The sequence below is a fragment of the Proteiniborus sp. genome, from assembly GCF_040308045.1.
Lineage (GTDB): Bacteria > Bacillota > Clostridia > Tissierellales > Proteiniboraceae > Proteiniborus.
On sequence record NZ_JAWRHZ010000060.1, the window covers coordinates 1 to 108820 of the forward strand.

General features: G+C 32.4%; 102 protein-coding genes, 1 tRNA gene, 2 pseudogenes and 3 riboswitches. Of the genes and pseudogenes, 89 read left to right on the forward strand and 16 right to left on the reverse strand.

What is annotated here, in order from left to right; genetic code table 11:
* The first annotated feature begins 189 nt into the window (after positions 1–189).
* The 4 genes from ABV008_RS12510 (at position 190) to clpX (ending at position 3765) form a co-directional block, all read left to right on the forward strand.
* Positions 190–273, forward strand: a tRNA-Leu gene (locus tag ABV008_RS12510).
* Positions 274–573: 300 nt separating this feature from the next.
* Positions 574–1860 carry a trigger factor gene (gene tig, locus ABV008_RS12515; protein WP_352420167.1) on the forward strand — a complete coding sequence of 429 codons (1287 nt, stop codon included), beginning with the start codon at positions 574–576 and terminating at the stop codon, positions 1858–1860.
* A gap of 24 nt (positions 1861–1884) precedes the next feature.
* Positions 1885–2469: an ATP-dependent Clp endopeptidase proteolytic subunit ClpP gene (gene clpP, locus ABV008_RS12520; RefSeq protein WP_352420168.1), complete on the forward strand. Its 585-nt coding sequence runs from the start codon at positions 1885–1887 to the stop codon at positions 2467–2469.
* 21 nt (positions 2470–2490) lie between these two features.
* Complete coding sequence (gene clpX / locus ABV008_RS12525; protein ID WP_352420169.1) at positions 2491–3765, forward strand: ATP-dependent Clp protease ATP-binding subunit ClpX; 1275 nt, start codon at positions 2491–2493, stop codon at positions 3763–3765.
* Positions 3766–3788: 23 nt separating this feature from the next.
* On the opposite strand, the gene speB is transcribed toward clpX, so the two are convergent.
* Genes speB through speD form a run of 4 tightly spaced genes read right to left on the reverse strand, consistent with a single transcriptional unit; the run spans position 3789 to position 7795 of the window.
* Positions 3789–4646 carry an agmatinase gene (gene speB / locus ABV008_RS12530; protein WP_352420170.1) on the reverse strand — a complete coding sequence of 286 codons (858 nt, stop codon included), beginning with the start codon at positions 4644–4646 and terminating at the stop codon, positions 3789–3791.
* Positions 4633–5487 carry a polyamine aminopropyltransferase gene (gene speE, locus ABV008_RS12535; protein WP_352420171.1) on the reverse strand — a complete coding sequence of 285 codons (855 nt, stop codon included), beginning with the start codon at positions 5485–5487 and terminating at the stop codon, positions 4633–4635. Before speE ends, speB begins: the two co-directional genes overlap by 14 nt.
* A 13-nt stretch (positions 5488–5500) precedes the next feature.
* A complete protein-coding gene (locus ABV008_RS12540; protein ID WP_352420172.1) occupies positions 5501–6955 on the reverse strand; it encodes an aminotransferase class I/II-fold pyridoxal phosphate-dependent enzyme in 1455 nt (484 codons plus the stop codon).
* An 18-nt stretch (positions 6956–6973) separates the two neighbouring features.
* Positions 6974–7795 (reverse strand): adenosylmethionine decarboxylase, encoded by an 822-nt coding sequence (gene speD, locus ABV008_RS12545; RefSeq protein WP_352420173.1) that lies wholly within the window; start codon positions 7793–7795, stop codon positions 6974–6976.
* A 375-nt stretch (positions 7796–8170) separates the two neighbouring features.
* Between speD and lon the strand changes: the two genes are divergently transcribed.
* Both lon and yihA read left to right on the forward strand, forming a co-directional pair.
* Positions 8171–10525: an endopeptidase La gene (gene lon / locus ABV008_RS12550; protein ID WP_352420174.1), complete on the forward strand. Its 2355-nt coding sequence runs from the start codon at positions 8171–8173 to the stop codon at positions 10523–10525.
* A complete protein-coding gene (gene yihA, locus ABV008_RS12555) occupies positions 10515–11147 on the forward strand; it encodes a ribosome biogenesis GTP-binding protein YihA/YsxC (RefSeq protein ID WP_352420175.1) in 633 nt (210 codons plus the stop codon). The genes lon and yihA overlap by 11 nt, the downstream gene beginning before the upstream one ends.
* A 31-nt stretch (positions 11148–11178) precedes the next feature.
* On the opposite strand, the gene ABV008_RS12560 is transcribed toward yihA, so the two are convergent.
* Together ABV008_RS12560 and ABV008_RS12565 are read right to left on the reverse strand one after the other, a co-directional pair.
* Positions 11179–12249, reverse strand: coding sequence for a LacI family DNA-binding transcriptional regulator (locus ABV008_RS12560; protein WP_352420176.1), 1071 nt, complete (start codon positions 12247–12249; stop codon positions 11179–11181).
* Positions 12250–12376: 127 nt separating this feature from the next.
* Positions 12377–13768, reverse strand: coding sequence for an SLC13 family permease (locus ABV008_RS12565; protein WP_352420177.1), 1392 nt, complete (start codon positions 13766–13768; stop codon positions 12377–12379).
* A gap of 377 nt (positions 13769–14145) precedes the next feature.
* Between ABV008_RS12565 and ABV008_RS12570 the strand changes: the two genes are divergently transcribed.
* The 5 genes from ABV008_RS12570 to ABV008_RS12590 all read left to right on the forward strand — a co-directional run bounded on the left by ABV008_RS12570 (position 14146) and on the right by ABV008_RS12590 (position 19274).
* Positions 14146–15216, forward strand: coding sequence for a tripartite tricarboxylate transporter substrate binding protein (locus ABV008_RS12570; protein ID WP_352420178.1), 1071 nt, complete (start codon positions 14146–14148; stop codon positions 15214–15216).
* Positions 15217–15406: 190 nt separating this feature from the next.
* Positions 15407–15808, forward strand: coding sequence for a tripartite tricarboxylate transporter TctB family protein (locus tag ABV008_RS12575; RefSeq protein ID WP_352420266.1), 402 nt, complete (start codon positions 15407–15409; stop codon positions 15806–15808).
* Between the two features lie 30 nt (positions 15809–15838).
* The gene (locus ABV008_RS12580) at positions 15839–17338 is read left to right on the forward strand and encodes a tripartite tricarboxylate transporter permease (RefSeq protein ID WP_352420179.1); all 1500 of its coding nucleotides are present in this window, start codon (positions 15839–15841) and stop codon (positions 17336–17338) included.
* Positions 17339–17397: 59 nt separating this feature from the next.
* Positions 17398–18687: a 3-phosphoshikimate 1-carboxyvinyltransferase gene (gene aroA / locus ABV008_RS12585; protein ID WP_352420180.1), complete on the forward strand. Its 1290-nt coding sequence runs from the start codon at positions 17398–17400 to the stop codon at positions 18685–18687.
* Between the two features lie 293 nt (positions 18688–18980).
* Positions 18981–19274: a hypothetical protein gene (locus ABV008_RS12590; protein ID WP_352420181.1), complete on the forward strand. Its 294-nt coding sequence runs from the start codon at positions 18981–18983 to the stop codon at positions 19272–19274.
* A 7-nt stretch (positions 19275–19281) separates the two neighbouring features.
* On the opposite strand, the gene ABV008_RS12595 is transcribed toward ABV008_RS12590, so the two are convergent.
* The 3 genes from ABV008_RS12595 to rd all read right to left on the reverse strand — a co-directional run bounded on the left by ABV008_RS12595 (position 19282) and on the right by rd (position 22321).
* The gene (locus ABV008_RS12595) at positions 19282–20712 is read right to left on the reverse strand and encodes a hypothetical protein (RefSeq protein ID WP_352420182.1); all 1431 of its coding nucleotides are present in this window, start codon (positions 20710–20712) and stop codon (positions 19282–19284) included.
* 29 nt (positions 20713–20741) lie between these two features.
* A complete protein-coding gene (locus ABV008_RS12600) occupies positions 20742–21911 on the reverse strand; it encodes an AAA family ATPase (protein WP_352420183.1) in 1170 nt (389 codons plus the stop codon).
* Positions 21912–22159: 248 nt separating this feature from the next.
* Positions 22160–22321 carry a rubredoxin gene (rd, locus tag ABV008_RS12605; protein ID WP_352420184.1) on the reverse strand — a complete coding sequence of 54 codons (162 nt, stop codon included), beginning with the start codon at positions 22319–22321 and terminating at the stop codon, positions 22160–22162.
* A gap of 273 nt (positions 22322–22594) precedes the next feature.
* Between rd and ABV008_RS12610 the strand changes: the two genes are divergently transcribed.
* The 5 genes from ABV008_RS12610 (at position 22595) to ABV008_RS12630 (ending at position 28723) form a co-directional block, all read left to right on the forward strand.
* On the forward strand, positions 22595–22981 hold the full coding sequence (locus tag ABV008_RS12610; protein ID WP_352420185.1) for an ATP-binding protein: 387 nt from the start codon (positions 22595–22597) through the stop codon (positions 22979–22981).
* A gap of 144 nt (positions 22982–23125) precedes the next feature.
* Complete coding sequence (locus tag ABV008_RS12615) at positions 23126–25585, forward strand: ABC transporter substrate-binding protein (protein ID WP_352420186.1); 2460 nt, start codon at positions 23126–23128, stop codon at positions 25583–25585.
* A gap of 168 nt (positions 25586–25753) precedes the next feature.
* Positions 25754–26914, forward strand: coding sequence for an acyltransferase (locus ABV008_RS12620; RefSeq protein ID WP_352420187.1), 1161 nt, complete (start codon positions 25754–25756; stop codon positions 26912–26914).
* 139 nt (positions 26915–27053) lie between these two features.
* Positions 27054–27728 carry a CPBP family intramembrane glutamic endopeptidase gene (locus ABV008_RS12625; protein WP_352420188.1) on the forward strand — a complete coding sequence of 225 codons (675 nt, stop codon included), beginning with the start codon at positions 27054–27056 and terminating at the stop codon, positions 27726–27728.
* 89 nt (positions 27729–27817) lie between these two features.
* Complete coding sequence (locus ABV008_RS12630) at positions 27818–28723, forward strand: DUF4846 domain-containing protein (RefSeq protein WP_352420189.1); 906 nt, start codon at positions 27818–27820, stop codon at positions 28721–28723.
* A 71-nt stretch (positions 28724–28794) separates the two neighbouring features.
* On the opposite strand, the gene ABV008_RS12635 is transcribed toward ABV008_RS12630, so the two are convergent.
* Entirely contained in the window at positions 28795–29343 is a 549-nt protein-coding gene (locus tag ABV008_RS12635) for a DUF2087 domain-containing protein (protein WP_352420190.1), read from the reverse strand.
* A gap of 11 nt (positions 29344–29354) precedes the next feature.
* The gene (locus ABV008_RS12640) at positions 29355–29729 is read right to left on the reverse strand and encodes a hypothetical protein (RefSeq protein WP_352420191.1); all 375 of its coding nucleotides are present in this window, start codon (positions 29727–29729) and stop codon (positions 29355–29357) included.
* A gap of 191 nt (positions 29730–29920) precedes the next feature.
* On the opposite strand from ABV008_RS12640, the gene ABV008_RS12645 reads away from it, so the two are divergent.
* The 32 genes and pseudogenes from ABV008_RS12645 to ABV008_RS12800 all read left to right on the forward strand — a co-directional run bounded on the left by ABV008_RS12645 (position 29921) and on the right by ABV008_RS12800 (position 59400).
* The gene (locus ABV008_RS12645) at positions 29921–30922 is read left to right on the forward strand and encodes an aminopeptidase (RefSeq protein ID WP_352420192.1); all 1002 of its coding nucleotides are present in this window, start codon (positions 29921–29923) and stop codon (positions 30920–30922) included.
* 84 nt (positions 30923–31006) lie between these two features.
* Positions 31007–33112, forward strand: coding sequence for an S-layer homology domain-containing protein (locus ABV008_RS12650; protein WP_352420193.1), 2106 nt, complete (start codon positions 31007–31009; stop codon positions 33110–33112).
* Positions 33113–33312: 200 nt separating this feature from the next.
* Positions 33313–33494: riboswitch (cobalamin riboswitch) on the forward strand.
* Between the two features lie 244 nt (positions 33495–33738).
* Positions 33739–34461, forward strand: a pseudogene (locus tag ABV008_RS12655) (cobyric acid synthase); the annotation flags it as partial.
* Between the two features lie 160 nt (positions 34462–34621).
* Positions 34622–35581: an adenosylcobinamide-phosphate synthase CbiB gene (gene cbiB / locus ABV008_RS12660; protein WP_352420194.1), complete on the forward strand. Its 960-nt coding sequence runs from the start codon at positions 34622–34624 to the stop codon at positions 35579–35581.
* A gap of 64 nt (positions 35582–35645) precedes the next feature.
* A complete protein-coding gene (cobD, locus tag ABV008_RS12665) occupies positions 35646–36728 on the forward strand; it encodes a threonine-phosphate decarboxylase CobD (protein ID WP_352420195.1) in 1083 nt (360 codons plus the stop codon).
* Positions 36712–37953 carry a helical backbone metal receptor gene (locus tag ABV008_RS12670; protein ID WP_352420196.1) on the forward strand — a complete coding sequence of 414 codons (1242 nt, stop codon included), beginning with the start codon at positions 36712–36714 and terminating at the stop codon, positions 37951–37953. Before cobD ends, ABV008_RS12670 begins: the two co-directional genes overlap by 17 nt.
* A 22-nt stretch (positions 37954–37975) precedes the next feature.
* A complete protein-coding gene (locus ABV008_RS12675; RefSeq protein ID WP_352420197.1) occupies positions 37976–39016 on the forward strand; it encodes a FecCD family ABC transporter permease in 1041 nt (346 codons plus the stop codon).
* Between the two features lie 9 nt (positions 39017–39025).
* Positions 39026–39580 (forward strand): bifunctional adenosylcobinamide kinase/adenosylcobinamide-phosphate guanylyltransferase, encoded by a 555-nt coding sequence (gene cobU, locus ABV008_RS12680; RefSeq protein ID WP_352420198.1) that lies wholly within the window; start codon positions 39026–39028, stop codon positions 39578–39580.
* Positions 39581–39644: 64 nt separating this feature from the next.
* Entirely contained in the window at positions 39645–40379 is a 735-nt protein-coding gene (cobS, locus tag ABV008_RS12685; RefSeq protein WP_352420199.1) for an adenosylcobinamide-GDP ribazoletransferase, read from the forward strand.
* A gap of 28 nt (positions 40380–40407) precedes the next feature.
* Positions 40408–40920, forward strand: a complete 513-nt coding sequence (locus tag ABV008_RS12690) for an ECF transporter S component (RefSeq protein ID WP_352420200.1) — start codon at positions 40408–40410, stop codon at positions 40918–40920.
* 10 nt (positions 40921–40930) lie between these two features.
* Positions 40931–41683, forward strand: coding sequence for an AIR synthase related protein (locus ABV008_RS12695; protein WP_352420201.1), 753 nt, complete (start codon positions 40931–40933; stop codon positions 41681–41683).
* Between the two features lie 17 nt (positions 41684–41700).
* Positions 41701–42477 carry an ABC transporter ATP-binding protein gene (locus ABV008_RS12700; RefSeq protein ID WP_352420202.1) on the forward strand — a complete coding sequence of 259 codons (777 nt, stop codon included), beginning with the start codon at positions 41701–41703 and terminating at the stop codon, positions 42475–42477.
* A 181-nt stretch (positions 42478–42658) separates the two neighbouring features.
* Positions 42659–44017: a cobyrinic acid a,c-diamide synthase CobB gene (locus ABV008_RS12705; RefSeq protein ID WP_352420203.1), complete on the forward strand. Its 1359-nt coding sequence runs from the start codon at positions 42659–42661 to the stop codon at positions 44015–44017.
* Positions 44018–44032: 15 nt separating this feature from the next.
* A complete protein-coding gene (locus ABV008_RS12710) occupies positions 44033–44548 on the forward strand; it encodes a cob(I)yrinic acid a,c-diamide adenosyltransferase (protein ID WP_352420204.1) in 516 nt (171 codons plus the stop codon).
* 90 nt (positions 44549–44638) lie between these two features.
* Positions 44639–45259, forward strand: a complete 621-nt coding sequence (locus ABV008_RS12715; RefSeq protein WP_352420205.1) for a precorrin-8X methylmutase — start codon at positions 44639–44641, stop codon at positions 45257–45259.
* A 9-nt stretch (positions 45260–45268) separates the two neighbouring features.
* Complete coding sequence (gene cbiD / locus ABV008_RS12720) at positions 45269–46384, forward strand: cobalt-precorrin-5B (C(1))-methyltransferase CbiD (RefSeq protein WP_352420206.1); 1116 nt, start codon at positions 45269–45271, stop codon at positions 46382–46384.
* On the forward strand, positions 46381–47001 hold the full coding sequence (gene cbiE, locus ABV008_RS12725; RefSeq protein ID WP_352420207.1) for a precorrin-6y C5,15-methyltransferase (decarboxylating) subunit CbiE: 621 nt from the start codon (positions 46381–46383) through the stop codon (positions 46999–47001). The genes cbiD and cbiE overlap by 4 nt, the downstream gene beginning before the upstream one ends.
* A complete protein-coding gene (cbiT, locus tag ABV008_RS12730) occupies positions 46994–47584 on the forward strand; it encodes a precorrin-6Y C5,15-methyltransferase (decarboxylating) subunit CbiT (protein WP_352420208.1) in 591 nt (196 codons plus the stop codon). The genes cbiE and cbiT overlap by 8 nt, the downstream gene beginning before the upstream one ends.
* Positions 47585–47595: 11 nt before the next feature.
* Positions 47596–48351, forward strand: a complete 756-nt coding sequence (gene cobM, locus ABV008_RS12735) for a precorrin-4 C(11)-methyltransferase (RefSeq protein ID WP_352420209.1) — start codon at positions 47596–47598, stop codon at positions 48349–48351.
* Positions 48348–49361, forward strand: a complete 1014-nt coding sequence (gene cbiG, locus ABV008_RS12740; protein WP_352420210.1) for a cobalt-precorrin 5A hydrolase — start codon at positions 48348–48350, stop codon at positions 49359–49361. The genes cobM and cbiG overlap by 4 nt, the downstream gene beginning before the upstream one ends.
* Positions 49362–50102, forward strand: coding sequence for a precorrin-3B C(17)-methyltransferase (gene cobJ / locus ABV008_RS12745; protein ID WP_352420211.1), 741 nt, complete (start codon positions 49362–49364; stop codon positions 50100–50102).
* A complete protein-coding gene (gene cobK, locus ABV008_RS12750) occupies positions 50099–50857 on the forward strand; it encodes a precorrin-6A reductase (protein ID WP_352420212.1) in 759 nt (252 codons plus the stop codon). Before cobJ ends, cobK begins: the two co-directional genes overlap by 4 nt.
* 37 nt (positions 50858–50894) lie before the next feature.
* Positions 50895–51079: riboswitch (cobalamin riboswitch) on the forward strand.
* 150 nt (positions 51080–51229) lie between these two features.
* Positions 51230–52009, forward strand: a complete 780-nt coding sequence (locus ABV008_RS12755; protein ID WP_352420213.1) for a sirohydrochlorin cobaltochelatase — start codon at positions 51230–51232, stop codon at positions 52007–52009.
* Between the two features lie 29 nt (positions 52010–52038).
* Positions 52039–53091, forward strand: coding sequence for an ABC transporter substrate-binding protein (locus ABV008_RS12760; protein ID WP_352420214.1), 1053 nt, complete (start codon positions 52039–52041; stop codon positions 53089–53091).
* A gap of 76 nt (positions 53092–53167) precedes the next feature.
* Positions 53168–54172 carry a FecCD family ABC transporter permease gene (locus ABV008_RS12765; protein WP_352420215.1) on the forward strand — a complete coding sequence of 335 codons (1005 nt, stop codon included), beginning with the start codon at positions 53168–53170 and terminating at the stop codon, positions 54170–54172.
* Position 54173: 1 nt separating this feature from the next.
* Positions 54174–54956 (forward strand): ABC transporter ATP-binding protein, encoded by a 783-nt coding sequence (locus tag ABV008_RS12770; RefSeq protein WP_352420216.1) that lies wholly within the window; start codon positions 54174–54176, stop codon positions 54954–54956.
* A 26-nt stretch (positions 54957–54982) separates the two neighbouring features.
* Complete coding sequence (locus ABV008_RS12775) at positions 54983–55819, forward strand: ABC transporter ATP-binding protein (protein ID WP_352420217.1); 837 nt, start codon at positions 54983–54985, stop codon at positions 55817–55819.
* A 1-nt stretch (position 55820) separates the two neighbouring features.
* Complete coding sequence (locus ABV008_RS12780; RefSeq protein ID WP_352420218.1) at positions 55821–56555, forward strand: ABC transporter permease; 735 nt, start codon at positions 55821–55823, stop codon at positions 56553–56555.
* Positions 56556–56740: 185 nt separating this feature from the next.
* Positions 56741–57331, forward strand: a complete 591-nt coding sequence (locus ABV008_RS12785; RefSeq protein WP_352420219.1) for a histidine phosphatase family protein — start codon at positions 56741–56743, stop codon at positions 57329–57331.
* Between the two features lie 97 nt (positions 57332–57428).
* A complete protein-coding gene (locus ABV008_RS12790; RefSeq protein WP_352420220.1) occupies positions 57429–58139 on the forward strand; it encodes a nucleoside recognition domain-containing protein in 711 nt (236 codons plus the stop codon).
* 14 nt (positions 58140–58153) lie between these two features.
* Positions 58154–58306, forward strand: a complete 153-nt coding sequence (locus ABV008_RS12795; protein ID WP_352420221.1) for a hypothetical protein — start codon at positions 58154–58156, stop codon at positions 58304–58306.
* A 287-nt stretch (positions 58307–58593) separates the two neighbouring features.
* Positions 58594–59400, forward strand: coding sequence for a glycosyltransferase family 8 protein (locus ABV008_RS12800; RefSeq protein ID WP_352420222.1), 807 nt, complete (start codon positions 58594–58596; stop codon positions 59398–59400).
* An 82-nt stretch (positions 59401–59482) separates the two neighbouring features.
* Here ABV008_RS12800 and prxU read toward each other — a convergent pair whose 3' ends face one another.
* Entirely contained in the window at positions 59483–60202 is a 720-nt protein-coding gene (gene prxU / locus ABV008_RS12805; protein ID WP_352420223.1) for a thioredoxin-dependent peroxiredoxin, read from the reverse strand.
* A gap of 216 nt (positions 60203–60418) precedes the next feature.
* Between prxU and ABV008_RS12810 the strand changes: the two genes are divergently transcribed.
* From ABV008_RS12810 to ABV008_RS12835, 7 genes and pseudogenes are all read left to right on the forward strand, one after another.
* Positions 60419–61147, forward strand: a complete 729-nt coding sequence (locus ABV008_RS12810) for a hypothetical protein (RefSeq protein ID WP_352420224.1) — start codon at positions 60419–60421, stop codon at positions 61145–61147.
* Positions 61148–61163: 16 nt separating this feature from the next.
* Positions 61164–63434: a DUF3160 domain-containing protein gene (locus ABV008_RS12815; protein WP_352420225.1), complete on the forward strand. Its 2271-nt coding sequence runs from the start codon at positions 61164–61166 to the stop codon at positions 63432–63434.
* A 136-nt stretch (positions 63435–63570) separates the two neighbouring features.
* Positions 63571–64032 (forward strand): NUDIX hydrolase, encoded by a 462-nt coding sequence (locus ABV008_RS12820; protein WP_352420226.1) that lies wholly within the window; start codon positions 63571–63573, stop codon positions 64030–64032.
* A pseudogene (locus ABV008_RS16310) lies at positions 64025–64102 on the forward strand (DUF3362 domain-containing protein); the annotation flags it as partial. The gene ABV008_RS12820 and the pseudogene ABV008_RS16310, both read left to right, overlap by 8 nt.
* A 233-nt stretch (positions 64103–64335) precedes the next feature.
* Entirely contained in the window at positions 64336–66159 is a 1824-nt protein-coding gene (gene typA, locus ABV008_RS12825; protein WP_352420227.1) for a translational GTPase TypA, read from the forward strand.
* A 42-nt stretch (positions 66160–66201) separates the two neighbouring features.
* Positions 66202–66320, forward strand: a riboswitch (molybdenum cofactor riboswitch).
* A gap of 260 nt (positions 66321–66580) precedes the next feature.
* Complete coding sequence (locus ABV008_RS12830) at positions 66581–68317, forward strand: NADH-dependent [FeFe] hydrogenase, group A6 (protein WP_352420228.1); 1737 nt, start codon at positions 66581–66583, stop codon at positions 68315–68317.
* A 9-nt stretch (positions 68318–68326) separates the two neighbouring features.
* Positions 68327–68806, forward strand: coding sequence for an ECF transporter S component (locus ABV008_RS12835; RefSeq protein ID WP_352420229.1), 480 nt, complete (start codon positions 68327–68329; stop codon positions 68804–68806).
* Between the two features lie 100 nt (positions 68807–68906).
* Here ABV008_RS12835 and ABV008_RS12840 read toward each other — a convergent pair whose 3' ends face one another.
* Complete coding sequence (locus tag ABV008_RS12840; RefSeq protein ID WP_352420230.1) at positions 68907–69854, reverse strand: calcium/sodium antiporter; 948 nt, start codon at positions 69852–69854, stop codon at positions 68907–68909.
* Between the two features lie 149 nt (positions 69855–70003).
* Between ABV008_RS12840 and ABV008_RS12845 the strand changes: the two genes are divergently transcribed.
* The 4 genes from ABV008_RS12845 to ABV008_RS12860 all read left to right on the forward strand — a co-directional run bounded on the left by ABV008_RS12845 (position 70004) and on the right by ABV008_RS12860 (position 75664).
* The gene (locus ABV008_RS12845) at positions 70004–71494 is read left to right on the forward strand and encodes a leucyl aminopeptidase (RefSeq protein WP_352420231.1); all 1491 of its coding nucleotides are present in this window, start codon (positions 70004–70006) and stop codon (positions 71492–71494) included.
* A gap of 215 nt (positions 71495–71709) precedes the next feature.
* A complete protein-coding gene (locus ABV008_RS12850; RefSeq protein WP_352420232.1) occupies positions 71710–73473 on the forward strand; it encodes an ABC transporter ATP-binding protein in 1764 nt (587 codons plus the stop codon).
* The gene (locus tag ABV008_RS12855; RefSeq protein WP_352420233.1) at positions 73474–75222 is read left to right on the forward strand and encodes an ABC transporter ATP-binding protein; all 1749 of its coding nucleotides are present in this window, start codon (positions 73474–73476) and stop codon (positions 75220–75222) included.
* A gap of 82 nt (positions 75223–75304) precedes the next feature.
* A complete protein-coding gene (locus ABV008_RS12860; protein ID WP_352420234.1) occupies positions 75305–75664 on the forward strand; it encodes a DUF2680 domain-containing protein in 360 nt (119 codons plus the stop codon).
* 36 nt (positions 75665–75700) lie between these two features.
* On the opposite strand, the gene ABV008_RS12865 is transcribed toward ABV008_RS12860, so the two are convergent.
* Complete coding sequence (locus ABV008_RS12865; RefSeq protein WP_352420235.1) at positions 75701–76615, reverse strand: nucleoside hydrolase; 915 nt, start codon at positions 76613–76615, stop codon at positions 75701–75703.
* 370 nt (positions 76616–76985) lie between these two features.
* Here ABV008_RS12865 and ABV008_RS12870 point away from each other — a divergent pair, with 370 nt between their 5' ends.
* From ABV008_RS12870 to ABV008_RS13005, 28 genes are all read left to right on the forward strand, one after another.
* Entirely contained in the window at positions 76986–78221 is a 1236-nt protein-coding gene (locus ABV008_RS12870) for an ABC transporter substrate-binding protein (protein ID WP_352420236.1), read from the forward strand.
* 2 nt (positions 78222–78223) lie between these two features.
* Positions 78224–79087 (forward strand): ABC transporter permease, encoded by an 864-nt coding sequence (locus ABV008_RS12875; RefSeq protein WP_352420237.1) that lies wholly within the window; start codon positions 78224–78226, stop codon positions 79085–79087.
* A 4-nt stretch (positions 79088–79091) separates the two neighbouring features.
* Positions 79092–79904 carry an ABC transporter permease gene (locus ABV008_RS12880; RefSeq protein ID WP_352420238.1) on the forward strand — a complete coding sequence of 271 codons (813 nt, stop codon included), beginning with the start codon at positions 79092–79094 and terminating at the stop codon, positions 79902–79904.
* A 16-nt stretch (positions 79905–79920) separates the two neighbouring features.
* On the forward strand, positions 79921–80964 hold the full coding sequence (locus tag ABV008_RS12885) for an ABC transporter ATP-binding protein (RefSeq protein ID WP_352420239.1): 1044 nt from the start codon (positions 79921–79923) through the stop codon (positions 80962–80964).
* On the forward strand, positions 80961–81635 hold the full coding sequence (locus tag ABV008_RS12890; RefSeq protein ID WP_352420240.1) for a TIGR04283 family arsenosugar biosynthesis glycosyltransferase: 675 nt from the start codon (positions 80961–80963) through the stop codon (positions 81633–81635). Before ABV008_RS12885 ends, ABV008_RS12890 begins: the two co-directional genes overlap by 4 nt.
* A complete protein-coding gene (locus ABV008_RS12895) occupies positions 81635–82330 on the forward strand; it encodes a TIGR04282 family arsenosugar biosynthesis glycosyltransferase (protein WP_352420241.1) in 696 nt (231 codons plus the stop codon). The genes ABV008_RS12890 and ABV008_RS12895 overlap by 1 nt, the downstream gene beginning before the upstream one ends.
* Positions 82317–83411, forward strand: coding sequence for a phosphotransferase (locus tag ABV008_RS12900; protein WP_352420242.1), 1095 nt, complete (start codon positions 82317–82319; stop codon positions 83409–83411). The genes ABV008_RS12895 and ABV008_RS12900 overlap by 14 nt, the downstream gene beginning before the upstream one ends.
* Positions 83412–83617: 206 nt before the next feature.
* Positions 83618–84910 carry a rhodanese-like domain-containing protein gene (locus tag ABV008_RS12905; protein ID WP_352420243.1) on the forward strand — a complete coding sequence of 431 codons (1293 nt, stop codon included), beginning with the start codon at positions 83618–83620 and terminating at the stop codon, positions 84908–84910.
* A gap of 29 nt (positions 84911–84939) precedes the next feature.
* Entirely contained in the window at positions 84940–85653 is a 714-nt protein-coding gene (locus ABV008_RS12910) for a TVP38/TMEM64 family protein (protein WP_502929785.1), read from the forward strand.
* 119 nt (positions 85654–85772) lie between these two features.
* Positions 85773–86888: a (Fe-S)-binding protein gene (locus ABV008_RS12915; RefSeq protein WP_352420244.1), complete on the forward strand. Its 1116-nt coding sequence runs from the start codon at positions 85773–85775 to the stop codon at positions 86886–86888.
* 19 nt (positions 86889–86907) lie between these two features.
* A complete protein-coding gene (locus ABV008_RS12920) occupies positions 86908–87573 on the forward strand; it encodes a TVP38/TMEM64 family protein (RefSeq protein WP_352420245.1) in 666 nt (221 codons plus the stop codon).
* A gap of 182 nt (positions 87574–87755) precedes the next feature.
* Positions 87756–89153 (forward strand): sulfurtransferase, encoded by a 1398-nt coding sequence (locus tag ABV008_RS12925; protein ID WP_502929786.1) that lies wholly within the window; start codon positions 87756–87758, stop codon positions 89151–89153.
* Between the two features lies 1 nt (position 89154).
* Positions 89155–89628 carry a hypothetical protein gene (locus tag ABV008_RS12930; RefSeq protein WP_352420247.1) on the forward strand — a complete coding sequence of 158 codons (474 nt, stop codon included), beginning with the start codon at positions 89155–89157 and terminating at the stop codon, positions 89626–89628.
* A gap of 134 nt (positions 89629–89762) precedes the next feature.
* The gene (locus tag ABV008_RS12935; protein ID WP_352420248.1) at positions 89763–90308 is read left to right on the forward strand and encodes a chromate transporter; all 546 of its coding nucleotides are present in this window, start codon (positions 89763–89765) and stop codon (positions 90306–90308) included.
* Positions 90305–90829 carry a chromate transporter gene (locus ABV008_RS12940; protein ID WP_352420249.1) on the forward strand — a complete coding sequence of 175 codons (525 nt, stop codon included), beginning with the start codon at positions 90305–90307 and terminating at the stop codon, positions 90827–90829. The genes ABV008_RS12935 and ABV008_RS12940 overlap by 4 nt, the downstream gene beginning before the upstream one ends.
* 85 nt (positions 90830–90914) lie before the next feature.
* Complete coding sequence (gene ggt, locus ABV008_RS12945) at positions 90915–92459, forward strand: gamma-glutamyltransferase (protein ID WP_352420268.1); 1545 nt, start codon at positions 90915–90917, stop codon at positions 92457–92459.
* A gap of 161 nt (positions 92460–92620) precedes the next feature.
* On the forward strand, positions 92621–93268 hold the full coding sequence (locus ABV008_RS12950) for a hypothetical protein (protein WP_352420250.1): 648 nt from the start codon (positions 92621–92623) through the stop codon (positions 93266–93268).
* A gap of 23 nt (positions 93269–93291) precedes the next feature.
* Complete coding sequence (locus tag ABV008_RS12955) at positions 93292–94710, forward strand: flotillin family protein (RefSeq protein WP_352420251.1); 1419 nt, start codon at positions 93292–93294, stop codon at positions 94708–94710.
* A 66-nt stretch (positions 94711–94776) separates the two neighbouring features.
* Positions 94777–95712, forward strand: coding sequence for a hypothetical protein (locus ABV008_RS12960; protein ID WP_352420252.1), 936 nt, complete (start codon positions 94777–94779; stop codon positions 95710–95712).
* Between the two features lie 56 nt (positions 95713–95768).
* On the forward strand, positions 95769–96743 hold the full coding sequence (locus tag ABV008_RS12965) for a DUF4349 domain-containing protein (RefSeq protein WP_352420253.1): 975 nt from the start codon (positions 95769–95771) through the stop codon (positions 96741–96743).
* A 74-nt stretch (positions 96744–96817) separates the two neighbouring features.
* Positions 96818–97654 (forward strand): aminotransferase class IV, encoded by an 837-nt coding sequence (locus ABV008_RS12970; RefSeq protein ID WP_352420254.1) that lies wholly within the window; start codon positions 96818–96820, stop codon positions 97652–97654.
* Between the two features lie 568 nt (positions 97655–98222).
* Positions 98223–98345 carry a hypothetical protein gene (locus tag ABV008_RS12975; protein ID WP_352420255.1) on the forward strand — a complete coding sequence of 41 codons (123 nt, stop codon included), beginning with the start codon at positions 98223–98225 and terminating at the stop codon, positions 98343–98345.
* 29 nt (positions 98346–98374) lie between these two features.
* Entirely contained in the window at positions 98375–98500 is a 126-nt protein-coding gene (locus ABV008_RS12980) for a hypothetical protein (protein WP_352420256.1), read from the forward strand.
* 188 nt (positions 98501–98688) lie between these two features.
* Entirely contained in the window at positions 98689–98814 is a 126-nt protein-coding gene (locus ABV008_RS12985; protein ID WP_352420257.1) for a hypothetical protein, read from the forward strand.
* Positions 98815–98999: 185 nt separating this feature from the next.
* On the forward strand, positions 99000–102092 hold the full coding sequence (locus ABV008_RS12990; protein ID WP_352420258.1) for a GNAT family N-acetyltransferase: 3093 nt from the start codon (positions 99000–99002) through the stop codon (positions 102090–102092).
* A 12-nt stretch (positions 102093–102104) separates the two neighbouring features.
* A complete protein-coding gene (locus ABV008_RS12995) occupies positions 102105–102500 on the forward strand; it encodes a hypothetical protein (RefSeq protein ID WP_352420259.1) in 396 nt (131 codons plus the stop codon).
* 108 nt (positions 102501–102608) lie between these two features.
* The gene (locus ABV008_RS13000; RefSeq protein WP_352420260.1) at positions 102609–104039 is read left to right on the forward strand and encodes a TldD/PmbA family protein; all 1431 of its coding nucleotides are present in this window, start codon (positions 102609–102611) and stop codon (positions 104037–104039) included.
* Positions 104039–105346, forward strand: a complete 1308-nt coding sequence (locus ABV008_RS13005) for a metallopeptidase TldD-related protein (protein WP_352420261.1) — start codon at positions 104039–104041, stop codon at positions 105344–105346. Before ABV008_RS13000 ends, ABV008_RS13005 begins: the two co-directional genes overlap by 1 nt.
* A gap of 169 nt (positions 105347–105515) precedes the next feature.
* Here ABV008_RS13005 and ABV008_RS13010 read toward each other — a convergent pair whose 3' ends face one another.
* A complete protein-coding gene (locus ABV008_RS13010) occupies positions 105516–107297 on the reverse strand; it encodes a M3 family oligoendopeptidase (RefSeq protein WP_352420262.1) in 1782 nt (593 codons plus the stop codon).
* A 180-nt stretch (positions 107298–107477) separates the two neighbouring features.
* Here ABV008_RS13010 and ABV008_RS13015 point away from each other — a divergent pair, with 180 nt between their 5' ends.
* Complete coding sequence (locus tag ABV008_RS13015; RefSeq protein WP_352420263.1) at positions 107478–107879, forward strand: C-GCAxxG-C-C family (seleno)protein; 402 nt, start codon at positions 107478–107480, stop codon at positions 107877–107879.
* Positions 107880–107970: 91 nt separating this feature from the next.
* On the opposite strand, the gene ABV008_RS13020 is transcribed toward ABV008_RS13015, so the two are convergent.
* Complete coding sequence (locus ABV008_RS13020) at positions 107971–108231, reverse strand: cysteine-rich small domain-containing protein (protein WP_352420264.1); 261 nt, start codon at positions 108229–108231, stop codon at positions 107971–107973.
* 91 nt (positions 108232–108322) lie between these two features.
* Between ABV008_RS13020 and ABV008_RS13025 the strand changes: the two genes are divergently transcribed.
* The coding region (locus tag ABV008_RS13025; RefSeq protein ID WP_352420265.1) for a D-glycero-alpha-D-manno-heptose-1,7-bisphosphate 7-phosphatase at positions 108323–108820 on the forward strand (498 nt) is incomplete at its 3' end.

Sequence of the window (108820 nt, forward strand, 5' to 3'; positions counted from 1 at the left end):
ACTTTTTCAGTGGTCTCGAACCGTCCCCATTGCATATTCCATTGCATATTCCATTGCATATTCCATTGCATATTCCATTGCATATTGCTGAATTGTTGTAATAAATTCCCATAAAAAATTTTAAAAAAATTATTGACTTTAATACTGTACGTGGTATAATAGATTTTGTCGGTAAGAAAAACAAAACACGCGGGAGTGGCGGAACTGGCAGACGCGCTAGACTTAGGATCTAGTGTCATAGACGTGGGGGTTCAAGTCCTCTCTCCCGCACCACAACAGCCAATGGTATATTCCATTGGTTTTTTTATATATTTTTTAAAAAATGTATGGCATAATTGGACATGGGAAGAATTTATGATATAATATAGTGGTTAATTATATATTTGACGATTTTATGCTAATTGTAACATAAAAAGACATTAACACTATTTGCGGTATATAGGTATTATTTTAAATTTTTACATTCACACTATACATAGACATCAGCCTATAAAATTACTTTCGATTATTTGTCAATGATATAAATACGTGTGAATCAAAGAGACTAATATAAAGGTTTAAGGAGGAAAATTAATGAGTTCAACATTTGTAAAAAAAGAAGGTAATATTGTCACTTTAAAAATTGAAGTAGACGCAGAAACATTTGAAAAAGGAGTTCAACAAGCTTATTTAAAAAATAAGTCAAGATTTAATATTCCAGGGTTTAGAAAGGGAAAAGCTCCTAGAAAGATAATTGAAATGAATTATGGAGAAGGAGTTTTTTATGAAGATGCAATAAACATTGTATTCCCTGAAGCATATGATAAAGCTATAGATGAACTTAAACTTGATCCTGTAGATAGACCATCTATTGATATTGAAGAAATTGAAAAAGGAAAACCAGTAGTATTTACAGCTGATGTTACTGTAAAGCCTGAGGTTAAACTTGGCGAGTACAAGGGTATAGAAGTTGAAAAGTCAGAGTATAATGTTACAGAAGAGGAATTAGAAGCTGAATTAAAGAGAATGCAAGAGAGGAACGCAAGAATTATAGATGCTGGAGATAGACCAGTAAAACAAGGCGATATCTTAACTATTGACTACTCAGGATTTGTTGGAGAAGAGCAATTTGAGGGAGGAACAGCACAGAACCAACCTCTTGAAATTGGATCTGGCAGATTTATTCCTGGATTTGAAGAGCAGCTTATAGGAAAAAATAAAGAAGAAGAAGTAGAAGTAAAGGTTACATTCCCAGAAGAATATCATGCAGAGGAATTATCAGGTAAAGATGCTATTTTCAAAGTTGTAATACATGAAATCAAAGAAAAAGAATTACCAGCTCTAGACCATGAATTCGCAAAGGATGTAAGCGAATTTGATACACTAGATGAGCTAAAAAATGATATAAAGAACAGACTTCAAAAACAAGCAGAAGATAGAGCAAAAGCAGAAAATGAAAACAAGGTAGTAGAAAAAATAGCAGATGCATGCGAAGTGGATATTCCAGAGGTTATGATTGACAGACAAGTAGATGATGATATAAATGATTTTGCATATAGGTTAAGATACCAAGGATTAGAATTTGAAAAATACTTAGAATTAACTGGTACAGGAATTGAAGATTTAAGAAACCAATTTAAACCTAATGCTGAAAAATTAGTAAAAGTTGATTTAATATTAGAAGCTATATCTGAAAAAGAAGGAATAGACTCTACAGAAGAAGAATTAAATGAAGAGCTTGAAAATATTGCTAAACAATATAATCAAGATGTTGAAAAGTTAAAGGGAAACATAAAAGGCGACGATTTAGAGTATATTAAGAAGGGTATAATTAAGAGAAAGACAATTGAGTTTTTAGTAAAAGAAGCTAAATTGTCTTAATAAGTCAATCAGGGAGGAGATAACATGGCTTTAGTTCCAATGGTTGTTGAGCAAACAAACAGAGGGGAAAGATCATATGATATTTATTCAAGACTTTTAAAGGAAAGAATCGTTTTTATTAGCGATGAAATTAATGACGTTACTGCCAGCCTTGTAGTAGCACAACTTTTGTTTCTTGAAGCCGAGGATCCAGACAAAGATATTCAGTTATATATAAACAGTCCTGGAGGATCTATTACCTCAGGCTTTGCTATATATGATACAATGCAATATATTAAACCAGATGTTTCAACTATATGCATTGGTATGGCAGCAAGCATGGGTGCATTTTTACTTACAGCAGGAGCTAAAGGGAAGAGATACGCTCTTCCAAATGCTGAAATAATGATACATCAGCCTTTAGGTGGTACTAGAGGTCAAGCTGAAGACATTAAAATTCATGCTGAGAGAATATTAAAATCAAGAGATCAAATAAACAAGATATTAAGTGATAGGACTGGGCAACCTCTAGATAAAATTGCAAAAGATACAGACAGAGATAATTTTATGTCTGCCGAAGAAGCCAAAGAATATGGTATAATAGATGAAGTGATAGCATTTAGGAAATAAGTTTGTTAGGAGAGGTGAACCATGCCAAAATATGAAGAAAAGCAGCTTAAGTGTTCATTTTGTGGTAAATCTCAAGAACAGGTAAGAAGACTTGTCGCAGGACCTAATGTATATATTTGTGATGAATGTATTGAGTTATGTCAGGAAATAATTGATGAGGAATTTGAAGATACTTTTGAACTTGAGATGAAGGAACTACCAAAACCTGAAGATATAAAGAAGGTTTTGGATGAGTATGTAGTGAAACAAGATAGAGCAAAAAGGGCTTTAGCTGTTGCAGTATATAATCACTATAAGAGAATCAATAGGAAATCAGCATCTGATGATATAGAACTACAAAAAAGTAACATAGTTATGATTGGACCTACTGGTTCAGGGAAGACCTTATTAGCACAAACATTAGCAAGGATACTTAATGTTCCTTTTGCTATTGCAGATGCTACGTCTCTTACTGAAGCAGGATATGTAGGAGAAGATGTTGAAAATATATTGCTAAAGCTTATTCAAGCTGCTGATTATGATATAGAAAGAGCAGAAAAAGGTATAGTATATATTGACGAGATAGATAAAATTGCTAGAAAGTCAGAGAATCCATCTATAACTAGAGATGTAAGTGGTGAAGGAGTTCAGCAGGCCTTACTTAAAATTCTTGAAGGAACAGTAGCTAGTGTTCCTCCACAAGGTGGCAGAAAACACCCACACCAAGAGTTTATCCAGATAGATACTACTAATATTTTATTTATAGTAGGTGGGGCATTTGATGGACTAGAAAATATTATCCAAAGAAGAATAGGTAAAAAATCCATGGGATTTGGTGCCGATATACAAAGTAAAGATATAAAGGATTTAGGAGAGGTATTAAAACACTTACAACCTGAGGATTTGCTTAAGTTTGGCCTAATTCCAGAGTTTGTAGGTAGACTTCCAGTTATGGTTACCCTAAATCTTCTAGATAAAGAGGCTCTAATAGAAATATTAACTAAGCCTAAAAATGCTCTTGTTAAACAATATAAAGAGTTATTTAGTATGGATGGTGTAGAGCTGGAAATAGATGATGAAGCCTTAGAAGTAGTGGCTGAAAAGGCTATAGAGAGAAAATCTGGCGCAAGAGGCCTTAGAGGAATACTGGAAGAAGTAATGTTGGACATAATGTATGATATACCTTCTAGGGAAGATATTGAAAAATGTGTTATTACAAAAGATACAATATTAAACAGGAAAGAACCTACCCTTGTTCTTTCTGATAAGAGAAAAAAGAAGAAAACTAAAAAATCTAATAAAGAAGAAACAGCATAAAAAAACCCGCAATTTGCGGGTTTTTACTTATGCATAACTAACAATAACTCTCTTAAAGTCTTTATAGCTACAGCAGTTGAAGCTCCACTTGGATCATAGTGTGGAGATAGCTCATTAATATCTGCACCTACAATATTTAACTCAGACATTTTTAATATACAATTTAGTAGTGTAGAGTAATCTACTCCACCAGGTTCAGGTGTTCCTGTACCAGGGAAAACAGAAGGATCCAATACATCTAAGTCAATAGTAACGTAGACTGGTTTTCCTTTAGTTTTCTCAACAATATAATCAATATCATCACAATTATATCTATTTTGATGAAGATGTTCCTTAGCCCATTCAAACTCTGTTTTGTCACCAGAACGAATACCCATTTGAAATATCTTTCCGTCTCCTACAAGATCCCATACTCTTCTCATTACAGTTGCATGAGATAGTTCTTTTCCGAAAAATTCATGGCGTAAATCTGTATGAGCATCAAAGTGAATAACATGTAGCTCAGGATATTTTTCTACTATGGCTCTTACAGTTCCTAAAGTTACTAGATGTTCTCCACCAATCATTACAGGTATTTTATTATCTATTAAAACATCTTTAGTAAAATTGGAGATAATATCTAATATTTGCTCAGGTCCTCCATAAGGAAGAACCAAGTCACCATAGTCAAATACAGATATTTCACTTAAATCTTTATCCTGATATGGACTATAGGTTTCAAAACCTAAAATACTGTCTGATCTCATTGCTTTGGCAGCAAATCTAGTTCCAGGTCTATATGATGTAGTTCCATCATAAGGTGCACCGAAAAGCACAATATCTGCCTCTTCATATGTTTTATCACAGCCTATAAAATTTAAAGTGTTCTTATTTATTGTCATTTTCAATCATTTCCTTTACGTAATTTGGTAATGCAAAAGAGCCTTTATGAAGTTCTGTGTTATAATATTTAGTTTTTATTCCTAAAGCATTCCATCTATTAGCATCTAAATCATTAACAGGATCAACTTTTTTTGATGCAAAACCAAAAAGCCAGTGACCTGATGGATATGTAGGAATATGTGCTTGATAGACCTTACAAATAGGGAAAAGTTCTCTTATTCTCTTGTGAGCCCTTTTCATTGAGTTTGCATATTCGTTATAGTATGGACTTTCGTGTTGATTAACTAAAACTCCTTCATCATTTAGTGCCTTATAACAATTTCCATAGAACTCTCTTGTAAATAGACCTTCACCTGGACCAATAGGATCTGTTGAATCTACAATAATAAGGTCATATTCATTTTCTTTTGAACGAACGAACTTAAGTCCATCTTCAAAATACAATGTGACTCTTGGATCATCGAATTTAGCTGCAGTTTGTGGAAGAAACTCTTTGCAGACATCAACGACTAACTTATCAATTTCTACCATATCTATTTTTTCAATTGAACTATATCTAGTTAATTCTCTAACAGTTCCGCCATCACCTGCTCCTATAACAAGGACATTTTTAATGTCCGGCTTTGCTGCCATAGGAACGTGAACTATCATATCATGATAAATGAATTCGTCCTTCTCAGTTACCATCATCAATCCATCAAGAGTGAAAAATCTTCCAAACTCTTCTGAGTCAAAAACATCTATTTGTTGGAAAGGACTTTCCTTACTGTATAGCTGTTCTTTTATTTTTATTGAAAATCTTACTGTGTCAGTATGTTCTTCTGTATACCATAATTCCACTAAATACACCTCCCTATATATCTAAAACATTTATATAACCAAGTTCCATATCTTCCATTCCTGTTACAAGGCATCCTATATCTTTTGAGTATAAAATATAGTCTAATGATTCCTTTGTTATCATTTCTCCAGGAGCTAAGATAGGTATTCCTGGTGGATAGCACATTATAGATTCTCCACTAATTTTACCAACACTTTCCCGTATTTTAATTTTCTTTTTCTTAGCATAAAATGCTGTTTTTGGAGAAACTTTTATTACAGGTGATATATATTCATGATCAATCATATTAGTTTTACTTTTTGAGTGAGTTCTTTTTATTTCTGAAAGAGCGGATACTAATCTTTCAATAGCAAAATAGGTATCACCTACAGAAATAATTGCTAAGAAATTAGCCAAATCCCCAAACTCTAATTGAATTGAATAGTCATCACGTAGTATATCATATACCTCAATACCTGCAAGACCTATATTTAAAGTGTGGACACTAAGCTTAGTTCTATCAAAATCATAAGTACTATCACCATTTATAATTTCCTCTGAAAAAGCATAGTATCCGCCGACTGCGTTTATTTCATTTCTAGCATATTCTGAAAGCTCCAATACTCTTGCAAATATATCTTTGCCATTTAATGCAAGGTTTTTACGAGCAATATCAAGTGAGGACAACAATAGATAAGACCCACTAGTGGTTTGTGTCATATTTATTATGGTCCTTACATAGTCAGGATTTATTCTTTTTGTATTGGCTAGTAGTAAAGAACTTTGCGTCAATGAACCTCCTGTTTTATGCACACTAACAGCAGACATGTCTGCTCCTAAATGCATAGCAGCAGGTGGGAGATTTTCTCCAAAATAAAAATGTGTCCCATGAGCCTCATCTGCAAGAATTAGCATATTATTCTTATGTGCAATATCTATAATGCTTTTTAGATCTGAGCAAACCCCATAATAGGTAGGGTTATTAACAAAGATAGCTTTAGCATCAGGATTTTCAGCTACTGCTTTTTCAACATCTTTTACAGACATTCCTAAAGGAATACCTAGAGTTTTGTTTATTCCTGGGCTAACATATATGGGAATAGCGCCATTTAAAATAACTGCATTAATTGCGCTTCGATGAACATTTCTAGGCATAATTATTTTTTCTCCTTCTTTACATGCACTCATAATCATTGCTTGTACAGCAGAAGATGTACCATTTACCATAAAAAATGCTCTATCACAATTAAATGCATCTGCAGCTAATTCTTCTGCATCCTTTATAACAGATGTAGGATGATTAAGATTATCAAGAGGCTTCATTGAATTCACATCAACAGAAAGACACTTGTCTCCGAGAAAGTCTCTAAGCATAGTATTGCCTTTTCCTTGTTTGTGACCTGGTACGTCAAAGGAGACTATTCTTGTGTTTCTATAATCAATTAAAGCATCATGGATAGGTGCAGATTCATGTTTTAATTTATTCATTTAGTCATCACCCTCCATTTATCTATAGATATTCATTCCATAATAAATTTCAATCATTTCACGAGAAATTTTATCTCTGATTTCGCGGCGCTCATTAGGAGAAAGCTCGCGAACATCTTTGTTAAATAGATAATTGCTTAAATTTATCTCACTTAACATCATTTTTGTGTGAAAAATATTTGACTGATAAACATTAACGTCAATTGCATCATATTGATTTAAAGTATCTTTATCTATAAAATTCTGTATAGAATTTATTTCATGATCCATGTAATATTTATTTCCTTCAACATCTCTTGTAAAGCCCCTAACCCTATAGTCAATAGTCATGACATCAGAGTCGAAGCTCGCTATAAGATGATTTAGAGCATTTAGAGGAGAAATAGTACCACAGGTAGACACATCAATATCAACTCTAAATGTTGTTATATCATTATCAGGGTGAAATTCTGGGTAGGTATGCACAGTCACATGACTTTTGTCTAAGTGTCCCACAACGCTATCTCTCAAAGCGACACAATTTAAATTGCCCTTATTACAGCTTGGATCAATTACATGGACTGGAATAGCCTCCTCAGTAATGAGAATAGTAACACTTGCTCCCTGAGGTTCATAATCCTGCTTAGAAATATTTAGCACATGAGCACCTATTATTTCAGTTACTTCACATAGAATTTTAGTAAGACGTTCAGAGTTATATTGTTCATCGATATAAGCAATATAATCCTGCTTATCTCTTTCTGTTTTTGCATAGCAGACATCATAGATATTAAAACTAAGTGTCTTAGTCAGGTTATTAAAACCATAAAGCGTTAATTTATTCTCTTTCAACCCTATCATCAGCAACCTTTCTTTTATATATTTATAAAAATCTACATAATTATATATAAAATTATCCGAATATGCAAGCAAATATTGCGGTAAAACCAATAAAAGAACTAGGCTTTTTCTGCTAATTTTTTTGTTTTTTTTACCTGTATTATACATACCCTTTTTATATATCTTCTTTCAAAAAGACATTATTATTCCTTTGTCAATATTTTTATCAAATATAGAATATATATGTTAGAATAAAGGTTAGAATAATATAAACAAATATTGACTATATACTATTGTTTAGGGTAACATTTATAATAGACTCAATCAACAAAATATAATTTAAGATTTACATAAAAATACCTATAGATAAACATAGTGTCAAAGGGAGTTGAGAACATGGAAAAGCAGAACTATAAAGTAGAAAAGAGAAATATACCACTGATACCATTAAGAGGGCTTTCTATATTTCCTTATATGGTTGTCCATTTTGATGTGGGAAGAGATAAGTCAATAAATGCTTTAGAAGAAGCAATGGTTAATGATTCCTTAATATTTTTAACAGCTCAAAAAGAAGCTGACATAGATGTACCTAGTACTGATGATTTTTATCATGTTGGAACAGTATGTAAAATAAAACAATTATTGAAGTTACCAGGGGACAATATAAGAGTATTAGTAGAAGGAATTAACAGGGCTAAAGTAACTGAAATTATTATGGAAGAGCCTTATTTTGAAGTAGCAATAGAAGAGTTAATTTATAATGAGGAAATCATAAAAGATAAAAAGATAGAAGCTCTTATGAGAATGGTAATTGACTCATTTGAGGATTACATAGGCATAGGAAATAGAGTATCTGCGGAGGCACTTGTAAATGTATCAAAAATAGAAGAACCTGGTAGATTAGCAGATGTGATTGCATCCTATATGTTTTTAACACTTGAAAACAAGCAAAAAATTCTTGAAGCTTTTCATCCTTACAAGCGTCTGGAAACCTTGCAAGTCATATTAGGTGAAGAAATAGAAATATTAAAGCTAGAAGAAAAAATAAGCCAAAGAGTTAAGAAACAGATAAATAAAGTACAAAAAGAATATTATTTAAGAGAACAATTAAAAGCTATACAATATGAACTTGGAGAAGATGATGAACTTTTAGAAGAAGTAGATAACTACAGGGAAAAGATAGAAAACATAAAAATGCCTGAAGAAGTAAAAGAAAAGGCTCTTAAAGAAGTTGATAGACTCCTTAAGCTATCTCCTTCATCTGCTGAAACAGGTGTTATCAGAACTTATCTTGACTGGATTGTAGAACTACCTTGGGATAAAGAAACTAAGGATAGGGTTGATATTAAAAAATCAAGAGAAATACTTGACGCGGACCATTATGGGCTTGATGATGTAAAAGAAAGAATACTAGAATATTTGGCAGTTAGAAAGCTGGCAAAAGGAATTAAAGGACCTATACTATGCCTAGTAGGACCTCCTGGAGTAGGTAAGACATCTATTGCTAAATCAATAGCAAAATCACTTAATAGAAAATTTGTTAGAATGTCCTTAGGCGGGGTGAGAGACGAAGCGGAAATAAGAGGACATAGAAGAACTTATGTAGGTGCTATTCCTGGAAGAATAGTATCATCTATTAAGAAGGTCAGTTCAAAAAATCCTGTGTTTCTTTTTGATGAGATAGATAAACTGAATAGTGACTTTAGGGGAGATCCTGCTTCAGCTCTATTAGAAGTATTAGATCCTGAGCAAAATAATACTTTTACAGATCATTTCCTTGAAGCTCCTTTTGATCTTTCAAAGGTAATGTTTATAACTACAGCAAACACAACTGCATCTATACCAGGTCCACTTCTTGATAGGATGGAGGTCATTAGGATTTCAGGTTATACAGAGGAAGAAAAGCTTCAGATAGCTATTAGGTATTTATTGCCTAAGCAAATGAAGGAGCATGGTTTAAAAGAGGAAAATGTTCATATATCTGAAAATACTATAAGAGATATAATAAACAATTATACTAGGGAGTCAGGAGTAAGGAATCTTGAAAGAAATATTGCAAATCTATGTAGAAAGGCTGCCAAGAAAATCGTGGAAGATAGTGTAAATACTGTAAGAATTAATAGCGGGAACTTAAACAAATACCTAGGGATTCCAAGATACAGGCATGAGAAAGCTCAAGAAGAAAACCAAGTAGGTATAGCTACTGGGTTAGCTTGGACTACAGTAGGTGGAGAAACTTTATCTATAGAGGTTACACCTATGCCTGGAACTGGAAAGCTTCAGCTTACAGGGCAGCTAGGAGATGTGATGAAGGAATCAGCTATGGCTGGAATCAGCTATATAAGGTCAAAGGCAGCTGAACTTAAAATTGATGAAAACTTCTATAAAGAAAAAGATATTCATATACACGTGCCAGAAGGTGCTATTCCAAAGGATGGACCATCTGCAGGTATTACTATAGCTACAGCGGTTATATCTGCGCTTTCAAATATACCAGTAAACAGAAATGTAGCTATGACAGGAGAAATTACATTAAGGGGAAGAGTTCTTCCTATTGGTGGAGTTAAAGAAAAAGTATTAGCAGCTAATAGAGCAGGTATAACTAAGGTTCTTCTCCCAATGGATAACAAAAAAGATTTAGAAGAAATTCCAGACAAGGTAAGGAGAAAAATGGAGTTTGTATTTGTGAAGACTATGGACGAAGTCTTAAGCCATGCCTTAGTTAAAGAGGATGATAATAATGAGAATTAGAAAAGCTGAATTAGAGGCAGTAACTGGAAAGCCCTCTCAGTATCCAGAAGAAGGCATAACAGAAATTGCACTAGCAGGAAGATCAAATGTAGGAAAATCTTCTCTAATAAATACTCTAATAAATAGAAATAATTTTGCTAGAACAAGTGGACAGCCAGGAAAAACTCAAACTATAAATTTCTATAATATAAATGGAGACTTTAGAATAGTTGACCTGCCTGGATACGGATATGCAAAAGTATCTGTAGCCGAGAGACAAAAATGGGCAAATATGATAGAAAAATATCTTACAAGCAGGCAAAGCCTTAAGGAAGTAGTGCTCCTGCTAGACATAAGACATGAGCCTGGTGAGCATGACAAAATGATGTACGACTGGATAAAATCCTTCGGCTACAAAGGCTACATCATAGCCACAAAGGCAGATAAAATATCAAAAGGTCAATGGCAAAAATATGTAAGCATTATTAAGAAAAAATTAGAGGTTGAAAATACTAGCCTAATCATACCTTTTTCTGCATCTAAGAAATTAAATTTAGAAAAGGTGTGGGAGACTATAGAGAGTATGTTGGAAATGCATGAAGAAAAGATTAGCTTAGATAAAACACAAACCGAGGATGAGTAATTTTCCCTCGGTTTTGTTTTATACAGCCAACCTAGTCATTATGATTCTTTAAAAAAGAAGTTGAATTTCTTATAGATAAACTAACATCCACTACATAATCATTGACTTCCTTACCATCTAGCAAATTAAGCATTAAGTCAACAGATTTTACTCCTATTTCTTCTGAACTTTGCTTTACAGAAGTCAAAGAAGGAGTAATAATAGGTGCGATTAACCCATCGTCATAACCAATAACTGAAATATCATGAGGAACAGATATCCCTTGTTCTGACAGTAGTTTTATAACACCTGAAGCAACTAAATCATTTGGTGCAAGTAATCCATCTATATCAATTGAATCTGCTATAACTTTTTTAGCAGCGTTGTACCCTGATATGTGATCATACTTGCATATAAAAACTAATGAAGGATCAAAGGGTATACCTTCTTCTTCTAAAGCTTGAATATAACCTTTAAATCTATCCAGAGTTGTATAAAATCCTGATTCTGGGGATGAAGACATTTTCAATATATTGCTTGAATCACATGGAGGATTCCAAAATCCTGCTAAAAAGCAAATACGCTTTCGTTTTAGTCTCAGCATATATTTTGTAGCAATATAACCGCCCTTTATATTATCAGCATACACGTGAGGTCTATTTGAAATTATATTTCTACGGAAAGCAATGACAACAGGAATGTTTTTAAAGTATTCAATCTCTGTAAATGCTTCATTTCTTGCTACAGGACAATAGATTAAGCCATCTAATACAGAGCGTGATAAATGCTCTAGCGACTTTTTTTCTTGATCCAAGCTTCCATTTGAAGAAGAAACCATTAATGTATGATAACTATCTTGAGCACGAGTTATTGCTCCTGCCAGTATACCACTATAAAAAGGATTTGCTATGTCAGGAACAAGCAATCCGATTGTTCCTGTTTTTTGACCTTTCATAAAACGAGCAGCAGCATTAGGCTTATAATTTAATTGTTCTACAGCCTTCCAAACTGCTTTCTTAAGTTCGGGCTTAACGCTGGTTTTACCATTCAACACTCTAGAAACAGTTGATATAGAAACATTAGCGCATTCAGCTACATCTTTAATAGTAATAATTTTTTCCATACTCATACTCCTATAAAAAAACAATTATATATCTAAGTAATTATAGCATATATTTGCTTTTATGTAAATTTTTTGGCTTAAAAGCAATCCTGAGTCAGAATTGTTAGTGAAATAAAATAAGCTTCAATTATAATAAACCAGTAATATGCCACCAAGGTATTTGAACTAAAAGAACTGTAATATAAACAACAGCAGTTAGAGGAATACCCATTTTAATAACATGGGTATCATCATACATACCAAAATCTTCACCTAATCCTACAAGCATAGTCATATGCTGATATGGCAAAATGTAATGAAATGCTACTGAAGTATATACTAGTAACACAGGAACTAGAGGATTTAATGATGATGAAGCAAAATAATCTAAAAAAGCTGGAATTGCAATACCCATTACTGCCATAACACTTCCTAAAACCATATGAAGAGCTATAGATACTGTTACAATTAACAAGGCTAAAACAAAGATATTAGATGGCATTTGGGAAGGTAAAATAACCGAAGCAATCCAGCTATTCATACCAGTAACACCACCAACTTTGCCTATAGCCAAGGCAGCTGTTAAGAACAAAAGTGTATCTATTGGAACAGTCTTCCATGACTCTGCTGTAATAACATTACCTATAACTGGCATGCTCATCATTATTGATATAATAATAGTAATCCAACCTAAATCAATTCCGTGCCATGAGTCAGTCATCCAAAAAGCTATTGCAACAACTACCCAAAAAATTGTTCTTTTCTCTAAAGATGTTATATTACCTAATGCAGAAAGCTTATTTTGAATTACTGTTTTATCTATACTAAACTTTTTACTTGGTTTAAATAATATAAGTATAAGTATACAAGTAAAAATGCTAGCTGCTAATGCAGGAACTCCCATTTGATAAAGCCAGCCAAGCCAACCTAAATCTTGTCCAGAAAAAGTAACTGCAATTATATTTATTGTACTGTCAGCTGTTAAAAATATCATAGCTGTAGGCACTGAAGCAGCAAATACTGTAAAACCAATAATTGCAGCATCTTTTTTTTCGAGATTCGCACTTTTGATTATCACATGCATAACTGAAAGTACTAAAAAAGCTCTCGGCCATGGATGAGGTATTAATAAACCTAGAATAATCTGAAGCACAAAGGAGGATATTATTATACTTTTAAAAGAATTAACATATTTCAAAATAAACATATAAGCAATTCTTTCACCGAGGCCCGATTTGTTTACAGCATCTGATATCAAATATGCCCCAATTACTAAATAAATAGTGGATGTAGTCCAAAGAGAGAAAACATCATTAGAGGGTGCAACCTTGAGCACAACTAAACTAACTAAGAACAAAATTGATGAATAACCTGCATTAGTTACCTTCGTTGCCCAAAAAATCACAGTCATTAAACTTAAGGCTAGACACTTTTGCCCTTCAGGGGGAATGCCATTTAAGTTTATATTCCATATAATTATTGCCACCAAAATCCCAGCAATAAAACCAATTTGCTGTTTATGTTTGTTCAAAGCCGACATTTCATACCACCTTTCATATGTATATAATAAATCATTAACCAATATTTTGAATATAGAATATATGAAGACTGTGTTTTTTCAAGACTTTTATCATGACATATTAATTAATGATTTTTAAGTTGATGATGTGAGAAAACTAATTATCGATTCAGCAAACGTTTGCTAAGTTTCAGCAATATTAAGTATATAACAAAATTATTAGTTTGACAACAACTTTCTCCAAAACCATCAAAAGCTTGAAAAATTAGGTGCTAACAATTTAAAAAGAGAATTTTTATAAAAGCTATTGACAAATCTAGTTTGCTACTTTATACTGAAATTGCAGAAAACGTTTGCTAAACACATAGTAAAAAGAATATTGGAGGGAGATTTGTCTTATGAAAAAATTTATTGCTTTACTTATGGTAACACTGATTATTTTAGTAAGTTTAGTTGGATGTAGTACAGGAGGAAATTCTAATACTCCAGAAAACTCAAATCAAAAAGTAGCTGATAGCTCAGAAAGTAAAACTGATTTTCCAAGCAAAAAAATAACATTAATTGTTCCTTGGTCAGCAGGTGGAATTACTGACAGAGTAGCAAGAGTTTTTGCACCTTTATTTGAGAAGAATTTAGGACAACCTATTACTGTAGTTAACAAGGAAGGCGCTTCTGGAGCTATAGGTACAGAATTTGCCCATGGAGAACCTAATGATGGTTATACTGTATTATTCTCAGCAGAAACTCCTGCAGTATTTCAAGTAATGGGAACTAGTAAATTAGGATTTAGTGATTTTGATGCATTAAAGATGTTGATTCAAGATTTAAAGGTAGTTGTAGTTCCTAAAAATTCACCATACAATACTTTTGAAGAGTTAGTAGCTGATATTAAAGCTAATCCTGGAAAAATAAAAATGTCTTATTCAGGTCCTGGTGCAAGTGGTCATATTCAAGGTCTTTTATTTAAACAATTAGGATTAGACGTATCAATGACACCATATGGTGGTGGAAATCCATCAATGATTGCAACAATAAGTGGAGAAGTAGACTTTACTTTTGGAAACTATGGCACAGTAAAGGATTATTTAAAGGTAGGAGATTTAAGGGCATTAGCTTTATTTGACAATAAGAAGTCAGATGCATTACCAGACGTTCCACCTATGACAGATGTACTTCCTGAGGCAGATCCATACTTACCTTTATATTTCCCTAATAGTTTATTAGTTAAAAAAGGAACTTCGGATGAAGTTAAGAATGTTTTAATAGAAGCTGCTGAAAAAGCTCTTCAGGAGCCAGAGTGGAAAGAATTTGTTGAATCTCAATCATATACGACTTTGGATCATTTAACTGTAGAAGAAATAGATGATTATTGGGCTAAATTCACATCGATTACTTCGTGGCTATTATATGATGCAGGTGTAGCACAAAATAACCCTGAAGATTTTGGAATAAAAAGATTTGAAGAATAATTATTTATCTAAAACAATTACAACACTCCCTCTTCTTCGATAAGAGGGAGAAAACTATTTATCTAATGAAATTACATAGTATAGGTGGTATTATTTAAAGTCTATAATTATCTATTAAAATATTGTTTAGGGAGGGATTACTATTAACAGAAATTCAATTCTAAAAAACAATGAAGTTCTAGAAGGGTTACTGCTTTCATTAGTAAGCATTTTCTTTATAAAGGAATCCTTTGTTTTGCACAATAATCAATCATGGGCATTATCGCCTGCTTTGTTTCCTATAATCATTACTGTATTAGTATTACTATTTTCAATATCTTTAATAATTAAGGGTATAAAAGCTTCTAATACTAAAAAAGAAGCTGATAATATGGATAATTGGAAACAGTTTTTACTTATTATATTGCTATCTTTTATATATTTAATTATTCTTCCAAAGATTCATTTCCTTCCATCTACTATTATATATTTGTTCTTCTTTCTATGGATCTTAGGAGAAAGAAAATGGTGGTTGCTAGCATCAATGTCTATTGTTACCCCATTACTTATACAATATTTATTCGGAAATTTATTAGATGTCTTTCTGCCATAAGTTTAGAAGAAAGAAAAGGAGCTGAATAGTTTGATTAAAGATATATTATCAGTTATAGATCTTAATTTTATTATGCTCGTAGTTGCAGGCTCAGTAGCAGGGCTTTTTGTGGGAGCTATGCCAGGACTTTCTGTAACTATGGCTACGGCTTTATTAGTATCTGTTACTTTTACATGGGAAGTAAATAGTGCCATGGCTCTTATAATGGGAGTATTTACAGTTGGGGTTTATTCAGGAGCAGTTACAGCTATTTTGATAAATATTCCTGGAGCACCTTCCTCTGTAGCTACAACCTTAGATGGATATCCTATGGCCAAAAAGGGAAGAGCTTTATTAGCTCTTAAAACTACAGCTTATTATTCATTTTTAGGTACTATGATTGGATTAATTGTATTAGCAATTAGTGCAAAGCAAGTTGCTAAACTGGCTTTAGCATTTTCACCAATAGATTATTTCTTATTAGCGCTCTTTGGGCTAACTACTGTAGGTTCTTTAACTTCAAAGAATTTTACAAAAGGTATGATAAGTGCCTTTATAGGAGTTTTTATTAGTACTATTGGTATGGACCCGATAATGGGAATTGGAAGGTTTACTTTTGGTAATGTAAATTTACAAAGAGGTATTTCTATAATTCCTGCATTAATTGGACTTTTTGGACTTTCAGAGATACTATATCAAATTGGCAAGAAATCTGTACAGTTAGAAGCATTATCTGTATCTAAAGAAAAGATACCTCTAAGAGAAACATTAAGTCATTGGGCATTAGGAATACGTTCATCATTGATTGGAGTATTTATTGGTGCTCTCCCTGGAGCAGGCGGTCCTGTAGCATCACTTCTTGCATACGATCAAGCTAAAAAGACTACTAAAAATCCTAAGGTACCTTTTGGAGAAGGGGCTGTTGAAGGAATTGTAGCTAGTGAGGCAGCCAATAATGGATGTATTGGAGGAGCACTAATACCTATGTTGACACTGGCTGTTCCAGGAGATGCTGTAACAGCAGTTATACTATCAGCTTTTTATGTTCATGGACTTAGACCAGGACCTTTGTTATTTAGTGAAACTCCTGAAATGTTTAGTGTCATACTTGCAGGAGGCTTTATAGGATGCATAATGATTTTAGCGCTAGGATTAACAGTAGCGCCATTATTGGCTAAAGTTGCTACTATTAAGCAAAGACATTTATTTCCTATAGTCTCTGTTTTATGTATTATAGGCTCATACGCAGCTAGTACAAATACTTTTGATATACTATTAATGCTAATCTTTGGAATAGTTGGAGTTATCATGAGAAAAAGAGATTATTCGGTTGCACCTATGGTTTTAGGATTAGTATTAGGAGGAATAATGGACTCTAATTTTAGAAGAGCAATGTCACTTCTTAGCTCGTCTCAAAATATTGTTGGAGATTTGTTCTTCAAGCCAATTACTATTGTATTGACTATAGCAGTTGTATTTTCTATTCTATCTAACTTTATTTCAATTGAGAAAATTAAAAAATCAATTTTTAAGAAAGAAAAGCTTGCATAGGGAAATTCATATATTTAGACTAGTATAAAACTATAAATATTCTAACAGGAGGTTATTTAATGAAAGCATATGTTTCAAAGAAAAATCTTTCTGGTTCTATATCAGTTCCAGGTTCTAAAAGTCATACTATAAGAGCGGTAACTATTGCAACTCTTGCAGAAGGAAAATCAATTATCAAAAACCCACTTCCAAGTGCAGATGGAATTGCAGCATTAAAAGCAGCTGAATTATTTGGTTCTAAATATACTATTGAAGAGAATAGATGGATTGTTGAAGGAGTAGGTTCCAATCTTAAAGTCCCAAATGACATTGTAGATATTGATAATTCTGGTACAGCTTTATATTTTATGACAGCTTTAGCATCTTTAATACCTGAATGGAGTGTGCTTTCAGGCGATGCACAAATAAGAAAAAGACCAATACGGAAGCTACTAGAGGCTTTAGAAATGTTAGGAGCAACGGCTTTTACAACAAGAAGTGAAATCGATGCTTCTCCAGCAGTTATTAAAGGACCTATTAAGGGAGGAACTACAAAACTTGATGGAAGGTTATCTCAATTTGTATCTTCTATATTAATGGTAGCACCAATGGTTAATGGAGGTGTTAGGATAGAAGTTGAAGCTCCTAAAGAAACACCATATATTGATTTGACTATTGACTGGATGGAGAAAACAGGTATTAGCCTAGAATATGATAAAGAAAACTATAAATATTTTGAAGTAAAAGGACCACAAAAGTACAAACCATTTGATCTTACAATACCAAGTGATTGGTCAGGAGTAGCATTTCCTTTATGTGCAGGAGTTTTAACTGATTCAGAATTAACTATTAAAGACCTTAGCTTAGAAGATAAACAAGGAGATGCAAAGATAGTTGATATTTTAATTGAAATGGGTGCAGACATTACAATCAATAAAAATGATAATAGTATTACTGTGAGAGGTGGAAAAGAGCTTAAAGGGAAAAGAGTTAATTTATCTAATATGCCAGACTCTCTTCCTATGCTATCAGTTGTAGCTGCCTATGCAAAGGGAGTTACAAGATTTGAAGGAGTAGGAATTGCACGAGCAAAAGAAACAGACCGTGTAGCAGTAATGAAAGAAGCACTTACTAAAATGGGCGTTGAGATTGAAGACGATATGGATTCTATGACAATTTATGGAGGCAAACCTTTACAAGGAGCAACAGTGGAAAGCTATCATGACCATAGAAATGCAATGGCATTATCTGTTGCAGGATTAATCGCAGAAGGTGAAACTATAGTTAATGATGTAGAATGCGTTAAAGTATCTTTCCCAAATTTCTATGAAGCTATGAATAACGTAGGTGCAGGTTATATACTTAAATAACAAAATAATAGACAATGAGTATCATCGCACTATTAAGGCATCCAAAAAATTAATTTTAGAAAACACATAGAGAACTATAAAGAGTATTTTGTAAATGCATAAAGAAAATATTGAATTAGATAGTATAGAGCCTAAGGAAGAGTAGTTTCCTTAGGCTTTTTATGTATTTATTGGATTACTAAGTTCTTTATGATAAAAGTCATTAAAACGGCATATTAGACTGAAAAAAGTATCTTATATTGATTATGTATTCATGTACTTGGGAAAAAGTGGTAGCATAAAAGCAGAAAACTGTGAGCGAAAATGAACAATTATTTGAATTGATGTCTAAAATGTACGGTGAAATGCAAGAAGGCTTTAGAGAAGTTAAGGGAAGACTTGACAAGGTAGAGGGTAGGTTAGATAGAGTAGAAAAAACAGTTCTCCATATTGAAGATGATCATGGTAAAAAGCTACAAGCCTCATTTGATGGCCATATTCAATTAAACAGTAAGTTGGATCGAATAGAAAATGAAGTAACAAGACATGAAGAAATAATAATTAGGAAAGTAAAATTTAACCGTGGGTCAATATTTTCCCACGGTTAAATTATGTCTAAATAGCAAACAATGTATTATTAGCTTCCTCAATCTCTTCTTCAGTTAAAGCACTTAATAGTATTTGGGTATCGTTTATTTGATTTAATCCTTCTTCAATTTCATCAGAAACATTTACAGTTATCATTCTAAATTCCTTTTTTTCCTTTATAAACAAAAATTCCTCAACAAATTCTGGCTCAATATAGGCTTTCCCATCGGTAATAAAAACAATATCAGCATATTTGTATCTAGCACTACTTATGAGCTCTATAGATTTTTCAAGTGGTTCTATAAAATTAGTTCCACTACCATAAAAAAATGTTGCTAGCTCATAGAGCTTATTTGGTTCTATCCTATGCTTAGTGAACTCAAGAACCTTATAAACCTTATTAGAAAACATAATTGCAACAAATTCTCTTTTTTGCTTAATAGCTATATCTAATAGAGAAATGGCAACTGATTTTGACCAAACCTCAAGCTCTCCTTCCATAGAGCCAGAGGTATCTATACAGCAGATAATAGGACCTTTGGATTTAGCTCTGTTATTTTTATATTTATAAGATAGCAATTCTTTTTGAGTTAGTTTTTTATAGAAGCTTTTTTTAGTACTTTCTCTAGCTAAAAATAGTTTTTCAGAAGGCAGGATTTTGTGTATTTCGTTTCCCAACTCAACTCCACAAACCTCTAGTCCTTCTTCCTTTACTTTTTTTCTTTGAAGCTCACTGGCAGATTCTTTAAACCTACCAGCCATTTCAGATATATCTTTTACTTTTCTTAAGGTTCTTAATTTTGCACTAACTTCAATTTTTTCTTCATAAGAGGTAGGAGTCAGCCTGTTATCATCAAAACCCCAAGTAGCTATAGTTTTAAATGTGGCTAAAAATTGCTTCAGAGCTTCAGAAACACTGGTATAAACCAAATTATGATCTGAAATATATTTATCTATATCATTAATATTATTTAATATTTTATTTTTTATAGCTCCTAAGGATATTGTATCTTTTTCTTTAGAATCTTTATCTCTTCTATATTCCTCAATATATTTGACCTGATTATTTAACTTAGCACTAAAGGCTTTACTATTCATAGCAAGTTCCTTGAAGCTTTTTATAAGCTCTTGCCCCAATAAATCTGTTGCTAATATAGATTTAAAAAAATTTAAGGAACAGCTTTGCTTTAAATCTTCGAATTCATCTATTTCAAATAGTTTTTTTATTATAACAGAGTTAAACCAATATTCAGGACTTATGTTTTCCATAGCTTTAAACACAATATTCTTTTTAAATAAAGACAAGTACATATCTTCACTTAGCTTTTCAAATGTACTTATTGTCTTTTTAAAGCTCTCCATATTTTCAATAATTCTAGGAGAATTTTTAAAAATATTATTATAAATATCTAAGTCTAACTCAAAAAACTCTACAGTATTACAGGATAAAGTATCCATAGCTACACTCCTTCTCGGGAAAAAAACTTCTATGCACCAAACATTAGGATGTCATCATCATCAAATTGCTTAGATAATGTATCTATATGAGCTTTAATATCTTTTTCCAGCATAAACAATTTATTCTTAATATCCTCTTCTATTAGTTCAGGTTGTTTTAGTAGCCTATTAGCTTTTTCATAAAGATATTCTAGGGAATTTTTTATCTCAATGAGTATTCTTGTATCATTTATGCTACTTGCAGATGAGACTAATTCTTTATATTGTTTTTTTATGCTGTTGTATTCTTTTTCATAAGGAGAAACTATTTTTTCTTTTAATATTTCGTCTATTTTTTCAATATCATCTAAATTACTCCAAAGAACATCTCTAAGAGCTTTAAGGTCAGTTAATACAACTTCATATCTTTTACCTAATAATGCAGTTGCTCTTAGTACGCTTAGACATTCATTTTGCCTTCTATCAGATATTACAATTCCATTTTGGAAAAGTAAGTTTATTAATGAAATGTATTCCTTTAGGATAAAATCAGATATTTTAACCTCTTGTAGAGATTCTCTTAATAGGTTTAATTCATTTAAGGATATAGTCGTATAGCTATCCTGCTTACTCTCTTTATTCAAAAAGCCTTTGAACATTTTCATTTTGTTTTGAATGTCACCTATATAATCTACATACATTCTAAACATCATTCTATCATACAGAGCCATTAGTGAATCCTCTTCTGGGAATTCGTTAGAAGCAGCGAATAATGTTATTAAAGGAACATCAAATGGCTGTCCATCATTGTAGAATAGCTTTTCATTTATTATAGGAAGCAATATGTTTAAAGTTGGTTCATTACATTTAAAGACTTCATCTAAAAAGGCTATTTCTGCTTCTGGCAGCTTACCTTTAGTTACTCTCAAAAATTTATCATTTTCCATTTCCTTTATGCTGAATGGACCCAATATCTCTGCTGGGTCAGATGTTCTATTTAATAGCCAAGAAAAATATCTACCGTTTTCAATTCTGCTGCATAAAGCGTTAGTTAAGGCACTTTTAGCAGTTCCAGGAGGACCAATTAACAAAACAGCCTGTCCTGTTATTAGCGCTTTAATGCTGTTTTCTATAATCTTTTCTCTTTCAACAAATATATCATTTAATTCCTTAGAAATATTATTTAGCTTATCAATTGCAGCATTGATTTGTGTATTCATAAAATTCCTCCTAATCACATAGAATATGTTATACTACATGTTTTCATATTTCAACTTTTTTTTAATGCTTAGATTGTCTTTTTATGGATGATTTTCTCAAAAAATAAAAATAAGCCTGACTGATGACCAGACTCACTTTTTCATATTATTGATAATAATTATTATACAAGGTACTAAATTGATTTCTGTTTTCAGAAAGGTTATCAAAAAATGATAAGCCCCCAATTTATAGGGGCTTAAGGTTACAACTATTCTTCTTTTTCAAAATCATCTTTTGAAGCACCACATACTGGACATACCCAATCATCTGGTAATTCTTCAAAAGGTGTTCCTGGAGCTATTCCACTATCTGGATCTCCTTCAGCTGGATCATAAACATACCCACATGGTATACATACGTATTTGTCCATAATAATCCCCTTTCATTTATGTTTTATGTACAATAAGATGATACCCCAAAAAGCAGTATCTAAAACAAGTTTGCTCTATATATTATATATTATTTTAGCAATAATTTATACTTGCTTTTTATAACTTTTAAAAAAATAAAAATGTGGTATAATAAAAATTGTAAAAAACTAACTTAAATTCATAACTTGTATTTTATTCTGATTAAGCTATATTTTTTTGGGTAAATTCATAATAACATAGCAGTTTATCATATATAGAATGAAGGGATTCAGTTGAATTTTAGATTAAAGCAGACAATAAAAAGTGATTTATATAATATAAAAATAACAATGGAAGATATATTAAAAGAGCTTTGCAAAATAATTAAGGACGAGTCCCTATTATTTGATATTAGGCTTATATTAAATGAACTTGTAGTAAACAGCGCATTGCATGGGAATAATTGCGATGCTAATAAATTCATTAAGTTACTTTTAGAGATACATGATAAGCGTATTAAAATTGAGGTAATTGATGAAGGCTGTGGATTCATATTTGATAGAGATGACTATGACCCCTTAGAACTTAAGTGCTGTGGAAGAGGTCTTGTTATAGTAGATGGCCTAAGTGATGAATTCTATGTAGATAAAAATAAGGTAATTTCGATAAAATATATCTAAACCCTCCATTTAAGGAGGGTTTTATTAATTTTTGTCTAACATAGTATGTCGAAATTCTTGCATTTATGTAATATTTGGTATAAACTAAAATAAATAGTTAAATCTTGGATTATTTGCAAGATTACTAGATTTGGGGGGATGGACTTGATTGGTGTATGGAAAGGTGGGTTTAAGAAAAATAAAACAGAAATTATAACCCAGCAAACTGCAAATGAAGATCAGAAAATAAAATCTAGATTTAATTTAATCAAACATAATGAAAAAATTCTTTTAAACAAACTGAATGTAAGAATAGAAGATTCAAATAATCAAGTAGAAAATCTAGTAAGAATTATTGAGGGGATATCAAAGAGAGTGGAGGAGCAAACAAAGTCAATTCTAGAGGTAGTATCTGAAATCAACAATTATTCAGCAATGGCACAGCAACTAAGTGCTAGCTCAAGTATGTCATACCAAACGGCTCAAGATACTTTAGGGGTAGTAGAAGAAGGTAGTAATGCTGTAAATAATACAATTCAAGCTATGAATGGAATAAATGAATCAATTTCATTTGTAATGACAGAAATAAATGGGCTTAAAGTTAGTACTGCGCAAATAGATAATATACTAAATATCATTAAAGATATAGCAAGCCAGACAAATTTATTATCCTTAAATGCTTCAATAGAAGCAGCTAGAGCAGGAGAAGCTGGTAGAGGTTTCGCTGTTGTTGCAAATGAAGTTAAAGAACTAGCCAATAGAAGTGCAAAATCAGCAAATGAAATATCCGAAATAATTAAGAATATTAATACCAATGTAAATAAAACAATTAATGCTATTGAAAAAAGTAATGAGAAGATAAATGAAGGTTCAAATATTGCAGAGAAATCTAATTCTTCATTTAGGAAAATTGAATCTGCTATACAGACATTGATTGAAACTATTAACGAAATAAATAATGCAATATCTGCTCAGACAAATAGCCTTGAAGCTATAGTGTTTTCTACAGATGAAATGTCGAAAATTTCTGAGAAGTCTATGTCTATGGTAGAAAATGCTTTAATGAACACTCAGTTTACCAAGGCTGCAATATCTGCTCTTGGACAAGTTTCTAGTTTGCTTAATGATATGACAAAAGAACTAATTAATGAAACAAGCCATACAGAAAAGGAATTAATCACTATAAGATGCAATCTTGCAGAGCCTTTAGCCACTACGGATCCAGCAGTAGGAAATGCTATGGAAAGTATTAGATTCCTAAGTAATATTCATGCTGGATTACTGGCTACTAGCGAGACAGGAGATGTACTACCGTTTTTAGCAAAGAACTGGTATGTAGAAGATGATAATTTAACTTGGGTATTTAATCTTAGAAACGATGCAACATTTCATAATGGTAAAAAGGTAACTGCAAAGGATGTGAAGTATTCCTTAGAAAGAATGCTTTCACCACAGCTGGAATCTCCTAACACCTGGTTTATAGACTATATAGAAGGTGCTAAAGATTTTATGGAAGGAAAGGTTAATGAAGTAATTGGTATCAAGGTATTAAATGAATTTCGATTATCAATTAAGCTATCCATACCTTTTAATGGTTTTTTACTATCCATATCTCAATATTGTTGTGCAGTAATGGATTCAGAAGAGTTGAAAAAAGGTAATTTAGTAGGCTGTGGAGCTTACAAACTAGTAGATTTAAAAGACAATGTATATAGACTAGAGGCATTTGAAAATTATATAGGTGGAAGACCATATTGTGATGTTATAGAGGTAAAAAGTGGTGATGAAAATGCACTTGATAGTTTCATCAATGGTAAATATGATTTCTATATTATCAAGAATAAACGGGATCTAGAAAGTATTAAAGCTACTAACTATTACAAAAACTTCAAAGCAACTGATCTATTAGCTACATTCTATATAGGATTTAAAACCAAGAATATTGACTCACCTTATACTAGAAAAAATGTTAGACAAGGAATTAATCATGCTATAAATAAGAAAAGAATAATAAACGAAATGCTAGGTGGGCTTGCTTCTGAAGCAAAATGCATGATACCAGATGGATTAGTACCTAATGATCATATTAAGGGTTATGATTACAATCCTGAAAAGGCAAAAGAAATTCTTAGAAGAGAGAAAGTAAATCTAAATCACCCTTTGAATATTCTTTGCGGAGAAAATATTAATCCTGTCTTAAAGTTTATTGAAGAGGATTTAAAAGAGGTTGGAATTACATGTAAATACACTAAGGTATCTAATCAGGAGTATTCACAGTCATCTAAGCTTCAGAAGGGTTATGATATATTTATGTATGGTTGGGTTGCAGATTCCATAGAGCCATCATCCTTTATAGAGCCTTTATTTTCACCAAATAGTGTTTCTAATTTTAGTGGTTATGAAAATCAAGAGCTAATGAAATTACTTGAAATGGCAAAATATGCAGTGAACCCTATTAAAAGAATGGAGTTATATAAGGAAATTCAAAGGATAATATCCGAGGACGCTCCGTGTATTCCTTTATATCATCCCCAAAATGGTATCTGCACTTTAGATGGGGTTATTAATATTAGATTATCACCTTTAGGCATGGTTAAATACGATAATATCATTAGAGAAAAATAAAATTGAGGAGATGTCTCAAAATAGAACTTGCTTCTATAGAGATATCTCCTTTGCTTTTATTAAAAATTACATATGTAGTAAAGCTCACAAATAATTTGACTTAATAAGAAAGGCAATATAATATTAGAATTAGAAAATATTAGCATAAAAGTTAAGGATGTGATGATCTTGAATAAAAGACCGCAGGTATTAGAGCTTTATTATGTTAGAGCTATAGCTGCCTTTGGTATATTCACAATACATGCTACTGGTGGTTTTGCCTTATTTTCAGAATTTAATAGTAATGCTATGCATATAGGGATGTTTTTAAATCAGTTTTTTAGATTTGGAACACCTGTATTTATGATGGTTTCTGGATTTGTGCTTTTTTACAACTATAGGACTCCAGAAGAGTTTAATCCAACCAGATTTTATAAAAAGAAAGCTACATTTTTAATAATACCATATCTATTATGGTCAATAGGATATTTGCTATTTTCTAAATATGTGTACAATGCTTCTATAGCCTATGAAAGACCCTTAGAGCTTGTTAAAAACATACTATTGGGAAATGCATTTTCACATTTATATTTTATCTTTCTTATAGTTCAGTTTTATATTCTTTTTCCTTTGCTAATCAAATATTTATCGAAAAGTATGATTAATAAGCCATTTAAGGTACTTACATATTTAGCTATTTTACAAGCTTTAATACTAATATATGAATTTTACTTTAGAAAACCTACTAATATAGGTATAATTAACTTTATAAATACATACTATTGGAAATCGTTTTTGGGATGGTTCTTCTATTTTATAACAGGTGGAATTATTGCGTATCATTATGAAAAGTTTGTGGAATTTATAGAAAAGAAAATAAAGCCAGTAATATTTGCTTATTTTATATCTCTAGTACTATTCTTAGGAGAAGTTTATCTCGATATTTACATAAATCAAGGAAGGGATTATTTTGAAAGATATGGCTCTATAAGGCCAATGAATATGCTGTATGGAGTTATGACATTTGTAGTTCTAATATGTCTCACAAGAAAAATAAAAGATAAAGATAATTCTTTAGTGAAGTTAATAAAATCCTTTGGAACATATTCACTAGGTGTATACTTTGCTCATCCGATGGTGTTAGAATTTGTTAAAATCAGTCTAATGTCTAATTTCCCTAACCATATAGGATATGGCAGATTAAGCTCTGCAATAATAATCATTGGATTAGGCTGGACATTAACTATGTGCTTATGCTACTTCTTTGCATTATTTAATTGGAGATGGCTGTTTATAGGTAAAGTTCCTAAATTATTAGCTAATAAAGAAAAAGCTGCAAAAGCAGCATAACCCTAAGCTCCCTGCTAAATATTAGCTAGGAGCCTTTTTATATTTAATAATGGTAGGTTATTGAAGAGCAAATGAAAAATTGATAATATTAATAGAGTGTCAATTGTATGGTGTTTGAATTTAAAAAAGAAGGTGAACTATGAAGAATAAAAGTAAAAATTATATAATTATTTCATCTATTGTAGCCTGTATTATGCTTTATTTTATTGAGCAAGTATTTGTAATGAGTTATTTTATTAAGACTTTATGTAAAATACTTTTTTTCACCATCCTACCATATATATACATACGTTTAATAAGAAAATCCTATTTATCAAATAGAATCAAGATTAATAAAAAGGATTTATATATAGGAACAGGCTTGGGTATATTTTGTTTTACAGTCATTATAGCTGTATATTTTATTTTGAAGGAAGTCATAGATTTAAACAATATTGCTAATGAACTGCAGACTAAATCTAAGGTGAGTCCAAGTAATTTTCTTATGGTGGCTTTATATATAACCTTTGTTAATTCATTCTTAGAGGAGTTCTTTTTTAGAGGATTTATATTTTTGAATTTATATGAGCTTGGCTTTAAAAAATTAGCTTATATATTCTCATCAGCTTTATTTGCTCTATATCACATAGGCATTTTTAGGAATTGGTTTAACATATGGCTGGTAATACTATCCATATTTGGGCTTGTTTCAGTAGGATTTACTTTCAATTATATAGATACAAAATCCAAGAATTTTATTAATTCATGGATAGTCCATATATTAGCTGATGCAGCTATTATGTTGATTGGAATGAGAATGTTTGGGATGCTATAGATAGGTAAGTGAACTTCAACAAGCATTAGATACTTAATAGAACAATGGCAATTAAAATATTTGAGGACTAAGGAGGTCGTATTTAGCTTATGCCCAGGAGTGATTTCGTAAAAAGGATAATCTGTATTTCTCTACTAATCATTACCCTATTGTTTCTAACTAGCTGTAAAGAAGTTAAAAACAATATAGACCTATCAGAGTCTATAAATACACCACAAGAGATTATAGTAGCTAAAAGTTCTAATTACATAATTCCTCAAGAAAGCACTATAGAATCAAGGTATTTACCCATAGAAGGTTATAAAAGAGTAGAAGTAGAGAAAGGCAGCTTTGGAGAATTCTTGAGAAATCAAAATTTAAAACCCTATGGAGAAAAAGTCTTGTATTATAACGGCAGAGAAAAGTCTTCAACAGGAGTTTATGATAGTGTAATTGACGTTGAGATTGGAAGTAGAGATCTTCATCAATGTGCTGATGCTATTATGCTTTTACGTGGAGAGTACTTGTATTCAATTGAAGCTTATGAAAAAATAAACTTTAACTTCGTATCAGGCTTTAAAGCTGAGTATAAAAAATGGATGGAGGGCTATAGAATCAAGGTAGAAGGAAATAATGTAAGCTATTACAAAGCAACTGAGCCATCTAATACATATGAAGATTTTAGAAAATTTATGGATATGGTATTTGCCTATTCAGGAACCTTATCCTTAGAAAAAGAGCTTCAAAGCGTTGATATAGATGATATGGAAATAGGAGATATTTTCATAATCGGAGGAAGTCCAGGTCATGCAGTTATTGTTGTTGATATAGTAGTAAACCATGATAATGAAAAAATATTTATGCTGGCTCAATCCTATATGCCAGCTCAGCAAACACAAATACTTATTAATCCTTTGGACGAAAATATAAGTCCTTGGTATTCTCTAAAAGATTGCGAAAAATTAATAACACCTGAATGGGTATTTGAATTGAATCAATTGAGAAGATTTAAATAAAAGGCTATCGTAAAAAGGGGGTAAAGTTCCCCCTTAAGTTAAATTCAGTCTGTTAAATGCCATTGAATGAGCTAAACATCTATTTTTCTTTTATATATTCCATTTTTTCTTTCCATAAGGCCAAACCCTACTAAATCTCTTCTTATTGTGCAAAAATCATCATGAAAATCAGAAATTATTAGATTGATTTCTTTTTCTGTATAATTTCTATCTTTCTCAAAACTTTCTACTATTCTTTCTAGTACGATTTGCTTCTTTTTATTTTGCACAGGTATTTCTATTAATTTATCATATTGGAAGAAAGATTGTATAACCTTATCCCTGTATTTTTGCTCTCTTTTCTTTAATATATCATCTTCTTTTCTATTATCCTTTATTAATTCCTTAAGGTTCATTGAAAATATTTTTTCGTTTAAACTATAAATTGTATAGTATTGTTCTTTTTTTGAAGATACTATATCAGCATCCATTAATTTTTTTAGATGAAAAGATACGGTTGAAGTAGATAGACTAAGTCTTTCAGCTAGTAGTTCAACATACATAGGTTCTATCATTAAACTATTTATAATCTTTAATCTTGAATTGTCAGATAAACATTTAAATATTTTTATTGAATCCAATTATATCACTCCTAATCGAGGCTAATTTGATTATAGTACTCTTTAAATTTACTCTTTAATTCTTCTGCTTCTTGTATTTTTATATTTTCTATGATTGACTCTTGTTCTTTCCCAAATTCTATTGCTTTAAGTTTATTTGTATGCCAAGGAGTAGTTATTTTATCGAAATAACTTAGATACTTTTCTTTTAAAGCTTCGCAATTATTAGCAATACTAATATTAAACATTTTAGAAAATATATCAACTATATTAAGCTTAATTTTTTCTAAGTTAGCCTCATCTATACGTTCTTCCTTCTGCAAATTCTCAATAAGAAATTTTATATTACTTTGCTTTTCCTTTAAGTAAGTTAAATAAGATTCCTTTAGCCAATTTATATCTTTCATGCTATCCCTCCTAAATATGTTTAGTTATTTTATAAAACTATTTTATACCATTCAAAATATTATTTCAATAGATATATAATCAAATTATAAAAAATGTTTCTATATACATAAAAATAGATTGCTTTTATTATACTTTAATGTTAAAATATAATTCGATATACATCAAATTAAAATAATTAGGAGGGAGTAGTATGGATTTTATAGACCTTATTCCAAATATTTGTGAAGGATTTCCATTTAAAAAAGGGGATTTTGTTTTATTAAATTTCTGGGGCGATAATGAAGACCTAGAAATTTTAGATTTAATTGCAGAAAACTTAAGTAAAAAAGGAATTGTTCTTTTTAAGAACCATTCTTCAAAAAAATTTTTTGAAAAAATAATTCTCAATTTAATCAGAAGCGAAGAAAAGGTTCCTAGTGTATATTTTGAGTTTCTATCTTCTTTTGAACATGTAGTAGATATATTTATGTACACACCAAGCTTACCAAAGGGGATATCAAAAGAAGAGATTCCTATGTTTAGGGAATATTTATCTGAATTATTTAATTCATTGACTAATAATAAGAAATATTATATACAGCTAAATGTGCCTACAGAAATAAATGCTTTAAATGCTGGTATAGAATATAACATTTACAAAGACTCATTATGTAATGCTTTATCTGTAGATTTTTACGAATTGAAGAAGGCCTGCAAAGATAGGGTAGAAAATCTCAAGAATAAGAAAAGCATTGAGATATTTACAGGGAAAAAATACTTGTTAAAGTTAGATATTAGTAATAGACAATGGTATGTAGATGATGGTTGTGGTGATTTCCCACCAGGAGAAATCTATATTGCACCTATAGAAAGTAACAGTAATGGAGAATTGCTAATTTCTCAAATTATCTTAAATGGGCAGAAATATGAGAAAGTGCTCATGACTTTTAGAGATGGGCTTCTTGTTAAATGTTCTTCAGTGCAACTTGAGAAATTCTTTAATTCCTTACCAGAGAACCATAGAATTCTCTCTGAGTTTGGTATTGGGCTTAATCCTAGAATTAAAGAATTCATAGGCTTTACATTGATTGATGAAAAGGCTTTAGGAACTTATCACATAGCCTTAGGAATGAACCACCTTTTTGGCGGGGAAAATGAATGCTCATTCCATATGGACTTTGTGTTTAATAGTGATAAAGTAAATTTTATTTAATCTAATATTTTTCATTATTATGGAACTTTCATTTTTAATAATACGTCTTAAATATAACTATTAGATTAAATGGGAGGGTTTTATGTGAAAAGGAGTATAAGTTTATTTATAACTCTATTAATGCTTCTTACTTTTGTTTTACCAGTAAGTGCTCTTGAAGGTTACGACAAAGAACTAGAAAGTGCTATTAAAAAAGCGAAAACACTATTTAATATTACAAATGATTTCGATAAATTTGAATACCACATTAATGGTAATTCGTCTACAATCGAGTATTATTTAAGATGGTATGATAGCACAGAAAAATCAGGGGGATTAGAAGTAACTATTGACTCTGATGGAATGGTGAAGAGCTATTATAAATATAACTATAATATTGAAAGGGATAATAATGCTCTTCCTAAAATCAATAAAGAAGACGGATTAGAGATTGCAAATAATTTCTTAAAAAAGGTAAATCCTGAGCTATTAGATAAAGTGAAATATATAGAAAATAGTGAACCTTTAAATGTCTATGCTAGAGTTTATTACTACAATTATTATAGATTAGAAAATGATGTACCTTTCTATCAAAATAACATATATGTGAATGTAGACAATACAACTGGAGAAGTACAAAGCTATGATTGCTATTGGGATAAAAATCTTAAATTTGATGATAAAGATGTCATAATTGGAATAGAAGATGCGAAAAAAGCCTATGCTGATAAAATAGGATTAAAGCTAGTATATAAGCTTGAATATGGTAATAGAGAATATACTCCTTATATAGTTTACACAAGCTTAAATAATGATAAAGCAATTGATGCAAAAACTGGAGAAACTATAAGCTTTCATTATTATTTAAGATATGGATATGATCGAGAAGTTGCTAATGAAATGGCTAAAGGTAAAGCTGATGATAGCATAAGTCTTTCTCCTGAAGAACTAGAAGCAGTGTCAAAGGCTAAGGATATAATTAGCAAGGAAGAAGCTGAAAAAACTGCAAGACAGATTTTGCAAATTGGTAGTGAATATAAGCTAAATAGCATAAATCTATATACTGAATGGTACAATAAGAATGATTTTGTGTGGAATATGCATTTTGGAAATAAAGAAGATAGTAGTATTAGTATATCTATAGATGCAAAAAATAAAGAACTTAAAAACTTTTATAAATATATTCCTTATTCAGAAAAAGAGGCTGTAAAATACGATAGAGAACAGCTACAAAATAAAGCTGAAGAATTTATTAAGAAAGTACAAGGAGATAAATTTAATTCAATAGAACTTATGGAAATAGACGAGCCAATATTTAGACCATTATCAGAAGAAAAGCCTAGACAACATTATTTTTCATTTATTAGAAAAGTAGGTAATGCATATTTCCAAGGAAATGGATTTAACTTAAATATAGATGCAGTAACAGGCGAAATCACAAGCTATGATTATAATTGGTATAAAGGTCAGCTTCCATCAGCAGATAAAGTCATTAAGCTAGATGAAGCATATGATATTCTATATAACAGAATAGGTATGGAGCTTCAGTATATGAAGGATGAAAATGTACCATATGATGAGCAGGAAAAAGAGCAAAATGCTAAGCTTGTTTATGTTATAAAAAAAGATAAACCACTAAATATAGATGCCTTTACAGGAGAACTCTTATACGGATTTAATAGGCCATATAAGGAAAACACGGTTTCTCAATACAGTGATATAGAAGATAGTTATGCAAAATTGCAAATAGAAACATTGGCGAAGTATGGAATTTCACTTCCTGGTGATAAATTTAATCCTAAAGAAAATATAAAACAAAAGGATTTTCTATATTTGATGTTAAAAGCTAATAACTACTATTATGATATCTCTGACAAAGACAAAGATTTTGTTGAAAAGCTGTATAAGTATCTAATTAATGAAAAGATAGTTAAAGAAAATGAAAAATCACCTGAAGCAACAGTTACTAGAGAAGAGGCTACAAAGTTTATTGTAAGAGTGTTAGGATATGAAAAAGTAGCAGATATAAATGATATTTACAAATTAAGCTTTAAGGATTCTGACAAGATAACTTCAGAGCTTAAAGGATACGTTGCAATAACCACGGGCTTGGGAATAATTGAAGGAGAAAATAATAGTTTTAATCCTAAGGCTAATATGACTAGAGAGCAAGCAGCAGTTGTGATTTATAATTTACTCAATGCAAATTAATTAGAGATAGAATATTGTAAAGCTATATGCAACCAATAGAGTTAGTTAGAATTAAAAATCAATAATTGAGAATTATAACCTCCATATAATGTCATGTAATATGAGATCCTTCGCTAGGATTTTGTCGCCTTGAAATCTAGCGAAGGATTTCTTTTGCTATTGACAAAAAAACATCATTCTAATATACTAAGAGTGATTAGAAAACTTAATAGTTTCAGGGTGCTTCTATAAAGAAGTTAAAAGGGAAAGAGGTGTAAATCCTCTACAGCCCCCGCTACTGTATACAGGGATGAAATCTTCTGTTGTCCACTAGGAAACTGGGAAGGAGAAGAGAGTAAAGTGATCTGTGAGTCAGGAAACCTGCCATGAAACCAGCAACTAACTGTTCCGGAGGGGAGCATGTTAACTTCATTATATGAAATTAACACATAGGGCACCCTATGTGTTTTTTTTATGACCTAACCCGATTGTTTCGGATGCTTTTCCGAAAGAATCGTAGGTAGGTCAAACTGGGCGAGCACCAAATTTATGTGAGCGATAGCGAACAAATAAATTTGTGTAGCGAGACTGTGGAAAATGACCTACTTTAAATCTAATAGAGAGGTGATACATTGACAAAAAATATAATGCTTCAAGGAACTGCTTCATCGGTAGGTAAAAGCATATTGACTGCAACACTATGCAGAATATTAAAGCAAGATGGCTATAAGGTAGTTCCATTTAAATCACAGAATATGTCTTCGAACTCTATTCTCATAAAAGGTAATAAGGAAATATCTATAGCGCAGGCTATGCAAGCAGAGGCTGCAATGATAGAGCCTACTGAAAACATGAATCCTATATTGTTAAAACCTATGAGTGATATTGGCAGTCTAGTAGTATTAAATGGAGTGCCTTATAAAAACATGACTGCATCAGAATATCATAATAAAAAAACAGAACTTAAGGGCATTGTAAAAGAGGCCTATGATAAATTAGCTTCATCCTTTGATGCAATAGTAATTGAAGGAGCAGGCAGCCCAGCTGAAATTAATCTACGAGAAAATGATATTGTTAATATGGGTTTGGCAGAATTAGTAGACGCTCCAGTAATCCTTATAGGAGATATAGATAGGGGTGGAGTGTTTGCATCAATATATGGCACTATTATGCTAATGTCAGAAAGTGAAAGAAAAAGAATAAAGGGTTTTATAATAAACAAGTTCAGAGGTGATGTGGAGCTATTAAAGCCAGGAATTAAGATGATTGAAGAGCTAGTAAATAAGCCTTGTCTTGGGATAGTCCCTTATATGCAGGTGAATTTAGAAGAGGAAGATAGCTTAGTTACTAAGAATGATTATAATGAAGGGCAAAAAACAGTCCAGTCATTAAGCATGAACCAAGAAGGGACTAGTTTAAGTCTTCAACAGGAAATTAGAGAACTAAGAAACAAAGAATTTGAAAGACTTGCAGACACAGCTAGAAAGAGTGTTGACATAGAAAAGATTAAAGAAATAATGGGGATTTAAAATGATTAATAGTATTATCTTAATTGCATCAATAGCATCAGATTATATTTTAGGAGACCCACCTAATTGGCCTCATCCAGTACGTTTCATAGGGGCAGTTATAAAAAAAATCGAAAAGCTTATAAGAAGTATAAAAGGACTGGACTTAAAAGTAGGAGGTTTTATATTAACTGGGGCAACTATAACTATTGTTTTATTATCATTTACCCTAGTACTAGATGTAGCAAAATTAATTCATCCATTATTAAAAACGGTCCTAGGAATATACCTAGTATATTCCTTATTAGCTGCCAAATGTCTAGAAGTAGAGACTATGAAGGTATACAATGCCTTAGAATCAAATGACATAGCAAAAAGCAGACAGATGCTGTCTTACCTAGTAGGAAGAGATACTAGCCAATTAAATACCGAGGAAATTATAAGAGGTGCTATTGAAACTGTAGCTGAAAATACCATTGATGGAGTTCTCGCTCCCCTCTTTTATTTAGGAATAGGCTTATATTTCAATATTCCAGTTCAAGCCATTCTTTTATATAAGTCAATAAATACTCTAGATTCTATGGTGGGATATATGCAGGAGCCTTATACAAAGATAGGTTATGCATCGGCTAAACTTGATGATATTGCTAATCTGATACCTGCAAGACTTGGAAGTATGTTGATGATATTATCTGGAACGGTTTTGGGATATGATGGTAAAAAAGGGCTAAAGATACTTATGAGAGATAAAAAGAATCATAAAAGCCCAAACTGTGGATACCCAGAATCAGCAGTTGCAGGACTTCTTGAAATACAGCTTGGCGGTACAAACACCTATTTTGGACAAGAGGTGTATAAACCAACAATAGGCGACGCTCATAAGGAGTTAAATCCAGACCATATTAAAGATACTATAAAAATAATGTACGGAGCAGAACTAATTTTGGCAGCTTGTATGATAATTATATTGAATATAAACTAAACTTATTTACTAAAGAAAGATAAAAATTATTTATGCTCATCTAAATACAAGGAGAAATGCACAAATGAACAAACACGGCGGATATTATGGGAAAAATCACCAAGAAGTAATGGATTTTAGCGTTAATATAAACCCTCTAGGAGTGCCTGAAACACTTATAGAAAATCTCAAAAAAGAGCTTGAAGAAATGGTAAGATACCCTGAAATAGACGGAGCAAGTGGAAAAGAAGTCTTAGCTCAGCACTTGGGCCTAAAAAATGAAAATCTTATACTAGGCAATGGTGCAACAGAGCTTATATATTTATTTGCTAGAAGTCTAAAGCCTGAAAAAGTGCTTATTGTAAAGCCTACATTTACCGAATACAGTAAAGCTTTTAGGCTGGTAGGAAGTAGTATATATGATTACTATACTAAAGAGGAAAAGGATTTTGCTATACAAATAGAAGAGCTTGTTTCTAAAATAGATGATATAAAGCCAGATGTACTAGTTATCTGTAATCCTAATAATCCCACTGGAGTGTTTACAGAAAGTAAAGAGCTAATCCCAGTATTAGATAAGCTTAGAGAAATAAATGCATATTTATTTATAGATGAATCCTTTATAGATTTCACTGATAAAACCTCATGTATTTCCCTCATTGATGAGTATAACATATTTATACTTAGATCAATGACTAAAATATTTGCAGTTCCAGGTCTAAGGCTAGGATATGGTATTGGAAGAGAAGCTATTATATTTAAACTAAATCAAATAAAAGAACCTTGGACATTAAATAGTCTTGCTCTTAAGGGTATACCAGTACTTCTAGATGATAGTAAATATTTGAAAAACACTCAAAAGTGGTATTCTGAAGAAAAAAAGTTTTTATACAATGAATTAAGGAATATATCGAATATCAAGGTAATTAAAAGTGAAACAAACTTTTTCTTAATCAAGCTTCTTAGATTTAATTCTGATTCATTAATAGAATACTTATTAAGCAAAAAAATATTCGTAAGAAATTGCGATAATTTCCAAGGGTTATCAGATAAATACATAAGGATAGCCGTAAGAAAGAGAGAAGATAATATTAAGATTATATCAGAAATACGAAAATATATGGGAAACGAAAACTCAGGAGGTAGACAAAATGAAAAAAATAACTAGATTATTATTAATAACAGTTTTAATAACAGCCTTATTCTCAGGACTAGTATTTGCATCGTCATCTAGCATCAAGATTGATGGAAAAACTAAATCTTTAACTACAGAATTAAAGGAAGGTAGAACTTTTGTAGCAGGAAGTAGCTTAAAAAGTCTTGGTTTAGACTTTACACTAAATCAAAGTATTGCAATAGTAAAAAATAAAGAAGTAGAGTTTAGATTTACACTAAATACGAATAAAGTTAAAGTAAACAATACAGACTTTACAACAGATTCAAAGTCATATAAGAATGGTCAAGAAGCATATTTGCCACTTAGATTTATTCTTGAAACACTAGGCTATGATGTTAAATGGGATAAAAGCATAAATGGAATAAAGGTTGATAAGCAAAAAAACATATCTTACCCTGTAACATTAGAAAGTAACGGAACTAAATATACTGTAGCAAAAGAGCCTAAGACTATAGTTTCTTTAGCACCAGACGTAACTGAGACATTATTTGCAATAGGAGCAGGAAGTAAGGTTAAGGGTAGAACTCAATATTGTAACTATCCGAAAAATGTTTCAGCTATTAAAGAAGTAGGTAATATGACAGAACCAAGTATTGAGACTATAATCGATATAAATCCAGATCTTGTAATAGCAGCTACCCACTATAAGGAAGAAGTACTGAAAAAACTTCAAACAGCTAAGATAGCAATAGTTGCTAAAGAATCACCAAAAACACTAGATGAAATGTATGATTATACACTTAAGCTAGGAGCTATTGTAAATAAGAACTATGAAGCAAGAGCATTAGTTTCAAGCATGAAATCAAAAGTAGAGACAGTGAAGATGTACACTAATAAAATTAAAAACAAACCAACTGCTTATTATGTAGTAGGTACAGGACAATATGGTGAGTATACTGCTGGAAAGGATACATTTTTGGCTGAGTTAATTAGAATAGCTGGTGGAATAAATGTAGCAGATGATGTGACAGGCTGGAAATACAGTTTAGAGAAGCTAATAGACAAAAACCCTGATATCATCATTGGAGCACAATTTTATTATGATACTATGAAGGGTAGTGACAATTATAAAATATTAAAGGCTGTTAAGAACAATAAATTTAAAGTTGTAAATGAAGATATTTTTAGCCGTCCTTCACCTAGATTAATTGAAGAAGGATTAAAGATTCTTGTAAAAGCATTTAATGACAATATAGGCAATAAGCTTAGTTTTTAAAATACAAAGAGTGTGAAATCTAATGAGAAAAAACAATAAAATTAAAATTATAATTTTAATAATATTACTAATTCTAGCCATATTGTTTTCTATTACAGTAGGGGCAATAGGCATACCATTAGTAGATACAATAAAAATATTATTAAATAAAATTGGCTTTTTAAGTTCAAAAGTTGATATAAGCAATATAAAGGAATCTAATATATTTATTATACTTAATATAAGACTCCCGAGAATACTACTTGCTGCTTTAGTAGGTAGCGTGTTATCAGTTGCAGGTAGCTCATATCAAGCAATATTTAAAAATCCAATGGCAGATCCATATGTTATGGGAACCTCATCTGGAGCTGCCTTTGGAGCAACTATAGGACTTGTATTAGGACTAAGTCAAAGCCTTTTAGGCTTTGGACTTACATCTATATTTGCCTTTATTGGGGCATTGGCAACTACATTAATAGTTTATACATTAGCAAGAACCGGAAATAAAATATCTACTACATCCATACTTCTAGCAGGGATAGTAATGAGTTCTATTCTTTCATCAGGAATATCTATAATGATGATATTTAATCACAATGAATTAGATAAAATAATAGCTTGGACCATGGGAAGCTTTAATGCGGCAAGTTGGAAGCAAATAGCCATTATTATAGGACCTGTAGTAGTAGGACTTGTGATACTAATGTCACTCTCAAGAGAAATGAACGCCATAGCCATGGGAGAAGAAGATGCTCAAAACATAGGTGTCAATGTAGAACTAGTAAAGAAGCTCATACTTATATTAGCATCTCTACTTTCAGCCTGTGTAGTAGCTGTTAGCGGAATAATTGGCTTTGTTGGCATAATAATTCCTCATTTATTTAGGTTATTATTCGGGGCTGACCATAAAATACTGTTACCAGCTTCAGCCATTGGCGGGGGTATGTTTTTATTATTAAGTGATACTCTTGCTAGAACTTTAGTACCAGGAGTAGAGATACCAGTAGGAGTTATTACATCCATATTCGGTGGCCCCTTTTTCTTATATTTATTGAGAAAATCAAAGAATAGGAAGTTGATATGAGGTGATAAGATGATTATATTAATTACAGGTGGAGCTAGAAGTGGGAAAAGTAATTTGGGAGAGAATAAAGCTAAAGAATTAGGTAAAAAAATAGTTTATATAGCTACTGCTATAGCTTTTGATGAAGGAATGAAAGATAGAATATTAAAACATAGAGCTTCAAGACCTAGTAATTGGGCTACAATCGAAAAATATAGGGATTTCTTGGAATTAGAAAAAGAGAAAGATTTTCTAAAATCTGATTTGGTTCTTTTAGATTGCATGACTCTTATGGTTTCAAATATTCTTTTGGAAAGTGGAGTAGATTTTGATAATTGCTCTATGGAACAAGTCGATTCTCTAGAAGAGAAAATATTTAAGGAAGTTAAAGAACTACTAAATATAGTACTAAAGTATAAAAAGAAACTGATTATTGTAACTAATGAAGTTGGAATGGGGCTAGTACCTTCCTTTAGATTAGGTAATATATTTAGAGATATTGCTGGCAGGGTAAACCAATATCTAGCAAAACAGGCTGATGAGGTTTACTTAACAGTGTCAGGCATCCCACTAAAGATTAAGTAGAGAAGAGTGATAAAAAGCTGTCATCCTGAACGTAGTGAAGGATCTCTAAGAAATGAGGTTGTATATGAAAAGCTTACTATTAATGATAACTTTTTTTACAAGGATACCAATAAGGTATAATTACGAATACGATGAAAAGGATTTAATTAAAGGAATAAAATTCTTCCCAATTATTGGTTTGATAATAGGAGCTGCTATGTGCATTCCTGTTTTTTTAAAAAATGTTCTCCACGGACCTGTCATAGCCTTATTATCATGGGCTACTTATTTATGGATAACTGGATGTCTTCACATAGATGGATTGGCAGATACTTTTGATGGCATATTTAGCAATAGAAATAGAGAAAAGATTCTTGAGATAATGAGAGATAGTAGAATAGGGACTTTTGGAGTCATTGGAATATTATTTCTATTAATATGGAATTTAGTATTCACAAGTTATATAGATATAAGACTCATCATAATAGTTCCTGTAGTTGGACGTAGTGCTGCTATTTTATCAGCATCAATTAGTAAATATGCTAGAGAAGGACAGGGAATGGGAAAAGCATTTATTGAAAATTGTGGAGTAAAAGAAACAATATATGCGGCCATAGTTAGTTATATTCCAGTAGTTTTGTTACTTAGACTGCAGGGATTAGTTATACTTTCCTTTACGTATTTAGCTATATATATATTAACTAAAAGCATAAATAAAAAAATAGGGGGAATGACAGGTGATACCATAGGATTTATAGTAGAACTAGCTCAAGGAATCTTCATATTTTTTGCATATCTTTTAATGACAATTATTTTATAAAATATTTAATAAAACTGGAGGTATAAAAATGAAGGGAACAGATGCTTCACATGATAAAAGCAATATTACAAAACTAACTTACTGTGGGATGCTTATTGGTTTATCAGCAGTAGGGGCAATGATAAAAATAAGTGGAAGTATTGCATTTGATTCTATGCCAGGGTTTTTTGCAGCTTTATTCTTAGGACCATTGGCAGGAGCTATTGTAGCAGGACTTGGGCATTTACTTACAGCACTAACAAGTGGATTTCCATTGACATTACCTATGCACTTATTTCTTGTTATAGAGATGGCCTTATTTGCTTATTTGTTTGGTGTTATATATAAAAAAAGTGGAGGCATTATTGCATCAATTGTTGCTATAGCTCTAAATGGACCTATATCAGCATTGATTGTAGTGCCTTTATCAATTATATTAGGACTTCCGCTTAATGGCTGGCCTCTTTTTAGTGTAGTTATCATACCTCTTACACTAGCATCAGCAGCTAATGTACTTTTAGCTCTATTTGTTTTTAAAGCATTAAATATGAGAATTAAATAGGACTGATATTATGAATATATCCAAATTTAGAGATTTGACCTTTATAGATATAAACAATGATCAGATTATGGTTATAGCTTGTGACTCTGCAGGAGCCATAGGGAATAAAGAAATGGATATAGTAAAAGTAGAGCCAGACATAGTAGGCTATTTTACTGCACAAGTAGCTCTTATGGAAATATTAGCTATAGGAGCAGAGCCTATAACCATAGTAAATACCTTATCAGTAGAGATGGATAACACTGGGAAAAGAATAATTGAGGGAATAAAACGTGCAACTGAGCCTTTAAATTTCCCTAACACTGAAATAATAACTGGAAGCACAGAAGAAAATTTTCCAGCATACCAAACTGGCATAGGACTTACTATAATAGGGATAATAGAAAAGAAAAGTTGGAATCCACCAAAAACTATTGCAAATACATTAGCGGTAGTAGTTGGAATTCCAAAGGTAGGAAACGAAGTAATAAAAGACAAGGGTAGAGAAGTACTATCGATTCCACACCTTTTAGAGCTAAAACACAATCCAGATGTTTATGAAATATTGCCAGTAGGTTCGAAAGGAATACTGCATGAACTAAAAGAAATGGCAAGAACAAATGGATTAGGATTTTGCCTAGATGATGAAATGTCATTAGACATAGAGAAATCAGCAGGACCTGCAACCTGCGCCATTATTTCAATAAATGAAAAAGAGTATAATAACTTGAAAAACAACTTTCCAATACCTGTTGAGAAAATTGGAAGATTTATAGAAAATTAATTTTTGAGGTGCATATCATGAATACTGCTGTTCTTATTGAAAACCTAACTTTCAAATATGATATTGATGAAATATTGAAGAATATTGATATAAATATTCCGAAGGGTAGTTTTGTTAGTATATTAGGACCAAATGGTTCTGGTAAAACTACTCTTCTGAAAAATATCTGCAATATATTAAAGCCTGATAACGGAAAGATTATAATAAATAATAGAAATGTCACTAACATTAAATATAAGGAACTGGCAAAAATAATTGCTGTTGTCCATCAAAGCCCAGATATTCAATTTGATTTTTCTGTTTTGGATGTAGTGCTTATGGGCAGGTTTCCATATATAGGAAGATTTAAAAGTGAAAGCAAGAAAGACATAGATATTGCAAAAGAAGCTATGCAAAATACAGGCATCTGGGAATTAAGAGATAAAAGCATCAATGAAATAAGTGGTGGAGAAAAGCAAAGAGTTATGATAGCTAGAGCTCTTGCTCAACAGCCAGAAATACTTATACTAGATGAACCAATATCTAACTTAGATATAAAATATCAAGTAGGAATACTAGAGCTATGCAAAAAGCTTAATAAAGAAAATAAACTAACTATTATAATGACATTGCATGATATTAACCTTGCAGGAAGATATAGTGACTATTTAATTTTATTAGATAGAGGAAAAATTAAAACAATGGATACTCCCGAAAAGGTGTTAACTCAAGAAAACATATCTAATGTATACGATATTAAAGTAGATATATTAAAAAGAAATGGAGACAAAACCCCATATATTATACCAGTTTAGCAGTTTAGGGGTCAGGCTTTTATAATTTTATATTATACCAGTTTAGAGATGGTTAGGTGATTAGCTAAAAAATACTTGGTCCAAATTGCCATTAAATATCAAATATGGAATCTAGAAACTAAAAACGGAAAAGGTATCTATTGAAACTGGAGAAAAAGAGAGGCAATTAGGAGGAAAATTTATGAAAAGAGTAGTAATATCAGGAACTCATAGCGGATGCGGAAAGACTACAGTAAGCTTAGGAATAATGGCAGCACTTACTAAGAGAGGAAAAAAGGTAGCTCCTTTTAAAGTTGGACCAGATTATATAGATCCTAGCTTTCATAAATTTGTTACTGGAAATCCTTCATATAATTTAGATAGTTGGCTTTTAGACAGCAATACTATAAGGTATTTGTTCAACAAAGGCAATCAAAACATGGACATATCTATTATTGAAGGTGTTATGGGAATGTATGATGGTTTTGGAATAGATAAAAGTAATGGAAGTACAGCTCATGTAGCTAAGATTACAAAAACCCCAGTAATATTAGTAGTTGAAGCTAAAGCCATGTCTACAAGTGTAGCAGCTCTTGTAATGGGCTACATGATGTATGACAAAGATGTAGAAGTTAAAGGCGTAATATTTAATAAAGTATCTAGTGAAAAACACTATGAAATGCTTAAGCTTGTTGTTGAAAGAGATTTAGGTATAAAGTGTTTAGGATATTTACCAAAAAATGAGGAAATATCTTTGAAAAGCAGGCATTTAGGCTTAATACCTGCAGATGAAGTAGAAGGACTTAAGAAAAAAACAGATGAGTTAGTAGAGCTTATAGAAAAACATATTGATTTAAAGACTTTAGAGGATATTGCAGAGATGGAAGATATAGAGCCTATAGAAAATCCTGCTAAAGAAATTTTTATGAAATATAAAGGACTTAAAATAGGTATTGCAATGGATACTGCTTTTAGCTTTTATTATCAGCATAATTTGCAGCTAATGGAGGAAGCTGGAGTCCAGCTTTTACCTTTTAGTCCTGTAAATGATATTAATGTACCTATTGGAGTAGACGGTCTTTATATAGGCGGAGGCTTTCCAGAGATGTTTGCAGAGAAGTTGGAAGAAAATATCTCCATGAGAGAAGATATAAAAGCGTTACTTGAAAGTGGCCTTCCTGCTTATGCAGAGTGTGGAGGGTTAATGTACCTTACAGAAGGAATAGTAGATTTACAAGGACATTATTACAATATGGTTGGATTCTTTGGTACTAAATCTATGATGACTAAAAGATTAAATCGTTTTGGTTATGTAAATATTGATACTAGAACAGGATTAGAAACCCGTGCCCATGAGTTCCATAGATCATGTATAGAAGAAAATAGTGATTTAGAATACTACTATCATGTAACTAAGTATAGGGAAAAGTTAATAGATGAATGGAAATGTGGATTAGTAAAGAATAATGTAGTGGCAGGTTATCCCCATGTTCATTTCTATAGCAATTTAAGTTTTCTAGAAGAGTTTTTAAATAAATGTTTAGAGTATAAAAAATTATAGACTGGAGGGGAGTAAATGAATAATGGATATGTTCATATATATACTGGAAACGGGAAAGGAAAAACTACAGCTGCTTTAGGGTTGTCACTTAGAGCAGTATGTGCTGGAAAGAAGGTATACTTTGGACAATTTATAAAGGGTATGGAGTATAGCGAGCTTAAAAGTCAAAACATATTACCAAACTTTGAAATACACCAATTTGGAAGAAACTGTTTTATATTTAACAAACCTACTAAAGAAGACATACGATTGGCTAAAGATGGACTGGAAACCTGCGGAAGAATTTTATCAGAGGGAGAATATGATGTAGTTGTATTAGACGAATTAAATATAGCTATATTCTATAATCTATTTACTGCAGAAGAAGCTATAGCTGTTATAAAAAATAGAGCTCCTCATGTAGAAGTCATAGTAACAGGCAGATATGCAGAAGAAAAACTAATAGAGTTTGCAGACTTAGTTACTGAAATGAATGAGATAAAACACTATTATAGACAGGGAGTACAAGCTAGAAAAGGAATAGAGAACTGATAGCGACTAGTAGCTACGTTTATAGATTGTGCTTTCTTTGGTGTATCTTAAAGCTGTTAGTAATTAGGAAAATGAGGAGGAAGATTAGCTTTGGAAGAATATGTAAAAGATCCTAAAGAGATAGAGCGTAGAAGCTTTGAAATAATAACAGAAGAACTGGGAGAAAAAAAGTTTGAAGAAAGTATAGACAAGATAGTTAAAAGAGTAATCCATACTACTGCAGACTTTGAATATGCTGATATACTTGAGTTTCATCCAAAGGCTATTGAAGCAGGAAAGAAAGCACTAAAGGAAGGCTGCTCTATATATGCAGACACCCAAATGATTATAGGTGGAGTAAATAAAAAAAGCCTTTCTAAGTATGGAATTCAAATATTCAATCTTGTTCACGATAAAGATGTGACAGAAAGGGCTTTAAAAACTGGCATTACTAGATCTATGGTAGCCTTAGAAAAAGCAGTATCAGATGAAAACATAAGAATATTTGCAATAGGCAATGCACCTACTGCATTGTTTACTTTAAAAAGGTTGATAGAAGAAGGAAAGGCAAAACCTGATTTGATAATAGGAGTACCTGTAGGATTTGTTGGAGCAGCAGAGTCTAAAGAATCTATTAGAGATTTAGGCGTACCATATATAATAACTAGAGGCAGAAAAGGCGGAAGTACTGTTGCAACAGCAATAATCAATGCCTTTCTATATATGATATAGGATTAGGCTATGTTAGAGAAGTATATTATAAAAGATGGTAAAAAGCTAAGATACGGATATACTACAGGCTCTTGTGCAACCGCAGCCTCTAAAGCTGCTGCTAAAATGCTTTTTTCTCAAAGAATATTAGACTCTATAGAAATAGATACTCCTAAGGGATGGAAGCTTGAACTTAAAGTTGAAGAACCATCATTTAGTCCTGGTAGTGCAACTTGTTGTATCGAAAAAGATGCAGGAGATGATCCAGATTCTACTGACGGTTTAAAAATATATGCAGAGGTTACTAGAAACCATGAAAAGAAGATAAACTTAACAGGTGGTGTAGGTATAGGCATAGTAACTAAGCCAGGATTGTCAATACCAGTTGGAGAATATGCTATAAACCCAGTACCTAGAGAGATGATTTTAGCAGAGGTTGGCAAGGTAATTCCTGATGGAGAGGGTGTTGATGTTAAAATATTTGCACCTGAGGGAGTCCAAATAGCTAAAAAAACCTTCAATCCTAAGCTGGGTATTGAAGGAGGAATATCTATAATAGGTACATCAGGAATAGTGGAGCCTATGTCAGAGGAAGCACTTAAAAGCTCATTAGAGCTAGAACTATCTATATTAAAGGAACAGGGAGCTAAAAGAATAATCTTTTCACCAGGAAACTATGGAAAGGATTTTGGATTAAAACATTCTCTAGATGAAAAGGTATTGATTAAGACTAGTAATTATATAGGATTTATGATAGATAAAGCAGTTGAGTATGAGATAGAAGAGATTTTTTTTGTAGGACATATAGGAAAGCTTATTAAAGTTGCTGCTGGAATATTTAACACTCATAGCAAAGTGGCAGACGGCAGACTTGAAACTCTTGCAGCAAATTGTGCCTTACTTGGAGCGCCTCAACAGCTTGTAAAGCAAATAATGGAGAGTAATACTACAGAAGAAGCTATAGACTTTATTTTACTTAATAATATGGAAAATGTATTTGATTTCATTGCGCAAAAGATAAGCAGAAAATGTGAAGAAAGAGCTTATAACCAAATTAAATTTGGAACATTAATTTTTTCTTTAAAGCATGGGATGGTAGGCATGTGCAACAATGGCAGGTTAATGTTGGAGGAATTTAAGATATGAACAAAATATCAGTAGTTGGACTAGGACCAGGTCATCCTGATTATATATTGCCTAAGGCACTAAGTATTATAAATGAGTCAGATATAATAATTGCAGGAAAGAGAAATCTCGAAAGCATTGATGTAAGTAGAAAAATCACCTTTATAGTAGGAAATAACCTTTCTCAGATGATAGAGTTTATAAAAGAAAATAGAGAAAGTAAAAAAGTATCTGTAGTAGTTTCAGGAGATACAGGATTTTATAGTATGCTTAGATATTTAAAGAAGCATTTCGGGGCTGAGGAGTTAGATGTAATAACAGGTATTAGCTCTATGCAATATATGTTTGCAAGAATAGGACAAAGCTGGGAAGATGCTTATTTAGGAAGCTTACATGGTAGAGAAAATGAATTCGTTAAAAAAGCTAAAGAATATGACAAGGTAGGACTACTTACTGATAATAAGTGGACTCCAAGTAAAATAGCTTCGGAGCTATTAATAAATGGAATCAATGAAAAGAACATGTATGTAGGAGAAAATTTATCATACGAAAATGAAAGAATAACCAAAGGAAGTATTGAACAATTTGCCGAGAAAAAAGAATACCATATTTGCGTGGTGGTGATAAGCAATGAGTAGATGGACGTATGCTACATCAGGTATACCTGATAATTTATTTAAACGTGGAAAAGTGCCTATGACTAAGGAAGAAGTAAGGGCAATTACTATAAGTAAATTGAGACTAAGAAATACAGATGTAATAGCAGATATAGGTGCAGGTACAGGTTCTATATCTATAGAAGCTGCCTTAGTTGCTAATGAGGGAAAAGTATATGCAGTAGAAAAGAATAAAGAAGGGGTACAGCTTATTAATGAAAACATCAGTATTTTTGACGTGAATAATATAGATGTAATAGAGGGAGTAGCTCCAGATGTATTATCTCAAATAGGAAAAGTTGATAAAGTAATCCTAGGAGGAACTGGAGGAAATATAATAAGTATATTTGAGTGGGTAACACACAATTTGAAACCAGGTGGCAGGATAGTGTCCAATGCCATTACAATAGAAAATTTGTACAAATCATTAGAGCTTATGAAGTCAAGCGAGTTTGATAATATGGAAGTTACAAGTGTATCTATAGCTAAAGGAAGGGCAATAGGCAGTTTAACTATGATGGAGTCTCAAAATCAAATATACATTGTATCTGCTGATAAGAGGTAAGGAGGACTAATATGAAGAAGGTGTACTTTATAGGTGCAGGACCTGGAGATCCTGACCTGATAACTATAAAAGGTAAAAAAATAATAGATGAATCTGATGTAATCATATATGCTGGTTCCCTTGTAAATGAACAGGTGTTACAAGGTAGAAAGGAAGAAAGTGTAGTATATAACAGTGCATCCATGACATTGGAAGAAGTCATAGAAGTGATGAATAAAAGTATTAAAGAAGGTAAAAAAGTGGCAAGAGTTCACACTGGAGATCCTAGTATATATGGAGCTATAAGAGAGCAAATAGATGCTCTTGAAAAACTGGGAATAGATAGTGAAGTAATACCTGGTGTCAGTTCTTTTGTAGCCTCAGCAGCAGCTATCAAAAAAGAATTTACACTTCCCAATGTATCACAGACAGTAATATGTACTAGGCTAGAAGGAAGAACTAAAGTACCTGAAAGGGAAAGTCTTGAGAGCTTAGCATCACATAAAGCTTCTATGGCAATATTTCTTTCGGTTAATATGATAGACCAGGTTGCAGATAGATTAAAAGAACATTATAGTGAATCCACACCAATTGCAGTAATTCAAAAGGCTAGCTGGGAGGATCAAAAGATAGTCATAGGAAATCTTAGCAATATAGCTGAAAAAGTGAAGGCAGAGGGAATAAATAAGACTGCACAGATTTTAGTTGGTGGTTTTTTAGGCGATGAATATGAACTATCTAAGTTATATGATAAGAACTTTAGTCACGGATATAGGAGTGCCAAATGAGTTGGGCAGTAGTTACATTGACTAAAGATGGAACACAGCAAGGGAAGAGAATAAAGAATCTATTAGATGATATTAGATTAGATGTATATACTCAGGAAAAATGGGCTGATGAAGAAACCTTAGTAATAAATAAAAAGCTTGATGAATTCATAGGAAGTATATTTTACAAATATGATATTATACTTTTTATTATGTCTACAGGAATAGTAGTCAGAAGTATAGCTAAGTACATTAAAAGTAAAACTACTGATCCTGGAATATTAGTAATGGATGAAAGAGGACAGTTTATAATAAGCCTGCTTTCAGGTCATTTAGGAGGAGCTAATAAAGCTGCTAAGCTATTGGCGGATAAAATAGGAGGTCAGCTTGTAATAACTACTGCATCGGATGTAAAGGGGCTAATAGCAGTGGATACACTAGCTGAAGAATTAAAATGCTGTATATCCAATATGGTTGGTGCTAAAAACGTTACAGCACTTATAGTAAATGATGAGATAGTTCAAATAAAATCTGATATTAATATTGAAACGAAGCTTCCTAACAACATAGTAACAGAAGGAGAAGCAAAAGGCATAATATTTATTACAAATAGAATAATGAATTTAGACAATAAATATGAGGTACAGCTAATACCTAAGAACATAATAATTGGCGTAGGCTGTAAATCAGGGCTCAGTAGTGAAGCTATAATAAATGCAGTAGAAGAAGCATTAGTTTCTTTAAATATTGACAATAGAAGTATCAAGCATTTTGCAACAGTAGATGTGAAGAAGAATGAAGCAGGAATATTTGAAGCTGCAAAACACTATAAAACCATTGTTAAGATAGTTGATAGAAAAGAAATAAAGACTGTAGAAAATGAATTTCAGTGTTCAGAGTTTGTGAGAAAAACAATAGGAGTAGGTGCAGTTTGTGAGCCATGTGCAGCACTTACTGCCATAAAGGGACATTTTCTCATGAGAAAACAAGCATATAATGGAATAACCTTATCTATATGGGAGGAAGTATAGATGAATAAAACAGGAAAGATATATGTAGTAGGCATAGGACCAGGAAGTAAGGAACATATGACTTTCGAGGCTAAAACCGCTATAGAGAAGTCAGATATAATAGTTGGATATAAGACTTATATTGATTTAATAAAAGATATGCTGGAAGATAAAGAAGTGGCTTCTAGTGGAATGAAAAAGGAAATAGAAAGATGCACAGAAGCTTTAGAATATGCAAAGCAGGGCAAGACAGTATCATTAGTTAGCAGTGGAGATTCTGGTGTCTATGGAATGGCTGGAATAATGTTTGAAGTAGCCTTTAAGGATGAAAGCCATGTAGAGGTAGAGGTGATACCTGGAGTTACAGCTGCAAATGCTGCTGCTGCTTCACTAGGTGCACCTATTATGCATGATTATGTAACCATAAGCTTAAGTGATTTGCTTACGGATTGGAGCTTAATTGAAAAGAGACTTCATTGTGCAGGAAAAGGTGATTTTGTAGTATGTCTATATAATCCTAAAAGCAAAGGAAGACAACAGCAAATCCAAATAGCTAGAGAAATACTACTAAAATATAAAAATGAAGATACAGTAGTTGGTATAGTTAGAAATGCTAAGAGAGCTGGAGAATCAATTGTAATAACAACACTTGGAGACATGTTAAAATATGAAATAGATATGTTTACTACAGTTATTGTGGGAAATTCAAACACATATTCCGTAAAAGAAAAGATGATAACCCCTAGGGGCTATGAATTATGATATTGGTCTTATCAGGGACATCTGATGGTAGAAAAATAATAGAGTTACTATCAGATAAGGGATATCCTGTTATAGCTTCTACAGCTACAGAGTATGGAGGAATGTTGGTTGAATCTGATAAAAATCCAGTAGAAATAATATCTAGAAGATTAGAATGCTCAGATATGGAAAAACTCATAAGGGAAAAGAAAATAAAATATATAGTAGACGCTACCCATCCATATGCAGACAAGGTTTCAAAAAACGCCATGGCTGTAAGTAAATCTACTGGAATACAATATCTAAGATTTGAAAGAAAAGGACATGTATATGATGGAGTACGTTATTTCCCAGACTATAACAGTGCAACACTATATTTAAAAGAAACTGTGGGAAACATTTTATTAACTACTGGTAGCAATAACTTACAGGTTTTCACATCTTCTCTTGATATTAGCAGGCTATATGCAAGAGTTCTTCCTACCAATTCTGTAGTAAAGAAATGTGAAGAGCTAGGATTGCTTCCAAAGCAGATAATAGCAATTCAAGGGCCTTTTACAAAGGAGCTTAATAAAGCTATATACCGCAATTATAATGTTAAACATATGGTAACAAAAGATAGTGGAGACCCTGGAGGAACTAAAGAAAAGGTTATAGGAGCAATAGAAACTGGAGTAAATGTTGTTCTTATACAACGCCCTAATATAGAGTATACAAACCTATGTAATAGTATAGAAGAAGTTATAAAGATTGTTAATAAAAGTTATAAAGAGTAGCAGTTAAACTATTGTTAAACTATCGTTAAACACAACTAAATAGATAAAAATTACAGGTTCTTTGATGAGAATAATAGGGAAAACGGTGTAAATCCGTTACAGCCCCCGCTACTGTAAGTGGGAACGAAATCATTATATGCCACTGGAGAAGTATTTTCTGGGAAGGTTTTGAAAGTAGGAAGTACCACGAGTCAGGAGACCTGCCTGTAAATTTTATAAATAAGCCTTCGGTGGGAAGTGGTTATTTTATGTGTAGATTTTTTGTGCATATTATAGAACCATAGTCTAGAGGCTGTGGCTTTTTTTATTTGCTAAACACTATAAATATCCCTCGAAGGTATAGCAATTAATTGTAATATAAAGGAGGTAATAATGAAAAAAGGAATTGTTGTGGTTAGCTTTGGCACTAGTTTTGAAGAAACTAGAAGATTATGCATTGAAAGCATAGAAAGTAAAATAAGAAAAGGGTTTAGTGAATACCAAGTAGAGAGAGCATTTACTTCTCAAATGGTAATCAATAAGCTAAGAAAACGAGATGGTATATTAGTAAATAATGTAACAGAAGCATTACAGAAAATGAAACAAGAAGGGATTAATGAAATATTTTTACAGTCTCTCCACATAATACCTGGACATGAGTACAATAAGCTTTTAAGGCAGGTTGAATTGTTTATAGAAAAGAACAATGACATCGCTATGCATGTAGGGAAACCATTACTATATGATGATGTTGATTATGAGAAGGTAGTTAAGTCAATTGAAATCAAAAACCTAAATCATAATGAGGCTGTTGTTTTTATGGGGCATGGAACTGACCATAGTTCGGATAACAGCTATGATTTATTAGAGAAACATTTTAGAAAAGAGTATTCAGACAATATATTTATTGGAACAGTAGAAGGCAGTACCACATTAGAGCATTTAATACCTAAGCTTTTAGAAAAAAGAATAGCCAAAGTAAAGCTAATGCCTTTCATGCTTGTTGCAGGAGATCATGCAATAAACGATATGGCTGGTGATGAAGATGATTCATGGAAGAATAAACTAATAAGTAATGATTTCAAAGTAGAAATAGACTTAAGAGGTTTAGGTGAGAACATTAAAATTCAGGATATATTTGTATCTCATCTAAAAGATACTATAAACAATTAATATTTATAAAATACTAGGAGGAATAACTTATGAAAAAATCAAGAATAATGTCACTATTATTAATTATTGTAATGGTTAGCGCAATCTTTACAGGTTGCAATAAAAACACTGGAGTAGAAAACAACACACCAAGTAGCACTAATGAAAGCAACAGTGAAGAAGTAAAAACAAATGAAGATTCAGAATCAAAAGAAATAGTATCTGAGTATAGAGTAACTGTTAATAAAGATAATGTAGTATTTACAGATGCTAGAGGAGAAGAAGTAACTATAAAAAAGAATCCTCAAAGAGTAGTTTGCTTATACAACTCTTATCTTGATATTTGGGATAGCTGTGGCGGAAAAGTTATAGGTAGAGTAGAAGAATCTGAAGATAAGCCTGTTGAAAATGCTATGTCAGCTGAAGTTGTTGGAACTGCAGGCGCTCCAAGTCTTGAGAAAATATTAGCATTAGAGCCAGACCTAGTTATTGTAACTAATGGATTTAAAGTACAAGCAGAAATGGCACCAGTATTAGAGCAAAATAATATTCAAGTTATATCCATAGTTAATGATTATTTGGAAGACTACTATAGAACAGTAAGACTTTTCACAGGTATAACAGAGAGAGAAGATTTATATGAAAAGCATATTAATGAAGTTAAAAAAGGTGTAGATGCAGTAGTAGAAAAGGCACCTAAAGATAAAAACTACAAGACTTTAATAGTGTTTGCTACAGCGAAAAATATTACTGTAAGAAACTCTGAATCAATGGTAGGAGAAATGCTTAAAGATTTAAATACTATAAATATATCTGATTCAGAAACTAACCCAGAAAACGCCAAAACATTTAGTATGGAGAAAATAATACAAGAAGACCCTGACTTTATATTTGTACAAACTATGGGAAGCGACAAAGAAAAAATAATGGAAAGATTAAAGCAAGATGTTGAAGATAATCCAGCTTGGGCATCACTTACTGCAGTTAAGGAAGGAAGATATATAGTTCTTCCAAAAGACTTGTATTTATACAAGCCAAATGCAAGATATGCAGAGGCATATGAGGGCTTAGCAAAAATACTTTATCCAGAAATATTTAATTAATAAAAACATGGCTGTATAGTCTTTAAGACTATACAGCCTATAGATAAAATGTTAATACTAAGGGGAATTGAAAAACATGACCAGCAGTAATACAAAAAACGAAGGTATCAAAAAAAAGTTTGTTTTGTTTATTTTCATATGTATTTTCGTAGTCAGCTTTTTTATAAGTATAGGAAATGGAGCTGTGAATATATCTCCTAAGGAAATAATTAATTCCATATTTTTTGATAAATCTACAGTAAACTATCAAATAATATGGAATGTTAGATTGCCTAGAACCATAGTAGCTGCATTTGTTGGCACATGTCTAGCTTTATCTGGAGCTATACTACAGGGAGTTATGAGAAATCCTTTAGCAGGACCTAATATAATTGGAGTTTCATCTGGCGCAGGGCTTATGACATTGATTATTTTAATACTTCTTCCAGATTTTTATTATTTAGCACCTATAGGAGCATTTACAGGAGCATTATTAGCTACTTTATTTATATATTTTTTAGCTTGGAAGGAGGGGGTAGTTCCTACTCGTTTAATACTAGCAGGTGTGGCAGTCTCTTCACTATTGGGGGCAGGAACAAATGCAATAATGACTTTTTTTCCAAACAAGGTAGCTGGAGTTATTGGATTTATGGTTGGTGGCCTTTCTGCAACTAATTGGAAACATGTAACTACTATATTTCCATATGCAACAATAGGAATTATTTTGCTTTTATTTATACCAAACAAACTAAATATTTTAATGTTAGGAGATGAAGTAGCAACAGGTCTTGGAGTAAATGTAGAGAAAACTAGATTCATGTTTATTATAATCTCATCACTATTAGCAGGTAGTGCAGTTAGTGTTGTAGGACTTTTAGGGTTTGTAGGACTTATAGTGCCACATATGACTAGATTATTTATAGGTTCAGATTATAGATATTTGCTGCCAGCATCTATTTTTACAGGCTCTAGTATAGTAATGCTCTGTGATACAGTAGCAAGACTTTTATTTGCTCCGACGGAAATACCTGTGGGAATTATAATGTCAGTATTAGGTGCTCCATTTTTCTTATATTTACTTAGAAGAAAGGGAGAGTATTAACATGAAAATGAAGATTGAAAACATAAGCGTAAATTATGGAGATAAAAAAGCGGTTAAGAATGTTAATTTTGAAATAAATTCTGGACAAATAGTAACTATAATAGGACCTAATGGCTCGGGAAAATCTACTTTACTCAAAGCTATGAGCAGATGTTTAAAGCCATCTGAAGGCAATATTTATATAGATGAAACTAATATAAACCTAATTAATACTAAGGTTATTGCACAAAAATTGGCTATATTACCACAAGTAAAGAATGTATCCTCAGATGTTTCTGTAGAAGAGTTAGTATCCTATGGTCGATACCCACATTTGAAGTTTGGAAAAAGACTAAGAAAAGAGGATATGGAGATAGTAGACTGGGCCTTAGAAAAGACAGGACTTTGTTCTCTGCGAAAGAGATTTGTCGCAACACTTTCTGGAGGAGAAAGACAGAGAGCGTGGATAGCTATGTCCTTAGCCCAAAAGCCTAAAATACTTTTACTTGATGAGCCTACAACATTTCTTGACATATCTTATCAGGTAGAAGTTTTAGAGCTGGTAAAAGAATTAAATGAAACCTTAGGTTTGACTGTAGTCATGGTTCTACATGATTTAAATCAAGCTGCAAGGTATTCGGATACAATTCTGGTGATAAAAGATGGAGAATTATGTGAATTAGGAGCACCAAATGAAATAATTAAAAAATGCTTATTGAAAAATGTTTTTAGGATAGATGCAGATATATATGAGGATAAGATAAATAATTGTCCATACTTTATTCCTAAAAAGACTATTGCTTAAATAAAAGATTTTGGAAGTGATACTTTATGATACAAATAAACAATGTTACAAAAAAGTTTGATGATTTTATCGCTGTAAATAATGTGAGCTTAAATATCGATGATGGAGATTTTATAGGACTTTTAGGTCCAAACGGAGCAGGAAAAACTACAATTATAAAAATGCTTACAGGACTATTGAAACCAACCTGTGGAGATATATACATTAACGGTCAGAAAATGACCAGAAATAATAAGGACGTAAAAAAAATATTAGGAATAGTGCCTCAATATACTAATCTAGATAAAGAACTTACAGCATATGAGAATTTAGTTTTTGCAGCAAAGCTTTTTAGAGTTAAGGATTATAAAAAAAAGATATTTGAACTTTTAGAGTTTATGGAGTTAGAAGGTTATAAAGATAGAAAAGCTATGAACCTTTCAGGTGGTATGGCAAGACGATTAATGATTGCAAAAGCATTAATAAATGATCCAGAGATTATATTTTTAGACGAGCCTACTGTAGGTATAGATTTAAATGGCAGAAGAAAAATATGGGATATACTGAAGGCAATGAAAGCCATGGGTAAAACTATTTTGCTAACTACCCATTATATTGAAGAGGCAGATTATCTTTGTAATAAGGTATGTTTAATAGACAAAGGAAAAATAATTGACAAGGATACTCCTGATAACCTTAAGAAAGACTTGGGAGCTTACACTATGGAGTACTTTGATAATGAGATGAAAACCAAATACAAATTTTTTAAGAATAAAGAAGAAGTAATAAAATATACTACCGAAATTATGAGTTCAAATTATACTCTTAGGGAGACTACATTAGAAGATGTATTTTATAATTTTACAAATAGGAAGGTAATATAAAATGGAAGTACTTACTGTAATGTGGAGAGAATTTATTTTTTTCAAAAGAAGAATTGGCAAGATTACTTCTAGTGCTTTAATGAATCCTATTTTATACCTTATAGCATTTGGTTGGGGACTTGGAAGAGATGTGACAATAGAAGGGGCAACTTATATGCACTTTATTATACCAGGCATAATAGCTCTTTCTACTATGAACACTAGCTTTAACGCAGTAGCTATGAGGATAAATATATCTAAATTACATGAGAAAAGCTTTGAATACTATTTAACCTCTCCTGTTAGAATGCCATTAATGGCATTAGGACATATATTATCAGGAGCCTTAAGAGGTATATATGCAACTGTACTAATTGTACTTGTATCCTATGTTTTTGGAATCAAGATAAATATAAATGGTTACTTTTTATTAATTTGTTTTTTAAACAGCTTCTTATTTTCTGCATTTGGATATGGTGCAGCCTTATCAATAGATAGCCATTATGATATGAATAGATTCACAACTTATATAATGACACCTATGTCTTTTTTATGTGGAACTTTTTTCTCTTTGAACAACTTACCTTTAGCCATAAAGAAAATAATAAATATTTTACCTCTTTCTCATGCATCTGTTTCCTTAAGGAGTATCGTTTTAAGAGGAGAATTTGACTATAAATCTATTTTTGTACTTTTTACATATTCTGTTATTTTTTACTTTTTTGGAGTTTATATGAGCTTCAGAGAGATGAAGTAGAAACTATGCAATGTATATATCCAAATTGAAGGAAGCATAGAGGAGAAAATATGATATAATTTGTTTAAATAAATATACATTAATCATTTGTAACTTATAAATTTGCTTATTTTATATAAATAGGAGGTGAAGATTTAGTGAGTTTGAGTAGTAGTTATAAGACTCATACCAGCTAAAGAAAATTCATGAAATTCATTTTAGTTAGACATGGAGAAACAGAAGCAAATATAGGTGGTATATACAGTGGATGGACGGATTTTCCTCTTACTGAAAAAGGCAGTAAAGCTATAAAAGCTACTGCTGAGGCATTGAAAAGATATGAAAATATAGAAATAATATATTCAAGTCCTTTAAACAGGGCATTAACTACTGCCAAGGTCATATCAGCATCAATAAATAAAGAAATAAAGATAGTTGACAATTTAAGAGAGATGAATTTTGGAATATTTGATGGTAAAGAAAGAAGGCATATCCAAGAAAGTTATGCTAAAGAGTGGAAGTCCTGGATTGAAGATTATGTCAACTATAGAATACCAGAAGGAGAAAATCTGATAGACGTCTATAATAGAATAAAAGATTTTATAAACAAGCTTATTGAAGAAGATAAGGATTCAATAATAGTAACCCATGGAGGTATTATCCAGACTATGATTACATACCTTCTTGATTTAGGTTTAGATAAAATATGGCGTTTTCAATGTCCACCTGCTGGATATGTTGAGATAGAGTATATAGATAAATTTGGGTATATAAAAAGGTTAACTAGCTGCAGCTAAAAGTATTGAGCTAGTAGAATCTATAAACTTTATAAATCATTTTAAGTTACTTTTTATAAATAATCTAGAGAAAAGTTTAAATAAAGGGATTTTTTGTTTGTATCATTACCATAACAAGCAAAAAGTCCCTTTAGTTTTTCTAATTCTTTTTTTATATGAAAAAGCTAAATCCTTTATCAAAAAAGCAGGAAGCATTATTTTTGTAGCTTGTGTTGTGTTATGGATACTTCAATCATTTAGCTTCTCACTACAGTATTTAGAAGGAGAAATGATAGAACAAAGCATGTTAGCCAAGATTGGAGAAAGCATCAAATGGATATTTATTCCTCTTGGATTTGGAGATTCTTGGGCACCAGCTGTTGCTACATTTACTGGACTTATTGCTAAAGAAGTTGTAGTAGCAACGTTTGCATCTGTTGGGTCAGTAATTGATATTACCTTTACACAAGTAACGGCCTTTGCTTTTATGGTATTTACTATATTTGCAGCTCCTTGCTTTGCGGCTATAGGAGCTATGAGAAGAGAATTTGGGAATTGGAAATGGACACTTTTTGCTATTGGATACCAAACAGGATTAGCATATATATTAGCACTAATTGTCAATGTTGTTGGGGGAATAATATTTAAAGGAACTGAAGCGACTGTACCAAAAGTACTAGATATTGGAGCAATGGAAGCTGCATCTGAGGGAGTAGTCATTAATGGTGACATTGTACTAATTGTTTTTGGAGTTATACTTGCAATTGCTTTAGCAATAGGAATTATTAGCCATTTAAATTCTAAAAAGCATGTTGTTGCTTCAGAATAGAGGTGACCTAGATTATGGTAGATTATATTATTGTTGCTTTAATTGGTGTAGGATTATTTTTCTCTATAATGAGCATAAGAAGAAATAGACAGAAAGGTGGTTGCGCAGGTTGTAGCGGTTGCAATAGTTGTAGCAGTTGTAGCAGCTGCCATAATTTAAAGAATTAATGAAACAAACTAATAATAAAAATATACTTGCTTTAAAGATAAGGCTTTAAAAGGAGTAAAATTCTACATTATAAATTTTATTTGAAACGTTAAATTATGAAATACCTAAAGATAGAAATAATAATCTTTAGGTATTTTATTTCTTAAGATGTCTATATTGATTTTCATCTATAAAATTGATAAGCTTTCATTAAGGACATATAAGGTAAAAGGAACTATAGAGTAGAATCAAGCAGGTTTTAGATAATTAAATTTTAATAAAAAAAGTTATAATAGAGGTGATTTGTTTGAATATACTAGTTACTTTGGATTCTAATTATATTAAACCTTTGAAAGTCATGCTTAAATCACTTTTTCTCAATAATCCAGAAGAAAAGTTTGCTATTTATTTAATGCAGTCCAGTATTAGTCAGGAAGAATTACAAAATTTAAGTGATTATATAGAAAAACATGGTAGCAGATTAGAAGTAGTAGATATTGATGATAATTATTTTGATGATGCGCCTATTCTTCTTCATTACACTAAAGCAATGTACTATCGCTTATTGGCATACAAATTTTTGCCTAAAGAACTTGATAGAATACTATACTTAGATCCTGATATTCTTGTTATAAATCCAATTAAAGAGCTTTATAATACAAATATCAGTGATTATTTGTATGCAGCGGCATACCATGACTTTATTTCTGTTAAAGAAGTGAATAAAATAAGACTAAACCCTTATAAGATTGATGCATATTATAACTCTGGGGTACTTCTAATGAATCTAGAACAACAAAGGCAATCTATTGATGACAAGCGTATATTTGGGTTTGTTGAAGAAAATCGTTCAAAATTGATTATGCCAGATCAAGATATACTAAATGCATTATACTCTAAAAACATAAAAACACTAGATGAAATTCTGTATAATTATGATGCAAGATATTATCGCTACTACAAAATTAAGAGTAGTGGTATTCATGATATGGATTATGTTATAAATAATACTGTAATTCTCCATTTTTGCGGAAAGAGAAAGCCATGGAAGAAAAGATATAGTGGAAAATTTCATTCTTTATATAAGCACTATGAAAGGTTGGCAATATATTAGTCTTGTAACTAAAAAGGTTTAGTTGAAAAAACAAAAAATTGCTCCTTAACTTAAGATTTATATTAAGCTAAGGAGCAAATTACTAGTCTTCAAAAGCCTCGCTAACTTTCCACTCTTTCCATACATTACCCACTAAATGTGGACCAGGTTTTAGAGTTGTCTTACCAGGTTTCCAACCTGAAGGTGTAACCTCTCCACCTTTTGTAGCTCTAACAAGTTGAAAAGCTTTTATTTGTCTTATTGTTTCAGACACATTTCTGCCTACTGGTGGAGTAAGTACTTCAAATCCTTGAACTATTCCATCTGGATCTATTATGAAACGTCCTCTAGTTTCTACACCACTATCCTCATCATAAATTCCATATAGCTTTCCTATATTACCATTTTGATCAGCTACCATTGGGAATGGGATATCTTTTCCAATCATCTTAGATAATTCATGGTCATTCCACATTTTATGTACAAATGCAGAGTCTACACTTACAGAAAGAACTTCTACGCCTAATTCTTTTAATTCATTGTATTTTTCAGCAACTGCTGAAACTTCTGTAGCTCAGACAAAAGTAAAGTCTCCTGGGTAGAAGCAAAGTAGTACCCATTTTCCTTTATATTCTTCCAAATTAACATTTACGAACTTTCCATCAAAATATGCTGGTGCACTAAATAATGGTGCAGGTTTTCCTACTTTAATCATTTTTTGTTTCTCCTCCCTTACGTTTTGTGTTACTTCTTCATTAATCTCTTCTTCTGGCAATTTCATCAACTCAGGTCTTGTACAACCTGCTTTAATTTCTTCAGCCATAAAATCACCCTTTTCTATTAAATTTATCTATAGTTCATAAAAAACTATTTGTTTTTTCTATATTAATTTTACCCTTTAAATTTATATTGAAACAAAAATACAAAAGATTTAGTGAAGATATGGAACAATAAGCCGTACAAAACGTCTATATTTATAATTAGTTAAAATACCATAGCAAGTTATTTAACTAAAAACATATAAAGGAGTGTAAATTCCTTGCAATTAAATAAAAAAAGGACAATAATTGCATTCATAGCTCTAATAGCTATATTCTTTGGCATAATTTTTATAAGATTTAGCCAGGAAGATGCTCAATGCAAATTAGAATTAAAACCAAATCAAAGGCTAATAGACTGTGCATTTAACGAAAAATGGCTCTTTGCAATTATTGAAGAAAAATATGTAATTGATATAAAAAGAAACATTTTTATTTACAAGCGAGAAGGTTCATCTAAAAGTGCAAAGTGGGAAAAGGTAGCTGAATATGATTTTACTACTATTGTTCCTTGGAAGATTAGAATAGGAAATATAGATTATACTGACGTACCTCAAGTAATCATAGGAGTGAACAAATCAACCCACTTTGATAAGGAAGTAAATAATAGACTTTTTGTATTCAACTGGGATGGAGAGAAACTCTATAAAAAATGGACTGGAACAAGGCTAGGCTATTATTTAAAAGACTTTTACATAATAGATTTTCTAGATATAAAAGGAGATGAGTTAGTAGTTATCGATAAAAATGAAGAAGGAAGGGAGAGATTACTAGTTTATTATTGGCTAGATTTTGGTTTCCAGCTTTTGGCTGAAAGTGAATTCTATGATACAATAGAAGAGGTAAAATACTTAGATTATAATCTATTAGAGCTAGTATATAAAAATCAAGATAAAAAAGCTTCTGTAAAGTTAATGGTAAAAGAGGGGCAGATTATAGAAATTGATTAAAATGGGAGGGAATAGATTGAGACGGATAAGTAAGCTTTTAATTGTAATAATCATACTAAATAGTATTTTGTTTGGTTGCACCAGGGGCAATAATGTTAATAATACAGATGATGAACCTACTAATACACAAGAAGATATTGTAGACATAAATGAACCTAGTATGAATTGGACAGTACCAGAGGAAATTAAAAATATTCAAGTACCTTATAAATCTACTAATTACGAAGCTAATGTCAAGCCTTATACTATAAAAGAAGACCTTTCTAATATTGAAAACATACATCGATTCTCTGGATTTACTGATGAACAGAAGAAAATGCTTTCTAGAAATGGATTTGTTGTGCTGCCTAGTAGGAGAACAAAAATACATTACATATATGAAGAAAATGAGTATTCAGACATACCTAATTTTATTACAGCAGACACAGTATTGCATCTATACCACCAGTTTTATGAGAAATCACTTCTTAATGTTGAAACAGAATATTTGTTCAAAGATTTGGATTCATTAACAGATAGGATGCTAAGCAAATCTATCTCTTTGCTAGAACAAATAGAGGATAATGAACTGAAAGAAATACAGAAAAAAAACATAGCATATTTTCTAGTTGCTAAAATGCTTGTATCAGGAAATGAAAAGATAGAGAAAGCTGTAGATAATGATATTTTAGATTTAGCAAAGAAAGAATATAGTCTTATCCAAAATGCATCGGGGCAGGAAGATTCATCTTTATTTGAAAATGTACTTGATTATTCACAATTTACAGTAAGAGGTCATTATACAAAAAATGAGTCACTTGAAAACTTCTTTAAGACCATGATGTGGTATGGTTTCACTCCTATTGAGTTAATGGACTTGAAGACAGATGAATTATATTATGAAAATACATTAAAGGCACTTTTGTTAACTTATACAGTTTTTATGGACTATAATGGAACTAATGATGTTAAAGCATGGAATAATATTTATGAGCCAACAGGTTTTTATGTAGGGCAATCAGATGACATAAATATTTTAGATATGAAAGATATGATTATTTCTGTATTTGGTAAGGATGCAAATGTCAATAAATTCATTGACAAATCCTACTATGATAAGCTCCACCAAGGGGTGAAGGATTTAAGAGAGCCCCAAATAGTAGGCAAGTTTGTAGAAAAAGACCCAACTAAAAACTTTAAATTTATGGGGCAGAGATATATTTTAGATGGGTATATAATGCAGGAACTAATGGAGCCACAGAAAAGGCCTGTCCCAAATGGATTAGATGTAATGGGAGTATTGGGAAGTAAGCATGGAGAAGACTTGTTATTTAAAGTTTATGAACCTCAAAAAGCATGGCCTTTATATGAAGAAAAATATAATGTACTAAAGGCAGCGGTGAGGAGTTATAAGGACGAGCTATGGAAAAGTAATCTATATAATGGATGGCTATGGTCAATTAAAAAACAATTAACCGAATTTGATAATAATTCTGGAATGCCTATTTTTATGACTAATAATGCTTGGAAGAATAAATCCTTAAATGCTGCACTATCTAGTTATGCAGAATTAAAGCATGATACTGTTTTATACGGAAAGCAGCCGGTAGCAGAGGCTGGTGGGGCAATGCCAGTTTGGGACCAGCACTATGTTGAGCCAAATATAGAATTATATGATACATTGCTTTGGTTAATAGATTATACTACACAGAATTTAAAGTCTAGAGGGCTACTAAATGATGCTTTCAAAGAAGGCAGTAAAAGGAACATTGAATTATTGCAGCTGTTAATAACAGTTTCATTGAAGGAGCTTAATAATGAACCTCTCACAGATGATGAAAAAAACAGTTTATTATGGGTAGGAGGTACAATTGAAGCAATACAATATGATTATATCTTCGGAAGTGCATCTAAAGACGAGCTACTTAATGGCACTTATCCAATTGAAAAAAGTGCAATGCTTGTATCAGATGTAGCAACACTGCCTGGCAGCCATTACCTAAGTATGGGAACGGGATATTTTGATGAAATCTACGTAGTTGTACCTGTTGAGGGCAAGTTATATTTAACAAGAGGAGGAGTATATTCCTATTATGAATTTATTAGTGACAAGAGATTAACTGATGAAGAATGGCAAGAGCTTCATGGACTTAAGACTATAAAAGGAGACGGCTATGAATATTTTGAGTTTGGAGAGCCATCTAAAAAGCTACCAACTCAACCATTTTGGGTAAATACATTTAAATCCAAGACAAACAATGTTAAAATAGAACCACCTGAAGTAGATTGGGAAAAAGAAAATAGGTAAACTTAAAATCCACCTGGAACAGGTGGATTTTAAGTTGTATCTTTGTTCTCTATAGCATTGAAAGTCTAAAAATGATATAACTATATATAAGGTTATAGTAGAAACTAGTCAATATATGTACTTTAGGAGGACAATTATGGACTGCATTAGAAATGTAATAAACGTTGTAGGTGCCATATATAGAGACCATAAATGGCTTATGATAAAAAGAAGTGAGAAAGAAGAATACGCACCTGGGATAATAGCAATGGTGGGGGGCAAGGTGGAGAATGAAGGAGAAGAATATAATATTTTTGAAAATACATTGAGAAGAGAAGTAATGGAAGAAGTAGGCATAGAGCTTAGTGAAGATATGCAATACGTTGATAGCATAGGATTTATATCTAAAAAATGGGGACCTGTTATAGATGTAATATTCCTCTGTAAGATTGAAAAGGGAGAGCCTTATTGTGCATCACCTAATGAGGTAGGAGAAGTTTATTGGATGACAACGAAAGAAATTTTAGAAAACATAGAGATACCACATTGGGTAAAGAGTTGCATTAAAAAAGCGGACAAGCTAAGAACCCATACAAATGTTTCATATGACTCCTTATGAGAAAGCAATGCAAAGAGCACTAATTCAGTATAGAAATCCTAAAAATTATGATTTGGTATATGAGGCGCTTTAAAAGGCAGGAAGAATTGAATTAATAGGTTAAGAAGAGAAATACTTAACATGACATATAATTATTTTCTGTTAATTGCTGAAGAGAATTTTTAGGTATGAATTGGATTAATATATATATTTAAATTGACAAAACTAATAATAAACAGTTAAATATTCATTCTTTTATTGATTTTTATACTCAGTGTGATAAAATAACTTTTGTTGGAATTTTAATTGGAAAGAGGAATAATAGTGAAAACAAAAAGAGATGATATACGAAATTTAGCTATAATCGCCCACGTTGATCACGGTAAAACTACGCTTGTAGATCAGCTTTTGAGACAAAGTGGTACTTTTAGAGCAAATCAAGTAGTTACTGAAAGGGTTATGGACTCAAATGACCTAGAAAGAGAACGAGGTATTACAATACTATCAAAAAATACTGCTGTACACTATAAAGGTACAAAAATAAATATAATAGACACTCCTGGACATGCGGATTTTGGTGGAGAAGTTGAGCGTGTTCTTAAAATGGTAAGTGGTGTAATACTAGTGGTTGATGCTTTTGAGGGTGCTATGCCACAGACAAAATTTGTATTAAAAAAAGCATTAGAATTAAATCTACCAGTAATAGTATGTATAAATAAAGTAGATAGACCAGAAGCAAGACCTAATGAAGTTATAGATGAAGTGTTAGACTTATTTATTGAACTTGGTGCAGATGATAGTCAGCTAGACTGTCCATTTGTATTTGCATCTGCTAAAAGTGGAACTGCTTCATTAGACATAAATACTCAAAAAGATAATATGGAAGATTTATTTGAGACTATACTAGAATATATACCAGCTCCAGAAGGAGAAAAAGCTGAACCTCTTCAAGTTCTAATATCTACAATAGACTACAATGAGTATGTAGGAAGAATAGGGATTGGAAAAGTAGAAAGAGGTAGTATCAATGTAAATGAACAGGCAGTAATAGTTAATTATTTAGAGCCAGATGTATTGAAAAAAGTTAAAATTACGAAGGTATATGAGTTTGAAGGGCTTAATAGAGTTGAAGTAGAAAGTGCGGAAATAGGAAGCATAATAGCAGTATCTGGTGTTGAAGGAATACACATAGGAGATACAATCTGCTCACCTGAGCGTCCTGAGCCACTTCCTTTCGTGCAAATATCAGAGCCAACTATAGCTATGACATTTTCAGTTAACAATAGTCCTTTTGCAGGTCAAGAAGGAAAGTTTGTAACATCAAGACAGGTTAGAGAAAGACTATTTAAAGAACTCAATACTGATGTAAGCTTAAGAGTAGAAGAAACCGACTTAACAGATTCATTTAAAGTATCAGGAAGAGGAGAGCTTCATCTTTCTATTTTAATAGAAACTATGAGAAGAGAAGGCTATGAATTTCAAGTTTCAAAACCAGAGGTTTTATTTAGAACTATTGAGGGAAAGAAACATGAACCTATAGAAAAAGTTACTATAGATGTGCCAGAAGAATTTGTTGGTTCAGTCATAGAAAAACTTGGACAAAGAAAAGGAGAGCTAGTTACTATGACACAGCCTACTGGAGGATATACTAGATTAGAATTTTTAATACCTGCTAGAGGGCTTATAGGGTATCGTTCAGAATTTATGACTGACACTAGAGGTAATGGTATATTAAATTCAGTATTTGAAGGATATCAGCCATATAAAGGAGATATTCCAAGAAGACCTCAAGGCTCATTAGTAGCTTTTGAATCTGGAGAAGCTGTAACATATGGGTTATATGCAGCACAAGAAAGAGGAACCTTATTTATTACACCAGGAACTAAAGTATATGAAGGTATGGTAGTAGGTCAAAATGCAAAGTCTGATGATATAGAAGTAAATGTATGTAAGAAAAAACAACTTACAAACACTCGAGCATCAGGCACAGACGATGCTCTAAGACTTTCACCACCTAATGTTATGAGCCTAGAGGAAGCATTAGAGTTTATTGAAGCAGATGAGCTACTAGAGATTACTCCCGAAAGTATTAGAGTAAGAAAAAGTATACTTGATAGTAGCTTAAGATATAAATCTAAAAAGAAATAAAATCTATTGACACAAATATCACAATAAATTATTATTTATATAATAATAGAATAATTCCGAGTTTATAATCCTAAAGACAATTGTCTATGGAATATAAACCTATGGGTATGAATAGAAATATTCATGCCTCCCGTGTTTGGAAAGGAGCCATATTTAACTACCGATATTGTTATACAACTATTGGTTTGTTTACTATTACAAAAAACTCCTTTTAGAAGGAGCTTTTTTATAATGAAAAGGGAAGCTTTACTTTATTATCTCATATAAAAGAACTTTCTATGAATGAGCTTTAAGCAGATTGCAGAAATCTTTGATTTCGTGCAAGTCGCTCTTATGCAGTGGCTCAAAAAAGGCTACCTTATAATTCTTTTTAGGAGCCTTTTTTATATAATTCAATATTTATTATAGGGGGACAAATGTTATGGAAAACGTTAACATTACGATTGATGGTATCAAGACTCAAGTACCAAAGGGGACAACCGTTTTAGAAGCTGCTAGAGGATTAAGCATCCATATACCAACCCTTTGTTTCCTGAAGGGAATCAATGAAGTTGGTGCTTGTAGAATGTGCGTTGTAGAAGTGAAAGGGGCCAGGACTCTCCAAGCATCCTGTATTTTACCTGTTTCAGAAGGTATGGAAGTTAAAACAGCCTCAAAAAAAGTTAGAGAAGCTAGAGCAACAATTCTTAAGCTCATTCTTGCAAGGCACGAGAGAGAGTGCCTCACTTGTTCCAGAAATCTTAACTGTGAACTTCAAAAGCTTGCTGAAGAAATGGGAGTAGATGGGCTGGAATATCAGGGAGAAAAAAATGTTTATGATATTGACCAGATGTCACCTTCAATAGTGAGAGATCCAAACAAATGCATACTTTGTGGAAGATGTATAAGCGTATGTAAAAGTGTTCAGGGAACAGCTGTGATAGATTTTGCTGGGAGAGGAATTAAAACAGTAGTATCTGCTCCTTTTAACAAAAGCTTGTCAGAGGTTGCTTGTATAAATTGTGGCCAATGTATAAAGGTGTGCCCTGTTGGCGCATTAAGAGAGAAGGATGATAGGAATAAAATATGGGATGCCCTAGAAAATAATGATACGTATGTTGTTGTCCAGACTGCTCCTGCAGTTAGAGTTGCTTTAGGAGAAGAGTTTGGTATGCCTGTAGGGACTAATGTAGAAGGGAAAATGGTAACTGCACTTAGAAGATTAGGTTTTGATAGAGTATTTGATACAGATTTTGCAGCAGACCTAACAATTATTGAAGAAGGTACTGAGCTATTAGGCAGAATAAAGAATGGTGGAAAACTTCCAATGATTACATCTTGTTCACCAGGCTGGATAAAATATTGTGAACATTATCACAATGATTTTCTAGATAATTTGTCAAGTTGTAAATCTCCTCACCAAATGCTTGGGGCATTGACCAAATCTTATTATGCAGAGAAAATGGGCATAGATTCTAAAAAAATATTTGTAGTATCTGTTATGCCTTGCACAGCTAAAAAATATGAATCTGCAAGAGAAGAACTATCTGTAAACGGATTCAAGGATGTGGACGCAGTTATTACAACTAGAGAGCTAGCCAAGATGATAAAGGAAGCTAGAATAGACTTTAAATCCTTAGAAAACCAAAGCTTCGATAAGGTTATGGGAGAATCTACAGGTGCTGCAGTAATATTTGGTGCTACAGGTGGCGTTATGGAAGCAGCTTTGAGAACTGTAGCTGATATATTGACAGGACAAGATTTAAAAGAAATAGAGTATGCTCCAGTAAGAGGACTTGAGGGCATTAAGGAAGCTACTGTAAAGATAGGAGATCTTGATGTAAAGGTGGCTGTTGCTCATGGTACAGGTAACGCAGGTAGACTTCTAGATAGAATTAGAAATGAAGAAGCTAATTATCATTTCATAGAGATAATGGGATGCCCAGGAGGTTGTATAAACGGCGGAGGACAGCCAATTATTATGGATAAGGATAAGACAGATGAAGTGTGCAGGCAAAGAGCACAGGGATTATATACTATTGATAGAGAAATGCCTTTAAGAAAATCTCATAATAATCCAGAAATTAAAGCTTTATATGATGAATACCTAGGGAAAGCTAACGGACATAAGGCTCACCACCTACTACACACTCATTATATAAAGCGAGAAAGATATTAGGTGATATATATGAATAAGAAAACAAAAACATTAACAAGAACAGCTATACTATTAGCAATTGCTTTAGTATTTCAATTTGTAAAAATGGGGCAACTTATTACTGGTTCAGGCATTAACGCAGTACTAATCATTGCTGCTCAGATGTGTGGACTGCCTTGGGCTGCAGCTATTGGACTGATAACACCATTTATGGCTGTAGTTTTAGGAGTTACACCTCCTGCAATGATTGTTGTTGTACCATATATTGTGTGTGGCAATGTTTTATATGTACTTACTTACTCTTTATTAAAGAAACGAAGTAGGGTAGTAGGAGTTGCTGTTGCAGCGTTATTGAAATTTGGATTGCTGTACTCTGTAGTAAATTATTTCTTAACTGTGAAACCGCCAATAAAGGCAGCCTTAAGCTTTCCACAGCTACTAACTGCTTTAATAGGAGGTTCAATTGCTCTTATCATTTTACAAGTTATGGAGAGAATTGATAAAAAATAATATAGCCAAAATATGAAGCATAAGGTAATAAAGATTAATTATTTTAAGCAGCCAAAGCCCGATATTCCAACGAGCTGAGGCTGTTTTCTTTTTACTTCATCTATAGATAAACGCTATACAAGAATGCTACATATGCAACATATACAAATAATAAGATAATCCCTTGGACTCTATAAATCTTTTTTCTAATAAATGATGGTATGACTAGAATCAATATCAACAGAAGGGCAACGGGAAAATCTAAAAATATATTCTGTCTTATTATGTCAAGTGGAGAGGTCAAAGCCGATATTCCAATTACCATAGTAATATTTAGTATATTAGCTCCTACTATGTTTCCAATAGCTAGGTTAGCATAGCCTTTTTTAAGAGATGTAAGAGCAGTTGCAAATTCAGGTAGCGATGTACCCAATGCAATTATTGACAGAGCAATCACTGACTCGGGGACACCGATGCCTTTTGCTATGATTACACCGCTATGTATCAACAATTCAGCACCTGCTAGTATTGATATGGCTCCTACAATGAAAAATACTCCAACCCTTAATTTCATTTTGGAATGTAGTTCAAACTTTTCACTAGCATTTTTTTTACCTATTTTATTTTTAAGAATAAAGAAATCAAAAAAAACATAGATAATTAACATAGCAATAAGTAAAAGTGCATCTGTTTTACAAACTGTGCCATCAATTGCTAAATAGGACATTATAATAAAGTAAGAAACTAAAAGTATGGATTTTAGCCTAAAAAAATTGCTTGTTATTTTACTTGGTTTTGTTACATTTATAAAAGCAAGTACTAGACCAATGTTGCATATAATTGAGCCAATTGCATTTCCCACACTCATGGTAGTATATCCATCTTCAGCTGCAGATATAGAAACAATTGCTTCAGGTAAAGTTGTAGCTAGACTAACAATAGTGGCTCCAATGAGAACTTCTGGAAGACCTGAGGCTCTAGCTAGTGAAATTGCAGACTCAGTGAACCAGTCTCCACCCTTAATTATTAATAATAAACCAATAAAAAATAATAAGATGGCATATATCAAACTAAGTCCTCCAATCAAATAATATTGTATAGTTCATGTGTATTATAAAGAAATAAAAATATACATATGAATATTTGTTGGAGGAAAATTAGTTTATATATAGAACTGTAATATTATGAAAACTTAAAATATAGGAAGGAGATGCTTATATGTTACTTGAAGTGAAAACAAAAAAATCTACCGATAGTTTTTCGGAGGTAATTGCACTACCATATTATGAAGGGATTGTAGACTCAGATATTAGTTTTCCTGTAAAAGAAGTTGAATATATGGTAAAAAACTTATTAAGTGAAGAGGAGTTTTTAGGAAAATATAATGAGATTCAGAGCTTCAGATTAGCGAGAAAAGATAATCCTAAGAAAGTAGTTTTATTGGGATTAGGAAATAAAGAAGAATTAGATTTAGAAAAACTCAGGAAAGTTTTTGCAAAAGCTATTAAAGAGGCTATAGAGTTTAAAGCAAAAAACATAGATATCTATCCAATAAGAGATAATAAACAACTCTCATTAAGTGAAATAACAAGGGCAATGACAGAAGGAGTCATATTAGGAAGCTATAAATTTGATAAATATATTAAAGACAAGAAAGAGAATCCTATTAACAATATATATCTTGTTGGGGAGAATGCAGATGAAATAGTGGATATTAATAAGGGAACAGAAGAAGGTAATATTTTAAGTAAAGCCACTATTCTAGCTAGAGATATGGTAAATGAGCCTGCAAATGTACTAACTCCTGCTAAATTAGCTGCTATTGCAGAAAAAACAGGTAAAGAAAATGGTTTTGAGGTTGAAGTCTTAAAGGAAGATAAGATACGAGAACTGGGAATGGAAGCTTTTTTAGCTGTTGGGAGAGCTTCTGAAAATAGGCCAAGGCTAGTAGTTATGAGATATTTTGGTGACAAGAAGAATAAAAAGAATATTATAGGTCTAGTAGGAAAAGGCCTTACTTATGATAGCGGTGGTCTTTGCGTTAAACCCAAAAATGGAATGGTAAATATGAAGAGTGATATGGGGGGAGCAGCTTCAGTAATTGGAGCTATAGAAGCAATAGCGAAAAGACAGTTAAAAGTAAATATAGTGGCAGTAGTAGCAGCATGTGAAAACTCGATTAATGGTAATGCATATAGAACAGGAGATATTATTGGTTCTATGGCAGGAAAGACTATATTTATTGGAAGTACAGATGCAGAAGGTAGATTGACTTTGGCAGATGCTATTCACTATATAATCGAAAAAGAAAATGCAACAAAGGTACTAGATATAGCTACATTGACTGGAGGAGCCGTAGTTACATTAGGCTCATCAGCTACAGTAGTAGTATCTAATGATGACGAATTTTATAAGGCTTTAGAAGAGGCTTCAAAGGTAACAGGAGAAAAGGTATGGAGGATGCCTCATTTTGAAGAATACAAAGAGTTACTTAAATCAAATGTTGCAGATTTGACAAACTCTGCAGGAAATCCTCAAGCCATAACAGCAGCTCTATTTGTTGGAGAATTTGTACAAGATAAACCTTGGATACACATGGATATAGCAGGCACAGCTTTTACAAGTAAAAGCAGCGAATATATTGCTGAAGGCGGGACAGGAGTAGGAGTAAGGACTATTTATCAAATGGTAAAAGAAATATCTAAATAAAGGAGAGCCAAGGAGACAGGAACCTTGGCTTTTTTTAGCACCTTTATTTCGAGATTTAAGAAAATAAATCTTGAAATAAAGGTACTATATTTATATATATTTAATATTAATTAATATTTTTAATTAAATTATTAAAAATATTAATATCAATATTGACATTTTTAATTTAGAATAATATAATCTTAATTAGAAAATATTGTATAGAGGTGATAATATTGGAGAATAAGACTGATATGGGGATATTCAAGAGGTTACTTAGGATCTTTCCTCAAAAATCCTACTTTGTTATAGGATTAGTATGTTCAGTTTTTATGGCAGCAACAAATATAATAACATCCTATGTTATAAAAGAATTTCTTGACGCAGCTACTAACAGGGATATGGCTCTTTTCAAACAAACTATTTACTTTGGTGTTGCTATTTTTATAATTGATACGTTATTAGTTTATTCTAGGAATAGGTTACATGGGATATATACTGAATCTGGGATAACTAGACTAAGAAAGCTAATAGCTGAGAAGGTAGTACGTATTCCTATTAGCCAGCTGGAAGAGAACCATTCAGGGGACTATGTTTCAAGGGCAACTAATGATATTGACAAAATAAAGACATTTTTATCTACTACAGTATCAGAGATGATTTTAATTCCTCTTTCTGCAATTGGAGCTTTAATATATTTGTGCATTTTAAGTTGGAAGCTCACTGTAATAAGCTTAATATTAACTCCTATATTGATTTTAGGTGCAAGTGTCTTGAGTGCACCTATAGGAAAGATAAGCAAGGAGCTTCAAGAAAAGCTTGGGAAAGTAAATTCTATTGTTCAAGACGTCATTGGAGGAATAGAGATTTGCAAAGCATATAATCTTGAGGAAAGCCTAGGGAAAAAACATGATGAGGCTGTCAATGATAGTGTGAAAAGCGGGAAACGCCTAGCAAAAGTAATGGCAGTATTAGAGAGCTTTTCCTTAGTACTAGGAATAATACCTTTTTTCACAACATTTATTATAGGTGGATATTGGGCTATCGAAGGCACTATGACTGTGGGAAGTTTACTAGCATTTATAAATTTACTAAACTATTTGACTCACCCAATAAGCTATTTTCCTAGGTTATTAGGACAGTCGAAGAGTAGCCTAGCAGCTGCTGGCAGGGTTTTTGAAATAATAGATGCAGAGGAAGAAAGAATAGATGGGCTTAATTTTGAAGTAAATGGGACAATAAATGCTATTAGCTTTAATAATGTGGAATTCTCTTATCCAAATAGCGAAGAAAATGTATTAAATGGACTTAATTTTACTATTAAAAAAGGAGAATCAGTTGCATTAGTTGGACCTAGTGGTGGAGGAAAGAGTACAGTTATTAATCTATTGCTCGGTTATTATGATAAGTACAGTGGCGAAATAAATGTAGGAGATAAGGAGCTTAAAGAATGGAATCTAAATAGCCTTAGGAACAGCTCTGCATTAGTATCTCAAGATACATATCTATTTCCTGAAACCATAAGGGAGAACATCAATTATGGAAAGCTAAATGCTAAGGATGAAGAAATCACTAATGCAGCTAAAAGCGCTAATGCAGATAGTTTTATAAACGAATTTGATAAGGGATATGAAACAGTAGTAGGTCAACTGGGGAATACCCTTTCAGGAGGACAAAAGCAAAGATTATCTATAGCTAGGGCGATATTAAAGGATGCACCTATACTTCTTTTAGACGAGGCAACCTCTGCCCTAGATACAGAATCTGAAGCCTTAGTTCAAGAAGCTTTAGATGAATTTATTAGAAAAAAAACTAGTTTAATTATAGCCCATAGACTATCGACTATTAGAAATGTAGACAGGATTTTGGTTTTAAAAGATGGGAAAATAGTTGAAGAAGGAAGTCATGATGAATTAATTAAGCTAAATGGAGTTTATACTGACCTTTATAACAAGCAGCTTAAAAATCAGGAATTTACCTTAAGAAAAGAGGTGGTTTAATTGAAAAAGAATAGCAGCTTTCTAAGAATCTTTAAGTTTATGGGAAAATCATTTATTCCATATTCATTTGGGTTATTAGTGATTTCAATATTTGGACTTTTAATGCAGGTATTTCTTTCACTGATATTCAAGGATATGTTTGATGCCATAACAGCAAAAGAATGGGTAACGATGATAAATGCAATAAAAAAATACGGAATATATGTCATAATCATATTTGCAACTTACCCCATATTTACTTACATGGCTCAATGTTCTGCTGCGGTGACTACTGGTAATATTAGAAAGAATGTATTTTCTAAAGTAAATGTTCTTCCACTTACCTTTATAAAAGGGAGACATAGTGGTGAGTTAGTCTCTAGACTTACTAATGATATTAACGAGGTTGAAAAGGCATACTCAAATTACTTTATTGATTTTTCATCTAGAATATTAATGGGAATAGGCACTTTAATATTTACATTTATTTTAGATTGGCGTTTAGGAGGTATATCCATTGCAACAGGAGGACTAAGCCTTTTTGTAAATATCTACTATGCAAAAGTATTGAAAAACATGAGTCTTAAGATACAGGAAAATTTATCTAAGCTAAATGAAAGATTGACAGATTTATTAGAAGGAATGCACATTATTAGAAGTTTTAATATCAGCAATGTGATATTAGGTAAATATAATAAAAATAATACAAAAGTTTTTGAGGTTTCACGTGATAGGGTAAATCAAAAAGCCATAGTTTCAGCTATGAATAATATTATTGGAATAATTAGCTTTGGAGGGATTGTAGGTGTAGGCTCGTACCTGGCAATTAAAGGCGAGATATCAGTAGGAGTAATTATTGCAGTTGTTCAGCTTCAAAATGGAGTAAGTTCACTGGCTAGAGGGCTTGGAGATTTTATATCTGAGCTTCAGGGCTCACTTGCTTCTGCAGATAGATTGTTTGAAATATTAGATGAGGAAGAAGAGCCTGAAAGCTTCCAGGTAATTGGGGACTGTGGGATAGAAGAAAATAGTGAAATTAGCTTTAATAATGTCAGCTTTGAATATGATGATGAAAAGGTTTTATCAGAGCTTACATTTAGTGTGCCTAAAGGCAAGGTTTATGCACTAGCTGGTCCTAGTGGCGGAGGTAAAAGTACTATTTTCAAGCTGTTACTAAATCTTTATCCACCTAAGGAAGGCAATATTGGCATAAGTGGAAATTCAATTGCTAACCAGCCAATTAGAAACATAAGAAAAAATATTGCATATGTCCCACAGGATGCATACCTGTTCTCAGGAACTATTATGGATAATATAAAACATGGAAGGGAAGATGCTACTTATGAAGAGGTGGTAAATGCAGCTAAAATGGCTAATGCTCATGACTTTATAATGAATATGGAAGATAAATACGACACATTTGTAGGGGAAAAGGGCACCAAGCTTTCGGGAGGACAAAGGCAGAGAATAGCTATTGCAAGAGCAATACTAAAGGATGCTCCATTACTTTTACTAGACGAAGCAACTTCTTCTCTAGATACAGAATCAGAAAAGCTAGTTCAAGAAGCGTTAAATAAATTAATGTCAGGTAGAACAACTTTAGTTATAGCACACAGATTATCTACTATTGAAGATGCAGATGAAATATTAATTTTAAAGGATGGGAAAATAGCTGAGAGAGGAACACATAGTGAACTGCTAGAGTTAGGTGGTATATATGAAGGTTTATATACTCAGCAGTTTGGTAACGGAATAAAAGAGGCAATATAATGGGCTAATAAAATAACTTCATATTTCCTTCACATTTTCTTCTTATAATTAAGTTACCAAACATATAAGGAGGTATTTAGTTATGAAAAAGAAAATATTAGTTTTATCAGTAGTAGCTGTTTTGGTACTTTCATTTGGAGCAATGGCATTTGCGGAAACTGCAACTGACATTCCAAGCTGGTTCAAAGATATGATTAGCTGGAAAAAAGAAAAAGTTAATGAAGCAGTTAAATCAGGACAAATCACAGAAGAGCAAGCTAAGCTATTTAATGAGAGAATTGAGTACATGGAAAAATATCACGAAGAAAATGGCTTTAATTTCCCAGGAGATTGCCTAAATGATAATACTAGAGGAATGGGAAGAGGCTTTGGAAGAGGAATGATGAACGGCCAAGGTCAAAGACAGGGCATGATGAATGGATTTGGATGGAATAACAGATAATTAGGTAAGCAAGGGGATAGATCAGAATCTATCCCCTTAGTTCTTTTGAGTGTCATTAGGTGAAATTACTAAATTCCCTATTTCTGCATTTTTCCAAGCCTCAAATATAATTTCATTAAATTTATTCACATTCTTTATAACATAAGGAATATTGATTTTATAACTATTGGATGAATAAATATCTATCTTAAGAAATCCAGTTTTTAAATCATCTACAGTAGACACAACATTTTCAAAGTTTTCATCAAAAAGCTCAGGAATGCTAATATACACGGCAGCTACAATGTCCCAGTTGTAGAATCCTTTTGAGTTGTATAAGTCAATGAAATATTTGTACCATTCGTAGGATTTATTTTTTATATATCTATAAGCTTCTATAGTATCATCATTCATTAAACGCTCAAATTCTTTTTTTCCAAAAAAAGCCTGCAGGCATATATGTCCAGTTAATATAGTAACCTTGGCACCAGAGCTTAATACAGTATATGCAGCTAAAGCATCTGAAGAAAAATTCAGTTCATTCATGACCTTTCCTTCTATTATTAAGGGTTTAGTTATCCCACCCATTAGTACGATTTCCTTTACCTTTGTAAAGAAGTTGTTATCAAGTTGATAAGCTCCAAATAGATTAGTCAAAGAACCGGTAGCTAGAACCGTAATCTCTGAAGGAGCATTATTAACCATGTCTACTAGAAATTGTGATGCATTACTTTGTCTGTCATCTATAGATGCAGCTCCTTTAATTAGCGGTATATGGTTTATATTTAGTTCATCAAACATCTTTACAGTATTATTGTGAACATCCTCAATTGTACTGTTTCCAAAGGTTGTCGTAACTCCTATTAGCTCAATGTCACTTCTGCCAAGAAGGTACAAAAGAGCCAGACCATCATCCACATCTTTTCCATACAGTCCCATTGTGTTGTCACAATCAAATATAACTTTTTTCATACAAACTCCTCGTTTCTTATATTTTCATAATTTATTATATAGCACCACACCTATCATTTCTAGGAAGTACCTGTAAGTGTCATAGAAAATATCTATAATCAGACGCTGTATCATCAATAAATACTATAACAGAGAAAATGCGATAATTTAGCATGTTTGATAGATGTGCAAAACTTATCACAACAAAAAGCAATTGAAATTTGCTACAATAGGATTGATATAATACCTTAGTTCAGATATATTTTTTTAGGAGCATTATATAAGCTAGTCTAAGTGATATTATATCAATTAATTTTTTTATAACGAATAGAAAAGTTCTACTTTAATGACCTATATAGAAGAACTTTCTATGAGTAAGGGGGAAGTACTAATGAAAAAACTTATATTAATTCTACTGACATTATCTTTATTACTTGTAGTAACTGCCTGTAGCAAGGATGATACTAAAGAGTATAATTTATCAGAAAAGAACTGGGACACAATTTTAGAAGAAGCCAGAGGGACTACTGTGAACTTCTATGGATATGGTGGAGATCAAAAGACTAATAGTTGGATTGATGGATATTTAGCAAATAAATTAAAAGAAGAATACGATATAACCATAAATAGGGTAGGAATAAATATAGATGAAATACTAAATAGCCTACTTAATGAGAAGCAGCTAAATGTACAGAATGGAAAAATAGATGTAGTTTGGATAAATGGGGAAAATTTCTTTACTGCAAAGGAAAATAACCTACTATTTGGACCATTTACTGACAAGCTTCCAAACTTCAATAAATATGTAGATAAGAATTCAGTTGAGGTAAAGTATGACTTTGGCTATCCGGTAGAAGGCTTAGAAGCACCCTTCGGGAAAGCTCAATTTGTAATGATATATGATAGCGCTAAGGTAGATAATGTCCCTAGCAACCACCAAGAGCTACTACAATTTGCTAAGAACAATCCAGGTAAATTTACTTATCCTGCACCTCCAGATTTCACAGGTAGTGCTTTCGTGAGAAATATAATTTATGATATAGTAGGTCATGAACAATTTATGGATATGGAAGCAGATGAAGAAATAGTAAGAGAAGCAATTCGGCCAGCTATAGATTATCTTATTGAGTTAAAGCCGTATCTATGGAAGGAAGGAAATACTTATCCAGCAGAAAGTGGATTATTAAATAATATGTATTCAGATAATGAGGTCATAATGACCATGTCATATAATCCGAATTCAGCATCAGGAAAAATTGAAACTGGAGAGTTTCCTAATACATCAAAGACATTTATCTTTGAAAAAGGTACCATAGGAAATACCCACTTTTTAGCGATACCATATAATGCTTCAAATAAATCAGGTGCTTTAGCAGTTATAGACTATATATTAAGTGTTGACGCTCAGGCTTCTAAGTATGTGCCTAAAACATGGGGAGACCTTCCAGTACTAGATAATAACAAGCTAAATGATGAAGAAAAAGAAGTATTTAATAGCATAGAACTTGGAGAGGCAACTCTTCCACAGGATGTGCTTTTAAATCATAGGGTGCCAGAAATGCCAGCAGATTTAGTACCAATAATAGAAAAAATATGGATGGAAACTGTTCCTGAAAAGGATGAATAAGATTGGAAAAGAAGTTAAAACCATTTATTATGCTCATACCTGTTATGATAGTCGTATTAGGAATATTCTTATCAGGACTTGTTATGGCATTTATGCAAAGCTTAGGATACTTTAGAGCAATAGGCTTAACTGAATTTACACTTAAATATTATAAAGAAGTGCTGACTAGCCAAGGATTTCTATCTTCTCTTGGCTTTAGCCTTTATATATCTATGGTATCTTCAATTATTGCAGTGTTTTTAGGTGTACTCTTGGCTTACTCTATTCTCAGAAGTAAACACAGAAAAGGCATAGAAGAGATGATTTACAAGCTTCCTATAGTTGTACCACATATTGTTGCAGCCTTACTAGTGTATAATATTTTATCTCAAAGTGGAATATTGCCAAGGCTTCTATACAGCATCGGAATCATAGAGGAGCAGTCTCAATTTCCTTCTTTACTATATGATAAAAATGGTATCGGAATAATAGCAGCATATCTTTGGAAGGAGATACCTTTCGTAGCTATGGTTGTATATACAATACTAAGCAACATCAATAACAAACTGTCAGCTGTGGCTCATAATCTTGGAGCAAACAATAGGCAAGTATTTTTTCATGTATTGCTTCCATTAATTATGCCATCAATACTTTCTTCTTTTATAATAATATTTGCATTTTCATTTGGGGCATATGAGCTTCCTTTTCTATTGGGACCGACTACCCCAAAGGCTTTACCTGTTAAAGCATATATAGAATATACAAATCCAAGCTTAGCTAATAGACCTTATGCAATGGTTATAAATATGATATTGACCTTTGTATCCTTAATTTTAGTTTGGTTATACAATAAATCCTTTGAGTTGATTTCTAAATATAATAGGTGATTTCATGAGAGAAAAACGTAATATAATTTATAGATTATTAATGTATTCAATGATATTCATATTAGTATTACCATTACTTGTATTAATAATATGGAGCTTTTCTAAGAACTGGTCATGGCCTAATATATTTCCTAGGGAAATAGGAATAAGAGGCTTAAAATACTTTTTTGACCCTAAAAGTAAGTCTTTTAGTACCCTATTAAGCAGTGTTTATTTATCAATGTTAGTCACTGTCATAACACTCATTATAACTTTACCTGCAGCTAAAGCATTAGCATTATATGAATTTAAAGGCAAGAAGATAGCAGAATTTCTAATTCTTGCTCCATTAATGGTTTCTCCTGTAGCAGTTGCTATGGGTATTCACCTATCATTTATCAATCTAGGACTAGCTAATACCTTTATGGGAGTAGTCTTAGTACATTTGATTCCTTGTATACCATATAGTGTGCGGATATTAAAGAATGTATTTGAAATAACAGGAGAATCTATGGAAATGCAGGCAAGGGTTTTAGGGGCTAATCCATTTCAAGCCTTTACAAATATTACGTTACCAATTATAGCACCTGGTTTAGTATCGGCAGGAAGCTTGGTATTTACAGTATCCTTTAGTCAATATTTCTTAACCTTTTTAATAGGTGGAGGTAGAATAGTTACATTTCCAATGCTGATGTTTCCATTTGTACAAAGTGGAGATAGAATGATGGCATCAGTTTATAGTGTTGTATTTATAATTACTACATTAATTTGCCTTCAAATAATGGAGAAGGTTATAAAAAAATATTATAAAAGTGGAAATTACTTTTTTATGAATTAGATAAGGGGAGTTTACTTTGTCACAGATAATATTAAAGAATATTATAAAATTTTTTGGGAATAAAAAAGTTCTTGATGATGTGAATCTAGTCGTAAAGGAAGGGGAAATGATATCATTATTAGGCCCTTCTGGCTGCGGCAAAACAACAACACTAAATATAGTAGCAGGTCTTCTAAAGCCAGATAATGGAGATATACTCATCGGAGATAGCTCTATTTTAAATATACCAGTTGAAAAAAGAGGTGCAGTAATAGTATTTCAAGACTATCTATTATTTCCTCACTTAAATATAGCCCAAAATGTAGAGTTTGGACTTAAAATGGCAAAGGTAGATAAGGTTAAAAGACAAAATCAGGTAAAAAGAATGCTTGAGCTAGTTCAATTAGATGGTTACGAAAAGAAATATCCAAATGAATTATCAGGGGGGCAAAAGCAAAGAGTTGCTCTTGCTAGAGCATTGGCAATAGAGCCAAAGGTACTTTTACTTGATGAGCCATTTTCTAATCTTGATATGAGATTAAGAGAGAATATGAGAGATTTTACTCTTCAAATACAGAGAAAGCTCAAAATAACTACTATATTAGTTACTCACGATAAAGAAGAGGCACTTATGACATCTGATAAAATAGCTGTAATGCTTGATGGCAAGATAAGACAATTCGGAACTCCTACAGAGCTTTACCAAAGACCTATATCTCCAGAAATAGCTGACTTTTTTGGTGAGAAGAATTACATTAGCGGATATATAAATGATGGTATGTTTGTTTCAGATATAGTTAGTGTTAAAACCGAATACAATGAGCATTTATCAGTAAAGGCAATGATAAAACCTGAAGACATAGAATTACTTGAGCCTAGTAATGACACTGATATCATAGGTATAGTAAAGTCAAGGAAATATGCAGGAGATAGGATATATTATACAGTTATAGCCAATGACTTGGAGCTAAAGTGTATATCAGAGCCAAGGAAAATATATGATGTAGGAGATAAGGTTGAGGTTAATATAGATTTTAATAATGTAGTATTTTTTCCATTAGAGAAAGAAGTGATACTTTGATTTCAATAATAGTTCCTGTCCTTAATGAAGAAAAAACAATAGAGAATACTCTTACTAGGCTTTGCGATCTTCAGGGAGAAAAAGAGATAATTGTTGTAGACGGTGGAAGTAGCGACAATACAGTAAAGATAGCATCTAAATATGTTATTGTAATAGAAAGCCAAAAAGGTAGAGCAAAGCAAATGAACACTGGTGCTAGTGTAGCCAGAGGAAGCATATTATGGTTTGTTCATTCAGATTCTGTAGTGTCAGAGGATTCTTTAAAAGGTATAGAAAATGCTATTAATAAAGGCTATATAGGAGGAGGATTTTCTCTATACTTTTATGACTATGACACGAAGTTTATGAGATTTGTGTCTAAAAGCTCTACGTGGCGAGCCAAGTATTTAGGATTGTATTTTGGAGATCAAGGAGTATTTGTCAGAAAAGAAATTTTCTATAAGCTAGGTGGATATAAAGAAATAGAGCTTATGGAGGACTGGGATTTGGCTAAGAGGCTAGGGAAAAAAGGTAAAATGAAAACCCTTAATATTAAAATAGGAACCTCGGCAAGAAGATTCAAAACTGGAGGACAGCTTAGAACATTACTTCAAATGCATAAGCTTAAAGCATTATACATTCTAGGGGTATCCCCTTCAAAGCTTAACAAAATGTATAGGGAGGCAAGATAATGAAGGCACTTATACTTATGACAAGAATACCTATACCTGGAAAGACTAAAACTAGGCTAATGGATATCTTTACAGGAGAAAGATGTGCAGAGCTCCATGAATGCTTTTTATTGGACTTATTTAATATGTTTTATTATATAAAGAACCATGTTGATATTTTTCTAACATATACACCTGAAGGAAGTTTAAACATAATCGAAGATATAGTACCAGACTATATAAAATCCTTTCCTCAAATAGGTGAGGATTTAGGTGTTAGAATGAGCAATGCCATCGAGCATGTGCTTAAATTAGGCTATAGTGAAGTAATACTTATAGGCTCAGATATACCAGATATACAGCCAGGCGAAATCCTAGAAGCTTTTAGTATTCTAAAAGACAATGATATATGCCTAGGACCTACCTTTGATGGTGGATATTATCTTATTGGAATGAAAAAGCCGTACAGAGAATTATTTAATAGCAAGCTAAAATGGGGAAGAAATTCAGTTCTTGAGGGAACTATGGATATATCAAATAACCTTGGCTTAAGTATTGGGTTAGCAGCTAAGCATATGGATATAGATACAAAAGAAGACTTATATACCTTTAAGGACAAGGTGGATAAAGGAGAATTTATGCATAAACCTATTCCTGAAAATACTATTAGCTATTTAAATAAATGTTGGGGAGAAGAGAAATATGCTGAGAGATAGATTGAGAAAACAGATAAAAAAGTATCTAGTAAATGGCGGCTTACCAGCTTTCCATTGTGAGCTAAGCGAAGATTCTAATTGTCATTATAACCGCAACGAAGAACTTATATGTCATCTTGAACGAAGTGAGGGATCTCTTTTAACTGAGTTTGGAAACAACTATCATGTAGACTTCCTAGCTCAAGGAGAGTACAACATAAATTTTTTAATAAAATCAAATGAGAAAAAATATGTATTTCGAGTAAACACAGGAAGTCAGCTACAGCTAGATAATCAAATTAAGTACGAATATGATGCATTAAAGACACTAGAGATAAGTAGAGTTACTCCAAAGGCTTTCTACGTGGATGATACCAAGAGCTTTTTTGACTATGGCATTTTAATAATGGAATTTTTAGAAGGCAGACCATTAAAATACAACAAAGACTTAAATAAGGCTGCAAGCATATTTGCTAGAATACACTCTTTAAAACTATCAGATAGAGATGCTAGTACCTTTATAATCGAAGATAATATTTTTAATGAAAGGATTCTAGAAAGTAGTAGGCTTTTAGAGGATTTTTTTGTATCAAACATTGTTTCTAAAGAACTTAAGAACTTTTTTGATAGCTTTTTAAACTGGGCTGAAAAGAATAAGCATAATGAGAAGTATTTCATAGAAAATAAATGGCATGTAATAAATAATACTGAAGTAAATTCACATAATTTCATAATAGGTGATACACACAGCTATCTAATAGATTGGGAAAAACCGGTTATTAGTGACCCTTGTCAAGATTTGACTCAGTTTCTATCACCTACAACTACTCTTTGGAAGACTGAGTATGTATTAAGTAAAGAAGAAAAGGAAAACTTCTTTAAAACATATATTGATGGTCTTAATAGGAAAGACAATAACATTAGGGAAAGAGTTCATTTGTACACTCCATACCTATATCTAAGGGCGTTATCCTGGTGCGCTTATGCTTATGTAGAGTATAATAAGCCTGATAAGAATATAAAGAATATGGATACGTATAAGAAGATTTTGGATTATCTTGATATAGATTTTATGAAAAGATTACTTAAGCATTATTTTTAGCCTATAGATTTGACATATTATCAAGTCCATAGGTTTTCTTATATATATATTCATGGCTTCAAAATAACGTAGACTAGCAATATAAATTATATCTATAGTTTAAAGCAACACTATAGATAATTGCAATTACAATTTTTAAAGCTTGTATGTTAAAATCATATCGGAGTTAATATAATATAAAAACTGAAACTGGGGGAGAATTTACGATGAAAAAATTATTATTAATATTCGTAGTAATGTTATCATTAGTATTAGTGGCTACTGGTTGTTCAAATAGTGCCGATACAGAAGCCAAAAAGGAGTATAATTATTATACCGCAAAGGAAACGAAGAAAGCGATTGAAAATGGTGATGATATCATATTACTTGATATACAAGTAAAAGAAGAATGGGATGCTCACCACATTAAAGGAGCTATACCAACTCATGCTTATCCAGTAAAAACTGACGAAGAAAAAGCAAAGCTAGATGCTGCTTTACCACAGTTAGAGGGAGAAAAACCTATTATTGTAATCTGTCCTGGTGGTGCTGGTGGTGCTACTAGAACCATTGATTATCTTCAAACAAAAGGAATTAGTGCCGACAGGTTATTTATATTAGAAAATGGTCAAAGCAAATGGCCGTATGATGAATTATTAGAAGATAAAGAGACAGCAGAAGAAACTATAGAATTCGTAGACACTAGCTATATTGTTGATGTTGATTGGTTAAAAGAAAACTTAGGTAGAGAAGATATACTTATTCTAGATGCAAGAGGAGCAGATGCTTATGCCAAAGGACATATACCAGGTTCAATTGCTGTAATGTGGCAAAACTTTGCTGATATGTCAGGAGCACCTGGTGAAAATCTTAATTGGGGGACTGTACTTGAACCAAAGGCTTTATCAGAAAAGCTATCTGAATTTGGAATAAGCAAGGAAAAAGAAATTGTAGTATACACTAGCACAAATGGTGGCTGGGGTGAAGATGGAAGAATAGTTTGGATGCTTAATAGAGCAGGTTTTGATAATGTAAAGATGCTAGACGGTGGATTTGAATACTGGAAAGCTAACAAATATGAAGTATCTAAGGATATAATTGAGCCAACTGCTGTAGCTGTTGAAGTAACAGCATTAGATAATTCAACTAATATTGAAACTGGAGAATTTGCAAGTAAAATAGGCAAAGTAGTCATAATAGATGTTAGAGAAAAAGACGAATATGAAGGAGCACAAAAATTTGGTGAAGTAAGGGGCGGACACTTACCAGGAGCCATAAATATAACATTTAATAAATTCTTAAATGAAGATGGTACACTAAAAACTGCACAAGAAATTAAGGCTATCCTTGATGAAAATGGAATTGAAAAGGATGATGAAATAATAACATATTGTACTGCGGGTATTCGTTCTGCTCACATGCAGGTAGTCCTATCTATGATGGGATACGAGAATGCAAAAAATTATGATGCTAGTTTTCATGCTTGGGCAGGAAGTGCAGATTTAGAATTACAAAAATAAGAAGGCTAACCCTAAAGGTGTGAATTATATTGAAAAAAATATTGGATTTTTTGAAAAAAATTAAAAAGCCAACTTGGATTAAGCTGGCAGTAATAATAGCTTTGATTTGTGCTTATTTATTTATTACTCCAGTAAAGGTAGCCATAAATAGAGCTGTATTTATTTTTAGCATGCTAGATGTAGAGGCAATAAAGGGATATATATTATCCTTTGGAATATGGGCACCGGTAGTATCCTTTTTACTAATGATATTTCAGTCAATAGCTGCACCGCTACCAGCATTTTTGATAACATTTGCCAATGCAGCTTTATTTGGATGGGTAAAGGGAGCAATACTTTCATGGACATCTTCCATGGCGGGGGCTGTTTTGTGCTTCTATATTGCTAGAATATATGGTAGAACTACTGTTGAAAGGCTTACAAATAGATTTGCTCTGCAAGAGGTAGATAAATTTTTTGATAAATATGGGAATTATGCGATTTTAATTGCTAGATTACTTCCTTTTGTATCTTTTGATATTGTCAGCTATGCTGCTGGGCTTACTTCAATGAGTCTATGGTCTTTTTTATGGGCAACAGGTCTCGGGCAACTTCCAGCAACTATTGTGTATTCATACGTGGGAGGAATGTTAACTGGCGGAGTTAAAACTTTTGTAACAGCATTACTTATACTATTCTCATTGAGCATATTAATATTCTTAATTAAGAAATTATGGGATGAGAAAAACAAGAAAACTGTTTAGTTAAAAGAGCTAGGGGTTGTTTAAAAGAAGCAATCCCTTTATCTATGCAGTAGCTAGCATTCAGAGAGTAGGCTTACTCTGAACTTGTATTTAGAGTTAATTAATGAAGGGTGTTTAAAATGATTATTAGTGACAAAACAATGAAAATAATCAAAGAAGAGCAAAAATGCATAGGATGTAATGCCTGTATGAAAGGATGCCCTATGCTTGATAAACTCTGTGATTCACCAAAGGTACTGCTTAAGGACTTATTAGAAACTGGAACCTTTGATTATAAACTACCTTATTCCTGTATGCTTTGCGGGTACTGTACTAAAGTATGTCCTAAAGGAGTAGACCTAAAGAGCTTATTCTTAGAGCTTAGAAGAGATACAGTTAATCAAACAAATGGAAAGCTGCCTAAAGACCTTGGAACAAGTACAGTAGACTTCCATCAGAAGTTTAGCTTTTCAAAGCTATTTACATCAGGTATACAAAATCTACAATCTGATACTATATTTTTTCCAGGCTGTGCACTTATGTCATATAGCTTTGAAATAGTGCAGAAAACTTACAATTATCTTGGAGAAAAAATTCCTGGTATAGGTATATATAATAAATGCTGTGGTAAGCCTACAAGCTTTATGGGTAAGGAAGGGAAATTTAAAGAATATTTCTCAATGCTAGAAAATGAGTTTCAGAGTAAAAAGGTTAAGAAAGTGATTACTGGATGTCAAAATTGTTTTATGACAATATCTAATAATAGCAATGCTGTAGAAGTAGTATCTCTATGGGAGGTGCTATCCTCTATAGGTGTTCCAGAAAATAGAAAAGGCATAGGAGAAAATATTGAGAATGAATTTACTATCCATGACCCCTGTCCTACTAGAAATGTAAATGTAATTCATGAATCTGTTAGAAATATCATTGTTCAATTAGGACTCAAAGTAAAAGAAATGAGATACAACCGTGGAAGGACTTTATGCTGTGGATCTGGAGGCATGGTTTCTGTAACTCAAAACCATATATCAAAGACACATACTGAAATAAGAGCTAATGAAGCAAGCACAGATTATATCATCACATATTGTCAGGAATGTGTAGAGTCAATGCGAAGAGGCGGAAAGAGCTCTTTTCATATACTTGACTTGCTTTTTAATGAGAAATTCGAAGATATGGAGCAAAAAAATAATTCAACATTAGAAAAATGGCTAAATAGGTATAAGGGAAAAAAGATTAAAGCTACATCCACTTAGTTATGTTAGGAAGTGAATTATGAAGAATAAAAAGAATGCATTTAGATTGATAGTTTTAATTATATTAGTAATTGCGACTGCAGTGTTACTTAATAAATATAATTTTCTAAAAGGATATGGTCCCAATGAAATAAAGGAATATATTCAAGGTAAAGGGGCTATGGCTCCAATTATATATGTAGTAGCTTTAACTCTGTTACCTTTGCTGCTATTTCCTGATTCAGTTTTAGTTATTGCAGGAGGGATGATATTTGGTCTTTGGGAAGGAGTGGTCCTTACATCTATAGGATCCTTATTAGGTGGAATTATAGCGTTTATTATTTCAAGAGTATTAGGAAAAGCAGTAGTTAAAAAGATTATAAAAAGAGATATAGTTTTTTTTGATAATAAAGGTACAAAAAGTGCATTTTTATTGATATTGATGCTAAGATTGATACCATTATTTCCATTTAAGATAGTAAGCTATAGTGCAGGTCTTACAGATATGAAACTGAGAGATTTTTCTTTAGCAACTGTTATTGGTTCATTACCAGGAATAATAGTATATTCAAACCTTGGGGATAAGACTACAAAATTAGGAACTACAGAATTCTATATTTCCATAGGATTAGTAGTATTTCTGTTTGCAGTTTCATTAATAATAAAAAAGGTACTTCAACAAAAGGATAAAAGCCCTGGCTGGTAGATTTCACATATAGTGAGTTCCCTAGCAGGGCTAAAGTTTTCGAAAGATAAGCATTTAAAAATTTTATAAAGTTATAGACACTTATTATTTTTTTCAGTAATCATTTTATTCATGATTTATTTATGCTAATATATTTTTGGTCTCACAATAATTATTTAAAAAAGAGGAGCGATAAAATGTTAATGAACTTAAGAAAAGCAGCTTTGCCAATTATTTTATTATTATTAATATCATTAAGCTTATCTGCTTGTTCAAATAAGTCAGTAGAAACAGAAAATAAACAGGTTGTTGAACAACAAGATAAAGAAGAGGAAAAAGGAATTCAATCAATTTCTACAGAAGATTTAAAGGAAAAGCTAAATGATAACTCATGGGTAATTGTTGATACCCGAATCAATGATGCTTACAATGGTTGGAAACTTGAAGGGGTAAAAAGAGGTGGACATATAGAGGGAGCAGTAGACTTTTCTGCTAATTGGTTAAGCACAGAAGTAGAAAACAAAGATGCTATTTTAAGTGAAGCAATTAATGCTAAAGGTATCGATCCATCTAAAAATATAGTACTATATGATGCTAATGGGGAAGATGCTTTAAAGGTTGCAGAATACCTAAAAGATAAAGGATATGAAAATCTATATAATTATAACGTAAAAGAGTGGACTGAAGACGAAAGTCTTCCTATGGAAATCTACGAAAACTATAAATTGATAGTACCTGCTAGTATAGTTAAGGATATACTAGATGGCAAAACACCAGAAACATTTGAAGATTCTACACAAATAAAGATAGTTGAGGCAAGCTGGGGCGAAGAAGATACATCATATGCAAATGGGCATGTACCTACAAGCTTCCATATAAATACTGATTGGATAGAACCACCACCAGCTTGGATGTTAGCTGATGACGCAACACTGACAGAATTTGCACTAAACAATGGATTTACAAAGGATGATACTGTAATAGTAACTGGTGAAGCTCAAATGGCAGCTTATCGTGTAGCTACAGCACTAAGATATATTGGAGTTAAAGATGTAAGAGTATTAAATGGTGGTTTAGGAGCTTGGATATCTGCAGGATATGATGTTGAAACAGAAAGCCATAAACCAACTCCAGTTACTGATTTTGGAGCTAAAATACCAGTAAATCCAGATTTAATTGATACTATAGAAGAGCTAAAAGTAAGCTTAACAAAACCTAATGAATTTATATTAGTAGATAATCGTACTTGGGAAGAACATATAGGAAAAAGTTCTGGTTACTCTTATCATGATTTGAAAGGTCGTATACCTGGTTCAGTATTTGGATATGCTGGAAAGACTGACTCCAACTCATTAGATTACTATCGTAATATAGATAATACTATGCGTAATGCCGATGAAATATTAGCTATGTGGAAAGAGTATGGAATAGATACAAACAGACATCTTTCATTTATGTGTGGAAGTGGATGGCGTGCAGCAGAAGTACTATATTATGCTCAAGTGATGGGTCTTGAGAATACATCTCTATATAGCGATGGTTGGATTGGCTGGAGTAATAACCCAGAAAATCCTGTAGAAACTGGAGAGCCAGCAAACTAAAATGTATAGAGAAAAAAACGCAAAGGGTATAATTAAGAGAGTAATATATGCCATAGTAGCGCTTTTACAAGTAGCCTTGATAGTTGCTGTATTTGTAATAAACAATCTGACTACAAAAAAGGCAGGGGTAATGAGACATGTTTATTCTAGGAGACTACAATATGAACAGAGCATATTTACTCAAGTTAATTTGATAAAGCATAATATTATACTAATTGTATTATGCATTCTGTTTGCTGTTCTATTATTCTATGCTATCAAGAGAAGAAGAAAAATATTTACCGGAATCCAGATAACAATAGGGCTTATAATTAGCTTGTTGACGGCTATTGCCATTAATAGTAAGTGTTTTATAGACATGCTAGCATATCCTTACTATATCATAGCATTTGAACTAGCGTTATTGATTCAGATTATTGTTATCATAATAGTAATATTACAGGTCTACTTTAGACAATATAATAAGAGATATTAAATTCTCATCTTAGAAGCCTGCTATATAATCAGTACTGATAATATAGCAGGTGTTTTTATGTTAGATTCTCTATACTTTTTATTCTTTATTTGATAGACTAATATTTAGAGACTCAAAATAAAAGAGGTGAAATAATGAAAAAGTATTTAGAAATGTTCTCAGTTTTTTTCAAAATAGGTGCCTTTACAATAGGTGGAGGGTATGCCATGGTTCCGCTTATTGAAGCTGAAGTTGTAGATAAGAAAAAATGGATTGAAAAGGATGAATTCGTAGATACTCTTGCATTAGCCCAATCTGCACCAGGACCTATAGCCGTAAACACAGCTGTGTTTGTAGGCTTTAAAATGGATAGATATAAGGGTGCTTTTTTTACTACATTAGGAGCAATACTGCCATCATTTTTAATTATTTTAGCTATTGCAATGTTTTTTAAAGAAATAAAAGACCTTAAAGCAGTAGAAAGTGCATTTAAAGCCATAAGACCAGCGGTAGTAGCCCTGATAGCTACATCAGTTATTAGTTTATCTAAAAGCTCAAAGCTAAAGGGAAAGGCCTTTATTATACCTATAGTAGTTGCAGCGTGTGTTACTTTTTTAAAAATAACTCCTATTTTATTTATTATAATAGCAGTAATTGGTGGAAATCTTTATATGGCTAAAAAAGGAGGTAGCAAACAGTGATATACCTAAGACTCTTTATAACATTTTTTAAAATAGGACTTTTTAGCTTTGGTGGAGGATATGCCATGCTACCTTTGATACAAACTGAAGTAGTAGATGTAAACAATTGGCTTAGTGTCAGTGAGTTTACAGATATAGTTGCCATATCACAGGTTACTCCTGGACCTATTGCAATAAACAGTGCTACATATATAGGCTATACAGTTACGAATAGTGTTTTAGGCTCTGCTTTTGCAACATTAGGAGTTGCAATGCCTTCTATAATTATTATGCTAATAATATGTAACTTCTTTTTTAAATTTAAAAACAACAAATACGTAGAAAATGCTTTTGTTGGACTTAGACCAGTAGTAGTGGGGCTTGTATTGTCAGCGATGCTACTTTTAATCAATAAAGAGACATTTATTGACTACAAAAGTATTATATTCTTTGCATTAGCTTTCTTTGCAACCTATAAATATAAGATTCATCCAATATTACTTACATTGGTTGCAGGAATTTTAGGATATATTATTTACTAAGGAGGAGTGAATTTTGAATTTTAAATTTGATCCATTAACTTATAGTTATCCTTCTAGAAGAAATGTGGTTTATGGTAAGAAAGGTATGGTTGCCACAGGTAATCCGTTAGCAGCGCAAGCAGGGCTTGAGATACTTAAAAAAGGCGGTAATGCTATTGATGCAGCCATAGGGGCAGCAGCTACACTAACAGTTGTAGAGCCTACAGCAAACGGAATAGGCGGAGATGCCTTTGCATTAGTATGGACAGGAAACAAGCTTCATGGCTTGAACAGCAGTGGACCTTCACCTAAATCAATAAGTGCAAAAGCTTTAAAAGAATTAGGTTATACAGAGATGCCTAAATACGGTCTAATACCAGTTAACGTACCGGGTGCACCAGCTGCTTGGGCAGAGCTATCAAAGAAGTTTGGAAAGTTAACCTTTGAGGAAGTACTAGAGCCTGCCATTAAATATGCAGAGGAAGGCTTCACTATTCAGCCAGGTGTAGGGGCTGGATGGGCAGCTGCATTTATGAAATATACCAAGGAAAGAGAAAACAAGGAAGAGTTTCAGACTTGGTTTGATACCTTTGCACCAAACGATAATTGTCCTAAAATCGGAGATTATGTTACATTAAAAGACCATGGAAGAACTCTAAAAGAAATAGCAAAAACCATGGCTGAAAGCTTTTACCGTGGAGAGCTGGCAGAGAAAATAGATGCATTTTCTAAGAAATACGGTGGATATATTACAAAAGAAGATCTAGCTGATTACCATCCAAGATGGGTTGAGCCAATAAGCACCGACTATAAAGGATATGAAGTATATGAAATACCTCCAAATGGTCATGGAATAACTGTACTGATGGCACTAAATATATTAAAAGAAATGGAGCTAGGGGCTAAGGATTCCTTTAATAGTACACATCTGCAAATAGAAGCCTTAAAATTAGCCTTTGTAGATGCTCAGAAATATGTAGCTGATCCAAAGGTAATGAAGGTAAAAACTGAGGAATTGCTTTCTCAGGAGTATGCTAGAGAAAGAAGAAAATTAATAACAGACAAAGCAATAATGCCTGAGGCTGGACAGCCATCTAAAGGTGGAACAGTTTATCTTTGTACAGCAGATGAAGAAGGAAACATGGTTTCATACATTCAAAGTAATTACATGGGATTTGGTTCAGGACTAGTAGTACCTAATACAGGTATTTCACTACATAATAGAGGAGCAAACTTCAATCTAGATGAAGAATCAGATAATTGTATTGGAGGATGCAAAAGACCGTATCATACAATTATTCCAGGATTTTTAACTAAGGACGGAAAACCAGTAGGACCTTTTGGAATCATGGGAGGATTTATGCAGCCACAGGCCCATCTCCAAGTTATGATAAATACTATAGATTATAATATGAATCCACAGGAAGCACTAGATAGACCAAGATGGCAATGGGTTGGAGGTAAGACTATAGAGGTGGAGCAGAGTTTTGATAACAGACTAGCGCTAGAGTTAGCAAGAGCGGGACACGATATAGTAGTGAAGGCTAACAGCGTAGCCTTTGGAAGAGGCCAAATAATCTGGAGAAATGATGATGGTGTTCTATGCGGTGCAACAGAACCGAGAACGGATGGACAGGTAGCAGTTTGGTAAGTAATAACATATAATACTTAAAGACTTCATAGATGAACTTAGGTTCTTATGAGGTCTTTTTTTGAGCATAGTTATAGAAATATTATATTAATTAGTCTAAATAAAAATAGAATTTAATATAGTTCAATAGGGACTTAGTTTTAGTAAGGGGGGTATAAACTTTGATTCAATGGTGGAATGGCATTCCTTCATTTGAAAAAGTGTTTTGGTATTTTGCTATACCTTTCAGTGTAGTGTTTATTATACAACTAATATTAACCTTCATGGGAATGAATGATGACACAGATGTTGGAGATGATCATAGCATGTTTGACCACTCTGATGCACACGATTTAGATCTTGACAGTGGAGAGAGCTTAGATGGTATGTCCTCATTTCACTTCTTTACAGTAAGAAATTTTATCATCTTCTTTACTGTCTTTGGGTGGACAGGAATAGTAGGTGCAAACTCTAATTTAAGTAATACAGTAACAATTATACTTTCTATATTGTTAGGCTTAATAGTCATGGCAATAGTTTCAGGAATATTCTATCTTACAAATAAACTTGTTGAAAATGGCACCATGAGCTTGGCAAATGCAATGCATTGTATAGGTGAAGTATATATAACTATTCCTGCAAATGGAAATGGCGTTGGTAAAGTTAGCATAACTCTACAAGGGTCATTAAGAGAAATAGAGGCTATGACAGAAGGAGATGAAATTAAGTCGGGAGAATTAATAAAAGTAATAGGAGTAGTAAATAATCAAGTTCTTGTAGTAGAAAAGCATTCCAAAAGTTATAAATTAATAAAAGAGGAAGCTTACTAAAATCAAAAAAGGGGGGGGATTACATGGGTTCACTTTATCCAATAATACTTGTCACTGTAATAGTAATAGTGATATTTAGTACTATTGCAGCTATTTTTAGAAGGTACAAGAAATGTCCTTCAGACAAAATACTTGTAGCCTATGGTAAGACCGGAAAAGGAGCAGATGGAAACTACAGATCAGCTAAATGTATTCATGGTGGAGCAGCCTTTATTTGGCCAGTAATACAAAGCTATGAGTTCCTTGATTTAACACCTATTTCTATTGATGTAAATCTTACAAATGCACTAAGTAATCAAAACATAAGAGTAGATGTACCTTCTAGGTTTACAGTAGGTATCTCAACAGAACCAGGAGTCATGACTAATGCTGCAGAAAGGCTGCTTGGTCTTCAGCTTAAGGAAGTTCAAGAATTAGCAAAGGACATTATCTTTGGACAATTGAGACTCGTAATAGCCACTATGGAAATAGAAGAAATCAACTCAGATAGAGATAAGTTTCTTGCCAATGTTTCTAAAAACGTTGAGGGCGAGCTTAAGAAAATCGGACTAAAGCTTATAAACGTAAACGTAACAGATATTAGAGATGAGTCAGGCTACATAGAGGCATTAGGAAAAGAAGCTGCTGCTAAGGCAATAAATGATGCAAAGAAAAATGTTGCTGAAAAAGACCGTGACGGTGCAATAGGTGAAGCAAATGCCAAAATGGATGAGAGAGTACAAGTAGCAGAAGCTAATGCTACAGCAGTAGAAGGAGAAAACAAATCTAATATTACAATAGCTAATTCAGAAGCAGAAAAAAGAGAAAAGAAAGCAGAGGCAGAAAGAAGAGCAGTTGCAGCAGAAAAGGTTCAGGCTGCTAAGGCTTTAGAAGAAGCATACTCTGCAGAGGAGCAGGCGGAAAAAGCTAGAGCTAGCAAGGAAAGAGCAACAATGGAAGCTGATGTCATCATTCAAGCTCAAATAGAAAAAGAGAAGGTAGAAATAGCTGCTGAGGCAGAAGCAGAAAGAATTCGCCGTCAAGCAAAAGGAGAAGCAGATGCAATACTTTTTAAAATGCAGGCTGAAGCTCAAGGTATTATGGAAATCTTAAGTAAGCAGGCGGAAGGATTCCAAAAGCTTGTTAATGCAGCAGGTGGAGATTCTAAGGATGCGATTATGCTAATGATAGCAGATAAGCTTCCAGAGCTTGTGAAAACTCAAGTTGAAGCTATAAAAAATATTAAGATAGACAAAGTAACTGTATGGGACACTATGAATGGCAAGGGAGATGGAACTCCAGCTACAGCAAACTTCTTATCAGGAATGCTAAAATCTATACCTCCTTATGAGGATTTATTTAGGATGGCAGGCATGGAATTACCTAAATATTTATCTACATCCTTAAAGGAACATGAAGTAGTCAGCGGAGATGCTATTAACCAAGAACAAAAAACTGTTTAAAAATAAAAAATTTACAAATAAATTAAAAGCAATTATCTTGGATATACTAAATCTGAGGTGATTGCTTTGTTTAATTTAAAGAAAAATACAGCCCTAAGGGTTTTAATAATTTTAGCTATAACCATACTTGCAACAACTGCATGTACTAAAAATCCGGAAAAACCTAATATAGAAAAAAAAGAAGAAAAAGTTCCGGAAAAACTAAAAGCTATGCAAGGTAAAAACGAAGATATAATTAAAGAAATAGAAAAAATTGTTGAGGAAATGAAAAAGCCAGAAGAACCTAAGAAACCAGAAGAAAAAGCCCAGCAACAGCAGCAAGGACAAGGTGATGGCGGTGGAGGCAGCCAAGGTGGCGGAGGCGGAGGTAGCCAGGGCGGTGGTGGTTCGGATTCAGAGGGAGGAAGCGGACAAGATCAGCAGAAAACTTCTGAAAAGACTGGTGGAGAGAAGAAGCCTGAAACAAAACAAGAAAAAATTGATACTATGTGGAAAGCAGTTAAAAAAACCTCTGAGGATTTACATACATCTTGGGGGGATTATGAAATAATAGCTATAGAAAAGGGAGTTAAGAAACAGGAATTATCAAAATTTGAGGATACAATAAATAATTTAACAGTAGCAGTCGAAGATAAAAATATTATTAATTCATTATTTTATTCAAACGAAGTAACATATAACATGGCTCCCTTCTTCGATGCATATAAGGATAATCGTGAAGGCGAATTGATGAGGATAAAATACTTTACAAGGCAAGCTCATTTACACGGAGGAACAGGTGATTGGGATAAAAGCGAAGAGAGCATAAGACAAGCAGAAGAGGCAATGAATATTGCTAGAGCAAGGATTAAGCTTAATAAAGAAGATCAACAGCTTATGGAGAAATTAAATATATCATTAACGAATATGAAAACATCTATTCCCATGAAAAATGTAGAACTTATAAAGATAAAGAGAGATATTGTGTTAAAGAATGTGGATGAAATAAGAGATAAACTATAAAGGAACAAAAGCCATCTTTTACCGTCTAATATAAAAAAGGCACGGGGGTGGCTATTGTGTTTTTAAAGAATAAAAAAAGATTATTAAGCTTTATATTAATCATCTTATTATTTACATTAATGATTTCAGGCTGTTCTTCTAAAGGTATTTATGACTCAAAAACCAGTGAATCACCAGCTCAATCAGCACCTGCTGAAGCTAAGTATACAAGTGATATGGCAGATGCAGTTAGAGAGGAATCGGGCTTCAATTATAGTCAAGTTGCAGGCGAAGCTGAACAAAGTACAGAAAATACAAATGCTGAGACCAATATAGGCAGGAAAATAATAAGATCGGCAAATGTAGAACTAGAAACAAAGGAATTTGACAAAACCACAAATATAATTACAGAGAAGACAAACTTTCTCGGAGGCTATATAGAAAGCTCCAGCATATCAGGTGGACGACCAGTAAATAAAGAAGATTTTAGAAATAGAGTAGCTTCATTTAGACTTAGAATTCCTGAAAAAAGCTTTGAACAGCTACTACTTGATTTTAGCGACATAGGAAATGTAATAAAGATAGAACGCGGTGGAGAGGATATTACAAGTCAGTATTTTGACACTGAAGCAAGACTTAAATCTCTATCAATCCAAGAAGAAAGACTACTAGATATATTAAGAAAAGCAGATAAAATAGAGGATATCATAAATCTAGAAAGAGAACTTTCTAATGTTAGATATCAAATAGAAAGCTATACAGGTACTTTAAGAAAATGGGATAATTTAGTTAGCTTTTCAACTATAGATTTAATAATATACGAGGTTAGAGAAATACAAGCTCCAGAACCTGTTACACTTGGAGATAGAATAGTAGACGGATTCAGTAAATCCATAAAAGAAATTATTAACCTAGGAAAAGAGCTTATAGTTGCAATAGCTGTATTACTTCCTGTTTTATTTATTCTAGCAATCATAGGATTAGTAGCTTATTACATTTTTAAGAAAGTTGTAAAAAGAAGAGTTAAGAAAATAGATAAAGATGAAGATTAAAAAGTACTATATTTTTTCTTCTGATGAGCTATAATGTATATGTAGAACATAACAATATTCTAGAGGTGAATAAAATGGATAATGAAGCATTATTGAAATACTATATATACAATGGTGAAATAGTACCTATATCAAAGGATGATGGATTTAAGGAAGCAACTTCACCATTGATATATGAAGTGATTAGAATTATTGATGGTGTTCCAGTATTTCTAGAGGGACATATAGAGAGAATGAGAAAGTCAGCTGAACTAATAGGTAAGACTATAAAAAAATCTGATGAAGAGATTACAGAGGAAATACATAAGCTAATAGATGCTAATAAAGAGCATAACATGAATATAAAGCTTTTATGTACTAACATAGATAGCCCAAATCAGACATTTATGATTTATTATAATAAAAGCAGCTATCCAGAAAAAGAAGTATATGCAAAGGGAATCCATACTATTCTATTCGACTCTGAAAGGGAAAACCCCAATGCAAAAATAGTTAATGCTGATTTGAGACAGAGAATTAATGATGAAATTAAAGCACAAAATGCCTATGAAGCTCTTTTAGTAAATAGAAATGGATACATTACAGAAGGTAGCCGCTCAAATATGTTTTTTGTAAAGGGTGACAAGGTCTATACAGCACCAGCAGGAGATGTGCTCTTAGGAATAACAAGAAATGAAATTATGAACGTATGTAGGGAGAGGGACATAGAAGTAATAGAGGAAGAAGTTCACAAGAATTCTTTAAAGGGCCTTGATGGAGCTTTTATGACAGGTACATCAGTCAATGCTCTTCCTATAGCGACTATAGATGATATCAAGCTAGACTCGGTAAACAATCATATTATCAAAAGAATAGCAGAAGGCTATTTACAAAAAATGCAGGAATATATAAAAATAAATATAAAAAAATAATAAAATTTTCCAAAAAAGGTATTGCAATATGTAAAAAATGGTGGTAATATAAAAAGGTAGCCTAATTTAGTAGGCTTTACCAATAATGAAAAGGAGGCCGTGAAAGATGTTAATGAGAAATTTGAACAGAACTAACAGAATTGAAAACAGAAATAATAACGGCCTGCGAACAGGTAGAAGAGTTAATTTATAGTTATTTTTTGATGATAAAATAATTATGATGTTTCTAGTCGCAGGTGTATAGTCTGCGACTTTTTATATTTTTATGCACTTTTATTGTGTTGAAAAATAATATAGTCGTGGGCTAGATGCTCGCGACTTTTTGTTTGAGCCAATACATAAGCAACTTGCACGAAATCAGAGAATTCAGCAATATGCTTGTAGTTTTGTATTAAAAAGCCGCAGAGTAACTATCTGCGGCTTTTATTATGCCTGTATTTCAAAAACATACTATAAATTCAACAAAAAACCAGAATGGACATTTTTAATTGCTCAATCGTTATATATATGAAAGCACGTAAGCGGAGGTAGATTTTATGTATTAGAAATATTTAAGGAGGTGATTTGCATGAATGACGTCTTACAGCTGGTAACTTCATTTTATTTACTCGAGAAAAGTGCCAAGAAAAAGGATAAGAAAAGACATAGGGACTTTAAGTTAAGCTTAGATCCTGAGAAAAAAGTACATTAGTATAACATATAGCATTGGAGGTGATAGATATGTTTATACAAAATCCGATAGAAGCAAATATTTTGCTATATGATTTAGATAAAGATTCTCGTTTAGAAGAATTTTTAAGGCTAGAAAGTAAAAAGACTAAAAAGAAAAGCGATAGGATGTGGTAGTATGTTTACAAGCTTAATAATGCAATATGATTATCATAAAGATTTTCGTTTAGAAGAATTTTTGAAGCTAGAAAGCAAAAAGACTAAAAAGAAAAAATATATGAAATAGTATTATGTTCAGTCTTTCTAAGCTAAATCGGAAAAAATAGATTTTCCAAAACACATTACAGGATAGGCAGGTGATATGTATGAATTTATTAGGGGTAACTGTTACAGAATTTGAACTAAAAAAATATGAAACAAAAAAAGATGTTGGTTTAAATGAGTATTTAAGACTAGAGTTCAAAAAAAATAAAAATATTTGGAGGAGATAATGTGATGTTTGATTTTAATATTATGAACGATTTTGAAGTTAGATTTTATAGGGGGTTAAATGAATACTATAAACTTGAATTTGAAAACAATACCTAGCTACGCTATCAGATAAATCAAACATGGGGCAGATGTTAATAAGTGTTAATATCTGCCTGCATATCAAACCTAACAAGGGGGTTATAAAATGGGAGATATTAAAATAGTAGAATACGATAAAATGTATGCTAAATCATTAGCGGATATGTGGAATATGAGTATGGACAGTTGGGGTGGTTCGGATAGCATATACACTGAAGAAAGTGTAATTGAAGAAAATGAAAATACAGGAAATCTAAACATATATGTAGCTTTAGATGGAGATGAGGCTGTTGGATATTGCAGCTTTTCAGAATATAGGCAGGATGAGGGAGCCTTATACATTCCTACATTAAATGTTCGTCCAGATTACCATGGGAAAAAGGTAGGAAAAGCATTAGTACTTCAGGCTGTTAAAAGAACTATAGAGTTAGGGTGGCCTAGGATTGACTTATACACTTGGCCAGGCAATACAAAAGCAGTTCCGTTATATAAGAAGTGTGGCTTCTTCTGGGAGAAAAGGGATGATTCTACGCATTTAATGAATTTCATACCTACAGTATTGCAAACAGATGCTGTGAAGGAATTCTTTGAAGTGTTTGACTGGTACCAGGATTGTAAGAGAAATATTGAAATAAAGCCAGATGGAAATGAAGAAGATAAGTTTTCAAATTATGAGTACATATGGGAAAAGGACGAAAAGTATCTAAGAATGGGTTTTGACAGAAAAGGAAGGGGATTGCGTTTAATCGAGACTGATGATTATCTAATAAGTGCAGATATTCAAGAGCAAGAGCTAGTTTTCGGAAGGGAATATAATATAAGCTACAACATTGTAAATAAAACTGGTAAAAAATTAGATATAACTATTAATGGAGAGGATGATAAAAATATTAAGTTTTCCTTTAAAACAGTCTCGTCAGTAGAAGATAAGCAAACCATTACTGCTAGCTTTTTTGTTGATGCAATAGAAGAGGAGCAAAGTCATTGGAGAACCCATCCTTGTGTGCTAGCTAATATATCAATTAATGGTAAAAATGCTTTGTTTAAGATAGGAATTAAGCCTAAGTTTCCAGCAAAGCTTTCCTTATCAGCACCAAATACACATAAGTTGAAGAATACAAGTTCAGAATTTTATATTGATATTGAAAACAGCTTTAAGGAAAAGGCTGTATTCCAGTTTGTATTACCTGAATCAGATAATATAATAATTCAAAATAGGAGCTTTAGCATAACATTAGCTTCACAAGAAAAATCCTCTATAATGGTGCCATACATTTTAAATAAATCATTTTCATATGAGGCTACGATAAGTATTAAGGCAAATCTTTCAAATAGCTCTGTGGAATTTAAGAGAAAGATATCCTTACAATTTAGTGGATATAATAGTAAATTTGGTGGAGAGTCAGATGAATATTGGAGCGTGTTTAATGGAAGCTATTCATTACATTTAACTAAGTTCGATAATGACTTAATATTAAGAAGAATACCTGGAATCAGTCATGAAGTGGTAGCATTCTATCCTAAGATTGGATTGCCTTTTTCTCTTGAATTCTCTAAGGAAAGGCCTCACACAGTAGAAAGTTATTGTGAAGGTGATTACATTGCTTTAAAAGCTTTTTATAGCTCAAGAGACTTTAAACATATACAGATTGTATCTATATCAAAGCTATATGCTAATGGTTTGGTAGAACACAGCTATGAGATACAGAACACTAATGATGTAGATGCTGATGAGGAAGTATGGTTTAGTCAGAGCTACTATTATGATCTTATAGATGCTATCATTCCTTACGAAGATAAGTACATAAAATTAATTGGAGAAGATAGCAGTGGCTTAGATTTTTGGGATAGCAATAAATTTACTGAGAACTGGATTTACTCCAGCGAGGAAAATGCAACTATCAGCCTATGCTGGCCAGTGAAGGACAAAATAAAATTCAACAACTGGTATTTGTCAATTGACAAAAATCTAGGCAAGATTCCTGCTCATTCAAGTATATGTACAGAACCATGCTATATGGCAATAGATACCTTTAAGGATTGGAAGGAATTAAGAAGATTTGCAATGAAGGATGGCTGTCAAGATAATAACAAGCTGAACACCACTGATAAGCTTGAAATAAATATTAACAATGGAAATCCATTTGTAGGTGACAGATTTGATGTAAGGATAAAAGACTATAGAAAATCTTATTTTGATGGAAAAATGAAACTAAGTTCAATTAATGATTCCATTAAAGAGCTTGAGAAAAAATTCAGTATTATTGATCAAGCTAATGAGACTGTATTTTCTGTTACTGGAAATAACACTCCTAAAATTGATACATTAGCATTGAATATTGATTTTGATTCAGTATTGCTACAGAAGAAGTCGGCAGTATTTAAGATTGACGACAATGCAGTGATTAAGAAAAATAGAAATATGAGAAACGGAATGGAAACTTTATCACTTGATAATGGAGAAATGATAATTAAAACTTCTCCGCAGTTTTCAGGTACTATATATTCTCTACTATACAACTCTAAGGAATGGCTCGATACTTCTTTTCCTGAACCTAGACCTAAATCATGGTGGAATCCATGGTTTGGTGGAATAGTAACATTGCCAGAAGAAATGACTGCGAGGTCATTTGCTGAAGAAGATAGAGAAGCGGATTTCGTAGAACTAAACGATAATGTAGGAAATACTTGGAATGGAATAGTCATAAGAACAAATATAAAGAAAAATGAAAAATTCAAGGGACTTAAGATAGCACAGTACTATTTAATGCTTCCAGGAGTACCAGTACTATGTCAAACTACAGAAATTACTCAAGAGACAGGTTATTATTTTAATTCTAAGAGCTTCATGACAGATATGTATCTTAAGCTAGATGAAGAGTATAAAAACAGCATGGTAACCATAAAGACTCTCTCTGGACAATTAGCAACATATAAAGCAGTAAAAGACTATGATATTAAAACTGATGGAGCTTTGATTTTCAGTAGTGTAAATAGGGAGGATAAGCTGATGGTTTATAATAATGGAAACATTCCTATGTATGGCTTTACCGATAACGAAGCAATAGGGGCCTGTATAATTAATAAAATGGATATTAAGAATAATGAAAAGGTCTTCTTACCAGCAAGCTTTTTAATATTTACTAATGAAGTAATGGATGATGACATGTTGAAATGCTTAAGAAATATAAGATTTTAGGAGAATAGTCATATGAAAATAATAGATGCCCATTTGCACTTTTCTAGAATTGAAAGCTTTGAGAAAACAGCTAAGGATATTTCCTTTGTAGATTATTCTGCATTAGGACTGAATAAGGAGTTTGAGAATAATAATATTATAGCAGGGATTGGAATGGGAGTAACAGAGGAAATGAAAGGAGGATTCCCTGACGTTTCCTCCTCTAATCCCATGAGCCTCGACTTAGAACATAAGCTACCAAGTAAATTAGCATATTGTGTTGGTATTAATCCAGTTAAACTGGTAGGAGAATCAAAAGAAAAAGAGCTCTTACAAATTGAAGAAGCATTAAAGAATAATTCCATTGGCATAAAGATATATGCAGGGTATTATCCATTTTATGTATTTAGCAAGCTAAAGAATAAGTAAATCTAATATAGCTATTAATTATACTAAAGCTATTTTGATTATTAGTAATCAAAGTGATAAACTAGTAATATATGTTATTTAGCAACAATATTTTGAGGGGGTGCCACAATGCAGGTTAGTATGTCAAGGTATTTGCAAGAGAAGAAGCAGTTACTAAAGGAACTAGTTTCTGAATTATCCAAGTCTTTTAAATATGTATCTGTTTTAGGAGCAGATACATGTGGTAAGACATATTCTGTTTACAAGACAGGAATTAGCTTAAACGATTCAGAATGGACTGAGAGAGGATTTGTAGTGAGAGTTCATAATGGATACAATTACTCAGAATATTCCTTTAATAGACTATCAGAAGAAGGATTAGGTTCACTAATCGAAAACATAAAGAATAAGGTTAATAATGATATTAACAGACTGAAAGAATCAGCAGTGAAGATAGGTACTTATCCAGTTATTGAAGAGGATAAGATTGCAGAAAAGGTTTTCAAAGAAGTAGAGATACTTCCTGAGGAAGTAAGTGCTGAGGAAAAAATTAAGACAATGACTAGAATAAAGGATGAGGCCTTTACTTATTCAGATTTGCTAGTGGATTTTAGAATAACCTATGGAGACTGTCATGTATCAAAAATCTTTATTTCTCAAAATAAAGATTTAGAGCAATCCTACATATGGAGTCAGGGAAGTCTTTCAGCAGTAGTTAGAAAAGATGATAATACCAAGTTTTACTATGATAGTGTAGCGGGACTAAAGGGTGTTGAACTACTTGACGAGCTTCAGCATAAAGTAAAAGAAGTAATATCGTATGCAGAGAAACTTCTAGATGCAAAGAAAATCATCCCAGGAGAATATGATGTCATATGCTCACCAGGAATAGCAGGCTTAATAGCACATGAGGCTTTTGGACATGGTGTTGAAATGGATATGTTCGTTAAAAATCGAGCAAAGGCTGCTGAATTTATTAATAAAGAAGTGGCATCAGAGTTAGTAATAATGCATGATGGAGCAGCTGCAGCAGAAAATGTATCCTCATACTTTTTTGATGATGAAGGCGTTCTTGGAACCGATACAATAATAATAGATAAAGGAATTCTCAAAACTGGAATATCAGATTTACTTTCAGCACTAAGGCTAGGTACAAAGCCTACTGGCAACGGTAAAAGAGAATCCTTTGAAAGGAAAGCCTATGCAAGAATGACTAATACATTCTTCGAAGGTGGTAAAGATAAACTTGAGGATATGATTGCTTCAGTAAAAGAAGGCTACCTTCTTGACGTTATGTTAAGTGGTATGGAAGACCCAAAAAACTGGGGAATTCAGTGTATGATTCTAATAGCAAAGGAAATAAAAAACGGAGTGCTAACAGGAAATATTATGTCTCCTGTTATTATGACTGGCTATGTTCCAGATGTTCTAAAATCCATCTCTATGGTATCAGAGGAAGTGGAGATTTTTGGTTCAGGAGCTTGTGGAAAGGGCTACAAGGAGTGGGTAAAAGCAGCTGATGGAGGTCCATATATTAAAGCAAGAGTGAGGTTGGGATAATGATAGATAAAATAAAAGAAATATTATCAAATATTGAGGGTCTAGACGGATGGAAGCTCAATGAGAAGAAAGTAGAATCAAAGGAATTATTCTTTATAAAAAAAGAGCTTGATATGAATAGAGCTAAGGATGTACACCATATAAGCATCACTGTTTATAAGGATTTCGAGGAAGACAGCAAAAAATATAGAGGCTCATCTACAACTGCAATACATCCTACTATGAATGAAGAAGAAATAAAAAATGCGATAACTAATGCCCTATATGCTGCAGGCTTTGTTAAAAATGAATACTATCCATTAGTGGAGCCTAAGGTAGAGATTCAACCGATAATGGAAAATAGATTTTTCAAGGAGTCTATGTCAAACTGGATGCCTAAGCTTACAGACGAAATCTTTATTGCTGATAAATATGATAATGGGTGGATTAATTCAGCTGAGCTTTTCCTAGACAAGGTAAATATAAGAATACTTAACTCTGAGGGAGTAGATGCATCATACGAAACCTACAGGGGAGAGCTTGAGTTTATTACAAATTGGAAGGAAGATGAAGGCGAAGAAGTAGAGCTTTACCAGGATATTGTTTTTTCTGATTATGATGACAAATTCATAACCGAATCTGTAAATGAAATGCTTAAAATATGTAGAGATAAAGCAATTGCAAAACCTACACCTATGATAAAAGATACACCTATAATATTATCTGGAGAGCCAGTAAAGGAATTCTTTTACTACTACTATGACCAAGCAGCAGCACGCTCGATCTATGAACAGACTTCAACTGCTAAGATTGATAAAAACATACAGGGTGATGATGTAAAGGGAGACAAAGTTAACATTGAACTTGACCCTTATCTAGACAACTCTACAGCTTCAGCACCTTATGATGAAGATGGTCTAAGGCTAGCTAGAGTTTCATTATACGAGGATGGTGTATTAAAAAGATATTGGGGCAATACAAGATTTTCTCATTATTTAGGTATCAATCCGACAGGTACCATAAGAAATGTATTAGTAGAAGGTGGCAGTAAGACCTTAGAAGAAATCAAAGAAGGTCCTTATCTAGAGCTTAAAGTATTTTCTGATTTTCAGATGGATACATTGACAGGTGATTTTGCTGGTGAAATAAGATTAGGCTGGTACAATGACGGAGAGAAAATAGTACCAGTAACGGGAGGTTCTATTTCAGGTAATATAAGCGATGTTCATAAAGAGATGTATTTATCTAAAGAAACTCAGAAAACAAATAATTTTAGTGGACCAAAGTCAATAAAGCTACTAAATGTGAGTATTGCAGGCGTGGAGTAAAATATAAACACCGTTAGAAATGAGACTACTGAAACGTCTTTTGCTGTCATCCTGAGCGTTAGCGAAGGATCTCTATGTATTAAAAACACGAGATTCTTCAGCTTCGCTTCAGAATGACAATCTTACCTTTTCAGCAGTTTCAAATTCATATAACGGTGTTTTATTTATTCTACTTTACTTTATCTGCCAACTCAATAAATCTTTCAATATCCTCTTCAACTAGCTTCAATGAGCTTCTCCAAAAATCTATAGAGCGAACATCTATACCAACCATTTTAGTTACATCAGCAATATTATTTCTTCCTGTAGCCACTAATAGCTTATTGTATTCAGGAACGAAATCACTGCCGCGTTTTAGATATTCTGCATAAATCCCCTTAGCGAATAATAGACCAAATGCGTATGGGAAGTTGTAGAAGTTTCTACCAGCAGAATAATAATGTGTTTTATTAATCCACATATAAGGATGTAGATAGTTAGGATCTAATCCTTCACCATATGCTTCTTTTTGTGCATTTATCATTAGTTCTTTAAATTCCTTTACAGATAATGCACTGTCTTTTCTCTTCTCGAATAGATTAGTTTCAAATATATAACGGCTTAATATATCTACTATAACCTGGCCTGCATCAGAAATAGAAGATTCTAAGATCCCAAAGGCTTCCTCTTGAGAAGCTTCCTTTAATGCTGCATTTACTACAATTGTTTCACAGAAAATAGAAGCAGTTTCAGCTAAAGGCATAGGATAGCTACAATTTAAAATAGGTTCATTCTTTAGACAATGTCCATGGTATCCATGGCCTAGCTCATGAGCTAAAGTAGTCATATTGCTAAAGCTTCCATTGAAGTTAGCCATTATACGGCTTTCCTGTATTGGTCGAAGATTAGAACAAAATGCTCCACCACGTTTTCCTTCCCTTGGCTCTGCATCAATCCAGTTCTTTTCAAATGCATTAGCAGCGAAATCTGCAAGCTCATCACTAAAGCTTCTAAAATTCTTAACAATATAGTCTCTAGCTTCCTCATATGTGAATGTAATGTTCACTTCTCCCATAGGAGCAAACATATCATAAAAAGGAAGCCCATTAGAATGACCTAGAAGTTCAGCCTTCTTTCTATAGTACTTACGAAAAGCAGGTAAGCTTTCTTTCATAGCAGCAAGCATGGCATCAAGAGTTTCCTTGTCCATTCTTGAATTATACAAAGTTTCTTCTAAAGGAGAAGAATATCCTCTAAGTTCAGATGTAGTTATTACTTCGCCTTTTATTCCATTTAAGCAGGCTGCAGATGATTCTTCAATTTTTTTATATGATTCTAACTCAGCATAATAAGCTGTTTTTCTTATTTCAGGATTCTTTTCATGAGCTAGGTTCCTTACTGCAGGCAAAGGCAATTGCTTTTTCTCCCCATTTAATTCAATATCTACTAGAAGTGTTGAAGTAATCATATTTTGAAGATTTGACCAAGCAGTAGAGCCCGTATTTCTCATTTTAGAAATTATAATTTCTTCTTTTTCACCAAGCAAATATTTTGCATTATTTGCGGCTTCTTTAATGATAAATTCATGTTTTCTTAATATATCTGATTCAGCAAATAATTCATCAATATTATCAATGCTTCCAATCCATTTTTGATAGCTGACAAAAGCTTTAGTCAATTCTGAAAATTTAATGCTTAACCTATCAGAAACCTTTAATGCTTGCTCATTTTTAGCGTCAACACTAGCAGTAAGTCTTGCATATGAAGCAAGCTTAGTATGTAGAGTAATAAACTCAGACATGCGCTTTATATATTCCTCTGCCTTTGCTACTGCACTTTCCTTAGAACTAAAGTTTAACTCAGCCCACTCCTTTAACTCATCAATTAGTTTGTAGAGCTTTTCCATATCAGATTTAAAATCTTCTGACTCAAAGGATGAATAAAGTTCATTTAAACTCCATCTCATGTCCATCTTAATCCCTCCATGTTATTAATTTATGACTATATATTTATAATACAATTTAATCATGGTAAATTCAATGAAAATATTTAGACACCCGAAATACAATAATTGTTAAAATATTATATACTTACATTTAATATTTTTTGATAATATATCTATATGACAAATTTACTTTTGGAGGAGATAGACATGCTAAAGAAGTTAATATTAAAAGGTTATGGACAGGAACAAAATTATAATTGTGCAGAAAAAATATTATATGGGGCTAATGAAATCTATAACCTAGGCTTAGGAAAAGAGACTATGAAGCTAGCAGCAGGATTTGGCGGTGGAATGGGTATAGAAAGTACATGTGGCGCTCTAACAGCTTCAGTAATGGTGCTTAGTAAGCTTTTTGTTGAAAACACAGCTCACGAAAGCGAAATAAAAGAGTTAACAAGTGAGTTCTTAAATAAATTTGAAAAGTCAATGGGAACCATAGATTGTTCCTCATTGAAGGTAAAATATAGAGATGAAGTAAAGGGCTGTTCTGATATAATATTTAAGGCTGCAGATATATTAGATGAGATAGTAGAAGAGAGAATGAAATAGAAAAATACTACAATTTGCAAACTTGCCACGCTTAATATTTCTATTTTATCTATTGTGTATTAGTTTTGTAAAAGAGACTAGCGCTTAAATTCTAGTCTCTTTCACTTCCTATACGAATTACATCCTCCATTTTTTTCATTATATACTCATATCCTCCAGGACTATGGGGGATAATACATTTAGAGCAATCCTTTATTCCACTACTGTAAACAAAGTTTCCACCACATTTGTCCTTTAGCATATAAAGTGGGCAATAACAGAATAAGCAATTAAAGCTTTCGTTATCCTTGACTTTATGGCAAGGAAAGTATTCACATTTTGAATTCTGTACAAATTTGAAATTTTGGCTCATTTTAATTCTCCTTAGTAGTATTTTTAAAAATTATATCCTATTAAAACTACCCTTATTATATAATAAAACAATTCATAATTAAACAATAGAGGTGAGAAAAATAAAAGCTATTTTTTTAGATAGAGATGGTGTTATCAATGACAATAAAAATCATGTCAATAAACCCGAAGATTTAATAATATATGATGCTGCAAAGAAAGGAATGAAGCTTCTTTATGACGCTGGTTATCAGTTTTTTGTAGTAACAAATCAAGGAGGGGTTGAGTTAGGACATTTAACTCATGAAAATCTTGATAAAATACATGAAAAACTAGTTGCTGAATTAGAGCCTTTTTGCGAAATAACTGAAATAGTATATTGTCCTGATTTTAAAAGAAAATCAGATTGCAGAAAACCAAAACCAGGTATGATTCTAGAATTAGCTGAAAAATATAATATAGATCTAAGTAATAGCTGGATAATAGGCGATATGGAAACAGATATTGAAGCAGGTAAAAGTGCAGGTTGTAAAACAGCAAAGATTGGAGAAGAAAGCTTAAGTTCAGATATAAATGGTAAGGATTTAGAAGAAGTAGCACAGAAAATAATA

Excerpts from the sequence above, each read along its gene's own strand:
- ABV008_RS12880 (WP_352420238.1), top strand. The coding sequence starts at position 79,092 with ATGAGAGAAAAACGTAATATAATTTATAGATTATTAATGTATTCAATG.
- ABV008_RS12560 (WP_352420176.1), bottom strand. The coding sequence starts at position 12,249 with ATGGAAAAAATTATTACTATTAAAGATGTAGCTGAATGCGCTAATGTT.
- cbiE (WP_352420207.1), top strand. The coding sequence starts at position 46,381 with ATGAACAAAATATCAGTAGTTGGACTAGGACCAGGTCATCCTGATTAT.
- ABV008_RS12770 (WP_352420216.1), top strand. The coding sequence starts at position 54,174 with ATGAAAATGAAGATTGAAAACATAAGCGTAAATTATGGAGATAAAAAA.
- ABV008_RS12645 (WP_352420192.1), top strand. The coding sequence starts at position 29,921 with ATGGATTTTATAGACCTTATTCCAAATATTTGTGAAGGATTTCCATTT.
- ABV008_RS13005 (WP_352420261.1), top strand. The coding sequence starts at position 104,039 with ATGATAGATAAAATAAAAGAAATATTATCAAATATTGAGGGTCTAGAC.
- rd (WP_352420184.1), bottom strand. The coding sequence starts at position 22,321 with ATGGACAAATACGTATGTATACCATGTGGGTATGTTTATGATCCAGCT.
- ABV008_RS12795 (WP_352420221.1), top strand. The coding sequence starts at position 58,154 with ATGGTAGATTATATTATTGTTGCTTTAATTGGTGTAGGATTATTTTTC.
- ABV008_RS12980 (WP_352420256.1), top strand. The coding sequence starts at position 98,375 with ATGTTTATACAAAATCCGATAGAAGCAAATATTTTGCTATATGATTTA.
- aroA (WP_352420180.1), top strand. The coding sequence starts at position 17,398 with ATGAAAGCATATGTTTCAAAGAAAAATCTTTCTGGTTCTATATCAGTT.
- ABV008_RS12975 (WP_352420255.1), top strand. The coding sequence starts at position 98,223 with ATGAATGACGTCTTACAGCTGGTAACTTCATTTTATTTACTCGAGAAA.
- ABV008_RS13010 (WP_352420262.1), bottom strand. The coding sequence starts at position 107,297 with ATGGACATGAGATGGAGTTTAAATGAACTTTATTCATCCTTTGAGTCA.
- ABV008_RS12705 (WP_352420203.1), top strand. The coding sequence starts at position 42,659 with ATGAAAAGAGTAGTAATATCAGGAACTCATAGCGGATGCGGAAAGACT.
- ABV008_RS12985 (WP_352420257.1), top strand. The coding sequence starts at position 98,689 with ATGAATTTATTAGGGGTAACTGTTACAGAATTTGAACTAAAAAAATAT.
- ABV008_RS12905 (WP_352420243.1), top strand. The coding sequence starts at position 83,618 with ATGAAAAAATTATTATTAATATTCGTAGTAATGTTATCATTAGTATTA.
- ABV008_RS12700 (WP_352420202.1), top strand. The coding sequence starts at position 41,701 with ATGAATACTGCTGTTCTTATTGAAAACCTAACTTTCAAATATGATATT.
- ABV008_RS12935 (WP_352420248.1), top strand. The coding sequence starts at position 89,763 with ATGAAAAAGTATTTAGAAATGTTCTCAGTTTTTTTCAAAATAGGTGCC.
- speB (WP_352420170.1), bottom strand. The coding sequence starts at position 4,646 with ATGACAATAAATAAGAACACTTTAAATTTTATAGGCTGTGATAAAACA.
- ABV008_RS12915 (WP_352420244.1), top strand. The coding sequence starts at position 85,773 with ATGATTATTAGTGACAAAACAATGAAAATAATCAAAGAAGAGCAAAAA.
- cbiB (WP_352420194.1), top strand. The coding sequence starts at position 34,622 with ATGATTAATAGTATTATCTTAATTGCATCAATAGCATCAGATTATATT.
- lon (WP_352420174.1), top strand. The coding sequence starts at position 8,171 with ATGGAAAAGCAGAACTATAAAGTAGAAAAGAGAAATATACCACTGATA.
- ABV008_RS12570 (WP_352420178.1), top strand. The coding sequence starts at position 14,146 with ATGAAAAAATTTATTGCTTTACTTATGGTAACACTGATTATTTTAGTA.
- ABV008_RS12690 (WP_352420200.1), top strand. The coding sequence starts at position 40,408 with ATGAAGGGAACAGATGCTTCACATGATAAAAGCAATATTACAAAACTA.
- cbiG (WP_352420210.1), top strand. The coding sequence starts at position 48,348 with ATGAGTTGGGCAGTAGTTACATTGACTAAAGATGGAACACAGCAAGGG.
- yihA (WP_352420175.1), top strand. The coding sequence starts at position 10,515 with ATGAGAATTAGAAAAGCTGAATTAGAGGCAGTAACTGGAAAGCCCTCT.
- ABV008_RS12865 (WP_352420235.1), bottom strand. The coding sequence starts at position 76,615 with ATGAAAAAAGTTATATTTGATTGTGACAACACAATGGGACTGTATGGA.
- ABV008_RS12760 (WP_352420214.1), top strand. The coding sequence starts at position 52,039 with ATGAAAAAATCAAGAATAATGTCACTATTATTAATTATTGTAATGGTT.
- ABV008_RS12990 (WP_352420258.1), top strand. The coding sequence starts at position 99,000 with ATGGGAGATATTAAAATAGTAGAATACGATAAAATGTATGCTAAATCA.
- ABV008_RS12710 (WP_352420204.1), top strand. The coding sequence starts at position 44,033 with ATGAATAATGGATATGTTCATATATATACTGGAAACGGGAAAGGAAAA.
- ABV008_RS12895 (WP_352420241.1), top strand. The coding sequence starts at position 81,635 with ATGAAGGCACTTATACTTATGACAAGAATACCTATACCTGGAAAGACT.
- ABV008_RS12765 (WP_352420215.1), top strand. The coding sequence starts at position 53,168 with ATGACCAGCAGTAATACAAAAAACGAAGGTATCAAAAAAAAGTTTGTT.
- cbiT (WP_352420208.1), top strand. The coding sequence starts at position 46,994 with ATGAGTAGATGGACGTATGCTACATCAGGTATACCTGATAATTTATTT.
- ABV008_RS12970 (WP_352420254.1), top strand. The coding sequence starts at position 96,818 with ATGGATAATGAAGCATTATTGAAATACTATATATACAATGGTGAAATA.
- cobK (WP_352420212.1), top strand. The coding sequence starts at position 50,099 with ATGATATTGGTCTTATCAGGGACATCTGATGGTAGAAAAATAATAGAG.
- ABV008_RS12640 (WP_352420191.1), bottom strand. The coding sequence starts at position 29,729 with ATGAAAGATATAAATTGGCTAAAGGAATCTTATTTAACTTACTTAAAG.
- ABV008_RS12930 (WP_352420247.1), top strand. The coding sequence starts at position 89,155 with ATGTATAGAGAAAAAAACGCAAAGGGTATAATTAAGAGAGTAATATAT.
- ABV008_RS13015 (WP_352420263.1), top strand. The coding sequence starts at position 107,478 with ATGCTAAAGAAGTTAATATTAAAAGGTTATGGACAGGAACAAAATTAT.
- cobU (WP_352420198.1), top strand. The coding sequence starts at position 39,026 with ATGATTATATTAATTACAGGTGGAGCTAGAAGTGGGAAAAGTAATTTG.
- ABV008_RS12630 (WP_352420189.1), top strand. The coding sequence starts at position 27,818 with ATGCCCAGGAGTGATTTCGTAAAAAGGATAATCTGTATTTCTCTACTA.
- ABV008_RS12540 (WP_352420172.1), bottom strand. The coding sequence starts at position 6,955 with ATGAATAAATTAAAACATGAATCTGCACCTATCCATGATGCTTTAATT.
- cbiD (WP_352420206.1), top strand. The coding sequence starts at position 45,269 with ATGTTAGAGAAGTATATTATAAAAGATGGTAAAAAGCTAAGATACGGA.
- ABV008_RS12995 (WP_352420259.1), top strand. The coding sequence starts at position 102,105 with ATGAAAATAATAGATGCCCATTTGCACTTTTCTAGAATTGAAAGCTTT.
- ABV008_RS12625 (WP_352420188.1), top strand. The coding sequence starts at position 27,054 with ATGAAGAATAAAAGTAAAAATTATATAATTATTTCATCTATTGTAGCC.
- ABV008_RS12820 (WP_352420226.1), top strand. The coding sequence starts at position 63,571 with ATGGACTGCATTAGAAATGTAATAAACGTTGTAGGTGCCATATATAGA.
- ABV008_RS12775 (WP_352420217.1), top strand. The coding sequence starts at position 54,983 with ATGATACAAATAAACAATGTTACAAAAAAGTTTGATGATTTTATCGCT.
- ABV008_RS12870 (WP_352420236.1), top strand. The coding sequence starts at position 76,986 with ATGAAAAAACTTATATTAATTCTACTGACATTATCTTTATTACTTGTA.
- ABV008_RS12565 (WP_352420177.1), bottom strand. The coding sequence starts at position 13,768 with ATGTCGGCTTTGAACAAACATAAACAGCAAATTGGTTTTATTGCTGGG.
- clpP (WP_352420168.1), top strand. The coding sequence starts at position 1,885 with ATGGCTTTAGTTCCAATGGTTGTTGAGCAAACAAACAGAGGGGAAAGA.
- ABV008_RS12600 (WP_352420183.1), bottom strand. The coding sequence starts at position 21,911 with ATGAATACACAAATCAATGCTGCAATTGATAAGCTAAATAATATTTCT.
- ABV008_RS12670 (WP_352420196.1), top strand. The coding sequence starts at position 36,712 with ATGAAAAAAATAACTAGATTATTATTAATAACAGTTTTAATAACAGCC.
- ABV008_RS12860 (WP_352420234.1), top strand. The coding sequence starts at position 75,305 with ATGAAAAAGAAAATATTAGTTTTATCAGTAGTAGCTGTTTTGGTACTT.
- ABV008_RS12845 (WP_352420231.1), top strand. The coding sequence starts at position 70,004 with ATGTTACTTGAAGTGAAAACAAAAAAATCTACCGATAGTTTTTCGGAG.
- ABV008_RS12925 (WP_502929786.1), top strand. The coding sequence starts at position 87,756 with ATGAACTTAAGAAAAGCAGCTTTGCCAATTATTTTATTATTATTAATA.
- ABV008_RS12755 (WP_352420213.1), top strand. The coding sequence starts at position 51,230 with ATGAAAAAAGGAATTGTTGTGGTTAGCTTTGGCACTAGTTTTGAAGAA.
- cobM (WP_352420209.1), top strand. The coding sequence starts at position 47,596 with ATGAAGAAGGTGTACTTTATAGGTGCAGGACCTGGAGATCCTGACCTG.
- clpX (WP_352420169.1), top strand. The coding sequence starts at position 2,491 with ATGCCAAAATATGAAGAAAAGCAGCTTAAGTGTTCATTTTGTGGTAAA.
- cobJ (WP_352420211.1), top strand. The coding sequence starts at position 49,362 with ATGAATAAAACAGGAAAGATATATGTAGTAGGCATAGGACCAGGAAGT.
- tig (WP_352420167.1), top strand. The coding sequence starts at position 574 with ATGAGTTCAACATTTGTAAAAAAAGAAGGTAATATTGTCACTTTAAAA.
- ABV008_RS12675 (WP_352420197.1), top strand. The coding sequence starts at position 37,976 with ATGAGAAAAAACAATAAAATTAAAATTATAATTTTAATAATATTACTA.
- cobS (WP_352420199.1), top strand. The coding sequence starts at position 39,645 with ATGAAAAGCTTACTATTAATGATAACTTTTTTTACAAGGATACCAATA.
- ABV008_RS12920 (WP_352420245.1), top strand. The coding sequence starts at position 86,908 with ATGAAGAATAAAAAGAATGCATTTAGATTGATAGTTTTAATTATATTA.
- ggt (WP_352420268.1), top strand. The coding sequence starts at position 90,915 with ATGGTTGCCACAGGTAATCCGTTAGCAGCGCAAGCAGGGCTTGAGATA.
- ABV008_RS12900 (WP_352420242.1), top strand. The coding sequence starts at position 82,317 with ATGCTGAGAGATAGATTGAGAAAACAGATAAAAAAGTATCTAGTAAAT.
- cobD (WP_352420195.1), top strand. The coding sequence starts at position 35,646 with ATGAACAAACACGGCGGATATTATGGGAAAAATCACCAAGAAGTAATG.
- ABV008_RS13000 (WP_352420260.1), top strand. The coding sequence starts at position 102,609 with ATGCAGGTTAGTATGTCAAGGTATTTGCAAGAGAAGAAGCAGTTACTA.
- ABV008_RS12595 (WP_352420182.1), bottom strand. The coding sequence starts at position 20,712 with ATGGATACTTTATCCTGTAATACTGTAGAGTTTTTTGAGTTAGACTTA.
- ABV008_RS12830 (WP_352420228.1), top strand. The coding sequence starts at position 66,581 with ATGGAAAACGTTAACATTACGATTGATGGTATCAAGACTCAAGTACCA.
- ABV008_RS13020 (WP_352420264.1), bottom strand. The coding sequence starts at position 108,231 with ATGAGCCAAAATTTCAAATTTGTACAGAATTCAAAATGTGAATACTTT.
- ABV008_RS12835 (WP_352420229.1), top strand. The coding sequence starts at position 68,327 with ATGAATAAGAAAACAAAAACATTAACAAGAACAGCTATACTATTAGCA.
- ABV008_RS12780 (WP_352420218.1), top strand. The coding sequence starts at position 55,821 with ATGGAAGTACTTACTGTAATGTGGAGAGAATTTATTTTTTTCAAAAGA.
- ABV008_RS12955 (WP_352420251.1), top strand. The coding sequence starts at position 93,292 with ATGGGTTCACTTTATCCAATAATACTTGTCACTGTAATAGTAATAGTG.
- ABV008_RS12695 (WP_352420201.1), top strand. The coding sequence starts at position 40,931 with ATGAATATATCCAAATTTAGAGATTTGACCTTTATAGATATAAACAAT.
- ABV008_RS12785 (WP_352420219.1), top strand. The coding sequence starts at position 56,741 with ATGAAATTCATTTTAGTTAGACATGGAGAAACAGAAGCAAATATAGGT.
- speD (WP_352420173.1), bottom strand. The coding sequence starts at position 7,795 with ATGATAGGGTTGAAAGAGAATAAATTAACGCTTTATGGTTTTAATAAC.